103 protein-coding genes and 1 pseudogene (2 of these 104 only partly in view) are annotated in these 113,418 nt (G+C 71.3%); 39 read left to right on the top strand and 65 right to left on the bottom strand.

All coding sequences use genetic code 11. The annotated features are described in order from the left end of the window. Nucleotides 1-14, bottom strand: the beginning of a protein-coding gene (locus tag ACY34K_RS06315; RefSeq protein WP_462744581.1) for a 4-hydroxyphenylacetate 3-hydroxylase family protein. It extends 1,438 nt beyond the left edge of the window; 14 of the gene's 1,452 nt are visible here — the first part of the coding sequence; the start codon lies at nucleotides 12-14; its stop codon lies off the left edge, out of view. A gap of 136 nt (nucleotides 15-150) precedes the next feature. Then, nucleotides 151-1,104, bottom strand: a complete 954-nt coding sequence (locus tag ACY34K_RS06310; protein ID WP_462744579.1) for an AraC family transcriptional regulator — start codon at nucleotides 1,102-1,104, stop codon at nucleotides 151-153. A gap of 135 nt (nucleotides 1,105-1,239) precedes the next feature. On the opposite strand from ACY34K_RS06310, the gene ACY34K_RS06305 reads away from it, so the two are divergent. The 5 genes from ACY34K_RS06305 (at nucleotide 1,240) to glgB (ending at nucleotide 10,132) form a co-directional block, all read left to right on the top strand. Continuing rightward, nucleotides 1,240-2,163 carry an SDR family oxidoreductase gene (locus ACY34K_RS06305; RefSeq protein ID WP_462744577.1) on the top strand — a complete coding sequence of 308 codons (924 nt, stop codon included), beginning with the start codon at nucleotides 1,240-1,242 and terminating at the stop codon, nucleotides 2,161-2,163. A 320-nt stretch (nucleotides 2,164-2,483) separates the two neighbouring features. Further along, entirely contained in the window at nucleotides 2,484-4,469 is a 1,986-nt protein-coding gene (locus ACY34K_RS06300) for an alpha-1,4-glucan--maltose-1-phosphate maltosyltransferase (RefSeq protein WP_462744798.1), read from the top strand. Continuing rightward, the gene (treS, locus tag ACY34K_RS06295) at nucleotides 4,466-6,199 is read left to right on the top strand and encodes a maltose alpha-D-glucosyltransferase (RefSeq protein WP_462744575.1); all 1,734 of its coding nucleotides are present in this window, start codon (nucleotides 4,466-4,468) and stop codon (nucleotides 6,197-6,199) included. Before ACY34K_RS06300 ends, treS begins: the two co-directional genes overlap by 4 nt. A 196-nt stretch (nucleotides 6,200-6,395) precedes the next feature. Beyond that, nucleotides 6,396-7,838 carry a maltokinase N-terminal cap-like domain-containing protein gene (locus ACY34K_RS06290; protein ID WP_462744573.1) on the top strand — a complete coding sequence of 481 codons (1,443 nt, stop codon included), beginning with the start codon at nucleotides 6,396-6,398 and terminating at the stop codon, nucleotides 7,836-7,838. After that, nucleotides 7,835-10,132 carry a 1,4-alpha-glucan branching enzyme gene (gene glgB / locus ACY34K_RS06285; protein ID WP_462744571.1) on the top strand — a complete coding sequence of 766 codons (2,298 nt, stop codon included), beginning with the start codon at nucleotides 7,835-7,837 and terminating at the stop codon, nucleotides 10,130-10,132. Before ACY34K_RS06290 ends, glgB begins: the two co-directional genes overlap by 4 nt. Here the strand turns inward: glgB and ACY34K_RS06280 are convergent. The 5 genes from ACY34K_RS06280 to ACY34K_RS06260 all read right to left on the bottom strand — a co-directional run bounded on the left by ACY34K_RS06280 (nucleotide 10,119) and on the right by ACY34K_RS06260 (nucleotide 14,307). Then, nucleotides 10,119-12,338, bottom strand: a complete 2,220-nt coding sequence (locus ACY34K_RS06280) for a HelD family protein (RefSeq protein ID WP_462744570.1) — start codon at nucleotides 12,336-12,338, stop codon at nucleotides 10,119-10,121. The two genes, glgB and ACY34K_RS06280, sit on opposite strands and share 14 nt — an antisense overlap. Before the next feature lie 141 nt (nucleotides 12,339-12,479). Next, nucleotides 12,480-12,902 (bottom strand): DUF4259 domain-containing protein, encoded by a 423-nt coding sequence (locus tag ACY34K_RS06275; protein WP_462744568.1) that lies wholly within the window; start codon nucleotides 12,900-12,902, stop codon nucleotides 12,480-12,482. A gap of 141 nt (nucleotides 12,903-13,043) precedes the next feature. Then, entirely contained in the window at nucleotides 13,044-13,379 is a 336-nt protein-coding gene (trxA, locus tag ACY34K_RS06270; protein WP_462744566.1) for a thioredoxin, read from the bottom strand. Beyond that, nucleotides 13,376-13,765 carry a MerR family transcriptional regulator gene (locus ACY34K_RS06265; protein ID WP_462744564.1) on the bottom strand — a complete coding sequence of 130 codons (390 nt, stop codon included), beginning with the start codon at nucleotides 13,763-13,765 and terminating at the stop codon, nucleotides 13,376-13,378. The genes trxA and ACY34K_RS06265 overlap by 4 nt, the downstream gene beginning before the upstream one ends. A gap of 29 nt (nucleotides 13,766-13,794) precedes the next feature. After that, nucleotides 13,795-14,307 (bottom strand): Lrp/AsnC family transcriptional regulator, encoded by a 513-nt coding sequence (locus tag ACY34K_RS06260; protein WP_462744562.1) that lies wholly within the window; start codon nucleotides 14,305-14,307, stop codon nucleotides 13,795-13,797. Nucleotides 14,308-14,352: 45 nt separating this feature from the next. On the opposite strand from ACY34K_RS06260, the gene ACY34K_RS06255 reads away from it, so the two are divergent. Both ACY34K_RS06255 and ACY34K_RS06250 read left to right on the top strand, forming a co-directional pair. Beyond that, complete coding sequence (locus tag ACY34K_RS06255) at nucleotides 14,353-15,252, top strand: NAD-dependent epimerase/dehydratase family protein (protein WP_462744560.1); 900 nt, start codon at nucleotides 14,353-14,355, stop codon at nucleotides 15,250-15,252. Next, nucleotides 15,249-16,133, top strand: a complete 885-nt coding sequence (locus tag ACY34K_RS06250; RefSeq protein ID WP_462744558.1) for an aldo/keto reductase — start codon at nucleotides 15,249-15,251, stop codon at nucleotides 16,131-16,133. The genes ACY34K_RS06255 and ACY34K_RS06250 overlap by 4 nt, the downstream gene beginning before the upstream one ends. 48 nt (nucleotides 16,134-16,181) lie before the next feature. Here ACY34K_RS06250 and ACY34K_RS06245 read toward each other — a convergent pair whose 3' ends face one another. Next, nucleotides 16,182-17,837 (bottom strand): MFS transporter, encoded by a 1,656-nt coding sequence (locus ACY34K_RS06245; protein WP_462744556.1) that lies wholly within the window; start codon nucleotides 17,835-17,837, stop codon nucleotides 16,182-16,184. Between the two features lie 104 nt (nucleotides 17,838-17,941). On the opposite strand from ACY34K_RS06245, the gene ACY34K_RS06240 reads away from it, so the two are divergent. Beyond that, nucleotides 17,942-18,553 (top strand): TetR/AcrR family transcriptional regulator, encoded by a 612-nt coding sequence (locus ACY34K_RS06240; RefSeq protein WP_462744554.1) that lies wholly within the window; start codon nucleotides 17,942-17,944, stop codon nucleotides 18,551-18,553. On the opposite strand, the gene ACY34K_RS06235 is transcribed toward ACY34K_RS06240, so the two are convergent. The 3 genes from ACY34K_RS06235 to ACY34K_RS06225 form a co-directional block, all read right to left on the bottom strand. Further along, complete coding sequence (locus tag ACY34K_RS06235; protein WP_462744552.1) at nucleotides 18,543-19,745, bottom strand: YncE family protein; 1,203 nt, start codon at nucleotides 19,743-19,745, stop codon at nucleotides 18,543-18,545. The two genes, ACY34K_RS06240 and ACY34K_RS06235, sit on opposite strands and share 11 nt — an antisense overlap. Nucleotides 19,746-19,833: 88 nt before the next feature. Next, a complete protein-coding gene (locus tag ACY34K_RS06230) occupies nucleotides 19,834-20,154 on the bottom strand; it encodes a GYD domain-containing protein (protein WP_462744550.1) in 321 nt (106 codons plus the stop codon). A 210-nt stretch (nucleotides 20,155-20,364) separates the two neighbouring features. Further along, nucleotides 20,365-21,762, bottom strand: coding sequence for a cation:dicarboxylate symporter family transporter (locus tag ACY34K_RS06225; protein ID WP_462744548.1), 1,398 nt, complete (start codon nucleotides 21,760-21,762; stop codon nucleotides 20,365-20,367). Between the two features lie 73 nt (nucleotides 21,763-21,835). On the opposite strand from ACY34K_RS06225, the gene ACY34K_RS06220 reads away from it, so the two are divergent. From ACY34K_RS06220 to ACY34K_RS06210, 3 genes are all read left to right on the top strand, one after another. Further along, entirely contained in the window at nucleotides 21,836-23,434 is a 1,599-nt protein-coding gene (locus ACY34K_RS06220) for a sensor histidine kinase (protein WP_462744546.1), read from the top strand. Next, on the top strand, nucleotides 23,431-24,129 hold the full coding sequence (locus ACY34K_RS06215) for a response regulator (protein ID WP_462744544.1): 699 nt from the start codon (nucleotides 23,431-23,433) through the stop codon (nucleotides 24,127-24,129). The genes ACY34K_RS06220 and ACY34K_RS06215 overlap by 4 nt, the downstream gene beginning before the upstream one ends. 99 nt (nucleotides 24,130-24,228) lie before the next feature. Continuing rightward, nucleotides 24,229-24,915 (top strand): helix-turn-helix domain-containing protein, encoded by a 687-nt coding sequence (locus ACY34K_RS06210; RefSeq protein ID WP_462744542.1) that lies wholly within the window; start codon nucleotides 24,229-24,231, stop codon nucleotides 24,913-24,915. 45 nt (nucleotides 24,916-24,960) lie between these two features. Here ACY34K_RS06210 and ACY34K_RS06205 read toward each other — a convergent pair whose 3' ends face one another. Then, on the bottom strand, nucleotides 24,961-26,247 hold the full coding sequence (locus tag ACY34K_RS06205; protein ID WP_462744540.1) for a helix-turn-helix domain-containing protein: 1,287 nt from the start codon (nucleotides 26,245-26,247) through the stop codon (nucleotides 24,961-24,963). Nucleotides 26,248-26,463: 216 nt separating this feature from the next. After that, on the bottom strand, nucleotides 26,464-27,489 hold the full coding sequence (locus ACY34K_RS06200; protein ID WP_462744538.1) for an ATP-dependent 6-phosphofructokinase: 1,026 nt from the start codon (nucleotides 27,487-27,489) through the stop codon (nucleotides 26,464-26,466). Between the two features lie 248 nt (nucleotides 27,490-27,737). Here ACY34K_RS06200 and pta point away from each other — a divergent pair, with 248 nt between their 5' ends. From pta to pyk, 3 genes are all read left to right on the top strand, one after another. After that, nucleotides 27,738-29,825: a phosphate acetyltransferase gene (gene pta, locus ACY34K_RS06195; protein WP_462744536.1), complete on the top strand. Its 2,088-nt coding sequence runs from the start codon at nucleotides 27,738-27,740 to the stop codon at nucleotides 29,823-29,825. Continuing rightward, entirely contained in the window at nucleotides 29,822-31,084 is a 1,263-nt protein-coding gene (locus ACY34K_RS06190) for an acetate kinase (RefSeq protein ID WP_462744534.1), read from the top strand. The genes pta and ACY34K_RS06190 overlap by 4 nt, the downstream gene beginning before the upstream one ends. Before the next feature lie 74 nt (nucleotides 31,085-31,158). Next, nucleotides 31,159-32,586 (top strand): pyruvate kinase, encoded by a 1,428-nt coding sequence (gene pyk, locus ACY34K_RS06185; protein WP_462744532.1) that lies wholly within the window; start codon nucleotides 31,159-31,161, stop codon nucleotides 32,584-32,586. 109 nt (nucleotides 32,587-32,695) lie between these two features. Here the strand turns inward: pyk and ACY34K_RS06180 are convergent, their stop codons facing one another. The 4 genes from ACY34K_RS06180 to ACY34K_RS06165 form a co-directional block, all read right to left on the bottom strand. Further along, nucleotides 32,696-34,024, bottom strand: coding sequence for a hypothetical protein (locus ACY34K_RS06180; RefSeq protein ID WP_462744530.1), 1,329 nt, complete (start codon nucleotides 34,022-34,024; stop codon nucleotides 32,696-32,698). After that, complete coding sequence (locus ACY34K_RS06175) at nucleotides 34,014-34,562, bottom strand: DUF6114 domain-containing protein (RefSeq protein WP_462744528.1); 549 nt, start codon at nucleotides 34,560-34,562, stop codon at nucleotides 34,014-34,016. Before ACY34K_RS06175 ends, ACY34K_RS06180 begins: the two co-directional genes overlap by 11 nt. Nucleotides 34,563-34,661: 99 nt before the next feature. Continuing rightward, nucleotides 34,662-35,294: a DUF6230 family protein gene (locus tag ACY34K_RS06170; protein ID WP_462744526.1), complete on the bottom strand. Its 633-nt coding sequence runs from the start codon at nucleotides 35,292-35,294 to the stop codon at nucleotides 34,662-34,664. A 624-nt stretch (nucleotides 35,295-35,918) separates the two neighbouring features. Beyond that, nucleotides 35,919-36,890, bottom strand: coding sequence for a tetratricopeptide repeat protein (locus tag ACY34K_RS06165; protein WP_462744524.1), 972 nt, complete (start codon nucleotides 36,888-36,890; stop codon nucleotides 35,919-35,921). A gap of 306 nt (nucleotides 36,891-37,196) precedes the next feature. On the opposite strand from ACY34K_RS06165, the gene ACY34K_RS06160 reads away from it, so the two are divergent. Beyond that, entirely contained in the window at nucleotides 37,197-37,826 is a 630-nt protein-coding gene (locus ACY34K_RS06160) for a TetR/AcrR family transcriptional regulator (protein ID WP_462744522.1), read from the top strand. Here the strand turns inward: ACY34K_RS06160 and ACY34K_RS06155 are convergent. Further along, on the bottom strand, nucleotides 37,817-38,797 hold the full coding sequence (locus ACY34K_RS06155) for a GDP-mannose 4,6-dehydratase (RefSeq protein ID WP_462744520.1): 981 nt from the start codon (nucleotides 38,795-38,797) through the stop codon (nucleotides 37,817-37,819). The two genes, ACY34K_RS06160 and ACY34K_RS06155, sit on opposite strands and share 10 nt — an antisense overlap. Beyond that, on the bottom strand, nucleotides 38,794-39,921 hold the full coding sequence (locus ACY34K_RS06150) for a UDP-N-acetylglucosamine--N-acetylmuramyl-(pentapeptide) pyrophosphoryl-undecaprenol N-acetylglucosamine transferase (protein ID WP_462744518.1): 1,128 nt from the start codon (nucleotides 39,919-39,921) through the stop codon (nucleotides 38,794-38,796). Before ACY34K_RS06150 ends, ACY34K_RS06155 begins: the two co-directional genes overlap by 4 nt. Before the next feature lie 64 nt (nucleotides 39,922-39,985). Between ACY34K_RS06150 and ACY34K_RS06145 the strand changes: the two genes are divergently transcribed. Together ACY34K_RS06145 and ACY34K_RS06140 are read left to right on the top strand one after the other, a co-directional pair. Next, nucleotides 39,986-40,672, top strand: a complete 687-nt coding sequence (locus ACY34K_RS06145) for a response regulator transcription factor (protein ID WP_462744516.1) — start codon at nucleotides 39,986-39,988, stop codon at nucleotides 40,670-40,672. Nucleotides 40,673-40,914: 242 nt separating this feature from the next. After that, nucleotides 40,915-42,225: a sensor histidine kinase gene (locus tag ACY34K_RS06140; RefSeq protein WP_462744514.1), complete on the top strand. Its 1,311-nt coding sequence runs from the start codon at nucleotides 40,915-40,917 to the stop codon at nucleotides 42,223-42,225. On the opposite strand, the gene ACY34K_RS06135 is transcribed toward ACY34K_RS06140, so the two are convergent. From ACY34K_RS06135 to ACY34K_RS06115, 5 genes are all read right to left on the bottom strand, one after another. Next, on the bottom strand, nucleotides 42,206-42,694 hold the full coding sequence (locus tag ACY34K_RS06135; protein ID WP_462744796.1) for an N-acetyltransferase family protein: 489 nt from the start codon (nucleotides 42,692-42,694) through the stop codon (nucleotides 42,206-42,208). The genes ACY34K_RS06140 and ACY34K_RS06135 overlap by 20 nt on opposite strands. A gap of 83 nt (nucleotides 42,695-42,777) precedes the next feature. Further along, a complete protein-coding gene (locus tag ACY34K_RS06130) occupies nucleotides 42,778-44,478 on the bottom strand; it encodes an acyl-CoA mutase large subunit family protein (RefSeq protein WP_462744512.1) in 1,701 nt (566 codons plus the stop codon). A gap of 85 nt (nucleotides 44,479-44,563) precedes the next feature. Beyond that, nucleotides 44,564-44,896, bottom strand: a complete 333-nt coding sequence (locus ACY34K_RS06125) for a DUF3817 domain-containing protein (RefSeq protein WP_462744510.1) — start codon at nucleotides 44,894-44,896, stop codon at nucleotides 44,564-44,566. A gap of 52 nt (nucleotides 44,897-44,948) precedes the next feature. After that, a complete protein-coding gene (locus ACY34K_RS06120) occupies nucleotides 44,949-45,458 on the bottom strand; it encodes a MarR family winged helix-turn-helix transcriptional regulator (RefSeq protein ID WP_462744508.1) in 510 nt (169 codons plus the stop codon). Nucleotides 45,459-45,468: 10 nt separating this feature from the next. Next, complete coding sequence (locus ACY34K_RS06115; RefSeq protein WP_462744506.1) at nucleotides 45,469-46,725, bottom strand: MFS transporter; 1,257 nt, start codon at nucleotides 46,723-46,725, stop codon at nucleotides 45,469-45,471. A 124-nt stretch (nucleotides 46,726-46,849) separates the two neighbouring features. Between ACY34K_RS06115 and ACY34K_RS06110 the strand changes: the two genes are divergently transcribed. Further along, a complete protein-coding gene (locus ACY34K_RS06110; protein WP_462744504.1) occupies nucleotides 46,850-47,884 on the top strand; it encodes an ArsR/SmtB family transcription factor in 1,035 nt (344 codons plus the stop codon). A 52-nt stretch (nucleotides 47,885-47,936) separates the two neighbouring features. Next, a complete protein-coding gene (locus ACY34K_RS06105) occupies nucleotides 47,937-48,959 on the top strand; it encodes a glycoside hydrolase family 6 protein (protein ID WP_462744502.1) in 1,023 nt (340 codons plus the stop codon). Between the two features lie 24 nt (nucleotides 48,960-48,983). On the opposite strand, the gene glxA is transcribed toward ACY34K_RS06105, so the two are convergent. The 7 genes from glxA to ACY34K_RS06070 form a co-directional block, all read right to left on the bottom strand. After that, on the bottom strand, nucleotides 48,984-50,936 hold the full coding sequence (glxA, locus tag ACY34K_RS06100; RefSeq protein WP_462744500.1) for a radical copper oxidase GlxA: 1,953 nt from the start codon (nucleotides 50,934-50,936) through the stop codon (nucleotides 48,984-48,986). 3 nt (nucleotides 50,937-50,939) lie between these two features. Beyond that, nucleotides 50,940-52,700 carry a glycosyltransferase family 2 protein gene (locus ACY34K_RS06095; RefSeq protein WP_462744498.1) on the bottom strand — a complete coding sequence of 587 codons (1,761 nt, stop codon included), beginning with the start codon at nucleotides 52,698-52,700 and terminating at the stop codon, nucleotides 50,940-50,942. A gap of 141 nt (nucleotides 52,701-52,841) precedes the next feature. Beyond that, nucleotides 52,842-53,471, bottom strand: coding sequence for a TetR/AcrR family transcriptional regulator (locus ACY34K_RS06090; protein WP_462744496.1), 630 nt, complete (start codon nucleotides 53,469-53,471; stop codon nucleotides 52,842-52,844). Next, complete coding sequence (locus tag ACY34K_RS06085) at nucleotides 53,468-54,148, bottom strand: DUF4166 domain-containing protein (RefSeq protein ID WP_462744494.1); 681 nt, start codon at nucleotides 54,146-54,148, stop codon at nucleotides 53,468-53,470. The genes ACY34K_RS06090 and ACY34K_RS06085 overlap by 4 nt, the downstream gene beginning before the upstream one ends. Beyond that, nucleotides 54,145-54,954 carry a hypothetical protein gene (locus ACY34K_RS06080; RefSeq protein ID WP_462744492.1) on the bottom strand — a complete coding sequence of 270 codons (810 nt, stop codon included), beginning with the start codon at nucleotides 54,952-54,954 and terminating at the stop codon, nucleotides 54,145-54,147. The genes ACY34K_RS06085 and ACY34K_RS06080 overlap by 4 nt, the downstream gene beginning before the upstream one ends. Before the next feature lie 132 nt (nucleotides 54,955-55,086). Beyond that, a complete protein-coding gene (locus ACY34K_RS06075; RefSeq protein ID WP_462744490.1) occupies nucleotides 55,087-55,380 on the bottom strand; it encodes an MTH1187 family thiamine-binding protein in 294 nt (97 codons plus the stop codon). Then, a complete protein-coding gene (locus ACY34K_RS06070; RefSeq protein WP_462744488.1) occupies nucleotides 55,377-55,721 on the bottom strand; it encodes a DUF3817 domain-containing protein in 345 nt (114 codons plus the stop codon). The genes ACY34K_RS06075 and ACY34K_RS06070 overlap by 4 nt, the downstream gene beginning before the upstream one ends. Before the next feature lie 154 nt (nucleotides 55,722-55,875). Here ACY34K_RS06070 and ACY34K_RS06065 point away from each other — a divergent pair, with 154 nt between their 5' ends. From ACY34K_RS06065 to ACY34K_RS06050, 4 genes are all read left to right on the top strand, one after another. After that, entirely contained in the window at nucleotides 55,876-56,514 is a 639-nt protein-coding gene (locus ACY34K_RS06065; RefSeq protein ID WP_462744486.1) for an AIM24 family protein, read from the top strand. Next, entirely contained in the window at nucleotides 56,514-57,164 is a 651-nt protein-coding gene (locus ACY34K_RS06060; protein WP_462744484.1) for an AIM24 family protein, read from the top strand. The genes ACY34K_RS06065 and ACY34K_RS06060 overlap by 1 nt, the downstream gene beginning before the upstream one ends. Beyond that, nucleotides 57,161-57,958: an AIM24 family protein gene (locus ACY34K_RS06055; RefSeq protein ID WP_462744482.1), complete on the top strand. Its 798-nt coding sequence runs from the start codon at nucleotides 57,161-57,163 to the stop codon at nucleotides 57,956-57,958. The genes ACY34K_RS06060 and ACY34K_RS06055 overlap by 4 nt, the downstream gene beginning before the upstream one ends. Before the next feature lie 131 nt (nucleotides 57,959-58,089). Beyond that, nucleotides 58,090-58,566 carry a MarR family winged helix-turn-helix transcriptional regulator gene (locus tag ACY34K_RS06050; RefSeq protein WP_462744480.1) on the top strand — a complete coding sequence of 159 codons (477 nt, stop codon included), beginning with the start codon at nucleotides 58,090-58,092 and terminating at the stop codon, nucleotides 58,564-58,566. 9 nt (nucleotides 58,567-58,575) lie between these two features. Here the strand turns inward: ACY34K_RS06050 and ACY34K_RS06045 are convergent, their stop codons facing one another. Then, nucleotides 58,576-59,955, bottom strand: coding sequence for a sensor histidine kinase (locus ACY34K_RS06045; RefSeq protein WP_462744794.1), 1,380 nt, complete (start codon nucleotides 59,953-59,955; stop codon nucleotides 58,576-58,578). Between the two features lie 8 nt (nucleotides 59,956-59,963). Beyond that, the gene (locus ACY34K_RS06040) at nucleotides 59,964-60,623 is read right to left on the bottom strand and encodes a response regulator transcription factor (RefSeq protein ID WP_462744478.1); all 660 of its coding nucleotides are present in this window, start codon (nucleotides 60,621-60,623) and stop codon (nucleotides 59,964-59,966) included. A gap of 121 nt (nucleotides 60,624-60,744) precedes the next feature. On the opposite strand from ACY34K_RS06040, the gene ACY34K_RS06035 reads away from it, so the two are divergent. Next, nucleotides 60,745-61,131, top strand: a complete 387-nt coding sequence (locus ACY34K_RS06035) for a PepSY domain-containing protein (protein WP_462744477.1) — start codon at nucleotides 60,745-60,747, stop codon at nucleotides 61,129-61,131. Nucleotides 61,132-61,405: 274 nt separating this feature from the next. Here ACY34K_RS06035 and meaB read toward each other — a convergent pair whose 3' ends face one another. Both meaB and ACY34K_RS06025 read right to left on the bottom strand, forming a co-directional pair. Continuing rightward, nucleotides 61,406-62,362, bottom strand: a complete 957-nt coding sequence (gene meaB / locus ACY34K_RS06030) for a methylmalonyl Co-A mutase-associated GTPase MeaB (protein ID WP_462744475.1) — start codon at nucleotides 62,360-62,362, stop codon at nucleotides 61,406-61,408. 25 nt (nucleotides 62,363-62,387) lie between these two features. Then, the gene (locus tag ACY34K_RS06025; RefSeq protein WP_462744473.1) at nucleotides 62,388-63,596 is read right to left on the bottom strand and encodes an acetyl-CoA C-acetyltransferase; all 1,209 of its coding nucleotides are present in this window, start codon (nucleotides 63,594-63,596) and stop codon (nucleotides 62,388-62,390) included. 137 nt (nucleotides 63,597-63,733) lie between these two features. On the opposite strand from ACY34K_RS06025, the gene mce reads away from it, so the two are divergent. The 7 genes from mce (at nucleotide 63,734) to ACY34K_RS05990 (ending at nucleotide 73,592) form a co-directional block, all read left to right on the top strand. Continuing rightward, nucleotides 63,734-64,186, top strand: coding sequence for a methylmalonyl-CoA epimerase (mce, locus tag ACY34K_RS06020; RefSeq protein WP_462744471.1), 453 nt, complete (start codon nucleotides 63,734-63,736; stop codon nucleotides 64,184-64,186). 173 nt (nucleotides 64,187-64,359) lie between these two features. Then, nucleotides 64,360-68,466 carry a polarized growth protein Scy gene (scy, locus tag ACY34K_RS06015; protein ID WP_462744469.1) on the top strand — a complete coding sequence of 1,369 codons (4,107 nt, stop codon included), beginning with the start codon at nucleotides 64,360-64,362 and terminating at the stop codon, nucleotides 68,464-68,466. A 115-nt stretch (nucleotides 68,467-68,581) separates the two neighbouring features. After that, nucleotides 68,582-69,520 (top strand): cellulose-binding protein, encoded by a 939-nt coding sequence (locus ACY34K_RS06010; RefSeq protein ID WP_462744467.1) that lies wholly within the window; start codon nucleotides 68,582-68,584, stop codon nucleotides 69,518-69,520. Between the two features lie 97 nt (nucleotides 69,521-69,617). Next, nucleotides 69,618-70,556: an ABC transporter ATP-binding protein gene (locus tag ACY34K_RS06005; RefSeq protein WP_462744465.1), complete on the top strand. Its 939-nt coding sequence runs from the start codon at nucleotides 69,618-69,620 to the stop codon at nucleotides 70,554-70,556. A gap of 3 nt (nucleotides 70,557-70,559) precedes the next feature. Beyond that, nucleotides 70,560-71,339 (top strand): ABC transporter permease, encoded by a 780-nt coding sequence (locus ACY34K_RS06000; RefSeq protein WP_462744463.1) that lies wholly within the window; start codon nucleotides 70,560-70,562, stop codon nucleotides 71,337-71,339. A 199-nt stretch (nucleotides 71,340-71,538) separates the two neighbouring features. Further along, on the top strand, nucleotides 71,539-72,768 hold the full coding sequence (locus ACY34K_RS05995) for an ABC transporter ATP-binding protein (RefSeq protein ID WP_462744461.1): 1,230 nt from the start codon (nucleotides 71,539-71,541) through the stop codon (nucleotides 72,766-72,768). Further along, nucleotides 72,765-73,592, top strand: coding sequence for an ABC transporter permease (locus ACY34K_RS05990; protein WP_462744459.1), 828 nt, complete (start codon nucleotides 72,765-72,767; stop codon nucleotides 73,590-73,592). The genes ACY34K_RS05995 and ACY34K_RS05990 overlap by 4 nt, the downstream gene beginning before the upstream one ends. Here the strand turns inward: ACY34K_RS05990 and ACY34K_RS05985 are convergent, their stop codons facing one another. Further along, a complete protein-coding gene (locus ACY34K_RS05985; RefSeq protein WP_462744457.1) occupies nucleotides 73,593-73,922 on the bottom strand; it encodes an ATP/GTP-binding protein in 330 nt (109 codons plus the stop codon). It abuts the gene before it with no gap. A gap of 214 nt (nucleotides 73,923-74,136) precedes the next feature. On the opposite strand from ACY34K_RS05985, the gene ACY34K_RS05980 reads away from it, so the two are divergent. Beyond that, nucleotides 74,137-75,171, top strand: coding sequence for an LLM class flavin-dependent oxidoreductase (locus ACY34K_RS05980; RefSeq protein ID WP_462744455.1), 1,035 nt, complete (start codon nucleotides 74,137-74,139; stop codon nucleotides 75,169-75,171). A gap of 83 nt (nucleotides 75,172-75,254) precedes the next feature. Here ACY34K_RS05980 and ACY34K_RS05975 read toward each other — a convergent pair whose 3' ends face one another. Then, nucleotides 75,255-75,647 (bottom strand): SCO5389 family protein, encoded by a 393-nt coding sequence (locus tag ACY34K_RS05975; protein ID WP_356738027.1) that lies wholly within the window; start codon nucleotides 75,645-75,647, stop codon nucleotides 75,255-75,257. A gap of 218 nt (nucleotides 75,648-75,865) precedes the next feature. Here ACY34K_RS05975 and nucS point away from each other — a divergent pair, with 218 nt between their 5' ends. Beyond that, complete coding sequence (nucS, locus tag ACY34K_RS05970; RefSeq protein ID WP_462744453.1) at nucleotides 75,866-76,537, top strand: endonuclease NucS; 672 nt, start codon at nucleotides 75,866-75,868, stop codon at nucleotides 76,535-76,537. A gap of 69 nt (nucleotides 76,538-76,606) precedes the next feature. On the opposite strand, the gene ACY34K_RS05965 is transcribed toward nucS, so the two are convergent. The 4 genes from ACY34K_RS05965 to ACY34K_RS05950 form a co-directional block, all read right to left on the bottom strand. Continuing rightward, on the bottom strand, nucleotides 76,607-79,138 hold the full coding sequence (locus ACY34K_RS05965; protein ID WP_462744451.1) for an ATP-binding protein: 2,532 nt from the start codon (nucleotides 79,136-79,138) through the stop codon (nucleotides 76,607-76,609). A 235-nt stretch (nucleotides 79,139-79,373) separates the two neighbouring features. Then, a complete protein-coding gene (locus tag ACY34K_RS05960; RefSeq protein ID WP_031073773.1) occupies nucleotides 79,374-79,697 on the bottom strand; it encodes an STAS domain-containing protein in 324 nt (107 codons plus the stop codon). A 161-nt stretch (nucleotides 79,698-79,858) separates the two neighbouring features. Next, complete coding sequence (locus ACY34K_RS05955) at nucleotides 79,859-80,707, bottom strand: 3-hydroxyacyl-CoA dehydrogenase family protein (protein ID WP_462744448.1); 849 nt, start codon at nucleotides 80,705-80,707, stop codon at nucleotides 79,859-79,861. Between the two features lie 126 nt (nucleotides 80,708-80,833). After that, nucleotides 80,834-81,484, bottom strand: coding sequence for a TetR/AcrR family transcriptional regulator (locus tag ACY34K_RS05950; RefSeq protein WP_462744446.1), 651 nt, complete (start codon nucleotides 81,482-81,484; stop codon nucleotides 80,834-80,836). A 71-nt stretch (nucleotides 81,485-81,555) separates the two neighbouring features. Here ACY34K_RS05950 and ACY34K_RS05945 point away from each other — a divergent pair, with 71 nt between their 5' ends. The 3 genes from ACY34K_RS05945 to ACY34K_RS05935 all read left to right on the top strand — a co-directional run bounded on the left by ACY34K_RS05945 (nucleotide 81,556) and on the right by ACY34K_RS05935 (nucleotide 83,781). Beyond that, on the top strand, nucleotides 81,556-82,338 hold the full coding sequence (locus tag ACY34K_RS05945; protein WP_462744444.1) for an ABC transporter ATP-binding protein: 783 nt from the start codon (nucleotides 81,556-81,558) through the stop codon (nucleotides 82,336-82,338). Nucleotides 82,339-82,445: 107 nt separating this feature from the next. Then, on the top strand, nucleotides 82,446-83,189 hold the full coding sequence (locus tag ACY34K_RS05940; protein WP_462744792.1) for an ABC transporter permease: 744 nt from the start codon (nucleotides 82,446-82,448) through the stop codon (nucleotides 83,187-83,189). A 19-nt stretch (nucleotides 83,190-83,208) separates the two neighbouring features. Then, on the top strand, nucleotides 83,209-83,781 hold the full coding sequence (locus ACY34K_RS05935) for a cob(I)yrinic acid a,c-diamide adenosyltransferase (RefSeq protein WP_462744442.1): 573 nt from the start codon (nucleotides 83,209-83,211) through the stop codon (nucleotides 83,779-83,781). An 87-nt stretch (nucleotides 83,782-83,868) separates the two neighbouring features. Here the strand turns inward: ACY34K_RS05935 and ACY34K_RS05930 are convergent. Further along, nucleotides 83,869-84,426, bottom strand: a pseudogene (locus ACY34K_RS05930) (hypothetical protein); the annotation flags it as partial. A 152-nt stretch (nucleotides 84,427-84,578) separates the two neighbouring features. Between ACY34K_RS05930 and ACY34K_RS05925 the strand changes: the two are divergent. The 3 genes from ACY34K_RS05925 to ACY34K_RS05915 all read left to right on the top strand — a co-directional run bounded on the left by ACY34K_RS05925 (nucleotide 84,579) and on the right by ACY34K_RS05915 (nucleotide 88,454). After that, nucleotides 84,579-85,793, top strand: coding sequence for a sensor histidine kinase (locus ACY34K_RS05925; RefSeq protein ID WP_462744440.1), 1,215 nt, complete (start codon nucleotides 84,579-84,581; stop codon nucleotides 85,791-85,793). Then, nucleotides 85,790-86,455 (top strand): response regulator, encoded by a 666-nt coding sequence (locus ACY34K_RS05920; protein WP_462744438.1) that lies wholly within the window; start codon nucleotides 85,790-85,792, stop codon nucleotides 86,453-86,455. Before ACY34K_RS05925 ends, ACY34K_RS05920 begins: the two co-directional genes overlap by 4 nt. A 145-nt stretch (nucleotides 86,456-86,600) precedes the next feature. Continuing rightward, nucleotides 86,601-88,454, top strand: coding sequence for a glycosyl hydrolase family 18 protein (locus tag ACY34K_RS05915; RefSeq protein WP_462744436.1), 1,854 nt, complete (start codon nucleotides 86,601-86,603; stop codon nucleotides 88,452-88,454). 247 nt (nucleotides 88,455-88,701) lie between these two features. Here the strand turns inward: ACY34K_RS05915 and ACY34K_RS05910 are convergent, their stop codons facing one another. The 23 genes from ACY34K_RS05910 to ACY34K_RS05800 form a co-directional block, all read right to left on the bottom strand. Beyond that, nucleotides 88,702-89,148 carry a DUF2550 domain-containing protein gene (locus ACY34K_RS05910; protein ID WP_462744434.1) on the bottom strand — a complete coding sequence of 149 codons (447 nt, stop codon included), beginning with the start codon at nucleotides 89,146-89,148 and terminating at the stop codon, nucleotides 88,702-88,704. 126 nt (nucleotides 89,149-89,274) lie between these two features. After that, a complete protein-coding gene (locus ACY34K_RS05905) occupies nucleotides 89,275-89,649 on the bottom strand; it encodes a F0F1 ATP synthase subunit epsilon (RefSeq protein ID WP_462744432.1) in 375 nt (124 codons plus the stop codon). Between the two features lie 108 nt (nucleotides 89,650-89,757). After that, complete coding sequence (atpD, locus tag ACY34K_RS05900; protein WP_462744430.1) at nucleotides 89,758-91,200, bottom strand: F0F1 ATP synthase subunit beta; 1,443 nt, start codon at nucleotides 91,198-91,200, stop codon at nucleotides 89,758-89,760. Then, nucleotides 91,200-92,117 carry a F0F1 ATP synthase subunit gamma gene (locus ACY34K_RS05895; protein ID WP_462744428.1) on the bottom strand — a complete coding sequence of 306 codons (918 nt, stop codon included), beginning with the start codon at nucleotides 92,115-92,117 and terminating at the stop codon, nucleotides 91,200-91,202. Before ACY34K_RS05895 ends, atpD begins: the two co-directional genes overlap by 1 nt. 20 nt (nucleotides 92,118-92,137) lie before the next feature. Further along, on the bottom strand, nucleotides 92,138-93,736 hold the full coding sequence (gene atpA, locus ACY34K_RS05890) for a F0F1 ATP synthase subunit alpha (protein WP_462744426.1): 1,599 nt from the start codon (nucleotides 93,734-93,736) through the stop codon (nucleotides 92,138-92,140). Nucleotides 93,737-93,877: 141 nt separating this feature from the next. After that, entirely contained in the window at nucleotides 93,878-94,693 is an 816-nt protein-coding gene (locus ACY34K_RS05885; protein WP_462744424.1) for a F0F1 ATP synthase subunit delta, read from the bottom strand. After that, on the bottom strand, nucleotides 94,690-95,235 hold the full coding sequence (locus tag ACY34K_RS05880) for a F0F1 ATP synthase subunit B (RefSeq protein WP_462744422.1): 546 nt from the start codon (nucleotides 95,233-95,235) through the stop codon (nucleotides 94,690-94,692). The genes ACY34K_RS05885 and ACY34K_RS05880 overlap by 4 nt, the downstream gene beginning before the upstream one ends. A 43-nt stretch (nucleotides 95,236-95,278) precedes the next feature. After that, nucleotides 95,279-95,518 (bottom strand): ATP synthase F0 subunit C, encoded by a 240-nt coding sequence (atpE, locus tag ACY34K_RS05875; protein WP_462744420.1) that lies wholly within the window; start codon nucleotides 95,516-95,518, stop codon nucleotides 95,279-95,281. Nucleotides 95,519-95,603: 85 nt separating this feature from the next. Next, entirely contained in the window at nucleotides 95,604-96,416 is an 813-nt protein-coding gene (atpB, locus tag ACY34K_RS05870; protein WP_462744418.1) for a F0F1 ATP synthase subunit A, read from the bottom strand. A gap of 225 nt (nucleotides 96,417-96,641) precedes the next feature. Continuing rightward, on the bottom strand, nucleotides 96,642-97,079 hold the full coding sequence (locus ACY34K_RS05865; protein WP_462744416.1) for a hypothetical protein: 438 nt from the start codon (nucleotides 97,077-97,079) through the stop codon (nucleotides 96,642-96,644). Between the two features lie 261 nt (nucleotides 97,080-97,340). Continuing rightward, a complete protein-coding gene (locus ACY34K_RS05860; protein ID WP_462744414.1) occupies nucleotides 97,341-98,684 on the bottom strand; it encodes an MraY family glycosyltransferase in 1,344 nt (447 codons plus the stop codon). Nucleotides 98,685-98,790: 106 nt separating this feature from the next. After that, the gene (locus ACY34K_RS05855; RefSeq protein ID WP_462744412.1) at nucleotides 98,791-100,059 is read right to left on the bottom strand and encodes a serine hydroxymethyltransferase; all 1,269 of its coding nucleotides are present in this window, start codon (nucleotides 100,057-100,059) and stop codon (nucleotides 98,791-98,793) included. Nucleotides 100,060-100,335: 276 nt separating this feature from the next. Then, nucleotides 100,336-100,974: an arsenate reductase/protein-tyrosine-phosphatase family protein gene (locus tag ACY34K_RS05850; protein WP_462744410.1), complete on the bottom strand. Its 639-nt coding sequence runs from the start codon at nucleotides 100,972-100,974 to the stop codon at nucleotides 100,336-100,338. Further along, on the bottom strand, nucleotides 100,971-101,618 hold the full coding sequence (locus ACY34K_RS05845; RefSeq protein ID WP_462744408.1) for an L-threonylcarbamoyladenylate synthase: 648 nt from the start codon (nucleotides 101,616-101,618) through the stop codon (nucleotides 100,971-100,973). Before ACY34K_RS05845 ends, ACY34K_RS05850 begins: the two co-directional genes overlap by 4 nt. Nucleotides 101,619-101,656: 38 nt before the next feature. Further along, the gene (gene prmC, locus ACY34K_RS05840; RefSeq protein ID WP_366127359.1) at nucleotides 101,657-102,502 is read right to left on the bottom strand and encodes a peptide chain release factor N(5)-glutamine methyltransferase; all 846 of its coding nucleotides are present in this window, start codon (nucleotides 102,500-102,502) and stop codon (nucleotides 101,657-101,659) included. Between the two features lie 62 nt (nucleotides 102,503-102,564). Beyond that, on the bottom strand, nucleotides 102,565-103,644 hold the full coding sequence (gene prfA / locus ACY34K_RS05835) for a peptide chain release factor 1 (protein WP_462744405.1): 1,080 nt from the start codon (nucleotides 103,642-103,644) through the stop codon (nucleotides 102,565-102,567). 104 nt (nucleotides 103,645-103,748) lie between these two features. Then, nucleotides 103,749-103,973, bottom strand: a complete 225-nt coding sequence (gene rpmE, locus ACY34K_RS05830) for a 50S ribosomal protein L31 (RefSeq protein WP_355362886.1) — start codon at nucleotides 103,971-103,973, stop codon at nucleotides 103,749-103,751. 144 nt (nucleotides 103,974-104,117) lie between these two features. Continuing rightward, nucleotides 104,118-105,209, bottom strand: a complete 1,092-nt coding sequence (locus ACY34K_RS05825; protein ID WP_462744403.1) for an LCP family protein — start codon at nucleotides 105,207-105,209, stop codon at nucleotides 104,118-104,120. A gap of 315 nt (nucleotides 105,210-105,524) precedes the next feature. Further along, nucleotides 105,525-107,258: a trypsin-like serine protease gene (locus tag ACY34K_RS05820; RefSeq protein ID WP_462744790.1), complete on the bottom strand. Its 1,734-nt coding sequence runs from the start codon at nucleotides 107,256-107,258 to the stop codon at nucleotides 105,525-105,527. A 308-nt stretch (nucleotides 107,259-107,566) separates the two neighbouring features. Then, complete coding sequence (gene rho / locus ACY34K_RS05815; protein ID WP_462744401.1) at nucleotides 107,567-109,642, bottom strand: transcription termination factor Rho; 2,076 nt, start codon at nucleotides 109,640-109,642, stop codon at nucleotides 107,567-107,569. 382 nt (nucleotides 109,643-110,024) lie between these two features. Continuing rightward, entirely contained in the window at nucleotides 110,025-110,942 is a 918-nt protein-coding gene (thrB, locus tag ACY34K_RS05810) for a homoserine kinase (RefSeq protein ID WP_462744399.1), read from the bottom strand. A gap of 353 nt (nucleotides 110,943-111,295) precedes the next feature. Next, nucleotides 111,296-112,360: a threonine synthase gene (thrC, locus tag ACY34K_RS05805; protein ID WP_462744397.1), complete on the bottom strand. Its 1,065-nt coding sequence runs from the start codon at nucleotides 112,358-112,360 to the stop codon at nucleotides 111,296-111,298. A 6-nt stretch (nucleotides 112,361-112,366) separates the two neighbouring features. After that, nucleotides 112,367-113,418, bottom strand: partial view of a homoserine dehydrogenase gene (locus tag ACY34K_RS05800; protein ID WP_462744788.1) — the 3' portion only. 238 nt of this gene lie beyond the right edge of the window; only the last 1,052 of its 1,290 coding nucleotides appear in the window; the start codon falls outside the window, past its right edge; the stop codon is at nucleotides 112,367-112,369.

Below are 113,418 nucleotides of genomic sequence, written 5' to 3'. Positions count from 1 at the left end.
CCGGACCTCGTCACCTTTTCTCCTCTTGCGGAACGGCGTTGCGAGCCGAGCCTGACCCGCCGCCCCTGCCTGCGGCAATGAACGACCGTCCTGCGGTCCTTAAGAACCGGCCAGTCGATTTCCGCCCGTTTCCGGCGGCTCCGGCGCGATTCAGGCAGCGCTGGCCCCACTCGTCCGGTACTCCCCGGGGGTGACGCCGAACCATTTGCGGAACGCCAGGTGGAAGCCGACGGCGCTCTGGTAGCCGACCCGTTGCGGCACCGCGGACTGCGGCAGCGACGTCTCGCAGAGCAGCCTGGCCGCCTCCTGCATGCGCCGCCCCGTCAGATGGCGGGCGGGAGCCTCGCCGACCAGGGAGCGGAAGGCGGCGGTGAACGCGGAGCGGGACATGCCGACCTCGCGGGCGAGTGACTCGATCGTCCAGGGTTCGGCGAACCGGGTCGCGATCATGACCATGGCGCGGCTGACCCCGGGGTGGTGCAGCACCGGCAGCGCCTCGGGCTTCTCGGTGAACTCCCGCAGCAGCGGCCGCAGCGCGAGCACCAGCGCCATCTCGAAGGCCCGCAGGGTGATGAGCCGGTCCCCCGGTCCGACGGGCCGGTCGGGGTCGGCGAGCAGCCGCAGGGTGTCGCGCAGCAGCGGTTCGCGTTCTACCTGGACGTCGTCGAGGACGAGTGCCCAGGGCAGCGCCTTGTACAGGCCGGTGGCGGCGCTGGCGTCGTAGTGCAGCCCGGCGCACAACAGCCGGCTCTCCGGGCCCTCGCCGCCGATGCGGATCTCGCCGGACGTGCCGGGTTCCCGTTCGGGCAGTACGGACTTGAGCGGGACGCCCTGCCGCTCGGGCCGGTCGGCGAGCCGGTGCGCGGTGCCGGTCGGGAAGACCGCGAGGTCACCGGCGCGCAGTTCGATGGGCGCCTGGCCCTCGGCGGTGATCCAGCAGCCGCCCTCCACGATGTAGTGCAGGACGGCGCAGCTCTGCTCGGCGTCGCCCTCGATCGCCCAGGGTGCCCTGACGTGCCATCGGCTGTCGAAGACGCCGGTGAGACGCAGCGGCTTCAGCAGCTCGCTGAGGAGGTCGTCGTTCTCGGTACGCACGGTATCCATGGACGATCCTTCAACCCCCGCCCCATTTTGTTAATTGATCGGCCAAAGCCGCCGCCGCCAGCCTGAGAAGTGCCGTCATGGCAGCAGACACACCCTATCGAAGGGCCCTTCAGGCATATGTCCGATCACATTCCGATGCGTGTGGCAGTGGTGGGAGCGACCGGCTTCCAGGGCGGTGCGATCGCCCGCCTCCTGGCCGAACGGGGGCACCGGGTCCGTACGCTGACCCGGCGCCCCGAGGGCGACCGGCCGCCGCTGCCGGGCGTCTCGTGCGCGGCCGGGGACCTCGGCAGCCTCGAGGACGTGCGGCAGCTCTTCACCGGCGCGACGCACGCCGCGGTGACGATGCCGCTGGTGTACGACCCGGCCCGGGTGCTGGTGTACGCGCGCAACATCGCGACGGCGGCCGTGGAGGCCGGGGTGGGCCGGCTGGTGTACAACGCCAACACGCGTGTGCCGCGGGCGAGCACCGACGTGGCGGCGTTCGAGACCCGGCGGATCGTGGAGGCCGTGCTGCGCGAGAGCGGGGTGCCGCTGGTGGTCCTGCGTCCGCCGGTCTATCTGGACAATCTCTTCAGCCCGTGGAACGGTCCGGCTCTGGTGAACGACGGGGTCCTCGCCTATCCGCTGCCCGCCGACGTACCGGTGGCCTGGCTGTCGCACCGGGACCTCGCGGAGGCGGTGCTGGCCGCGCTCACGGTGGAGGGCGTCCAGGGCCGTGCGTTCGACATCGGCGGGGACCGCACGCTGACCGGCGCCGAGCTCGCCGTGGCGTTCGGGCACGGGCTGGGGCGGGCGGTGGCCTATCGCCCGCTGCCTGCGGAGGTGTTCGAGCGGGGGCTCGCCCAGGTGCTGGGTCCGCAGGCGGCGGCGGGTGTCGCGGGCATTTACCACTACATGGCGACGGGGCTCGACCCGATGCTGCTCGCGGGCGGCGACGGGGCCTTCGGCGAGGCGCTGCCGGTGACGCCGACGCCGGTCGACGAGTGGGTGACGCGGCAGCCGTGGCAGGTCTGGGCGAGCGATCCGGAGGAGCAGGACGCACAGTCGCGGGCGTGAGCGCGTCGAGCACACCCTTCCTCGAACGATCAAATTCGAACAGCAAACAGACTGCTCCAGTCAGGGAAATGACACTCCCAAACAAGAACCGGTCCCGTTATTACTCCGAACGGGGCCGGTTCTTGTCGGTCGACGTACCCCCTAGTAGTTAACAATCCGCCGGATTGCCCACACGAAGAGTGTGGGAAGGCTCCACCGGTACCCGCCCACCCGAGTGAACCCGGACAGGAGCGGTGATGCCTGCGCCCAGCCACTCGTCAACGGAGCAGCTACAAAGAGCGAAACCCCGCAAGCTACCCTCAGGTGATGCCGTGAATTCGCTGATTGGTCGCATTCCCGTCCTCGACGTACGTCCGCTGGTCGACTGCGGCAGAAGGCCCGCCAAGGCGGTGGCCGGCGAGACCTTCCGGATCACCGCCACCGTCTTCCGGGAAGGCCACGACGCGGTGGCCGCCAACGTGGTGCTGACCGACCCGGCCGGCAACGAGGGCCCGTTCACCCCCATGCGTGAACTGGCGCCCGGCACCGACCGCTGGGGCGCCGACGTCACCCCGACGGCCGAAGGCCGCTGGTCCTACCGGGTCGAGGCCTGGAGCGACCCGGTCGCCACCTGGCGGCACCACGCCGGTATCAAGATCCCGGCGGGTATCGACACCGAACTGGTGCTCGCCGACGGCGCCGTGCTGCACGAGCGCGCCGCCGAGGGCGTGCCCAAGAGCGACGGCCGCGAGGCCGTGCTCGCGGTGGTGGACGCCCTGCGCGACACCAAGCGCTCCGCCGCCGAGCGGTACGCGGCCGCCCTCGCCGAGGAGGCGGTGGACGCCCTGGCCCGGCACCCCCTGCGGGAACTGGTCACCGCGTCCAAGCCGTTGCCGCTGCTCGTCGAGCGGGAGCGGGCGCTGTACGGCTCCTGGTACGAGATGTTCCCGCGCTCCGAGGGCGCGAGGGAGGAGAACGGCCGGCTGGTCTCCGGCACACTGCGCACCGCCGCCGAGCGGCTGCCCGCGATCGCCGCGATGGGGTTCGACGTGGTGTACCTGCCCCCGATCCACCCGATCGGCACCACCTTCCGCAAGGGCCGCAACAACACGCTCTCGCCGGAGCCGGACGACGTGGGCGTGCCGTGGGCGATCGGCTCGCCCGAGGGCGGGCACGACGCGATCCACCCGGACCTCGGCACCATCGACGACTTCGACGCCTTCGTCGCGCGCGCCCGCGAGCTGCGCCTGGAGGTGGCGCTGGACTTCGCGCTGCAGTGCTCGCCCGACCACCCGTGGGTGGGCAAGCGCCCGGCGTGGTTCCACCACCGGGCCGACGGGACCATCGCGTACGCCGAGAACCCGCCGAAGAAGTACCAGGACATCTATCCGATCGCGTTCGACCGGGACATGCGCGGCATCGTCCGCGAGACGCTGCGGGTGCTGCGCTTCTGGATGTCCCACGGCGTACGGATCTTCCGGGTGGACAACCCGCACACCAAGCCGGTGGTGTTCTGGCAGAAGGTCATCGCGAACATCAACCGGACCGACCCGGACGTGATCTTCCTGGCCGAGGCGTTCACCCGCCCGGCGATGATGCACACCCTGGGCGCCATCGGCTTCCAGCAGTCGTACACCTACTTCACCTGGCGCAACACCAAGCAGGAGCTGACCGAGTACGTCACCGAGCTGGCCGGGGACGCCGCCGCGTACATGCGGCCCAACTTCTTCGTGAACACCCCGGACATCCTGCACGCCTACCTCCAGCACGGCGGCCGCCCGGCCTTCGAGGTCCGGGCCGTGCTCGCCGCGACGATGTCGCCCAGCTGGGGCATGTACGCCGGGTACGAACTGTGCGAGAACACACCGGTGCGGCCGGGCAGCGAGGAGTACCTGAACTCCGAGAAGTACGAACTGCGTCCGCGGGACTGGGAGTCCGCCGAGCGCGAGGGCCGTACGATCACACCGTTGATCACGGCACTGAACCGGATCCGGCGGCGCAACGCCGCACTGCGCCAGTTGCGGTCGGTGCACTTCCATCACGCCGACAACGACGCGGTCATCGCCTACAGCAAACGATCCGGCTCGAACATCCTTCTGATGGTCGTCAACCTCGACCCCCACCACACCCAGGAGGCGACGGTCTCGTTGGACATGCCGGAGCTCGGCCTCGACTGGCACGAGACCGTGCCGGTGCGCGATGAGCTCACCGGCGAGACCTATCACTGGGGCAGGGCCAACTACGTGCGCCTGGAGCCGGGCGTCACGCCCGCGCACATCCTGGTCCTGCGACCGTCCCCGCCGATCGGAGGGTCACCCACATCATGATCGTCAACGAGCCCGTCCACGACACCTTCGAGGACACCCCCGCCAAGGACCGCGATCCCGACTGGTTCAAGCGCGCCGTGTTCTACGAGGTACTGGTCCGCTCCTTCCAGGACAGCAACGGCGACGGGGTGGGCGACCTCAAAGGCATCACCGCCAAGCTGGACTACCTGCAGTGGCTGGGCGTGGACTGCCTCTGGCTCCCGCCGTTCTTCAAGTCCCCCTTGCGGGACGGCGGTTACGACGTCTCGGACTACACATCGGTGCTGCCCGAGTTCGGCGACCTCGCCGACTTCGTCGAGTTCGTCGACGCCGCCCACCAGCGCGGCATGCGGGTGATCATCGACTTCGTCATGAACCACACCAGCGACCAGCACCCGTGGTTCCAGGAGTCCCGCACCGACCCGGACGGCCCCTACGGCGACTACTACGTCTGGGCCGACGACGACAAGCAGTTCGAGGACGCCCGGATCATCTTCGTCGACACCGAGACGTCCAACTGGACCTTCGACCCGGTCCGCAAGCAGTACTACTGGCACCGGTTCTTCTCCCACCAGCCCGACCTGAACTACGAGAACCCCGCGGTGCAGCAGGAGATCCTGTCCGCGCTCCGCTTCTGGCTGGACCTGGGCATCGACGGCTTCCGCCTCGACGCCGTGCCCTACCTCTACCAGGAGGAGGGCACCAACTGCGAGAACCTGCCCGCCACGCACGCCTTCCTCAAGCGGGTGCGCAAGGAGATCGACGCGGCCTACCCGGACACCGTGCTCCTCGCGGAGGCCAACCAGTGGCCCGAGGACGTCGTCGACTACTTCGGCGACTTCCCCGCCGGTGGCGACGAGTGCCACATGGCCTTCCACTTCCCGGTGATGCCGCGCATCTTCATGGCCGTCCGCCGGGAGTCCCGCTACCCCGTCTCCGAAATCCTGGCCAAGACCCCGGCGATCCCGGCGGGCTGCCAGTGGGGCATCTTCCTGCGCAACCACGACGAGCTGACCCTGGAAATGGTCACCGACGAAGAGCGCGACTACATGTACGCGGAGTACGCCAAGGACCCGCGGATGCGCGCCAACATCGGCATCCGCCGCCGTCTCGCGCCGCTGCTCGACAACGACCGCAACCAGATCGAGCTGTTCACCGCGCTGCTGCTGTCCCTGCCCGGCTCGCCGATCCTGTACTACGGCGACGAGATCGGCATGGGCGACAACATCTGGCTGGGCGACCGTGACGCCGTACGGACCCCGATGCAGTGGACGCCCGACCGCAACGCCGGCTTCTCCTCCTGCGACCCCGGCCGCCTGTACCTGCCGACCATCATGGACCCGGTCTACGGCTACCAGGTCACCAACGTCGAGGCGTCCATGGCCTCGCCGTCGTCGCTGCTGCACTGGACCCGGCGGATGATCGAGATCCGCAAGCAGAACCCGGCCTTCGGCCTCGGCTCCTACACCGAACTGCCGTCGTCGAACCCGGCGGTCCTCGCCTTCCTCCGGGAATACGGGGACGACCTGGTCATGTGCGTCCACAACTTCTCGCGCTTCCCCCAGCCGACCGAGCTGGACCTGCGCCGGTTCAACGGGATGCACCCGGTGGAGCTGATCGGCGGGGTGCGCTTCCCGGCCATCGGCGAATGGCCGTATCTGCTCACTCTCGCGGGTCACGGTTTCTACTGGTTCAGGCTCCGCAAAGACGCCGTGAAGACGGGCAAGAGCCTGAAGATCCGCACCGCCTGACACATTCTCAAGGAGCCCCGGGGCGGGGCGTTTCCACCGTCCCGCCCTGGGCACTCTCCCCCTCATACGTCGATTCGGGTCTATCTCGACCATCCCCGCCCGACACGTCCCGCACAGCCGGACAGCACTCGCCGCATTCCGGGACACTCTGCACGTTCTGTGCATTCTGTAGTGCCCGGGGAAAGGACGCGCTGCCATGTCGGAGACCGCATCCACCGCCCGGGCCCCGGTCGCCCTCCTCCCCTCGCTGGTGCCCCTGCTCCACGAATGGCTGCCGCGGCAGCGCTGGTTCGCGGGCAAGGGCCGCCCGGTGACGGGCTTCACCCTGGTCTCGGCCACCGAACTGCTGCCGGTCGACACGACCGGTCCCGGGCTGCTGCACCTGCTCGTGCGGGTCCAGCAGCCGGGCATCACCACCGCGCCCCCCGCCGACTGCTACCAGCTGCTGCTGGGGGTGCGGACGAATCTGCCGCCGCAGCTCGCGCCCGCCCTGATCGGCCGCGTACCGGACGGCCCGCTGACCGGCCGGACGGTCTACGAGGGACTGAGCGATCCGCGCCTGGCGGCGCTGCTGCTGGAACGGTTGCGCACTCCCGGCCCGATGGGCCCGCTGCGGTTCTCCCGCACCGTCGCCATCCCGGAAGGCCTCGTCCCCCGTGCGCTGGACACCGAGCAGTCCAACTCCTCGCTGGTGTACGGCGATGCGTACATCCTGAAGGTGTTCCGGCGGGTCTGGGCGGGCGCCAACCCGGACCTGGAACTGCCCCTGGCCCTGGCCCGGGCCGGCTGCCGACGGGTACCCGCCCCGGTGGCCTGGTACGAGACCGGCAACGGCCGGCCCGAGGCCAGCACCCTGGGCGTCCTGCAGCCCTACCTGCGCGGCTCCCAGGACGGCTGGCAGCTCGCCCTGGACGCCCTCACCGCCGGACGGGACTTCACCGAGGAGGCCCGGGCGCTGGGCCGGGCCACCGCCGAGGTCCACACGGCCCTCGCCGAAGCCCTGCCGACGGTGGCCCTCGGCCCCCGGCAGACCGAGAACCTCGCCGCCGGCATGAGCCGGCGGCTGGACACCGCCGCCCAGGCCGTCCCGGCGCTCATGCCGTACGTCCCCGGGCTGCGCGCCGCCTTCGAGGCGGTGGGCCGGCTGGAGCAGGGCAGCACCGCCTGGCGTGCCCAGCGGGTGCACGGCGACCTGCACCTCGGCCAGACCCTCCGGGCGCGGGACGGCGACTGGTCGGTGATCGACTTCGAGGGCGAGCCCGCGAAGCCGCTCGCCGAGCGCCGCCGCCCGCAGCCGCCGGTCCGCGACGTGGCCGGCATGCTGCGCTCCTTCGACTACGCCGCCCGCACGCCTCCGCAGCCTCACGACTCCGCGCGAGCGGGCCGGACCTCCAGTCCCTGGAACCTCGACTGGGCGGACAAGTGCCGGGACGCCTACTGCACCGGCTACGCCGAGGCGTCGGGCACCGACCCGCGCACCGAGCCCGCGCTGCTGCGCGCGTACGAGACGGACAAGGCCGTGTACGAGGTCCTGTACGAGGCCCGGCACCGACCCGACTGGCTACCGGTCCCCATGGCGGCGATCCGCCGCCTGGCCGCGCAGCCCACCCCTGAAGCCCGAGGAGGCCTTTCCCCGTGACCCCCCGCCGTCCGACCCGTAACCCGGCCCCGGCCGCCGAGAAGGCACCGGCCGCCAAGAAGACCCCTCTGAGGGAGGCCACCGCACTCCCCACGCCGCCGCCCGGCGCGACACCGGGGCCCCGCACGAGCGCCGACGGCGTGACGCCCGCCCCGCTCGACGCGGCCGACCGGGGGCGGCTGCTCGCCGGGGAGCACCACGATCCGCACGCGCTGCTGGGGGCGCACCCGGTGGCCGGGGGCATCGCGTTCCGGGCGCTGCGCCCGTTCGCGCGGGCGGTGACGCTGCTCGCCGACGGGGTGCGGACCGAGCTCCACAGTGACGGCGACGGGCTGTTCTCCGCCGTCCTGCCCCTGCCCGGGGTGCCGGACTACCGGCTGCTCGTGGAGTACTCCGACGACAACCGGACGGAGATCGAGGACCCGTACCGCTTCCTGCCCGCCCTCGGGGAACTGGACCTCCATCTGATCGGGGAGGGCCGCCACGAGGAGCTGTGGAAGGCGCTCGGGGCGCACCCGATGACCCATCAAGGTGTGACCGGCACCCGCTTCACGGTGTGGGCGCCGAACGCCCGCGGGGTGCGGCTGGCCGGGGAGTTCAGCCACTGGGACGGCACGGGGCTACCGATGCGCTCCCTCGGCCGCAGCGGCGTGTGGGAGCTGTTCGTGCCCGGCCTCGGTGAGGGCACGCTCTACAAGTTCGAGGTGGTCGGGCCCGACGGCGGCCGTTCCCTGCGCGCGGACCCGATGGCCCGCCGCGCCCAGTGCCCGCCGGAGACGGCCTCGGTCGTCACGGCGTCCCACTACGTCTGGCAGGACGAGGAGTGGATGGCCCACCGCGGCGACCGGCCGGCCCACGAGGCGCCGTTCTCCGTCTACGAGGTCCACCTGCCGTCCTGGCGGCCCGGCCTGACCTACCGGGAGCTCGCCGAGCAGCTGCCGGCGTACGTGAAGGACCTCGGCTTCACCCATGTGGAGCTGATGCCGGTGGCCGAGCACCCGTACAGCCCCTCGTGGGGCTACCAGGTCACGTCCTACTACGCGCCGACCGCGCGGCTGGGCTCGCCCGACGACTTCAGGTTCTTCGTGGACGCCTGTCACCGGGCGGGCATCGGGGTCCTGGTCGACTGGGTGCCGGCGCACTTCCCCAAGGACGACTGGGCGCTGGCGCGGTTCGACGGGACACCGCTCTACGAGCACCCGGACCCGCGGCGGGCCGAGCACCCCGACTGGGGAACGCTGGAGTTCGACTACGGCCGCACGGAGGTCCGGAACTTCCTGGTGGCGAACGCCGTGTACTGGTGCGAGGAGTTCCACATCGACGGGCTGCGGGTCGACGCCGTCGCCTCGATGCTCTATCTGGACTACTCGCGCGAGGGCGGCGACTGGGCGCCGAACGAGTACGGCGGCCGGGAGAACTTCGACGCGGTGGCCTTCCTGCAGGAGATGAACGCCACGGTCTACCGTCGCTGCCCCGGCGTCGTGACGATCGCCGAGGAGTCGACCGCCTGGGAGGGCGTCACCCGGCCCACCGATCACGGCGGGCTGGGCTTCGGCCTGAAGTGGAACATGGGCTGGATGCACGACTCGCTGGTGTACGTCTCGAAGGAGCCGGTGCACCGCAAGTACCACCACAACGAGATGACGTTCTCGATGGTGTACGCGTACAGCGAGAACTACGTCCTGCCGATCTCGCACGACGAGGTGGTGCACGGCAAGCAGGCGCTGGTGTCGAAGATGCCGGGCGACTGGTGGCAGCGGCGCGCCAACCACCGGGCGTACCTCGGCTACATGTGGGCCCACCCCGGCAAGCAGCTGCTGTTCATGGGCCAGGAGTTCGCACAGGGCGCCGAGTGGTCGGAGGCGCACGGCCCCGAGTGGTGGCTGACGCGGGACGACTACCACTCGGCGGGCGACCACCGGGGTGTCCGGGAGCTGGTGCGCGACCTGAACGCGGTGTACACGCGCACGCCGGCGCTGTGGGAGCGGGACACCGTGCCGGAGGGCTTCCAGTGGTCGCTCGGGGACGCCGCCGACGACAACGTCTTCGCGTTCCTGCGGTACGACGCGAAGGGTGCTCCGCTGCTGGCGGTGAGCAACTTCTCGCCGGTGGTGCGGCAGGACTACCGGCTGTGGGTGCCTGAGGGCGTGCCCGCCTGGGCGGAGGTCCTGAACACGGACGCGGCGCGGTACGGCGGCAGCGATGTGCGCAACGCCGACCCGGTGAAACCGGAGTCGGGGCACGTACGCCTGACGCTGCCGCCGCTGGCCACGGTGTGGTTCAGGCCTGCCTGACGACGCCGAGCCGCTGGGTCGCACGGGTCAGCGCGACATACAGGTCGTTGACGCCGTGCGGCCCGCTGTTCCTGATGGCGTCCGGGTCGGCGACGATCACCGTGTCGAACTCCAGGCCCTTGGCCTGCCGGGGGTCCAGCAGGACCACCGGCCGGGTGAGGTCGGGGGCGGGGCCCTGGGCGGCCTCCGGCAGGACGGCGGCGAGAGCGGGATGGTGGGTGGCCGGGGCGACCACCGCGAGCCTGCCCTCGGCGGGCAGCTCACGCCGTACGGCCGCGGCGACGTCACGGGCCAGGTCGTCGGAGCTGATCTCCCAGGGGGCGGTGCCCGTGGACCGCACGGACCTCGGCGGCTCGAAGTCCGGGTCCTCGGTGCGGCGCACCGCCGCGGCGACCTCCATGATCTCGGCCGGGGTGCGGTAGTTGACCCCGAGCGTCACATGCTCGAAGCGGTCGCCGACGTACGGGGCGAGGATCTCGTGCCAGGAGCCGAGGCCGGCCGGGTCGCCCGTCTGGGCGGGGTCGCCGACGAGGGTCATCGAGCGGGTCGGGATGCGGCGCATCAGCAGCCGCCACGCCATCGCGGACAGCTCCTGCGCCTCGTCGACGATGATGTGGCCGAAGGCCCAGGTGCGGTCGGCGGCGGCGCGGTCGGCCGCGCTGCGGTGGTCGGCCTCCTCGTGGCGGTCGGCGAACCGCTCGGCGTCGATGATGTCGTGGGCCGTCAGCACCTCGGACTCGGCGTCCTCGAACTCGTGGGTCCGTGAGGCGTAGGAGACGTCGAGGACGCCCTGGGCGTAGGCGATGCGCAGGTTGCGTTCCCGTTCGGCGGCGGCGCGCTCGGCGGTGTCGTCGTGACCGAGGAGTTCGGCCGCCTCGTCCAGGAGGGGTACGTCGGCGGGGGTCCAGGGGCCGGTCCCGCGGCGTACGAACTCCGCCTCGCCGTCGGGCAGGTGGCCGTCGGGCTCGGCGAGGAATCCGGCGACGAGCGCCTGCGGGGTGAGCGTGGGCCACAGCGTGTCGATGGCGGCGTGCACCTCGGGGCTGGCGGCGATCTCCTTGCGCATCTGGGTGATGTCGGAGGCGTCGAGGAGGTTGGGGCCGCCGAAGGGGTCGGCGCCGAGCCGGTCGGCGAGCTGTTCGGTCAGCGCGTCGATGACGCGGAACGCGAAGCGGGGGCGGGCGAGGTTGTGCGGCAGGCCGGTGGAGCGGGCGTCCCAGCGGGCGTCCTCGGCCATGTTCCGGTCCAGCAGCAGGGTGCCGTAGTCGTCGTGGTCGATCTCCAGGGGCGACTCGGTGGGCGGCACGGTCTGCCGGTCGCGCAGGACCTGGGCGAGGATGCCGGCCATGGTGGCCCGGCCCTTGATCTCGGCGGCCTCGGGGCTGTCGGTGCCGGTGGCGTGGACGCCGGGGTAGAGCTCGCCCATGGTGGCGAGCAGCACGCCGGTCTCGCCGAGGGCGGGCAGGACCTCCCCGATGTAGCCGAGGAAGGCGGGGTTGGGTCCGACGATGAGCACGGCGCGGCGGGCGAGCTGCTCGCGGTGGGCGTAGAGGAGATAGGCGGCCCGGTGCAGCGCGACGGCGGTCTTGCCGGTGCCGGGTCCGCCCTCCACGACGAGGACACCCTGGTGCGGGGCGCGGATGATGCGGTCCTGCTCGGCCTGGATGGTCTGCACGATGTCGGCCATGCGGCCGGTGCGGGCGGCTTCGAGCGCGGCGAGCAGCACCTCGTCGGCGTCGCGGTGCTCGTGTCCGGTGCGGGTGGTGTCGTGGAGGTCGAGGATCTCGTCGTGCAGGGCGGTGACCTCCCGCCCCTTGGTGCGGATGTGGCGGCGCCTCTTCAGCCCCATCGGCTCGTGGCCGGTGGCGAGGTAGAACGGCCGGGCGACCTCGGCGCGCCAGTCGACGACGAGCGGCGTGCGTTCGGCGTCGTCCTCGCGGATGCCGATCCGGCCGATGTGGTGGTCGCGGCCGTCCTTGAACACCAGGCGCCCGAAACAGAGCCCGTTCTCCCCGGCGTCGAACGCGGCGAGCAGCCCTGACTGCTCGGCGACCAGCACGTCGCGCTCCAGGCGCGCCTGGTACCCGTTCCCCCCGCGCTTGAGCGCGGCCCGCACGGCGCTCTCGGCCTGGTCCCTCAGGTCGTCGAGTCGGGCGTAGAGCTCGCTGATGAATCGCTGCTCTTTCCGAAATTCCTCGGTTGACAATTCGACTCCCGCCGCGATACAGTGCGCTTATTCAACTTCCGCGTGCGCTTCGTCATGCGCGCATGCGAACCATTAAATATACGCGAAAAAACACCCCGGCCGACATTCCGGCCGGGGTGTTTTTTCCGCGGGGAACCGTTCTCACCCCGTCGTCGTGTCCGCCGGGCCGCGGAGCACGGCGAGCAGCTGCTCGATCACCCGGCCCCATTCGCCGGTGTCCTGACCGTCCTTCCACAGGTCGGCCGGCTCGGAGCCGGGCCCGGTGATCCTTTCCAGCGCCCGCACGGCGAGGCTCGCGCACTCGGCCGGCAGATCGCCCACCGGCTCCTCGGGTCCGTAGACGGTGTCCCACGGCTCCCCTCCCGGGAGCCCGGCCGCCACGATCGCCGCCGCCGCGACCGCCTCGTCCGCCTCCGGCGCCTGGAGGTATCCGGAGGATTCGACGACCCGGGCGAGCGCCGCCCGCACGTACGCGGGCCGTGCGCCGGGCTCGAGGTCGTCGAGGTCGCCGGCGAAGTCCGCCGCGGTGTCGTTGTCGAAGGGACCCGTCCCCCACGTACCCATGGGCACTCCTTGTGCTCGTCCTGCGCGTGCCCGCATCATGGCAGCCGCCGCCGACAGCGGCCGGGGCCAGTGCGTGTTCGAGAGTCCCGTCTGGCCGGGGGCCCGCCCTCCGGGCGGACGACGCCACTTTCGAAACACGCCCTAGCCGATCGCGTCCTCCAGTTCCCGCAGCAGGCGGCGCTTGGGGCGGGCTCCCACCAGGGACCTCACCGGTTCGCCGGCACGGAAGAGCATCAGGGTGGGCATGGACAGCACGGCGTAGCGGGCCATCACCTCCGGATTGGTGTCGGCGTCGAGCTGGACCACCTTCAGGCGGGCCTCCTCCTCGGCGGCCACCTCACTGAGCACCGGGGCCAGTTGGCGGCAGGGGCCGCACCAGTCGGCGGTGAACTCGACCAGGACCGGGCGGTCCGCGGCGAGGACCTCCCGGTCGAAGTCGGCATCCGTCACCTCGGCCACTCCCTGGGCGTGGATCATTCCGTCGTCCTTTCGAATGCGCAGGCGGGTTCGGGCACTTCGGTCGCCAGAGCGAGCCGGGTGGCCACCTCGGAGCGGACCGCCCGGAGCTGGTCGATGAGGCCGTCCAGCTCGGCGAGCTTGCGGCGGTAGACGTCGAGCGAGGCCGGGCAGGCGTCGCCCGCCGGGTGGCCTGCGCGCAGGCAGTCGACGAACGGGCGGGTCTCCTCCAGGTCGAAGCCGAAGTCCTGGAGCGTGCGGATCTGCTGGAGCAGCCTGAGGTCGTCCTCGTCGTAGGTGCGGTAGCCGTTCACCGCCCGCCGGGCGGGCAGGAGGCCGCGGGACTCGTAATAGCGCAGAGTGCGCGTGGTCGTGCCCGCGCGCTCCGCCAGTTCGCCTATGCGCATGTGCCCGACCGTATTCCTTGACGCGGACGTCAAGGCAACAGCGGTTTGCGCTCCACCGGTGAGGACAGCACGATCGACGTCGTCGTACGGCCGAGGGCCGAGGTCTGCTCCAGCACGTCCTCCAGGTGCGCCGTGTCGGTCACCGCGACCTTGAGGATCCAGCAGTCCTCGCCCACCACGTGGTGGGCCTCAAGGATCTCGGGCCGGGCCAGCAGCTCCAGCGTCCTCGGGTGTCTGAAGGTGTAGCCGCCGTGCGGGTTGACCCGGATGAACGCCTGGATGCCGTAGCCGAGGCGGGCCGGGGAGACGTGCGCCCCGTATCCGGTGACGGCGCCGCAGGACTCCAGACGGCGGACGCGTTCGGCGACGGCCGCGGGGCTGAGCCGGACACGGCGGCCGAGCTCGCTCAGCTTGATCCGGCCGTCGCGCTGGATGTGCTCCAGGATCTGCCGGTCGACCTGGTCGAAGGAGACCGCCGCGGTTTCGTTGGCGGCGGGCCGCGGATTCCGTTGTTCTTTCGGTGCGGCGACCGGATCTCCCATGTTTCCCCCTTCAGGCTACGGCCCGTCAACGTAACACTGGTGCACATGCTTCGGATATGCGTGATCGGCGGGAGCCGGTATTTCGGAAAGCGTCTCATTGAGCGGCTGCTGGCCTCGGGACATGAGGTGACCGTCGTCAATCGCGGTTCCTCCGCGCCGCCCGCAGGCGCTTTTCATCTCGTCGCCGACCGCGACGACGAAAAGGCTTTCTCCGCGGCGCTCGGCCCGCGGAATTTCGATGTCGTCGTCGACCAGGTCTGCTACACACCGCGCCAGGCGGACGTCGCCCGGCGCGTCTTCGCCGGCCGGGCCCGGCGCTATGTGATGACGTCGACGGTCGAGGTCTACGAGTACGAGCACTCGCTCTCGCCGGTGCGCGAGGACGCGGTCGATCCGCGCACCGTGGCCGTGGACCTCGGCCTGCCCTGGGACGACCCCGGCTTCCGCGACGCCCACTACGGCGAGGGCAAGCGGCAGGCCGAGGCCGTCTTCACCCAAGACCCCGTGGTGCCGTTCACGACGGTGCGCGTCGCCCATGTGATCGGTGGCGCCGACGACTTCACCGGACGCGTCGGCCACTACGCGGACCGCATCCGGGCGGGCGAGCCCATCGCCGTCCCGGCGGTGAACCACCCGGCGACCTATGTCTATGTCGAGGAGATCGCGGAGTTCCTCGCCTGGGCGGCCGAGCGGGACTTCACCGGCCCCGTGAACGCCCACTCCCACGGGCCTCTCACCACGGCCGACATCTGCGCGGCGGTCGAGCGGCGGGTCGGCGGCCGGGCCGTGTTCCGGGAGGTGGAGGTCGGCGCGGTGTCGCCGTTCTCCTTCGCCCGCGCGTACGCCATGGACAACTCCCGGGCCACCGCGCTCGGTTTCTCCTTCCGCCACAGCTCCGACTGGCTGGACCGGGCCGTCGGCGAGACCCTCGGAGGCCGGGCATGAGGCGCATCGGTGACATCGAGGTCGGCGCCGTCGGCCTCGGCGCCATGCCGCTGTCGATCGAGGGGCACCCGGACGAGAAGCGGGCCTTCGCCACCCTGCACGCCGCACTCGACGCGGGCGTCACCCTGATCGACACGGCCGACTCGTACTACGCGCCCGGTGGCGAACCCGGCACCGGCGAGCTGCTCGTGGCCCGTGCCCTCGCCGCGTACGGCGGCGGTACCGACCGGGTGCTCGTCGCCACCAAGGGCGGTCGTGGCCGCACCGCGGACGGCGGCTGGACGGTCGACGGCGATCCCGCCCGGCTGAGGCGTGCGGCGGAGGCGTCGGCGAAGCGGCTCGGCGTCGAGGCGATCGGGCTGTACCAGCTGCACAAGCCCGACCCCGACGTGCCGTACGCCGAGTCGCTGGGCGCGATCCGCGATCTGCTGGACGCCGGCACGGTCCGGCTGGCGGGCGTCTCGAACGTGGACGTGGCGCAGATCCGGCTGGCCCGCGAGATCCTGGGCGACCGGCTGGCCTCCGTGCAGAACCGGTACTCCCCCGCCGTCCGGGACAGCGAGCCGGAGCTGCGCCTCTGCTCCGACCTGGGACTGGCGTTCCTGCCCTGGAGCCCTCTCGGCGGCATCTCGCGCAGCTCCCTGGACGGCGCCTTCGCCCAGGAGGAGGACCCTCGCTTCGGCGCCTTCCACCGGGTGGCCCGGACCCGCGGGGTGAGCCCCCAGCAGGTGGCCCTCGCCTGGGCCCTGTCCCGCTCCCCCGTGGTGGTCCCCATCCCGGGCGCGAGCCGTCCGGAGACGGCACGGGACTCGGCGGCCGCGTCCCATCTGGTGCTGGACGAAGGGGAGTTGCGTCAGCTGGACGCCGCCGGAAGTCTCTGACGCGACGGACCCGGCGCCCCCCGGCGCCGGGTCCGAGTCCGTGGCGCGTCAGGCCGGCTCGGGCTCGCGCTCCTGCGCCACCGTCTCCGTGCGCTTCGCGCGGCGCGGCAGTAGCACGGCCACCAGGACCGTCCCCGCGCCGAGGACGACCGCGCCGATCAGGCTGGTGTGGGCCACCGCGTCGGAGAAGGCGGAGCTCACGGCGTCGGACATCCGGCGGGCGCCCTCGGACAGCTCCGCCGCCTGCGCCTTGAGCCCGGCGGCCTGCTCCGGGTTGCGGGCGGCCTGGCCGAGCAGCGCCTCGGCCTTCTCGCCGATGCCCTGGGCGACGGCGTATCCCGCGCCCACCGAGTCCTGCGCGGCCTCCAGGGCGGAGGCGGGCAGCTTGCTGCCCTCCGTCGCGTCGCCGAGGCCGGACGCGTAGGAGGAGGCCAGCACCGAGCCGAGCACGGCGATGCCGAGGGAGCCGCCCAGCTCCAGCGACGTGTCGTTGACGGCGCCGCCGACGCCCAGCTCCGACTCGGGGAACGCGCCCATGATCGCGTCGGTGCAGGGCGAGAGCGCCAGGCCGATCGCCAGGCCCAGGATGACCAGCGGGGCGACGAAGTCCCCGTATCCCGAGGAGACGTCGACCCGGGTGAGCAGCGCGAGGGCGAGGGTGCCGAGCGCCATGCCGGCGGTGACGGTGGTCCTCATGCCGAGGCGCGGTGTGAGGTATCCGGTGAGCGCCGAGCCGGCGAAGACGGCGCCGGCGAGCGGCAGCATGCGCACGCCCGTGTCGAGCGGGTCGTGGCCGAGCACGAACTGCAGGTGCTGCGTCAGATAGTAGAAGGCGCCGAAGACGGCGAGGAAGAAGAGCGCGACGGCGAGGTTGGAGCCGGCGAAGCCCCGGTCGAGGAAGCGGCGGACGTCCAGGACGGGACGGGGGTGGCGCAGCTCCCAGGCGACGAAGGCGGCGAGTCCGGCGCCTGCGGCGACGGCCGCGCCGACGGCCTTGACGTCCCAGCCGAAGTGCGGCCCCTGGATGATCATGTAGACGAGGGCGCCGATCCACACGACGGAGAGCAGCCCGCCGGCGTAGTCGATACGGCCGTGCCGGGCGGCCTTCGACGGCGGGACGAGCACGAAGGCTCCGACGACGGCGAGCGCGGCGACCGGGACGTTGATCAGGAACGTGGACGCCCAGCCGTGGTTCTCCAGCAGTGCGCCGGCGACCAGCGGTCCGGCGGCGATGGCCAGTCCGGCGGTGGCGGTCCACAGCACGATCGCCCTGGCGCGTTCGGCCTTCGGGAAGGTCGCGGCGAGCAGCGAAAGGGTGGCGGGCATGATCATGGCCGCGCCGACACCCATGACGGCACGGGCGGCGATGACTCCCGTGGCGGAGTCGACGAGGGAGCCGGCTATCGCGCCGCCGCCGAAGACGACGAGGCCCAGGACGAGCGCGCCGCGCCGGCTGTACTTGTCGCCGATCGCGCCGAGGAGCAGCATCAGCGCGGCGTAGGGGACGGTGTATCCGTCGATCACCCACTGGAGGTCGGAGCTGGTGAGCCCGAGGTCCTGGGTCATGTCGGGGGCGGCGACCGTCAGCGCGGTGTTCGCCATCACGATGATCAACAGGCTCAGGCAGAGCACGAGCAGCGCCCACCAGCGCCGGGGGTAGGGCCGGTCCGTCGTGTCGACCGGCTCGGTCATGACGAGACGCATGGCGCGGTTCGCCCTTCCTTCCGTCACGTTCTTTGCACAGCGTTGTGCAATTACACAGCAGTGTGCAATTTACGGGACTGCACAGCAGTGTGCAAAATGAGAACGTGACTTCTGGACGAGCCGACGCCAACCGGCGCCGCATCGAGCAGGTGGCCCTCTCCGAACTCCTGCGGGACCCCGACGCCTCCATGGACCAGATCGCCCGCGCCGCGGGCGTGGTCCGGCGGACCGTGTACGGGCACTTCCCCAGCAGGGAGGCGCTGATCTCCGCACTCGTGGACAGCGCGGTCGAGGCGGTCGCGCGTGCGCACGCGAGCGGCCGCGAGGGGGTGGACGACCCGGCCGAGGCACTGGCCCGCGCCACCCTCGCCGCGTGGCGGATCGCCGACCGCTACCGGCTGCTGGTCTCCCTCGCCCAGCGCAGCGTCACGATGGAGGGCATCCGCGCACGGCTCGCGCCGGTGCGCGGGGCGGCGACGGCCCTGCTCCAGCAGGGCCTGGACGCCGGTGCCTTCACCTCTCCCCTGCCGGCCGCCGCCCTCGCGTACGTGCACGAACAGGTGCTCTTCGGCCTGATGGAGGCCGTGAACGCGGGCGCGCTCGCGGCGGACCGGGCCGGACGGTCCGCCGCGACGACGATGCTGATCTCCGCCGGCGTGCACCCCGAGCGGGCGGGCGCGCTCGTGGAGGCGCTGCCGGAGCCCGCTACCGGCTGAGTCCGGCCAGGACCCCCTCGGCGACCTTCCCCGCCCGCTCCCGCTGGGGGAAGTCACCGACCTTCACCCGGGCGACCTCCTCGGCGGTGCGGTAGTCGACGACGGAGACCTCGTCGCGCTGAGACAGCGTGACGAAGCAGTGCGTGCCGCCCGGGGCGGTCACCGACCAGTAGGGCAGGGCGCCTTCGGGGTAGTGGACGAGTCCGTCGGTGGCGAGGCCGGGGCGGGAGACGACGGCGGTGTAGTCGTCGATCGTGCCCGCCATGCAGAGCTTGTCGCCCGCGCCGTTCATCGCCATGCCGTGGTGGGCGGAGTTCTGCGGGTAGTCGTCGGGCTTCAGGGCCGCCCCCGCGGCACTGAACGGCATCTCGACGGTGCGGACCGTGCGACCGGCGACCAGGTCGTACTCGATGAAACCGTTGAGGTAGGACAGCTGGGCGTACATCGTCTTCCCGTCCGGTGTGACGACGGCCGGGCGCACGCCCTTGTCGAAGGTGTACGTCCGCAGCACCTTGAGCGTCCTGGCGTCGGCGACCGTCACCTGCTTGGCGCCCTTGAGGAAGTCGAGCGCCCTGGGCAGGGAGGTGACGCCGATCGACATGTTGTAGATCCGGGTGCCGTCCGCCGAGTAGATGTTCTCGTGCGGATAGGTGCCCGTCGGGAAGGATCCGGTGACCCGGCCGGTGGCGGTGTCCAGCGCCTGGGCCTTGGCCGCGGTGATGGCCGAGACGACGAAGGTGGAGCCGTCGGCGGAGAGCGCGGCGTGGTCGGCCTTGAAGCCGTCGAGGTGCGTACGCCACAGTTGCCGGCCGCTGGCGATGTCGTAGGCGGCGGCGTCGCCGAGGTTGCCGCGCGAGACGTACAGGGTGCGGCCGTCCGGCGAGACATGGGCGTCGTCGACGAACTTGTCGCCGCCCGCCTGCCGCCTGACCACCTCGTAGGCCGCGCGGCGGAAGGGGTCCATGCCCGCGAGGACGGCTTCCAGGTCGGGGACGACGTCGAGCGAGCCGAGGTTCTCGTAGCTGCGGGAGTCGATGAAGCTGACGGTGCCGTCGGCGCTGTTGCCGACGAGGACGACGTCGCGCAGCCCGGCCCCGGGTGCGGGGGCGGACGGTTCCTCCGCGGTGGAGGCGGGCACCGGGCCGAGCGCGAGGGCGAGGGTGAGGGCGAGCACTGCCGGAACACGTGCCATGGACGGCATCCCTTCGCATGCGCATGTCAGAAACGGAGTGCGCTTACGATGGCACGTCGGTGTTACTGGCGGTAGCCCCCAGTCGCGATCAGGCGCCCGGCGGGCGGAACTCGACCGACTTCCTGGTGGCCGCGTCGACGTCCTCCGGGCTGATCAGCAGGGTGGCCCGGGACTCCACCGCCCCGGTCGCCCGCACCGCCATGGCGCTGGCCAGCATCGACACATGGTCCGGCATGTCGATGACGACATACAGGTCGGCGTCGCCGAAGCCGAAGTACATCCACTCGACGGTGCCGCCGCACGACCTCACCTCCTCCTCGACAGCGGCCCTGCGGCCCGTGCCGCCCTCGGCCAGCAGGCCCTCGGTCCCCTTGGCGGTGTAGCTCGCCTGGACCAGGAACTTCGGCATCTGACTTCCCTTCACCGGATGGGCCCGCGAGGCGCGGCGTGCGGTTTCACCCTTGGCCACCGGGAGCGGTCCGGCCAGCCGGAGACGCCCGTTCGTACGACACGACACGAGACGGGCGGGCCCGGGGCATCTCGCCCCGGGCCCGCCCGCGGACCGCGTCGCGCGGGAGGCCGTCGCCGCGGACCCCGCCGCGCCGTACCCGTCGCGCCGTCAGACCTTCGCCGGCTCCCGCGGCTCGGGGAGGCCGTCCGCCGCCGGCTCCGCCGGCGCGTGGTCGTCCAGCAGGGTCTCCTCGTCGAACGGGGCCCGGCCGGACAGGACCTCGGTGACCCGGGCCCGGTCGATCTCCTTGGTCCAGGTGCCGATCAGGACGGTGGCGACCGCGTTGCCCGCGAAGTTGGTCAGCGCGCGCGCCTCGCTCATGAAGCGGTCGATGCCGACGATCAGGCCGACACCGTCGACCAGGGCGGGCTTGTGCGACTGCAGACCGCCGGCCAGGGTCGCCAGGCCCGCACCCGTCACGCCCGCCGCGCCCTTCGACGCGATCAGCAGGAACAGCAGCAGCGAGACCTGTTCGCCGATCGACATCGGCGTACCCATGGCGTCGGCGATGAACAGGGACGCCATGGTCATGTAGATCATGGTGCCGTCGAGGTTGAAGGAGTAGCCGGTCGGGACGGTGATGCCGACCACGGGCTTGCTGACGCCCAGGTGCTCCATCTTCGCGATGAGCCGCGGCAGCGCGGACTCGGAGGAGGAGGTGGACAGGATCAGCAGGAACTCCCGGCCCAGGTACGTGAAGAGGGTGAAGATGTTCAGCCCCGCGACGATCCGCAGCAGCGCGCCGAGCACGATGAAGACGAAGAGCACACAGGTGATGTAGAAGCCGAGCATCAGGACGGCCAGACTCTTCAGGGCGTCCAGACCGGCGGAGCCGGTGACGGCGGCGATGGCGCCGAAGGCACCGATCGGGGCGGCCCACATCACCATGGCGAGGATGCGGAAGACGAGCCGCTGGATGTGCTCGATACCGCGCAGGACGGGCCGGCCGGCGTCGCCCATGGCCTGCAGCGCGAAACCGGCGAGCAGGGCGACGAGCAGGGTCTGGAGGACCTCGCCGCCCGTGAAGGCGGAGACGATGGTCGTCGGGATGATGCCGAGCAGGAACTCGGTGGTGTCCTTGGCCTCGGCGTTCACCTGTGCCTGGCCGGTCTCCTTGACCGCGTCGGTGACCGCGAGTCCCGTGCCGGGCTCGACGATGTTGCCGACGACCAGCCCGATGCCGAGGGCGACCAGCGACATGATCAGGAAGTACCCCAGCGCGATACCGCCGACCGCGCCGACCTTGGCGGCCTTCCGCACGGAGCCGATGCCCAGCACGATGGTGCAGAAGATGATCGGCGAGATCATCATCTTGATCAGGTTCACGAAGCCGGTGCCGATGGGCTTCAGCTCGACGGCGAAGTCGGGGGCGATCAGCCCCACGGCGATGCCGAGGGCGACGGCCACGATCACGGCCAGATAGAGATAGTGGGTACGGTCCCGTCGTGCGGCCACGGGGTCCTCCTCGGTGAGTCGCTCCACGTCCCGGTGGATCCCGCAGACCATCTCTCACCTTGTGACCGCGGTCACCGTTGCGTACCTTTCGTTCACACGAATCCCCGCCAGGCAGACTGATCCGATGCGCATAGCCCGCCCTCACCCCCGCAGCCTCGCCGGCCAGCTCTTCGCGATGCAGGTCGTGCTGGTGGCCGCCATCGTCGCGGGATGCGCCGTCTTCGCGTACCTCACCGACCGCAGCCAGGCCGAGGAGACCGCCCGCCGGCAGGCGACGGCGACCGCGACGGCCGTCGCGAAGTCGCCGGCCGTGGCGGCCGCGGCCCGTTCCGAGGACCCGACGGCCGTGCTCCAGCCGTACGCCGCGTCCCTGATCGGGGACTCGGGCGTCACCTTCGTGACGATCATGGCCCCGGACGGCACCCGGTGGACCCACCCCGAGCCGGGCCAGATCGGCAGGAAGTACCTCGGCCACATCGACGCCGCGCAGCGCGGCGAGACGTACAGCGAGACGTACCGGGGTGTGCTCGGGCGTTCGGTGCGGACCGTGGTGCCGGTGCAGGACGGCGGCAGGGTCGTGGCGCTCGTCAGCGCGGGCATCACCATCGACCGGATCAGCGCACAGATCCGCGAGCAGGTCGCCGCGCTGCTCGCGGTGGCGGGCGCGGCCCTGGCCCTCGGCGGCGCGGGCACGTACGTGATCAACGCGCGGCTGCGACGGCACACCCACGGGATGAACGCCGCCGAGCTCAGCCGGATGCACGACTACCACGAGGCCGCCCTGCACGCGGTGCGCGAGGGGCTGCTCATGCTGGACGGACAGCGGCGGATCGCGCTGATCAACGACGGGGCCCGGGAGCTGCTGGGCCTGGACGCGGACGTCGTCGGCACCCCCGCGGCCGAGCTCGGCCTGCCGCCGTCCCTCACCAGCGCGTTGCTCTCCGCCGAGCCGCGCGCGGACGAGCTGCACCTCACCGCCGACCGGGTACTGGTGGTCTCCACCCGCCCGGTGGTCGGCGGCGAACGGCGCGGCACGGTGGTGACGCTGCGGGACCACACCGAGCTCCAGGCGCTCTCGGGCGAGCTGGACTCCGAGCGCGGATTCACCCAGGCGCTGCGCTCCCAGGCGCACGAGGCCGCCAACCGCCTCCACGCCGTGGTGTCGCTGATCGAGCTGGGCCGCACCGACGAGGCGCTGGAGTTCGCCACGGCCGAGCTGGAGCTGGCCCAGGCACTGACCGACCGCGTCGTCGACGCGGTCGGGGAGCCGGTGCTGGCGGCACTGCTCCTCGGCAAGGCCGCGCAGGCCAACGAACGCGGCATCGAGCTGGTCCTGACGGAGGACAGCCGGATCGACGACGGTGTACTGCCGCCGACGCTCCCCTCCCGCGACCTGGTCACGATCCTGGGCAACCTGATCGACAACGCCCTGGAGGCCGCCCAGGGCAGCGGCCGCTCCCGCATCACGGTCACCGCCCGCACGGACCGCGGTGAAGTGGTGCTGCGGGTCTCCGACAGCGGTCCCGGCATCGGTGCCGAGGACCACGACGCGGTGTTCGAGCGCGGCTGGTCCACCCGGGGCGCGGGCCGGGGGCTCGGCCTCGCACTGGTGCGGCAGGCCGCGCAGCGGGGCCGGGGCACCGTGGAACTCGGGCACGGCCCCGACGGCGGCGCGGAGTTCACCGTACGGCTGCCGCTCGTCCCGGTGGAGGTCCGGCCGTGAACGAGGACGCGGGTGGAACGCCCATCAGAGTGCTGGTGGTGGAGGACGATCCGGTCGCCGCGGACGCCCACGCGCTCTACGTCGGCCGGGTGCCCGGCTTCTCGGTCGTCGGGGTGGCGCACTCCCGGGCGGCCGCGGGACGGCTGCTGGAGCGGACCCCGGTCGACCTGCTCCTGCTGGACCTCTACCTGCCCGACGGGCACGGTCTGCATCTGCTGCGGTCACTGCGGGCCGCCGGGCACCACGCCGACGTCATCGCCGTCACCTCCGCCCGGGACCTGGGAGTGGTCCGGGAGGGCGTGTCGCTCGGCGTCGTGCAGTACGTGCTGAAGCCGTTCACCTTCGCCACGCTGCGGGACCGGCTCGTCCGGTACGCCGAGTTCCACGCCGCCGCGGGCGAGGCGTCGGGCCAGGACGAGGTGGACCGCGCGCTGGCCACCCTGCGCGCCCCTCAGCCGGCCGCCCTGCCCAAGGGACTGAGCGGTCCCACGCTCGCGGCCGTGACCCGGACGCTGCGGGAGGCGGCGGAGGGGCTCACGGCAGCCGAGGCCGGTGCCGCCGTCGGCATCTCGCGGATCACGGCCCGCCGCTACCTGGAGCACCTGGTCAGCGCCGGTCGGGCGGCCCGCGCACCGCAGTACGGGCAGGTGGGTCGCCCCGAACTGCACTACCGCTGGATCAGTGCAGCACGGTAAATTACTCACAGGTAAGGCCAAACTGGACGTTCCTCCAACATTTGGCCTTGGCTGAACCGACCGTAGCCAGAAGTGACCCTCTGCTTCTACCTTGTGCCCGTGCACCCCACTCCCCCTCCCGCCCCCTTCAACGCCCTCGCCGCGCGCCGACTGCGCGAGGCGCTGGGAATGGCCCCCGGCCACGTGGCGTACGGCCTGCGCGCCCAGTACGGCCTCGCCGTCCCGCCCGAGACGGTCGTCGCCTGGGAGCGCGGCCTCGCGGCGCCCGACACCCGCGAGCTCACCGCGCTCGCCGGTGTGCTGTGGTGTTCGCCCGGCGAACTGCTGGCCGCCGCGACGAGCCTGCGCGAGCACCGGATCGCGCGCGCCCTGGCCCCCGACGACCTGGCCCGCCGTATCGGCCTGGAGCCCAAGGCGTATCTCAAGATGGAGGAGTCGGGGCGCTGGCGGGGCAACGAACGGCAGACCGCCGCCCTCGCCCAGGTGCTCGGCCTCGGACCGCGCGAGCTGCTGACGGCGACCGGCCGGAACGAGGAGCTGGCGGAGCTGCTGCGCAGCGCCGCGACGACCCGCTGGCAGGCGTACGTCCGCCCGGCCGGCAAGCTGCTGCCCATGGACCGCGACCACCTGGAAGAGGTGCTCCAGCAGCTGCACGCCGACTACCAGGCGCGCATGGTCTCCACGAACAGCTGGGGCGCCGACCTGACGGACGCGGGCGACGGCCAGGCCGGCCGTGAGTACCTGGACCGGATCGTCGACCACTTCTGGGCGCTGGCCAGGATCTAGGGCGAAACACGCCCCGGCCCCGGCAGCCCCTGGCCCCGGGCGCGCTCAGCCGCCGCGCGGGTCGAAGCTGAACAGCTGCCCCTTGCCGTCCTCGCGGCAGGCCTCCTGCACCACGTCCGTCCAGGCGTCCGGATCGCCGTCGCGGACCTCCACGCACAGGCCCGAGTGCGCCGTACGGAGGCGATAGCCGCGCACGGGGCCGGCGCCGAGCGCCTCGATGCGGAACGCCTCGCGCGGACCGCGCTTGCCGCAGTCCTGGTCCACCAGGGGCGCGCCGTCCTGCCGCGCCACCTCGACCGGGACACCCGAGCAGCCGGGGCCGAAGTCCGGGTGGTCGGTGTGCAGCCGCCACAGCTCGCCGTCGAGGCGCACCAGCGAATAGCGCGGCACCACCGCCCCCTCGCAGGGCACCTGGTAGATCTGCCCGCTGCGCTGCTTCGGCCGTTCGTTGAGGCAGAGGCCCGAGTGGAGGGCCCGGATCTGCACCGGTCCCGGCGCGGGCGCCACGGGCTTCCCTTCGCGCTTGCCGGCGTGCTTCCCGTCGTCGCCGAGGACGAAGGCCACGACGGTGGCGCCGGCGACGACGAGGGCGAGGACGCAGAGCAGGGGGACGAGAAGCCGGCCCAGCCGGCCGCTGCTCAGGGACACCCCGGTGCGGCCGGACCGCCCTGGGCCACCGGGCGCCTCGGCGGCGGTGCCGCCGTGCGCGGGGGTGCCCGCCCCGGCGAGGTCGGCACCGCCCGGCGCGGGCGCACGCTCCGTACGCGCGGACCCACCGCCCGCCCCCGCCAACCGGCCACCGGGCCGCGAGTGCGCACCGCCGGGACCCGGGTGCGCACCGTCCGAGCCGGCCGCCACACCGCCCGGATCCGGGGCCGGGCCCCTCGGATCCGGGGCCGCACCACCCTCATCGGTGACGGGACCGCCCGGGCCCGCCGTCACACCGCGCGGGTCCCCGGAACCGTTCGCGGGGGCAGGGGCGGCGGCTCCGGCGGAGGCCGGCGCGTCGGGGGCGCTCGTCGCGGCCCGGGGTGGCTCGTAATGCCCCCGCACCGCCAGCTCCTTGCGGACCGCGAGCCAGTTCGACAGCTCCTCGGGGCCGGCGCCGCAGGCGCGGACGAAGGCGGTCAGCAGCTCCTCGCGCGGGATCGTGTTCCGGGCCAGCATGTTCGCCACCGTCGAACGGGGCAGCACGTCGCCGACCGCCTCCGCACGGCTCACGAGCTCGCGGTACGTCAGCCCGGACCAGTCCTTGAGGGCCTGCAGCTGGGCGATGAACCCGGCGGGGTCGCGCGCGTCCCTGGGGTCGGGAGCTGTCTCCCCGTCGGCCATGCGCCCTCCCCTGGCTCCGCCGCGCGCCCGTCCCGGACCACCCCCGGACAGGGTTGGGACATGTCCGGGACAGGCGTAAGCCTTGTTCAAACGGCTGACCGACTCAAGAGTGGAAATCGGCAATTCCGGCGGGGGCCCCGCATGGCCCGAGGGGAGGACGAGCGGCCCTGGTCGTCCTCGGGGGAGGCGATCAAGGCCGCTCGGGGGTGCGGGAGGTCAGAAAACCGACTCGGCTTCGTACATCCGGTTCTCGGGCACGGTCTTCAGCTGTGTGACGGCCTCGGCCAGCGGCACCATATGGACCTCGGTGCCGCGCAGCGCCGTCATCCTGCCGAACTCGCGCCGGTGCGCCGCCTCCACGGCGTGCCAACCGAAGCGGGTGGCGAGCACCCGGTCGTACGCCGTGGGGACACCACCGCGCTGGACGTGGCCCAGGATGACCGGCCGGGCCTCCTTGCCGAGGCGCTTCTCCAGCTCGGCGGCGAGCCGGTTGCCGATGCCCTGGAACCGCTCGTGACCGTACTGGTCGATGGCGCCCTTCTCGTAGTCCATGGAGCCCTCGGCCGGGTGCGCGCCCTCGGCGACGCAGACGACCGCGAACTTCTTGCCGCGGGCGAACCGCTCCTCGACCATCTTGACCAGGTCGTCGACCTCGAAGGGCCGCTCGGGCAGGCAGATGCCGTGCGCGCCGCCCGCCATGCCGGACTCCAGCGCGATCCAGCCCGCGTGCCGGCCCATCACCTCGACGACCATCACCCGCTGGTGGGACTCGGCCGTGGTCTTCAGACGGTCTATGGCCTCCGTGGCGACCGTCACCGCGGTGTCGAAGCCGAACGTGCGGTCGGTGGAGGAGATGTCGTTGTCGATGGTCTTCGGCACGCCGACCACCGGCATGCCCGCGTCGGACAGCATCCGGGCGGCGGTCAGGGTGCCCTCGCCGCCGATCGGGATGAGGACGTCGATCCCGTACCGCTTCTGCAACTCCTCGCAGTTCTCGGCCGCTTCCTGCAGCCGGGCGCGCTCGAGCCGGGCGGAGCCGAGGATGGTGCCGCCGCGGGCGAGGATGCCGCTCACCGCGTTCAAGTCGAGGGGCCGGTAGTGGCCGTCGAGGAGGCCCTTGAACCCGTCCTCGAAGCCGATGACCTCGTCGCCGTGGCCGGTCATCGCCCGGTGCACGACCGACCGGATCACTGCGTTCAGGCCCGGGCAGTCGCCGCCTGCGGTGAGAACTCCGATGCGCATCGTGCTGTGTCTCCTGCTCGGTAGTGGTACGTGTGAGCCTTCCCGAATTGTCCCACGCCAGGCCTTGGCCACATGTGCACCGGGCCGGGCGCCATGGCGCCCCGGACCGGACTCCCGGGCAGCGCCTTACCCAGCGCGGGGGGTATTGTCAAGAGGGTATTGCCACCCGAACGAGGTTTTTTCGGGGTCCGGGGGGCCACCCCGAACAGGCACAGGTGTCCACACACTCACTCGACAGGAGAGCACGCGTGGCGCGCAGCGTGTACGTGACCGGGATCGACCGCGGGGACGGCCGGCAGGTCGTGGAGCTGGGAGTCATGGAGCTCCTGACCCGCCAAGTGGATCGTGTGGGGGTGTTCCGGCCGCTCGTGCACGACGGCCCCGACCGCCTCTTCGACCTGCTGCGCGCCCGGTACCGGCTCTCCCAGGACCCGGCCACCGTGTACGGCATGGACTACCAGGAGGCCTCCGCGCTCCAGGCCGAGAAGGGCACGGACGAGCTGGTCTCCCGGCTGGTCGACCGTTATCTGGAGGTGGCGCGGGCGTACGAGGTCGTGCTGGTGCTCGGCACGGACTTCGCCGCGACGCCGCTCCCGGACGAGCTGGCGCTCAACGCCCGGCTGGCCAACGAGTTCGGCGCCTCCGTCATACCCGTGGTGGGCGGCAAGGGCCAGAGCGCCGAGTCGGTGCGGGCCGAGACCCGCAACGCGTTCCGGGCGTACGAAAGCCTCGGCTGCGACGTCCTCGCGATGGTGGTGAACCGGGTGGCCGCCGAGGACCGCGCGGCCCTCGCCGAGCGGGCCGCGGCTCGTATGCCGGTGCCCTGCTACGTGCTGCCCGACGAGCCGGCGCTCTCCGCGCCGACGGTCTCCCAGATCACCCAGGCGCTGGGCGCCGAGGTCGTGCTGGGCGACGACTCCGGGCTGGCACGGGACGCCCTGGACTTCGTCTTCGGCGGTGCGATGCTCCCGAACTTCCTCAGCGCCCTGACCCCCGGCTGCCTGGTGGTCACCCCCGGCGACCGCGCCGACCTGGTGGTGGGCGCGCTGGCCGCGCACTCGGCCGGCACGCCGCCCATCGCGGGCGTCCTGCTGACCCTGAACGAGCGCCCCACCCAGGAGGTCCTCACCCTGGCCGGCCGGCTCGCCCCCGGCACCCCGGTGCTGTCGGTGAGCGGCACCAGCTTCCCGACGGCGGCCGAGCTGTTCTCGCTCGAGGGCAAGATGAACGCGGCGACACCGCGCAAGGCGGAGACGGCGCTCGGCCTGTTCGAGCGGTACGTGGACACCGCCGACCTGGTGAAGCGGCTGTCGGTGGCGCGCAGCGGCCGGGTCACCCCGATGATGTTCGAGCACGAGCTGCTGGAGCAGGCCCGCGCCCACCGTCGCCGCGTGGTGCTGCCGGAGGGCACCGAGGAGCGGGTCCTGCGGGCCGCCGAGGTCCTGGTGCGCCGCGACGTGTGCGACCTGACGCTGCTGGGCGACACGGAGACGATCCGCAAGAAGGCCGCCGACCTGGGCATCGACCTGTCCGGCACCCAGCTGATCGACCCGGCGACGTCCGAGCTGCGCCAGCGGTTTGCCGAGCGGTACGCGGAGCTGCGCGCCCACAAGGGCGTCACCGTGGAACTGGCGTACGACGTGGTGTCGGACGTGAACTACTTCGGCACGCTGATGGTCCAGGAGGGCCTGGCCGACGGCATGGTGTCGGGTTCGGTGCACTCCACGGCCGCGACGATCCGGCCCGCCTTCGAGATCATCAAGACCAAGCCGGACGCCTCCATCGTGTCGTCCGTGTTCTTCATGTGCCTGGCCGACCGGGTGCTGGTCTACGGCGACTGCGCGGTCAACCCGGACCCGAACGCCGAGCAGCTCGCGGACATCGCCGCGCAGTCGGCGGCCACGGCCGCCCGGTTCGGCGTGGAGCCGCGGATCGCGATGCTGTCGTACTCGACCGGTACCTCCGGCTCGGGCGCGGACGTCGACAAGGTGCGCGCGGCCACGAAGCTGGTGCGCCAGGCGCACCCGGAGCTGAAGATCGAGGGCCCGATCCAGTACGACGCGGCCGTCGAGCCCTCCGTCGCGGCGACGAAGCTGCCGGAATCGGAGGTGGCGGGCCAGGCCACCGTACTGATCTTCCCGGACCTGAACACCGGCAACAACACCTACAAGGCCGTGCAGCGTTCGGCCGGCGCCGTGGCCGTCGGCCCGGTCCTCCAGGGCCTGCGCAAGCCGGTCAACGACCTGTCGCGCGGCGCGCTCGTCAGCGACATCGTCAACACGGTCGCGATCACCGCGATCCAGGCCCAGCCCGCCTCCCGGACCACCTCCGCATGACCCCCGTCACCGCAGCAGAAAGCGCCCCGCCCGTGAGCAACGCGACCCGCGTCCTCGTCCTCAACTCCGGCTCCTCGTCGCTGAAGTACCAGCTCCTCGACATGCGTGACGGCGCACGCCTCGCGGTCGGGCTGGTCGAGCGGATCGGCGAGGGTTCCTCGCGTCTGGTGCACACCCCGGTGGCGAGCGGCGAGCGGCGTGAGCGCACGACCCCGGTGGCCGACCACGACGCCGCGCTCAAGGCGGTCGCGGAGGAGCTGGCCGCCGACGGGTTCGGCCTGGACTCCCCCGCACTGGCGGCGATCGGCCACCGTGTGGTCCACGGCGGGCTCGAGTTCTCCGCGCCGACGGTCATCACGGACGAGGTGATGGCGGAGATCGAGCGGCTGGTCCCGGTGGCGCCGCTGCACAACCCGGCCAACATCACCGGCATCCGGACGGCGCAGGCGCTCCGCCCCGACCTGCCGCAGGTGGCGGTCTTCGACACGGCCTTCCACACGACGATGCCGGAGCACGCCGCGCGGTACGCGATCGACACCGAGACCGCCGACGCGCACCGGATCCGCCGCTACGGCTTCCACGGCACCTCGCACGCGTACGTCTCGCGCCGGACGGCTCAACTGCTGGGCAAGGACCCGTCCGAGGTGAACGTGATCGTGCTGCACCTGGGCAACGGCGCGTCCGCGTCGGCGGTGGCGGGCGGACGGTGCGTGGACACCTCGATGGGGCTGACGCCGCTGGAGGGGCTGGTCATGGGTACCCGCTCCGGGGACATCGACCCGGCGGTGGTCTTCCACCTCGAGCGGGTGGCCGGAATGTCGACCGACGAGGCCGATGCGCTACTGAACAAGAAGAGCGGATTGGTGGGGCTTTGCGGCGACAATGACATGCGGGAGATCCGCCGCCGGATCGACGAGGGCGACGAACGGGCGCAGCTGGCCTTCGACATTTACATCCACCGGCTGAAGAAGTACATCGGCGCCTATTACGCGGTGCTCGGCCGGGTGGACGCGGTGGCATTCACGGCGGGTGTCGGTGAGAACGCGGCCCCGGTGCGGGAAGCTGCCCTCGCGGGCCTGGAGGAGCTGGGCCTGGCGGTCGACGCCGATCTCAACGCGGTGCGCTCCGGCGAGCCGCGGCTGATTTCGCCGGAGTACGCCCGTGTGGCGGTGGCCGTGGTACCGACGGACGAGGAGCTGGAAATCGCGCGGCAAACCTACTCACTGGTTAACCAAGGGGCCGGAGAAGTCAACGACTGAGCGGCACCCCGCCCATTTGTACATTCCGCCAGGCGGAATATTCCGCAGTGAAACAAACCGATAGGATCCGCCTTATGCGCCGTTCCAAAATCGTCTGCACACTGGGCCCCGCCGTCGACTCGTACGAGCAGCTGAAAGCGCTCATCGAGGCCGGTATGAACGTGGCCCGTTTCAACATGAGCCACGGATCCCACGCTGAGCACGAGGAGCGGTACCACCGCGTCCGCAGGGCGTCGGAGGACACCGGCCGCGCGGTGGGCGTCCTCGCCGACCTCCAGGGGCCGAAGATCCGTCTGGAAACCTTCGCCGAGGGCCCGGTCGAACTGGTCCGCGGTGACGAGTTCACCATCACCACCGAGGACGTCCCCGGTGACAAGTCCATCTGCGGTACCACCTACAAGGGCCTGCCCGGCGACGTCTCCAAGGGCGACCAGGTCCTGATCAACGACGGCAACGTCGAGCTGCGCGTCGTCGAGGTCGAAGGCCCGCGGGTCAAGACCATCGTCGTCGAGGGCGGAGTCATCTCCGACCACAAGGGCATCAACCTGCCGGGCGCGGCCGTCAACGTCCCGGCCCTGTCCGAGAAGGACGTCGAGGACCTGCGCTTCGCGCTGCGGATGGGGTGCGACCTGGTCGCCCTCTCCTTCGTCCGGGACGCCAACGACGTCAAGGACGTCCACAAGGTGATGGACGAGGTGGGCCGCCGGGTCCCCGTCATCGCCAAGGTGGAGAAGCCGCAGGCCGTCGAGAACATGGCCGATGTGGTGATGGCCTTCGACGGTGTCATGGTGGCCCGTGGCGACCTGGCCGTCGAGTACCCGCTGGAGCGGGTGCCGATGGTGCAGAAGCGTCTGATCGAGCTCTGCCGCCGCAACGCCAAGCCGGTGATCGTCGCGACCCAGATGATGGAGTCGATGATCACCAACTCGCGCCCGACCCGCGCCGAGGCGTCCGACGTCGCCAACGCGATCCTGGACGGTGCCGACGCGGTCATGCTGTCGGCCGAGTCCTCGGTGGGCGCCTACCCGATCGAGACCGTCAAGACGATGTCGAAGATCGTCACGGCGGCCGAGGAGGAGCTCCTCTCCAAGGGCCTGCAGCCCCTGGTCCCCGGCAAGAAGCCGCGCACCCAGGGCGGTTCGGTGGCCCGCGCGGCCGCCGAGATCGCCGACTTCCTGGACGGCAAGGCGCTGATCGCCTTCACCAAGTCCGGTGACACGGCACGCCGGCTGTCCCGCTACCGCGCCGAGCAGCCGATCCTGGCCTTCACGACGGAGGTCTCCACCCGCAACCAGCTCGCGCTGAGCTGGGGCGTCGAGTCCTTCGTGGTCCCGCACGTGAACAACACGGACGCGATGGTCGACCTGGTGGACGCGGAGCTGCTGAAGCTCCAGCGCTACAACGAGGGCGACACCATGATCATCACCGCCGGCTCGCCCCCCGGCGTCCCCGGCACCACGAACATGGTCCGGGTGCACCACCTGGGTGGCGAGAAGGCCTGACCTTCCCGCGGCAACCGACGAGGGCGGGGCTCCGGTTCGATCCGAACCGGAGCCCCGCCCTCGTTCTTCGCCGCTCGTCCTCCCGGTGCCGGGTCTCCCGGCCGCCGGGTCAGCCCTCGATGAAGTTCTTCAGGCCGGGCACGGTGAGCGTGCCGCCGAACTGGCCTGCCTGGATCACCTTCACATTGGTGAAGAACGCGAACGGAACGTTCAGCGGGGGCGGACTCTCGGGACTGAAGGTGATCGGGATGATGCCGAAGAGGTTGCCCTTCAGCTCCTCCGTGTACATCGTCACCGTGCCGTTGCGGATCGTGGAGGTCGAGCCGGGGCGCGACTTCACATGGCCGGTACGGCCCTCGGAGTGCACGGTCAGCTGGTGCAGGTCCTTGATGTCGACCTCGGTGGCCGTGAACTTCAGGACCTTCTTGACCTTGCCACTGCCCGTCTTCACCTCGACGATGCCCTTGTAGTCGAGGCCTCTCAGGTCGAGCCGGGTGCTCTCCAGCCGCCACGGCTCGTCCGGGAGCAGCGGGATACCGGGTTCCAGTTCCGCGTCCGCGAGGGCCTGCGCGTCCTTGGTGGGGCACGGGAAGTGCGGCTTCGCGCCGTCCGGGATGTCCTCGTCCTTCTGGGGGTCGAGTCCCTTGACGTCCTCGGGCAGTTCCTCGACCTCGGCGCCGGCCTTGTCGGCGGCTTCCTTGATCGCGTCCCTGGTCTTGTCGACGGCGCCGGTGGTGTCGTCCTTGGTGTCCGCGGCGCCTTCGTCGGCCGGCGGCTTCGCCGTCGGCGCGGCGGCCGGGGCCGTGGACGGGGACGCGGTCGGCTCGCCGGTGCTCGGAGCGTCGGCCGACGGGGTTGCCGTCGGTTCCTCGTCCGGGCCGTCGAAGACGTCCTTGATGCCGTCGCCTATGTCCTGGAGGGCGTCGCCTATGCCCAGCGGGTCCAGCGGGTTGGCGGACTCCGTCGGTGTGGGCGCCGGGGCGGGGCTCGTGGTGGCGGGAGGCGGGGTCGCACCGGTCTTGGGGTCGGTGGTCTCCTGCTCCGCCTCGCTCGCGGAGGGGCTCGCGCCGGGGGCCGGCTCCTGCTCACCCTCCTTGCCCGCTGCACCGTCGCCGGCCGCCTCGCTCTCGGTCGCGGACGGCTTCGGGGCCGGGGACTCGGACTGCGACGGCTTCTCGGACTCCGCCGGCTCGTCCGACCGCGTCACGCACGGACCGGGCGCGAAGGGGATGTCCTTGTCGTCGGCGAGCGCCAGCTTGGGCGTGAGGCTCATGCCCATGAGCACGGCGGTGGGCATCGCGGCCAGGGCCATGGCCTTGCCGGCCGGTGCCTGAAGCTTGGTCAGCAGTGACTTACGGGGGGCCGCGTGACGCGGCCCCTTTCTGGCCCGTGCGGCGTCCTCCCCGGCAGTCGCCGACTGTGTCTCGTCACCCCGCACTGTTCCTCCCGCCGTTGGCGTGGGTCGTCGTTTCGGTCACGTGCGCGTCCGGCGCCTCGTCGGTCCGCGGCGCGGGGACGAGCGCGGCGGTGTCGTCCGACGCGGGGACATCGCTCTTCGCCTCCTCGTCGGCGGATTCCTCCTGAGGCGCGCCGGGCGCCCACGAGATGGAGAGCGCACCGCCGATCAGGGAGCAGAGGAAGCCGACGAGAAGACCGCCGATGTTGGAGATCGGCAGCGACACGAGCCCCAGGACGATGGCGGCGACGCCGGCGAAGACCCGGACGATGGAGTGGAACCACATCGTCAGACCGAGGGTGGCGAGCAGCAGCCCGATGATGAGCGATCCGGCCCCGGCCGTGGTCGCCATCGCGATCGTCATGTTGCCGAGCCGGAGATCGGCGTACGGGAGGTAGGCGATCGGCACACTGCCGAACAAAGTGAACAGTCCCGCCCAGAAGGGCCGGTTGCCACGCCATGCCCGGAAGCGAAGCCGCCAGTAGGTGAATCCGCGGGATCCAGTGGACTCGGCGCTCATGGAAAACAGCTCCCTGGAAGCGGTTGTTGCGGTGAAAAGTGGTGAAGTGGCCCGAGCGGGCGGGGCCGCTGCACGCGATCCCGCCCGTTCAGCGAAGTGCTAGAAGCACTCCTTGACGCCCTTGTGCAGTCTCAGGGAGAGGCCGCTGAGCTTGAACGTGCCGGCCGTGGTGGCCCACGCCTTCTGCTCGACGTTCTTCAGCACGGCCTTCTTCGCGCGCTGCGAGAAGCCGTACGGGTTGGCCTGGGTGCCGGGCTGGACACCCGGGTTCTTCAGGGCACCCGCGGCAACGCCGATGTCGATGTTGCTGAACTCGGCGTCGGCGTCGAGTTCCGACACATCCAGGTAGATGTCCTTGGCGTAGACGCGCTCGTGGCCCGGGCCACCGGCCCGGAGTTCGAGGCTGACGTTGCCGATGAACGGCACCTTCGGCGTGACGACCGACTGGCACATGTCGGTGATGTAGGCCTCGCTGAAGCCCGAGACACCGACCGGGTCCGCGAAGTCCTTGCCTTCGAGGTCCTTGCCGTGGGCGATGCTGCCGTACTGGATGAAGTCGTAGCCCTCGAGTTCCTTGGCCTTAACCTTGAACTCCTGGCCGGAGATGCTGAACGACGCGGCCAGCGCGCCCTGCGCCATGCCGATGCCGATGGCAGCCGTCGCGGCCACGCTCGGCACCATGACAACGGCGAACCGCTTCCATCTGGTCCCACCACGAACCTGGGACTTCATAGATTTCCTCCTTCTCGGACGTACATCTCCGGGAATGGGCCCAGGGCCCGTCCTGGGATGGGAGAAGTGCATACGTCCTCGGGAAGGAGAGCGCCCGTAGATCAGGCGCGAGCCGCGTCCGAATCACCGGCGATCACCCCCGAGCGACAACCACTGGCTGCGCTACATGTGTTCGCGCACCCTGTCCGGACAGGCCCTGCCGGGATCAGCAGGAACCCCCCTGTCCTCGGTCGGCGTCACACTGCCGCCGACCCACTCGGTGGGGACCCAAGCCCGTTCGCGCGGCTGGTTGCCGGGCTGGTTCGGTATTGGACCGAGCGTGGCCGATCGTGGTCCATTCCGAGCCGGTACACAAGGGGGTTCGTTACTCACTAGTAACGGGTGGATAACCACGTCACGACGGCGCGGTGTCGGCCGGGCACTCAGGGTGTTACCCGTGCGTTCGACAGAAGGTGATTTCGGCACTGAAAGCCGGACATAAGACGGGGGTTGATTTACTGCAAGTAACAGCGGCCGCGTTTACCAAGTTTTGGCAAAGCGCGGCCGCTGTATGTCACTGTGTCGCCAAATCGTCGGCGGGTGTCACACGGACACCGTCCCGCACGCCGACGGGTGTCCGGTGGATCAGAACAGCACCCGTGCGAGCGCCGAACGGGCCGCGCTCACCCGCGGATCCTCCGGACCGATCACCTCGAACAGCTCCAGCAGACGCAGCCGCGCGGTGTCCCGCTCCTCGCCCGCGGTACGGCGCACCGCCTCCACGAGCCGGCCGAAGGCGTCCTCGACATGACCGCCGACCAGATCGAGGTCGGCCGCGGCGATCTGGGCCCGGACGTCGCCCGGGTTGTCCGCGGCGTTCTTGCGGACGGCCTGCGGGTCCATGTCCTGCACCCGGCCGAGCAGCTCGGCCTGGGCCAGGCCCAGCTTGGCCTCGGTGTTGCCCGGGTCGTCCACCAGCACGTTCTTGTACGCCTGGACGGCGCCGGCGAAGTCGTTCGCGTCCAGCGCGCGCACCGCCGCCTCCAGCAGCGCGTCGTACGGCCCGGCCGGCTGCTGCGCCGGGGCGGTCTCGTCGGCCGCGGCGCCGGGGTCGACGGTGATGCCGGTGAGCCCGAAGCGCTGCTCGCCCACCTGGATCAGCTGGTCGAGGATCTCCCTGATCTGCGGCTCGGGGCTCGCGCCCTGGAAGAGGGGGAGCGCCTGTCCGGCGACCACCGCGAAGACAGCCGGAATCCCCTGGATCCCGAACTGCTGCATCAGCATCTGGTTGGCGTCTACGTCGATCTTGGCGAGAACGAAGCGGCCGTTGTACTCGACGGCCAGCCGCTCCAGCAGAGGGGTGAGCTGCTTGCACGGCTCGCACCACTCGGCCCAGAAGTCGATGACGACCGGTACTTCGGTGGAGCGCTGAAGGATGTCGCGCTCGAAGCCGGCCTCGTCGACATCGATCACCAGGGCCGACGGGGGCACGGCTCCGCCGCCGCCTTGCCGGGCGGCCTCGGCGCGCGCCTGCTCCGCCTTCGCCTTGGCCTCTCCGGCCGCCTTCACCGCGGCGAGGTCGACGACGCCGCTCATGGACATGTTCCTAGGCTGCATACGTACATCCTCCCCCTTCCGCGTGCCTAACCCCTAAGCCATGGCGCGCGCCATGGCCGAACCGCGCCCGTCCGCGCCCCCTCCCGCCGGTCTGCGGGGCGCACGGACGTACGCGATCCATCACCTGTTGCTCGGCACCGGGTCCCCACCCTGGTGCCAGTGGTTGTCGCTCGGGCCGCTCAAAGCCTTTCGCTACGGGTCGTAGCGTAACTGGATCGCAAGGGCCCCGGGCGGGATTCCCAGGTGAACTGCCTCACACGCACAGGTCGGGAAAACAGCACTTACTCGCCGGTATGGTCGAGCGTCATGTGCAGCCGTACCAGTTCCCGCTCCAGCCGTACGGGGCGCCCGCGCAAGGCCGAGGCCGACGCCGCGATACTCGACGCGACACGGGCCGCCCTGGTCGAGCTGGGCTGGTCGAAGCTGACCATGGGGGACGTCGCCACACGGGCGGGAGTCGCCAAGACCACCCTGTACCGGCGCTGGGCGAGCAAGAACGAACTGGTCGTGGATGCCGTGGCGGTTCTCTTCGACGAGCTGGAGCTGCCCGACCGGGGCAGCCTGGCGGCCGACATCGAGGGAGTGGTGCGCCAGTTCGCGGCGCTGCTGGAACGGCCCGAGACCAAGACGGCGCTGATGGCCGTGGTCGCCGAGTCGACCCGGGACGCCCCGCTGCGCGAACGCATCCGCACCTTGATCGTGGACCGGCAGAAGCGGCTCGTCATGGAGGGGCGGCAGCGCGCGCAGGCCCGCGGCGAACTGCCCGCGAGCAGCGGGCCGGGACCGATGCCAGGCACCGACGACCTGATCTTCGACGTGATAGCGGGCGCGGTGGTCCACCGGGCGCTGGTGAGCGCCGAACCCGTGGACGCGGAGTGGGTCCAGCGCTTCACCGCGCTGCTGCTGGGCGGTCTGGCGGCGGCCGCTCAGACCTGATAGCGGTCGGGCGCGAAGAGGTGCAGATGCTCGGCGATCCACTCGGACGTGTGCTTCAGCCCCTCCTCCAGTGACGTCTCCGGCCGCCAGCCCGCCCACTCCCGGGCCCGGGTGTTGTCCGACAGCAGCCGTTCCACCTCGCTGCCGGACGGCCGCAGCCGGGCCGGGTCGACGGTGATCTCCGCGTCCCGGCCCGACGCCTCGATCAGCTTGCGGGCGAGCTCCCCGATCGCGATCTCCTGTCCCGAACCGAGGTTGACGACCTGGCCGAGGGCGCGGTCGCAGCCGGCCAGGTCGAGGAAGCCGCGGGCGGTGTCCGTGACATAGGTGAAGTCGCGGGTCGGGGTGAGCGAGCCGAGCTTGATCCGGCGGGCGCCCGAGTGGAGCTGGGCGAGGATCGTGGGAATGACGGCCCGGGCGGACTGGCGAGGGCCGTAGGTGTTGAAGGGCCGCACGACGGTGACGGGCAGTTCGAAGGCGTGCCAGTGCGAGAGCGCCATCATGTCCGCCCCGATCTTCGAGGCGGAATAGGGCGACTGGGGCTGGAGCGGATGGTCCTCGGAGATCGGGGCCGTGAGCGCCGTTCCGTAGACCTCGCTGGTGGAGGTGTGGACGAGCCGGCGCACCTCGTGGCGGCGGCACGCCTCGGCGATGTTCTCCGTGCCGGTCACATTGGTCTGCACATAGGCCCCCGGCGAGTCGTAGCTGTACGGGATGCCGATGAGCGCGGCGAGGTGGAAGACGGTGTCGCAGCCGGCGACGGCGTCCATGACGCGGCCGGGGTCGCGTACGTCGCCCGCGATCATCTCGACGTCGTGCGCCCGGTGGCGCAGGTTGCCCTTGTCGCCGTACGGCTTGTAGTGGACGAACGCGCGGACGTGCGCGCCGCGTTCGACGAGCAGGTCGACGAGGGTGCTTCCGATGAAGCCCTCGGCTCCGGTGACGAGGACGGTGCGGCCGCTGAAGTTCATGCTGCGTACTCCTGGTGGTTGCGGTGGTGGGAGGCGAGGTTCAGGACCCGCTCGGCGAGCAGGTCCGCGGCGTGGGCGTGCGGGCCGGGGTCGGCCGCGCCGCTCATCGCCGCCAGTCGTGCGGGGTCGTGGAGGAGCGGTTCGACGAGCGCGGCCAGTCGGCCGGCGGTCGTCTCCGCGTCGGGCAGGAGGAGCCCGGCGCCCGTGTCGGTCAGCACCCGGGCGTTGTGTGTCTGGTGGTCGCCCGGCGCGTGGGGGTAGGGGACGAGGACGGCGGGCACCCCGGTGGTGGCCAGTTCGGCGACGGTCGCCGAACCGGCCCGGCACACGACGAGGTCGGCGGCGGCGTAGGCCAGGTCCATCCGGTCCAGGTAGGGCACGGCCCGGGCGACCGGATTGCCGGCGAGGGCACGCCGGGTGGCGTCGAGCGCCGCGGGCCCCGTCTTGACGAGCAGGTGGACGTCGGTGCGTCGGCGCCATCGCTCGGCGAGTCCGAGCGCGGCCTCGGTGAGCCGGGCGGCGCCCAGGCTGCCGCCGTTGAAGAGCACCAGGCGCCGCCCCTCGGGCACGCCCAGCTCCCGTCGTGCGGCGGGACGCAGCGCGGGGCGGTCGAGGGCGGCCAGCGCCGCGGCGATGGGCATGCCGGTGGTGACGGCGCCGGGGAGGTGGCCGGTGTCGAAGGCGACCGCGACGTGGGGTGTGAGGCGGGCGGCGAACCGGTTGGCGCGGCCGGGGACGGCGTTGGACTCGTGGATCAGGCTCGGCAGCCCGGCGGTGCGGGCTCCGAGGATGACGGGCGCGCTCGGGTAGCCGCCCATGCCGACCGCGACCTGGGCGTGCTGCTCGCGCAGGATGGCCTTGCACTGGGCGGCGGACTTCAGCAGCGCCGCGGGCAGCAGATACCGCTTGGCGCCGAGCGCCGGGTCGAAGGGGATCATGTCAACGGTGTGCAGCGGATAGCCGGCGGCGGGTACGAGCCGGCCCTCGAGTCCGCGGGTCGTCCCGACGAAGGAGATCACCGCGTGGGGCACGGCCCGGCGCAGGGCGTCGGCGAGGGCGAGCCCGGGATAGATGTGGCCGCCGGTGCCGCCCGCACCGATGACGACAGACAGTGGTGTGCGCATGGCACGGACGGTCCAGGAACCGTCTAAGAGGGTTCTAAGAGGCGCCTTTGGCAGGCTGTTCCCCATGAGCGCAGCGAGGATCCTGGTCGTCGAGGACGAGCCGGAGGTACGGGCGGCCGTCGAGGACGGGCTGACGGTGGAGGGGTACGAGGTGCGGGGCGCCGCCGACGGGCTGGCGGCGCTGTCCGAGGTCGCCTCCTGGCAGCCGGACGCGATCGTGCTCGATGTGCGGATGCCGGTGCTGGACGGGCTGGCCGTGTGCCGCCGGCTGCGGGCGCTCGACGACCGAACGCCGGTGATCGTGCTGACGGCGCTGGATTCCGTGAGCGAGCGGGTCGACGGGCTGGACGCGGGCGCGGACGACTATCTGGTGAAGCCGTTCGCGCTGGACGAGCTGACGGCACGGGTGCGGGCGCTGCTGCGCCGCACGGCGCCGGAGCCGTCGGGGCCGGACGTGTTGTCGTTCGCGGACCTGGTGGTCGACCCGGCTACCCGGACGGGCACCCGGGGCGGCCGCCCGCTGGAGTTCAGCCGCACCGAGTTCGCCCTGCTGGACCTGTTGCTGCACCACCCGGGTCAGGTGCTGCCGCGCGAGACGATCCTGGAGCGTGTCTGGGGCCGGGACTTCGGCCCCGAATCCAACTCCCTCGCCGTGTACGTCGGTTACCTGCGGCGCAAGCTGGAGGCCGCGGGCGAGCCCCGGCTGGTCCAGACGGTCCACGGCGTCGGCTACCGCCTGGCGGAGTCATGAGCGCGCGGAGGAAGGCGGGGGCTGGGCGGCCGATCGGGCCGGATCAGCGAGCGGGGTCTGGTGCCGTGGATCGCAAGACGGAGGAGGAAGTCGACGCGGAGCGTCGGCGACCGACGACAACACGGCGAGACGCGGCACCAGGACACGCGAACCCGGCAGGATCGGCTGGGCAGCCCCCAGGGGCACGGTGGCGCAGGCGGCGGCCGCTGCGGGCGCGGCTCGCACTGGCGGCGTCCGCGGCCGTGGCGCTCGTGGCGGTGGGTGTGTGCGCCGCGGCGTTCGTCGTCATCCGGTACGAGATGTACCACCAGCTCGATCTGAACCTGACCCAGTCGGCGACGGTGGCCGTCCAGCAGCATCGGGGGTCGGGCCCGGACGTGCTGGCCGCGGAGTGCCGTTTCCTGTCGGCTCCGGCCTGCGCGCAGATCGTCCCGGTGGACGCCGGGGACGACCCGGCGGAGCCGTACGCGCTGCCGGTGTCCGGGCCGGTGCGGGAGGTGGCGTCGGGCCGGCGCGCCGCCTACTACAGCAATGTGACGGTCGCGGGGCGCCCGGGCCGGATGCTGACGACCCCGTTCGGGAAGGGGAAGGCGCTGCAGGTGGCGCTGCGTGCCGACACGGTGGCCACGGGCGTGCGGCAGGCGGCGCGACTGCTCGCCGTGGTCGGCGGGGCGGGCGTGGTGCTGGCCGCGGGCCTCGGCTACTGGGTGTCGCGCACGGGTCTCGCGCCGGTCGCCCGGCTGACCGCGACCGCCGAGCGGATCGCCGCGACGCGCGATGCCCGCCATCGCATCGAGCTGCCTCCCGGCCCGCCGGGCCGGGAGGACGAGGTGACGCGGCTGGCGGCCACGTTCAACACCATGCTGGGGGAGCTGGAGCAGTCCGTGACGGCCCAGCGCCGGCTGGTCGCGGACGCCTCGCACGAGCTGCGGACGCCGCTGACCGCGCTGCGCACCAACGCCGATCTGCTGGCGCGTGCCGACCGGCTGACGCCGGCGCAGCGCGACCGGGCGTCGGCGGCGATCTCCCGGCAGCTGTACGAGGTGACGGGTCTGGTGAACGACCTGATCGAGCTGGCGCGGGACGAGGAGCCCCGGCCGCTGGTGGAGGACGTGCGGCCGGCCGCGCTGCTCGCGCACGCGGTGGCCACCGCCCGTACGCACTGGCCGGAGACGGGCTTCACGCTGCGGACGGACGACTCGGCGGACGCGATGACCGTGCCCGGGGTGCCGTCACGGCTGTCGCGGCTGATGACCAATCTGCTGGACAATGCCGCCAAGTTCAGCCCGCCCGGCGGGCCACCGGTGGAGGTGGAGTTCACCGGGCCGCGGTTGACCGTGCGGGACCACGGCCCCGGTATCGCGCCCGGTGATCTCCCCCATGTCTTCGACCGTTTCTACCGGGCCGAGTCGGCGCGTGCCCTGCCCGGCTCCGGCCTGGGGCTGGCGATGGCCCGGCAGATCGCCCGTGCCCACGGCGCGGAGCTGACCGCCGGGAACGCACCGGGCGGTGGTGCGCTGTTCCGGCTGGTGTTCACAGCGGGCGGTGCATGACGTGCAGCGCCACGTACCCCTCGGTGGGGTGGTGGAACGCCTCGGGGACGGTGCCGACGATCCGGAAGCCGAGCTGTTCGTAGAGCCGCACGGCGTGCTTGTTGGTCTCCACGACGGCGTTGAACTGCATGGCACGGAACCCGTCCGCGCGGGCCTGGTCGAGGGTGTGCTCGACCAGTGCCCGGCCCACGCCGCGCCCGCCGTGGGCGGGGTCGACCATGTAGCTGGCGCTGGCGATGTGCGCGCCGTTGCCGTGCTGGTTGTTGTTCATCTTGGCGGTGCCGAGGATCGTGCCGTCGGCGTCGACGGCGACGACCGTGCGGTTCGGCGCGGAGAGCATCCACCAGCCGCGGCCGTCCTCCTCGCCGAGGTCGAGCGGGAACGTGAAGGTGTCGCCGGCCGCGACGATGGTGTGGAAGAACGGCCAGATGGCGGACCAGTCGTCGGCCGTGGCTTCCCTGATGGTGATCTGCATGGCATCAGAATGCCGCGTGCGCCGTAGGGCGCACGCGGCATTTTCCGGGTGGGGGCGGCGGGTTGTCGCTGTCCGGGTCAGAAGCCGGGCGGCTCGGTGTAGACGCCCCACTCGTCCCTGAGGGCGTTGCAGATCTCGCCGAGGGTGGCCTCCGCGCGGACGGCGTCCAGCATCGGCTCGATCATGTTGGAGCCGTCGCGGGCGGCGGTCAGCATCGTGTCGAGCGACGCGCGTACGCGCGCGTCGTCGCGCCGGGACTTGCGCTCGCCGAGGACGCGGACCTGCTCCCGCTCGACCTCGTGGCTGACGCGCAGGATCTCCAGGTCTCCGGTGACCGAGCCCTCGTGGCAGTTGACGCCGACGACCCGCTTGTCGCCCTTCTCCAGGGACTGCTGGTAGCGGAAGGCGGACTCGGCGATCTCGCCGGTGAACCAGCCGTCCTCGATACCGCGCAGGATGCCGGAGGTGATCGGCCCGATGGGGTGCCGGCCGTCCGGGTGGGCGCGCAGTCCGCGTTCCTTTATCCGGTCGAAGATCTTCTCGGCGTCGGCCTCGATGCGGTCGGTGAGTTGTTCGACGTACCAGGAGCCGCCGAGCGGGTCGGCGACGTTGGCGACGCCGGTCTCCTCCATGAGCACCTGCTGGGTGCGCAGGGCGATTTCGGCGGCCTGCTCGGACGGCAGGGCGAGGGTCTCGTCGAGGGCGTTGGTGTGCAGCGAGTTGGTGCCGCCGAGGACGGCGGCGAGGGCCTCCACGGCGGTGCGCACGACGTTGTTGTACGGCTGCTGGGCGGTCAGCGAGACGCCCGCGGTCTGGGTGTGGAAGCGCAGCCACTGGGCCTTGTCGGTCCTGGCGCCGTAGACGTCCTTCATCCAGCGGGCCCAGATGCGGCGGGCGGCGCGGAACTTGGCGATCTCCTCGAAGAAGTCGACGTGCGCGTCGAAGAAGAAGGACAGGCCGGGGGCGAAGACGTCGACGTCCAGGCCGCGCGAGAGGCCGAGTTCGACGTATCCGAAGCCGTCGGCGAGGGTGTAGGCCAGCTCCTGCGCGGCCGTCGCCCCGGCCTCGCGGATGTGGTAGCCGGAGACGGAGAGCGGCTTGTAGGCGGGGATGCCGGCCGCGCAGTGCTCCATCAGGTCGCCGATGAGCCGCAGATGGGGCTCGGGCTGGAAGAGCCATTCCTTCTGCGCGATGTACTCCTTGAAGATGTCCGTCTGCAGGGTGCCGTTGAGGACGCCCGGGTCGACGCCCTGGCGCTCGGCGGCGACGAGGTACATGCAGAAGACGGGCACCGCGGGCCCGGAGATCGTCATCGACGTGGTGACGTCGCCGAGGGGGATGTCCTTGAAGAGGACCTCCATGTCGGCGGCGGAGTCTATGGCGACGCCGCAGTGGCCGACCTCGCCGAGCGAGCGCGGGTCGTCGGAGTCACGACCCATGAGCGTCGGCATGTCGAAGGCCACGGAGAGCCCGCCGCCGCCGTTGGCCAGGATCATCTTGTACCGCTCGTTGGTCTGCTCGGCGTTGCCGAAGCCCGCGAACTGGCGGATGGTCCAGGTGCGGCCGCGGTAGCCGGTCGGGTACAGGCCGCGGGTGAAGGGGTACTCACCGGGCCAGCCGATCCGCTCGAAGCCGTCGTAGGTGTCGCCGGGCCTCGGCCCGTAGACGGGCTCTACGGGATCGCCGGAGAGCGTGGTGAAGTCCGCGTCGCGCTTGCGGGCGGCGTCGTAGCGGGCCTGCCAGCGTCGGCGGCCTTCCTCGATGGCGTCAGCGTCCATACCTTCGAATTTACTAGGACGTCCTAGTAAATGTCGATGGCCAACCGCCGCACACCACGCGTACGGCGGTCGGGGTTACGCTCGGTTACACCTTGACCGGCTCGGGCCGGGCGCCGTCGAACAGCGGCGCCACGTCCCGGGCGACCTTGCGCTCGACGAAGAACGCCGCGAAGGGGATCGTGCCGGACAGCAGCACCCACAGGAGCTTGCCGAACGGCCACTTCGCCTTGGAGCCCAGGTCGAAGGCGAAGATCAGGTAGATGATGTAGAGGACGCCGTGGGTCTGCGAGACCGCGAAGGTCAGATCCTCGCCCGTGTCGAACCCGTACTTGAACACCATGCACGTGCAGAGCACGAGCAGCATGACGGCGGTCACATAGGCCATGACCCGGTAGCGGGTCAGCACGCTCCTCTTCATGGCGTCGAGCGTAACCGCACGTTCCCGGCGATCTTCGCGCGGGGCCGGGGGCCTACTTGTCCTCGAAATCGTGGGCCGCCACCCGCAGCGGTCGCAGCATCGCGAAGATCTCGGCGCACTCCTCGGCGTCGTACGCGCCGAGCCCGAAGTCCATGGCCATCAGGTCGGCGGTGGCCGCCTCGACGACCTCCCGGCCCTTGTCCGTGATGGAGGCGAGGGTGCCGCGGCCGTCGTTGGGGTTGGGCCGCTTGGCCACCAGACCCGACTTGACCAGCCGGTCGACGGTGTTGGTCACGGACGTGGGATGGACCATCAGCCGCTCGCCGATCTTGGACATCGGCAGCTCGCCCTCCTTGGAGAAGGTGAGCAGCACCAGCGCCTCGTACCGCGCGAAGGTCAGCCCGTAGGGCTTGACCACCGCGTCGACCTCCGCGAGCAGGATCTGGTGTGCGCGCATGATCGACGTGATGGCGGCCATCGAGGGGACGGGCCCCCAGCGGCGCTGCCACAGCTCGTCGGCGCGGGCGATGGGGTCGAACGGGAGACTGAGCGGCTTCGGCACGTGCACGACCTTACCGACTGGTCACATGCTGGTCAGCCCTGTCTCGCTGTTCGGTCCTCCGCACTTCCGCGACGAGCAGCAGCACGCACACCGTGCCGATGACCCCGGCGCCCGTCACGACTCCGTGCACCGGCCAGATCTCGGCGGCGGCGCCCGCCGCGACCATACCCACGCCCTGGACGGTCATCATTCCGGCGGTCATCAGGGTCATGGCCCGTCCGCGCAGTTCCTCGGGCACGGCCTCGACGTACCAGCGGTCGAGGCCGAGCGTGTAGGCGCCGGTGGCCCCGGACAGGGCGAGGGCGAGGGCGGCGAGGGCGATGCCCGGCTCGACGGCGTACAGCAGCAACGGCAGCAGCCCGGCGGCCGCGCAGGGCAGCACGAGCCGCTCCCGGGCCCGCGGGCCGAGCACCGACCCGGCGAGCAGTTCGCCCGCGACGGTGCCGACGGGCATGGCGCACATCAGCACGCCGAGCGCGGCGGTGGAGGCGCCGGTGCCGGCGGCGTACGGGACGGCCAGGGCCTCCGGCACGACGGCGAACAGCGGCGGCACCCAGAACATCAGGGTCAGCGCCCGGATCCGCCGGTCGGCGAGGACCGAGCGGGCACCGGCCAGGGAGTCGCGCACCAGCGCCGTGCGCTCGCCACCGGCGCGGGCGGCCCCTGGCTTGGTGCCGAGGCGCAGGAGCACGGCCGACGCCAGGAAGGTCGCGACGGTCAGGCAGATCGCGGCCCGCGGGGAGACGACGGTGAGCAGCAGGCCGCCCGCGCCGAATCCGGCGAGCAGCGACCCCTGGGAGACGATCCGGAGGAGTGAACGGCCGAGGACGAAGAGATCACCGTCGCCGAGGATGTCGGCGAGGGTGGCCATGCGGGTGCCGTTGAAGACGGGGGCGACGGCGGCGACGGCGCAGCGCAGGGCGAGGAGCGCGGCGACGGGCGTGCCGGGGAGCGCCATGCCGGCCACGCACAGCGCGCACAGGAGGTCGCAGACGACGAGCACCCGGCGGGCTGGGTAGCGGTCGGCGACGCCGGCGAGGAGGGTGCCGCCGAGTGCGTACGGCAGGAAGCCGAGGGCGAAGGTGAGGGAGCTGAGCAGCGGTGAGCCGGTGAGGTCGTGGACGAGGACGGTGAGGGCGATCTCGCTGACGACCACGCCGAGGAGTGAGAGCAGGTGGGCGGCGAAGACGGCGCGGAACGGGCGGACGCGGAAGACCGCCGCGTATCCGGGCGCGGCGGGGTCGTCGGCAGGGGTGTGGCGGGACATGGACAGCAGCGTGCCGTCGGCCCGGCGGGCGCCCTAGAGTTTCGGCCGGGTCCGAATGTTCGAGTCGACCTGCCCGCCGGTCCGGCGGACGCTCGGACCGGGGAAGGCCGGGAAGGGGGCGCGGATGCCGCAATACCTGCACTTCGGCGGCACCGATCTGCTGCGCTGCCGGTTCGCCGTGTCGCCGCTGTGGGAGACGCACGCGGCCGTGCGGACGCTGGCGCGGCCGGAGCAGCACGGGTACCACCTGCCGTGGCTGCGGCGGACGAGGGAGGCGGCCGCCGGGCTGGAGCTCGAGCCGCTGCAGCTGCTGATGCCGCGCCGGGGCCACAACCCCGACTGGCTCTACCCACCGCCCATCGGGCCGGCGGCCTCCTTCGCGGAGGAGATCGCGGCCGTGCGGGCCACGGACCCGGGGACGGCGTACGACGACATGAGCCGGACGCTGCGGCAGGTGCCGGGGCTCGCCCAATCGGCGGCGGGCCGGGCGCTGCTCGATGATCCCGTGCGGTCGGTCGAGCGGCTGGCGACGCTTCTGGAGCGCGCCTGGGAGGCACTGGTCGCACCGGAGTGGCCTCGGCTGAGGGCGCTGCTGGAGGCGGATGTGGCGTACCACTCGCGCCGGCTGGCGGAAGCGGGGCTCGAACGGCTGATGGGTGAGCTGCACCCGAAGCTGGCCTGGTCTCGGGAGGGGGGCGGCGAGGAGTCGACGCTGACGATCGCGTACCGCGGGGACCATGTGCGCAGCCTGGACGGGCAGGGACTGGTGCTGATGCCGTCCGTCTTCGTCTGGCCGGATGTGGTCTCCGGGTTCGAGCCGCCGTGGCAGCCGACGGTCGTCTATCCCGCGCGGGGCATCGCGGGGCTGTGGAGCGAGCCGCACGGCCGGACGCCCGAGGCGCTGGCCCGGTTGCTGGGGCGGACCCGGGCCGATGTGCTGTGCGCGCTCGACGAGCCGGCCGGGACGACGGCGCTGGCCCACCGGCTGGGTCTGGCGCCCTCGTCGGTGTCGGAGCACCTGTCCGTGCTGCGCGGGGCGGGGCTGCTCACCTCACGGCGGTACGGGCACCAGGTGCTCTACGAACGGACGCCGCTCGGGATCACGCTGGCGGGCTCGGGGGCCGGGGCGGAGGCGGTGTCGCACCCGTGGAGCCCATGACCGTTGTGTAACGATGTGCCCGGTCTGTCCATTGCTGGTGCGAGGGGACTGGATGTCCGGCCGCAGATCGTTCCGCGTTCTCACCCTGCTGCTCGTGGCGGCCGCGCTCATGGCCGGCTGCTCCTCCGGCGGCACGCCGGCCGGGCAGTCCCGTTCGCGGGGGCCCGCTGCCCGGGGCGAGGCCGCGCCCTCGGCGGACTCCCCGTTCTGGGTCGACCCGGACAGCCCCGCGGCCCGGCAGGTCGAGCAGTACGAGGCTCGGGGCCGCACCGAGGAGGCCGAGGTGATGCGGCGGATCTCCGCGCGGCCGGTGGCCGTGTGGCCCGCCGCGGACGACCCCGGGCGGGCCGTGCGGAAGGCCGTGCTCGGAGCGGCGCCGAAGCGGCGCACGGTCCTGCTCGCCGCGTACAACATCCCGCACCGGGACTGCGGACGGTACTCGGCCGGGGGCGCCCCCGGTGCGGACGCCTACCGCGCGTGGATCGACGCCTTCGCCCGGGCCGTCGGCGACGCCCCGGCGATCGTGGTGCTGGAGCCGGACGCGGTGCCCCACCTCGTGGACGGGTGCACCCCCGCCGAGTACCGGGACGAGCGCTACGAGCTGCTGTCGGACGCGGTCGACCGGCTCAAGGAGCAGCCGCGCACCAAGGTGTACGTGGACGCGGGCAACCCGGCGTGGATCAGGGACCCGGCCCAGCTCGTCGAGCCGCTGCGGCGCGCGGGGATCGGGCGGGCCGACGGGTTCGCGCTCAACGTCTCCAACTTCCAGACCGATGCGACGGTCCGGGCGTACGGCACCGAGCTGTCCGGACGGCTCGGCGGGGCGCACTACGTCATGGACACCAGCCGCAACGGCGCGGGGCCGCTGCCCGGCGCCGGCGGGGAGGCCTGGTGCAATCCCCCGGGCCGGGCCCTCGGCACGCCCCCGACCGAGAACACCGGTGACGAACGCCTCGACGCGTATCTGTGGATCAAGCGGCCGGGAGAGTCGGACGGGCCGTGCCGGGGCGGCCCGCAGGCAGGCGTCTGGTGGCCCGACTACGCGCTGGGGCTGGCCCGCCGCACCACCCGGTGACCCCGTCCGGCGACGGCCCCTCCGTCAGCGGACCCGGACCCACTTGGCCACGGACGGCCGGCCGTCACCGTCGACCACGAAGAGCATGTACCAGCCCGGCGGCACCAGCGTCCGGTCGAGTGGCGCCCGGACCGTCACGCTGCTCGCGTCCCGGGTCAGCTCCAGGGCGACGGAGCGCTGTTCGACGTCGGTGGTGTGGGTGACGGCGCTCGGCCGCATGAGGCGTGCCCCGGCGATCCGGCCCGCGTCCTTGGTGCGGAACGTCGCCCGGCCGCTCCGGTCGAGTTCCCGGGGGCCGGCCCCCAGCACCGGCCGTTCGCCGTGGCCGTACAGGTAGGGCGGGCTGAACACCTCCATGCGCTGCTCGAACCTGCCGAGCCTGGTGTTGTCCCGGTCGCCGAAGAGCGGGTCGGAGCCGAACGTGGCGACCCGGCCGTCGGGCAGCAGCAGCGCCTCGGAGTGGTAGTTGCGGCCGACGGCGGGGTCGGCGGCCGGCCGGAAGGTGTTGCTCCCCGGCTCGTAGAACTGGGCCTTCAGGATGTCGCTCGCGTCGCGGCCGCGGTACTTCTCCGATCCCCCGGTGGTGAACACGGAGTCGTCGGGCAGCAGCACGGTGCTGAGGTAGCGGGTGCCGCGGGGCAGTGCGGGGCCGTCGCGGAAGGCGGGCGCGGCGGCCTTCAGGTCGACGATCGCGGTCCGTGCCGTGGAGCGTGCGGACTCGCCGACCCCTCCGCCGCCGAGGACCATGAGCTTCTGGTCCTGCACGGGCGGCAGGATCAGGGACGCGGAGGTCTCCAGCTGGTCGGCGTCGGTGAGGCCGGGGATCTCCCGGAAGACGTTGGTCCTCAGGTCCCACAGGCCCGGGGCCCTGCCCTTGTCGTCGGGTCCGTACCCGCCGTTGGAGCCGGTGTAGAAGAGCTTGCCGCCCCGGGTGAGGAAGAGGGCGGGATAGGTGGGGAAGTAGCGGAAGGGCCCCGGGGACCACTTCCTGGTGCGCGGGTCGTAGATCTCGTTGTCGCCCGGGACCACGTCACCGACGTCGTCGAGACCGGAGACGGCCAGCACCCTGCCGTCCTGGAGCGTCACCAGTGTCGGGTACCAGCGGGCGTCCTTCATCGGGGCGACGGGGACGTACCTCTCGGCCACGGGATCGAATTCGTAGGCCGCCCTGATGCCCTGGAAGTCCTGCTTCTCGGTGGTGAGCCGCTGCGCGAGGCCGTAGACGTTCCAGGCGTCCTTGCCCTTCAGGCCGACGACCTCGTACTGCGCGGCCTGCGTGGTCAGCGCCCGCGGGCCCTCCTCCTTCGCCTCCACGAAGACACGCGCCTCGCCGGCGGTCACCCTGGTCTCCCAGGGGCTCCCCCGGCCGCTCCCCAGGGACGCGACCTTCAGGTCGCGCTTGGCCTTCGGCACGGTGACGCCTGCCGTGGAGACGTACTCGACGCCCGACGGCGAGCGGAAGACGGTGCCCTTGGGGAGGGTGACGGCCCTGTCCGGGTTCTCGTTCATCACGCGCATCCCGCCGCCCGCCCGCTTCACCTCACCGGAGAGCACCTCGTAGCGGGCGGTACCGCCGGCCACCAGCAGCCGGCCGTCGGGGAGCTGGCTGTGCCCGGCGCAGAAGAAGTCCTCGGGCGTGGGGATCTTCTTGAACGTGTTCTTCACGGGGTCCCACAGGACGGTGTCGAAGGTGCCCGCGTCGAACTTCTTCTGGTCGTTGCCGGAGCCCGCGATGAGCAGCACCTTGCCGGTGCGCAGGAGAGCGGCGTGGATGGCGTTGATCCGGTGGGCGCCGGGTGCCTCCATCAGCTGCCAGGAGCCGTATCTCGCTTTGTAGCCGGGCCGGGAGATCTTGTACGCGTGGTACTTCTCCTCGGCGAAGGAGAGCACCGCCGGGGCGTTGAGGCCCGCGAGGAGGAGCACCGCTCCGCCGCCCAGCAGCGTCTTCTTGAACCTCTCGGACGGCCGGTAGGCCATGGCTCAGTTCCCTCCTGTCGTCGTGGCGAGCACCGCCTCCTGCTCCTCTCCGGGCTTCGGTCCGGCGGCCGCGCGGAGCCGGGCCGTCGCGCGCCGCTCCTGGAGCACGGCCCGGCCGTGGACGCAGACCGGGGCGAGTGCGACGGCCAGGGCGAGGACGGCCCAGGTGCGCATCGCCGCGTGCGTGTGGTCGAGGGGGACGGAGACGAGGAGGGACAGGGCCAGGACGGCCGCCCAGTACAGGTGGATGCGGAAGGTGGCCGGCCGGTCGGCGCTGGCCTCTCCGCCCTTGGGGGTGACGACGAACCGGCCGTCGGTGCGCAGCAGCGCCGATCCCAGTGACTTGAGGTAGATGGGCGCGGAGAGCGCGGACATCACCATGCCGGCCAGTCCGCCGGAGCCCCGCGGCTCGTGCGGCGAGACGTTGTGGCGCCGGTTCCACAGGTAGAGGCCGATCTGGAGGGCGGCCGCGTCGCTGTAGAGCATCAGCCAGACGGCGGACGACACCTGGGTGCCGGACGCGCCGAGCCAGAGGAAGAGCACACAGCTGAGGACGCCGAGGAACCAGTTGACGGCCGTCATCGGGTAGTAGACGAGCATCAGCGTGTAGTGGAGCAGCCGCCCCGGCGGCATCCGGAAGAAGGCCTTGCGGTACTGCTTGAACAGCGTCTCGTAGGAGCCGCGCGACCAGCGCAGCTGCTGGGTGAAGAAGTCCGTCCAGGAGGCCGGCCCCTCCCCCACGGCCAGCACGTCGGGCGTGTAGACGGACCGCCAGTGGCGCCCGGTCCGCGGGTTCTTGTGGCGGTGGAGTTCGAAGCCGGTGGCCATGTCCTCGGTGATGGAGTCGTACAGCCCGCCGATCTGCCGGAGGGCGGCGATGCGTACGACGTTGTTGGTGCCGACGAACATGGGCGCGTGGTAGCGGTTCCCCGCCCGCTGTATGAGCGCGTGGAAGAGGAACTGCTGGGACTCCGCGGCCTTGGTGACGGGCGAGGTGTAGTTGCCGTAGACCTGCGGTCCGACCACGAAGGCGACGTCGGGGTCACGGAAGTAGCCCAGCATCCGCTCCAGGAAGCCGGGGAGCGGTACGTGGTCGGTGTCGACGGAGGCGTAGAAGTCGTAGGCGTCACCGTGCGCGGCGATCCAGGCGTTGTAGTTGCCGTGCTTGGTCCTCGCCCGGTGGGCGCCCTTCTCGCGGTTCCATTCGGGGACTCCGGCGCGGGTGAAGTGGCGCACGCCCAGTTCCGCGCAGAGGGCCCTGGCCCGTTCGTCGTCGCCCTCGTCCAGCAGCCACACGTCGAGGGGCCCGTCGTGCGTGACACGGACGGCGCCCTCGAGGGTGGCCCGGACCATGGCGAGGGGCTCCTTGCCGGGCACGTAGGTGGTGAGGAAGGCGACCCGGGTGCCGGCTTGCGGGACGACGGGGACCGGGTCGCGGGCGACCATCGTGGCGTGGGCGACGGAGACCACGTTGACCAGCATGAAGAGACAGATGAGGCCGATCGAGACGAGCATCACCGTGTCGAACGCGATGAGCCACCGCTCGCCGCCCTCGCGGGTGGTCCGGTGGGAGGGCCACACGAGGTAGAGGAGGAGGACCGCCGAGAGCAGCGGCGCGGCGTACATCAGCAGCACCGCGCGTATTCGGTGCCGCTCCCGGGACAGCAGGCTGCGGTACCGGACCGTGCGGGCGGTGCGGTCGGGCTCCGTCAGAGGACCGGCGAGACGGCTGTACGTGTCGTAGTCGTAGCCCTCCGGTCGCACCGTGCCTCCAGCTGTCGAGCGAGGTCGCCATACCCCCCACACAAGTGGAGAAGGCGCGAGGTGTCGACCGGAGGCGTCCGAGCGGGCGGTTTTGCCTGTGACGCGGTTTCAGAGCGGCGCGGCGGCCAAGTCCCCGCGGTGTCAGCGGGCGGTGCGGCGCAGCCGGTGGCGGACCGCGCGCTGGGCCACGGGCCCGAGCTCCTCCAGCGCGGTGACGAGCACGGACAGCTGCTCCAGGGCGTCGAACGCCCGCCCGGCGCCGTCCGGGTCGACGCCCTCGTACAGTTCCAGACCGACGAACGACGCCGCGACGGCGCGGGCGAGTCCCGCGGAGTCGGTGAACTCGGCGACGGGCGTCCCCGCCAGCACCCTGCTGAGGACGTGCTCGATCTCTTCCATCCACAGGTCGAGCCCGGCGGCGGTGGCGGCCGCCAGGCGCGGCTGGGTCTGGGCGCCGGCGAGCAGCTGCCCCAGTACGGCGACGGTGCCGGCCTCCCGCTCCTCCGCGTGCATCGCACGGCCGAAGGCGAGGAGTTCCGCGAGGCTGGTGATCTCCTTCAGCCGCTCCCGGTAGCGGGCGACACGCTGCTCGGTGCCGTGGCGGCAGGCCTCGGCGAGGAGTTCGTCGACGGAGCCGAAGTGGTAGAAGACCAGGGCCTGGTTGACCCCGGCGGCAGCGGCGACGGAGCGGGCGGACGTCTTCGCGATGCCCTGCTCGGTGAGCGTGCGCAGCGCCCCCTCCAGCAGCTTGACCTTGGTGTCCGCGCTCATACGCGTATCTCCTCCCGTACCGGGCGCAGCCCGGCGCGCACCCCGTGGGAGCGTACGTCGGTGTACTGGGCGGTGAAGGACCCCTCGTACCCGAAGAGCGGCCCGAAGCGCCGGTTGGTCACCTTCACCCGGATGCGGAAGCAGCCGGCGGTGTCGTCGTACGACTCGCGCACCTCGGCGTCGCCGCCGACGAGGTGGGGCACGCGGACGTCGAACGGGCCCTCGCGGAAACGGTGTTCCCCGGACCGGATGAGCAGCGAACCGTCGGACTCGGCGGTCAGGTGCAGATCGCTGGCGAGATGCTGGTGGGTGCCGAGGTAGTCCAGGACGCAGTTCCGCTCGGGGCTGTGGATCATCGTGGCGTCGAACCTGCGGGCCCCGCCGGGCAGCAGGAAGGTCCGTACGAAGGTGACGGTCTCCCGGCCGTACGAGTCCGTGTAGGGGACGTTCTCGATGGTGAAGGGGACGTGCCGGCCGGTGCGCGGGAGGAGGATGTTGCGCGTGCCGCCGAGGGCGAGGAACGGCTTGACGAAGGCACGCCCGTGCCAGATGCGGTCCATCACCCCGCGGCCGGTGCACGCCTCGCCGCTGTCGAGGCCGACCGAGAAGCGCCGTCGCAGCTGGGGATGGAGCCGGTCGAAGTCGTCGCCCATGGCCCGGCGGAAGATCGAGGTCATGCGTGCTCCAGTGTGGTGAGGAGTTCGGGTGCGGCGGTGCGCGCGGGTGGAGTGCGCAGACAGCGCCGGGCGGCGGGGGTCCGCGCGGAGGGCGGCGCGAGCAGTGCGACGGCGGCGAGCGCGACGGCGCCGAGCGGCAGGAGCAGTCCGCCGGCCCCGCTCGTGAGCGCGGCCGCGGCGGGCGGTGTGAGCAGGGACCAGGAGGTACCGCCGAGCGCCGTCCCCTCGGCGGAGGTGGCCGGGCAGACCGCCCAGAGACAGCCGAGCACCGCCGCGGCCACGGCGAGGCCCCGCACGGCCAGTTCCACGAGCGCGTGGGCCAGTGAGCGGGCCGGGCTGATGCCCCGTTCGCACCACAGGCGCAGCCGGTCGAAGGACCAGGCGGTCGCCCAGCCCATCAGGGGGCGGAACACGAACCGGTCGGCGACGGCGCCGAAGCGTCCCCAGCGGGGCCGGTAGTCGTACCCGGTCAGGAAGCGGACGCCGCCGTCCACCGGGATGTAGCGCCAGTACCCGCTGCCCTGGGCGAGCGGGGAGAGCGGGTGCGGGGAGGCGAACCGGAGGGCGGAGACCCGCTCACCGCCGGCCCGGTGGCGCTCCCCCGCGGAGACACCGGTGCCGGCGACGGTCAGGAAGGGCAGCACACGGGTTGCGTACCGGAACCGCTGGGGTTCGCCCGGCTCGCACGGCAGGTGGTCGATCTCGGTGAACCGGAGATCCCACCGCTGGTGCTGCGCCGGGTCCTGGGTCCGCTCCCAGAGCGTCTCCAGGTCCACCCGGACACGCGTCTCCACGTACAGCGACATGACGTACTCTCCCGGGTCAGCGCTTTTGAGCGACTGCTCAAGAGGAAAGGTAACAGCGATTTGAGCAGTCGCTCAACACGCGGGGAACGAAAAACCCCGGCCCACGTGGGACCGGGGTCAGGTGGCGGGACTTCAGGCGGACAGGTGCCGCTCCACGGTCTCGACCTTGGCGGTCAGACCGTCGGTGACACCGGGCCTGAGGTCCGCCTTGAGCACGAGCGACACACGCGGGGCACGCGCCTCGACGGCGGCGACGGCGCGCTTGACGACGTCCATGACCTCGTCCCACTCACCCTCGACCGAGGTGAACATCGCGTCCGTGCGGTTCGGCAGACCGGACTCCCGCACGACGCGGACGGCGTCGGCGACGTACTCGCCGACCTCCTCGCCCACACCGAGCGGCGTCACGGAGAAGGCGACGATCACGCGTTCACCTTGCCCTCGCGCCGGGCGCGGGAGGCGATGACGGCGTCGTCGGCGGCGCGCCTGAGCTTGCGGTCGGCGAAGAAGCCGCCGAAGGGCAGGACGGACAGCACGAAGTAGAGGGCGGCCGTCTTCAGCTCCCACTTGGTGCGGTTCCAGGCGTCCAGCCAGAACAGCACGTAGAGGATGAACAGCACACCGTGGACGGCGCCCATCACCGGGACCGCGTTGAACTCCGTCGTGCGCTTGAGCACCGAGCAGACGAGCAGCAGCAGGAAGGAGACGGCCTCCGGGGCGGAGACCAGTCGGAGGCGGTGGAGGGAGGAGGCGGTCTTGATGTCCACGAGGCAGCACCTTCGGCGTTGGGGATCGATCTTGTGAATCGACGCACAAGCGGTCCGGTCCATTCTGGCAGGCGGCTTTCCCCGCCTTTTGTCAGGGTCGGCATCCTCCTCGGGGTGGCTGTCGGCACCCGGGGCCACCGGATACCTTCTGCTGGTGGCAACGTTCCGACTCCAAGGCAGCAAAGTGCTCGCCGTCGACATGACCGGCGACGCCGTCAAAGCGAAGAACGGCTCGATGGTCGCGTACGACGGCCAGATGGCCTTCAAGAAGATGTCCGGCGGCGGTGAGGGCCTGCGCGGGATGGTGACCCGCCGCCTCACCGGTGAGCAGATGACCGTGATGGAGGTGAAGGGGCAGGGCACCTGCTTCTTCGCCGACCGGGCCTCCGAGATCAACCTGGTCTCCCTGCACGGCGACAAGCTGTACGTCGAGGCGAGCAATCTGCTCTGCGCGGACGGCTCCCTGCGCACCGGCACCAGCTTCACCGGCCTGCGCGGCGGGGCCACCGGCAACGGGCTGTTCACCACCACCGTCGAGGGCACCGGCCAGGCCGCGATCACCTCCGACGGCCCGGCCGTGGTGCTGCGGGTGACGCCGCAGTACCCGCTGTCGGTCGACCCCGGCGCGTACATCGCCCATCAGGGCAACCTCCAGCAGAGCTTCCAGTCCGGTGTGACGTTCCGCACGCTGCTCGGCGAGGGCGGCGGCGAGGCGTTCCAGATCCGCTTCGAGGGCGACGGGCTCGTGTACGTGCAGCCGAGCGAGCGCAACACGGTCGGAGGGGACGTCTGATGCCGTTCCGGGAGATCAATTCGAAGATGGTCGAGGCGTCGATCACGCCCGGCCAGAAGATGTTCAGCCAGCGCGGCGCGATGCTGGCCTACAAGGGCGACGTCACTTTCACGCCGAACATGGCCGGCGGCCAGGGCGGCGTGATGTCGATGATCGGCCGCCGCGTGGCGGGCGAGTCGACCCCCCTGATGACGGTCGAGGGCAACGGGACCGTGATGTTCGGGCACGGCGGCCATCACATCCAGGTCATCGCCCTCACCGGCGACACCCTGTACGTGGAGGCGGACCGGCTGCTCGCCTTCGACGGCACCCTCCAGCAGGGCACGATGTTCCTGGGTGCGCAGGGCGGGGTCATGGGCATGGTCCGCGGCCAGGTCACCGGCCAGGGCCTGTTCACCACCACGCTCAAGGGCCACGGCGCCGTCGCGGTGATGGCGCACGGCGGCGTGATAGAGCTGCCGATCACGCCGGGCCGCCCGGTCCACGTCGACCCCCAGGCCTACGTCGCGCACCACGGCGACGTGCGCAACAAGCTCTCCACCGCGCTCGGCTGGCGCGACATGGTGGGCCGCGGCTCGGGCGAGGCGTTCCAGCTGGAACTGAGCGGCAGTGGTGCGGTGTACGTCCAGGCGTCGGAGGAGAAGCTGTGAGCACGCCCGTCATGTGGGACCCGACCACGCTGCCGAGCGACGACAACGTCAACCCGTACACCTTCTGCGTGGAGCTCAAGGGCTCCCAGTGGTTCCTGCAGAAGGGCAAGATGATCGCCTATTACGGGCGGATCGACTTCAACGGCGTCGGCCACGGCCGCCTGGACCGGCTGGTCCGCACCAGCTTCCACTCCCCCCTGCACGCGGGCGACTGGGTGGTGGCGGAGGGCAGCGGCAAGATGCTGCTCGCGGACCGCGCCTTCGACGTGAACTCCTACGACCTGGACGACGGAAACCTGACCATCCGTGCCGGGAACCTGCTGGCCTACCAGCCGACGCTGGCCCTCAAGCAGTCGATCGTGCCGGGCTTCCTGACGCTGATCGGTACGGGCAAGTTCGTGGCCGCGTCGAACGGTCCGGTGGTCTTCATGGAGCCACCGATCCGCGTCGACCCGCAGGCCCTGGTGGGGTGGGCGGACTGCCCCTCGCCATGCCACCACTACGACCACGGCTACATGAGCGGGGTCATGGGCGGGCTGCGTCAGCTGACCGGGATCGGAGGCGCGTCGGGCGAGGAGCACCAGTTCGAGTTCGTGGGTGCGGGGACGGTGCTGCTGCAGTCGACCGAGACCCTGATGGCGGAGCAGGCGACGGGCGCCGTACCGCACGAGCCGGGAGTCCCCGGAGGGGGCGGCCTACTGTCCGGAGGGTCAGGATCCGGCCACGGTCAGCATGGTTCGACACCGCGCCTTCCCGGACAGCTGGGGGACCTCCAGCGTCGCTTCGGGCTGTGAGCGGTAGTCTGCGGAGTGTGACGCCCTCGAACGTCTGCACCCTTGCGGGCAGCTGAGGACGGGGGGCCGGAGTGCCCGGCGTCACAGACCTCATTTCGTCCAGAATTCAACTTCTTAGGTAGAATCCATATATGGAGACCGAGACGGCCACCCACTGGCTGACCGATGCCGAACAGTGCGCCTGGCGCACCTATCTGGACGTCAATCGGCTGCTGACGTACCAGCTGGAGAAGGACCTCCAGCCGTTCGGCCTGACCAACAACGACTACGAGATTCTGGTCAATCTCTCCGAGGCGCCCGACCACCGCCTGCGGATGAGCGATCTCGCCGCCGCCACCCTCCAGTCGAAGAGCCGGCTCTCCCATCAGATCACCCGCATGGAGAACGCAGGGCTGGTTCGCCGGGAGAACTGCGAGTCGGACCGGCGCGGCCTGTACGCCGTGCTCACCGAACACGGCATGGAAACCATGCAGAAGGTGGCTCCGCACCACGTCGAATCGGTGCGCAAGCACTTCATCGACCTGCTGTCCGCCGAGGCCCTCGGCGAGCTGCGCAGCTCCCTCAAACCGATCGCCGAACAGCTGCGGGGTCTGCGGGGAAAGCCCTGACTCCAGGGCTCATCCCGCCGCGTCGGGCAGGCGCAGCACGAACAGCGCGCCGCCCGACGGGGCGCTGCCGACGGTGAGGCTCCCGCCGTGACGGACCACCACATCACGGGCGATGGCCAGGCCGAGACCCGCGCCGCCCTCGTCCCGGCTGCGGGCGTCGTCGAGGCGTACGAACCGTTCGAAGACCCGCTCGCGCTCGGCCTCCGGCACGCCCGCGCCGTCGTCCTCGACGGTGACCAGGACGTGCCGGCGGTCGCCCCGCACGGTCACCGCCACCCGGTCGGCCGCGTGCCGCTGGGCGTTGTCGAGCAGATTGCCCAGCACCCGGGCCAGCTGCCCGCGTGACCCGTTCACTTCCGCGGGGCCTTCGGCGTCGACCCGGACCGGGACCCGGTCGCCGCTCCGCCGGCGGACCTCCTCGCGCACCAGCCCGGCCAGGTCGAAACGCGCCCGCCCGGCCGGCTCACCCGCGTCCAGCCGGGCCAGCAGCAGCAGGTCGGCCGCGAGCTGCTGCAGCCGTACGGTGTCGGCGACCGCCCCCGGGACGTCCAGCAGCTCCGGGTGCGCCGCCCCGACCTCCAGCTGGGTACGCAGGCTCGCGATCGGGCTGCGCAGTTCGTGCGACGCGTCCGCGACGAACCGCCGCTGCCGCTCCACGCTCGCCTCCAGCGCGGCCAGCGTCTCATTGGTCGTCCGCGCCAGCCGGGCCACCTCGTCGTGCGTCCCCGGCTCGGGCACCCGGCGCGAGAGGTCCTCGGACGCGGTGATCGCCGCCATCTCGCGGCGGATGTCCTCGACGGGTTTCAGCGCCCGCCGGGTGACCAGCCACGTCACACCGGCGACCACCGCCAGCAGCACCGGCAGCGCGGCGAGCATGGCTGCGCGCACCCCCGCGACGGTGGCCGCCTCGGTGGCCAGCGGGGCGCCGGCGTACACGGTCGCCTCACCCGCCGGACCGGAGGCCCGTACCGCCGCGAACCGGTACTCGGCGGTCTCGCCGCCGACCGTGACGTCCCCCGAGGAGTACGCGACGTCCTCGGAGACCTCGCCCCGCTCGCCGTCGCCGCCCTCGGACGGGACGGCCTTCGTACCCGGACTCCCCGTGCCCTCGATGGCCTCGATGTCCTCCCCGACGGCGACCACACGGCCCTCCTCGTCGACCACCTGCACCGGGTGCTCCTCGGTGTCGTCGGGCAGGTCGAGCTGGTCGAACGGGGTCCCGTCGGCGATCTGCGACGCCACCGACCGGGCCGAGACGTTGGCCTGCAGCCCCGCCTGGTCGACCAGGTTGCCGCGCAGCACGACCAGCAGCGCTCCCCCGGCGACGACCAGGGCCAGCGCCACCACGAGCACCGCGCCGAGCGCGGTGCGGGCGCGTACGGAACGCAGCGGGTGCCTCACCGCTCCTCCAGCCGGTATCCGGCGCCGCGCACGGTCCTGATGACCTCCGCGCCGAGCTTGCGCCGCAGCGCGCTCACGTAGACCTCGACGATGTTGGGATCGCCCTCGTAGGCGAAGTCCCAGACGTGCTCCAGAATCTCCCCCTTCGACACCACAGCGCCCGGCCGAACCGCGAGCTGCTCGAGCACGGCGAACTCCCGAGCGGTGAGCGCGATCTCCTCCCCGCCCAGGCGCACACGCCGGGCCGCGGTGTCCACCGAGAGCGCCCCGGCCCGCAGCACGGGCGACGGGCTGCCCCCGCGCCGGCGCAGCAGGGCCTTCACCCTGGCCACCAGGACCACGTACGAGAAGGGCTTGGTCAGATAGTCGTCGGCGCCCGTGTCGAGCCCCTCGGCCTCGTCGTACTCGCCGTCCTTCGCGGTGAGCATCAGGATCGGCACGTCGTGTCCGGCGGCCCGCAGCGCACCGCACACCCGGTAGCCGTTCATACCGGGCAGCATGATGTCGAGGATCACGAGGTCGTACGACCCCTCCCCGGCCCGGTGCAGGCCCTCGAGACCGTCGTGCACCACATCCACGGCGAACCCCTCGGCCCGCAGCCCGGCGGCGAGCGACAGGGCGAGCCGCTTCTCGTCCTCCACGATCAACAGGCGCATGCGCTCAGGGTCCCAAACGGAACCTGAAGAGACCTTCAGCCGCCTTCAGCCTGGCTTCAGCGAGCCGCGCGCAGAGTGATTCCCGTACCGAACAACCGACCCAACCCACGGGAGTCAGCTCATGAAGCGCAACCTGATCATCGCCACGGTCGCGGCGGCGGCCCTGGTCACCGGCGGTACGGCGGCGGCGTTCGCGACGACCTCGGCGGCGGAGACCCCGCAGAGGGCGCACGCCGCCGCGCCCACGGCGTCCGACGACCGGGACGACGACCGGGAGGACGACAAGAACGACGTCGTCGAGATCAAGGAGGCCCTCAAGGGCGTGAAGGTGACGGCCGACGAGGCGCTGAAGGCGGCCTCGGCCCACGGCACGGTGATCTCGCTGGACCTGGACGACGAGGACGGCAGGACCTGGGACGCCGAGGTACTCACGAAGGACGGCACGCTGCAGGACTGGGACGTCGACGCGGTGACGGGGAAGGTCACCCAGGACAACGAGGACGACTGACACTCGCGGCCGGCCGCCCCGCGCAGGGGTGGGGCCGTGCGGGGTCGTCCCGCAGGGGTGGGCGGCACTGCGTCGCGCCCTGCGAAGACGTCGGGCCGCCGGCCCGGTGGGGGCCCTCCGGGGGCGGGTCGAGTCAGGAGGGGCCGCACCCCCTCCCACCGGCGGAAGCGGGCCGGCCCGCACCCGGAAAACAGCGTCCGCACACCGCCGGGAACCGGCCCGCCCCCGGAAAAAATCACTCCGACGACCGGCGGACAGCGCGCCGGCGGCCGCCTCAGTTCCCCGTCAGACCCGCGACCAGCTCGTCCGACGCCGCGTACGGATCCAGCTCGCCGGCCACGATGCGCTCGGCGAGCGCGTCCAGCCGCCGGTCCCCGTGCAGGTCGCCGATCCGCTCGCGCAGAGCGGTGACCGCGATGGTCTCGACCTCATGGGCCGCGCGGGCCCTGCGCCGCTCGGCCAGCACCCCGCGCTCCTCCATCCAGGCCCGGTGCTTCTCCAGGGCCTCGACGACCTCGTCGACGCCCTCGCTCCGGGCCGCCACCGTCTTGACGATGGGCGGCCGCCAGTCGCCGGGCCCGCGGGACTCGCCGAGCCCCAGCATGTGGTTGAGCTCGCGGGCGGTGGCGTCGGCACCGTCCCGGTCGGCCTTGTTGACCACGTACACGTCGCCGATCTCCAGGATGCCCGCCTTCGCGGCCTGGATCCCGTCGCCCATGCCCGGTGCGAGCAGCACCACGGACGTGTCGGCCTGCGAGGCGATCTCGACCTCCGACTGGCCCACACCGACCGTCTCGACGAGCACCACGTCGCATCCGGCCGCGTCCAGCACCCGGATCGCCTGCGGTGCCGCCCAGGCGAGGCCGCCCAGGTGGCCGCGGGTGGCCATCGACCGGATGTAGACGCCGGGGTCCGATGCGTGCTCGGACATCCGGACCCGGTCGCCCAGCAGCGCCCCGCCGGAGAACGGCGAGGACGGGTCCACGGCGAGCACGCCGACCCGCTTGCCGGCCCTCCGGTACGCGGTGACCAGCGCCGACGTCGAGGTGGACTTCCCGACGCCGGGAGAGCCGGTGAGGCCCACGACGTAGGCCCCGCCGGCCAGCGGCGCGAGCGCCGCCATCACCTCACGGAGCTGCGGGGACGCCCCTTCCACGAGCGAGATCAGCCGGGCCACGGCCCGCGGCCTGCCCTCCCGTGCCTGGGCCACCAGTGCGGGAACGTCCACCATCGGTACAGAGCTCCTAACAGCCGGTTTACTTGCCGTTGCCCGGGACGCGCAGGACCAGCGCGTCGCCCTGGCCGCCGCCGCCGCACAGCGCGGCCGCACCGACGCCGCCGCCGCGCCGCTTGAGCTCCAGCGCGAGGTGGAGGACGAGACGGGCGCCGGACATGCCGATCGGGTGTCCGAGCGCGATCGCGCCACCGTTGACGTTCACCTTTTCAGGGGTTACCCCGAGGTCCTTCATTGACTGCACGGCCACGGCGGCGAAGGCCTCGTTGATCTCGATCAGGTCGAGGTCGGCGACCTCCAGCCCCTCCTTCTTCAGGGCGTGCAGGATCGCGTTGGACGGCTGCGACTGGAGCGAGTTGTCCGGTCCCGCGACGTTGCCGTGGGCGCCGATCTCCGCGATCCAGTCCAGACCGAGCTCCTCGGCCTTGGCCTTGCTCATCACGACCACGGCGGCCGCGCCGTCCGAGATCTGCGACGCGGAGCCGGCGGTGATGGTGCCGTCCTTGGCGAAGGCCGGGCGCAGCTTGCCGAGGGACTCGACCGTGGTGTCCGCGCGGATGCCCTCGTCCTTGGAGAAGACGACCGGCTCGCCCTTGCGCTGCGGGATCTCGACGGGCGTGATCTCGGCCTCGAAGATGCCGTTCTTCTGCGCAGCAGCCGCACGCTGGTGCGAGAGAGCGGCGACCTCGTCCTGCTCGGGGCGGGCGATGCCGAGGACGGTGTTGTGCTTCTCGGTGGACTCGCCCATGGCGACGCCCTCGAACGGGTCGGTGAGGCCGTCGTGCGCCATGGCGTCGAGCATCTCGACGGCGCCGTACTTGTAGCCGTCGCGGGACTTCGGCAGCAGGTGCGGAGCGTTCGTCATGGACTCCTGGCCGCCGGCGACGATCACGTCGAACTCGCCGGCGCGGATCAGCTGGTCCGCCAGGGCGATGGCGTCGAGGCCGGAGAGGCAGACCTTGTTGACGGTCAGCGCGGGCACGTTCATGGGGATGCCGGCCTTGACGGCGGCCTGGCGGGCGGGGATCTGCCCGGCGCCGGCCTGCAGCACCTGGCCCATGATCACGTACTGCACCTGGTCGCCGCCGATGCCGGCGCGGTCGAGCGCGGCCTTGATGGCGAAGCCACCCAGGTCGGCCCCCGAGAAGGACTTGAGCGAGCCGAGCAGTCGGCCCATGGGCGTGCGTGCGCCCGCGACGATCACTGAGGTGGTACCGGTCGTTCGAGACATGAGGCACGGCCCCTTGGATGAGGAGTGAACGAGGGTTTACCGCCAATGTACTGAGCGGTACTGGTTCAGGTCACCGGCCGACCGGTGTGATCGCGCGCACGTTGCGTAACCGCCTCCCGGAGCGCTGCACTGGAGCAATGCTGACGCGAATCGACCACATCGGGATCGCCTGTTTCGACCTCGACAAGACCGTCGACTTCTACCGTGCCACGTACGGGTTCGAGGTCTTCCACACCGAGGTCAACGAGGAGCAGGGCGTCCGGGAAGCCATGCTCAAGATCAATGAGACGTCCGACGGCGGCGCCTCCTACCTCCAGCTGCTGGAGCCCACCCGCGAGGACTCCGCCGTGGGGAAGTGGCTGGCCAAGAACGGCGAGGGGGTCCACCACATCGCCTTCGGGACGGCGGACGTCGACGGCGACGCCGACGCCATCCGGAACAAGGGCGTACGCGTCCTCTACGACGAGCCGCGGATCGGCTCGATGGGCTCCCGCATCACGTTCCTGCACCCCAAGGACTGCCATGGCGTCCTGACCGAACTCGTCACCTCGGCCGAGCCGTCCGCCGATGCGTCCTCGGCGGAGCACTGACCTCCCGATTCCCGGCCCGGTAGAGTGGGCGGCTCCGGGCCGGGGCCGGATCGGGACGGCGCCGCGGCGTCGTCGTCGGGGTCGTCGATCTGACACCATTCCCGGGGGGCCGTTCGCCGGCGAACGGTGCTCGTACAAGAGAGTTGCGACCAGGGGACGGATGGGACCGCGCAGTGCGGGGCTACGAACGCCAGGAGAGCCACCGGGCTGACGACCACCTTTCGCGGTTCGAAGCCGAGATGGACCGGCTGAAGACCGAGCGGGAGAAGGCCGTCCAGCACGCCGAGGACCTCGGTTACCAGGTCGAAGTCTTGCGCGCCAAGCTGCACGAAGCGCGCCGCACCATCGCGTCCCGGCCCGCCTACGACAGCGCCGACATCGGCTACCAGGCCGAGCAGCTGCTCCGTAACGCCCAGATCCAGGCCGACCAGTTGCGCTCCGACGCCGAGCGCGAGCTGCGCGAGGCCCGCAACCAGACCCAGCGGATCCTGCAGGAGCACGCCGAGCACCAGGCACGGCTTCAGGCCGAGTTGCACGCCGAGGCGGTGCAGCGCCGCCAGCGCCTCGACCAGGAGCTGGCCGAGCGCCGGCAGACCGTCGAGGCACACGTCAACGAGAACGTGGCCTGGGCGGAGCAGCTGCGCGCCCGCACCGAGGCACAGGCCCGCCGGCTGCTGGAGGAGTCCCGCGCCGAGGCCGAGCAGTCACTGGCGGCGGCCCGCGCGGAGGCCACCCGGCTCGCCGAGGAGGCCCGCCAGCGGCTGGGCTCGGAGGCCGAGGCGGCCCGCGCCGAGGCCGAGGCGATCCTGCTGCGCGCCCGCAAGGACGCCGAGCGGCTGCTGAACGCCGCGTCGACGCAGGCGCAGGAGGCCACCAGCCACGCCGAGCAGCTGCGCAGCGCCACCACCGCCGAGTCGGAGCAGGCGCGCCAGCAGGCGACCGAGCTGAGCCGGACGGCCGAGCAGCGGCTGACCGAGGCGGAGGACCGGCTTCGGGAGGCCCGCGCCGAGGCCGACAAGCTGGTCGCGGAGGCCCGGGACGCGGCGGCCAAGCGGCTGGCCAGCGCCGAGTCGGAGAACGAGCAGCGCAGCCGTACGGCGAAGTCGGAGATCGCCCGCCTGGTCGCCGAGGCCACCAAGGAGTCCGAGACCCTCAAGGCGGAGGCCGAGCAGGCGCTCGCCGATGCCCGCGCGACCGCGGACAAGCTGGTCGCCGAGGCCTCGGAGAAGGCCCGTACGGTGGCCGCCGAGGATTCGGCCGCGCAGCTCGCCAAGGCCGCCAGGACCGCCGAGGAGGTCCTGACCAAGGCGTCGGAGGACGCCCGGGAGACCACCCGCAAGGCGTCCGAGGAGGCTGAGCGGATCCGCCGTGAGGCGGAGGCGGAGGCCGACCGGCTGCGCGGCGAGGCCGCCGACACGGCCGAACAGCTGAAGGGCGCGGCGAAGGACGACACCAAGGAGTACCGCGCCAAGACGGTCGAGCTGCAGGAGGAGGCGCGCCGGCTGCGCGGCGAGGCCGAGCAGCTGCGGGCCGAGGCGATCGCCGAGGGCGAGCGGATCCGCGGTGAGGCCCGGCGCGAGGCCGTCCAGCAGATCGAGGAGGCGGCGAAGACCGCCGAGGAGCTGCTGACCAAGGCGAAGGCGGACGCCGACGAGCTGCGGGCGGGCGCGACCGCCGAGAGCGAGCGGGTCCGCACCGAGGCGATCGAGCGGGCGACGACCCTGCGCCGGCAGGCCGAGGAGACGCTGGAGCGCTCCCGAACCGAGGCCGACCGGCTGCGCACCGAGGCCGAGGAGCAGGCCGAGTCGGTGCGGGAGGCGGCCGAGCAGGCCGCTGCCGCGCTGCGCGAGGAGACCGAGCGGGGTGTCGCTGCCCGTCAGGCGGAGGCCGCCGAGGAGCTGTCCCGGCTGCACTCCGAGGCCGAGGCGCGGTTGAGGTCGGCCGAGCAGGCGCTGACCGACGCGCGCGCGGAGGGCGAGCGGATCCGGCGCGAGGCGGCCGAGGAGACCGAGCGGCTGCGCGGGGAGTCCGCCGAGCGGCTGCGGACGCTCCAGGCCCAGGCCGAGCAGGAGGCCGAGCGGCTGCGCACGGAAGCGGCGGCGGACGCGTCGACCATGCGCGCCGAGGCGGAGAACGCCGCGGTGCGGCTCCGTTCGGAGGCCGCCGCGGAGGCCGAGCGGCTCAAGAGCGAGGCGCAGGAGTCCGCCGACCGGATGCGTGCGGAGGCCCAGGCGGCCGCCGAGCGGGTGACCACCGAGGCCGCCGAGGAGCTGGCCGCCGCGCAGGAGGAGGCCAACCGGCGCCGCCGCGAGGCGGAGGAGACGCTGGGCGCCGCCCGCGCGGAGGCGGACCAGGAGCGCGAGCGGGCCCGCGAGCAGAGCGAGGAGCTGCTGGCATCGGCCCGCCGGCGCGTCGAGGACGCGCAGGCCGAGGCCCAGCGCCTGGTCGAGGAGGCCGACCGGCGCGCCACGGAGATGGTGACGTCCGCCGAGCAGACGGCCCAGCAGGTGCGGGACGCGGTCGCCGGGCTGCACGAGCAGGCCGAGGAAGAGATCACCGGGCTGCGGTCGGCCGCCGAGCACGCCGCGGAGCGGACGAAGACCGAGGCGCAGGACGAGGCGGACCGGGTCCGCGCCGACGCGTACGCGGAGCGGGAGCGTGCGGCGGAGGACGCCGGCCGGATCCGGGCGCGGGCCCAGGAGGAGTCCGAGGCGGCCAAGTCGCTGGCCGAGCGGACCATGGCCGATGCCCTGGCCGAGGCGGAGCGGCTGAAGTCGGACACCGCCGAGTACGCCCAGCGGGTGCGGACGGAGGCGTCGGACTCGCTCGCCTCCGCCGAGCAGGACGCGGCGCGCACCCGGGCGGACGCCCGGGACGACGCCAACCGGATCCGTTCCGAGGCGGCCGAGCAGGCCGACCGGCTGGTGGGCGAGGCGGCGAGCGAGGCCGAGCGGCTCGCGGCCGAGGCCGAGCAGGTGCTCGACGAGGCCCGGCAGGCGGCCGACAAGCGCCGCTCCGACGCCGCCGAGCAGGCCGACCGGCTGGTCGGCGAGGCGACGAGCGAGGCCGAGCGGATCACGGCCGAGGCGGCCGAGGTGCTCACCACCGCCGAGCGGGACGCGACGCGGCTCCGGGCCGAGGCCGAGCAGGTCAAGGAAGAGGGCGAGGCGCAGGCCGAGGCGCTGCGCGCGGCCGCCCGGGCCGACGGCGAGCAGGTGCTGGACGAGGCGCGGAAGGCGGCCGACAAGCGGCGGGCGGACGCGGCCGAGCAGGCCGACCAGCTCATCACCGAGGCGACGAGCGAGGCCGAGCGGCTGGTCGGTGAGGCCACCGGCGAGGCGGAGCGGCTGCGCGCGGAGGCCGCGGAGACGGTCGGTTCGGCGCAGCAGGCGGCGGAGCGCATCCGCGCGGAGGCCGAGCGCCACCGTGCGGAGACCGAGGCGGCCGCCGAGCGGATCCGCACCGAGGCGCGGGCCGAGGCGGACCGGGTGGTCGACGAGGCGCGCGAGGCCGCGGCCAAGCGGCGGACGGACGCCGCCGAGCAGGCCGACCAGCTCGTCGCGAAGGCGCAGGAAGAGGCCCTGCGGGCGACCGCGGAGGCCGAGTCGCAGGCCGACACGATGGTCGGCGCGGCCCGCAAGGAGGCCGAGCGGATCGTCGCCGAGGCGACCGTCGAGGGCAACACGCTGGTGGAGAAGGCCCGCACGGACGCGGACGAGCTGCTGGTCGGGGCCCGCAGCGACGCGACCGCCATAAGGGAGCGCATGGAGGAGCTGCGCCGCCGTACGGAGTCCGAGATCGAGGACCTGCACGAGCGGGCTCGCCGGGAGAGCGCCGAGCAGATGAAGTCCGCCGGCGAGCGCGTGGACAAGCTGGTGAGGGCGGCAACCGAACAGCGGGCGGAGGCCGAGGCGAAGGCCAAGGAGCTGCTGTCCGACGCGAACTCGGAGGCCGGGAAGGTCCGGATCGCGGCGGTGAAGAAGGCGGAGGCACTGCTCAAGGAGGCCGAGCAGAAGAAGGCGGAGCTCACCCGTGCGGCCGAGAAGGTGAAGGCGGAAGCCGAGCGCGAGGCCGAAAAGATGATCTCCGAGGGTAAGCGTGAGCTGGACGTGCTGGTACGCCGTCGGGAGGACATTCAGGCCGAGATCTCCCGTGTCCAGGACGTACTGGAGGCGTTGGAGTCTTTCGAGGCTCCATCGGGGGGTACCAAGGACGGCGGAGTCAAGGCGGGCGCGGCAGCGGGTAGTACCCGTTCGAGTGGCAAGTCAACCGACGGTTAAGCCACCCAAAAGGCTGGACATTCTCCAGATTGAACGGGCATCCGCTCGATGACACGCCGCTTCGGCCCCTAGGATTCCCTCTATCACCTCACCGGTCTCATTCGACAGGAACCCCATGAGCGACACTTCCTCCCCCTTCGGCTTCGAGCTCGTGCGGCGTGGTTACGACCGCGGTCAGGTGGACGACCGCATTACCAAGCTCGTCGCCGACCGTGACAGTGCTCTGGCCCGAATCACCTCTCTGGAAAAGCGCATCGAGGAGCTACACCTCGAAACGCAGAACGCCCAGGCCCAGGTCAGCGACGCGGAGCCGTCGTACGCCGGTCTCGGTGCCCGTGTCGAGAAGATCCTCCGTCTGGCCGAGGAGGAGGCGAAGGACCTGCGCGAGGAGGCCCGTCGCGCCGCCGAGCAGCACCGGGAGCTCGCCGAGTCGGCGGCCCAGCAGGTGCGCAACGACGCCGAGTCGTTCGCGGCGGAGCGCAAGGCGAAGGCCGAGGACGAGGGCGTTCGGATCGTCGAGAAGGCCCAGGGCGAGGCGAACTCGCTGCGCGCCGAGGCGCAGAAGGACGCGCAGTCCAAGCGCGAGGAGGCGGACGCCCTCTTCGAGGAGACCCGGGCGAAGGCCGCGCAGGCCGCCGCCGACTTCGAGACCAACCTCGCCAAGCGCCGTGAGCAGTCCGAGCGCGACCTGGCCTCCCGCCAGGCAAAGGCCGAAAAGCGCCTTGCGGAGATCGAGCACCGCGCGGAGCAGCTCCGCCTGGAGGCCGAGAAGCTCCGTACGGACGCGGAGCGCCGGGCCCGCCAGACGGTGGAGACCGCGCAGCGCCAGGCCGAGGACATCGTGGCCGACGCGAACGCCAAGGCGGACCGTATCCGCAGCGAATCGGAGCGCGAGCTGGCGGCGCTGACGAACCGTCGCGACTCCATCAACGCCCAGCTGACCAACGTCCGCGAGATGCTGGCCACGCTGACCGGCGCGGCGGTGGCCGCGGCCGGCTCCCCCGTGGACGACGAGCCGGTCTCCCGCGGCGTCCCGGCCCAGCAGTCCCGCTGACTCCGGCACGCATGCCGCCGATCGCGCCCCCGGGGCGTGGTCGGCGGCATGTGTGATTCCGGTGGCGGGGGAGTTTGCGCGCTCGTAGCGTGGACGGGTGATCGAGCTCGAGGGGCTTACGAAACGTTTCGGTGCCAAGACGGCGGTCGACCATCTCTCCTTCCAGGTCCGTCCCGGGGTCGTGACGGGCTTTCTCGGGCCCAACGGCGCGGGAAAGTCGACCACGATGCGCATGATGCTCGATCTGGACATTCCGACCAGCGGTACGGTCCGGATCGACGGCAAGCACTACCGGGATCTGCAGGAACCGCTGAAGTACATCGGTGCGCTGCTGGAGGCGAAGGCCATGCACGGCGGCCGCAGCGCGTACAACAATCTGCTCTGCCTGGCCCAGTCGAACCGTATTCCGGAGAAGCGCGTCGGCGAAGTTCTCGATCTTGTGGGCCTCTCGGCGGTGGCCAAGAAGAAGCCGAAAGGTTTCTCGATGGGTATGGGGCAGCGACTGGGAATCGCCTGCGCACTGCTGGGTGATCCGGAAATCCTGATGTTCGACGAACCCGTCAATGGTCTGGACCCCGAGGGAATTCACTGGATCCGCAATCTGATGAAGTCGCTCGCCGCCGAAGGGCGGACGATCTTCGTTTCCAGCCATCTCATGAGTGAAATGGCCCTGACGGCGGATCACCTGATCGTGATCGGCCAGGGCAGGCTCCTCGCCGACACCTCCATGGCGGACTTCATCCACCAGAACTCCCGGAGTTACGTCCGGCTGCGCTCGCCGCAGCAGGAGGAGCTGCGCGACCTGCTGCACCGCAGCGGCATGACCGCGGTCCGTGCGGCCGGCGGAGCACTGGAGATCGACGGCGCGACGACCGAGGAGGTCGGCGAGCTGGCCGGCCGGAACGGGATCGTGCTGCATGAGCTCAGTGCCCAGCGCGCCTCGCTGGAGGAGGCGTTCATGCAGATGACGGCGGCCGCGGTCGAGTACCACGCCCAATCCGCGAACGGCCCGCAGTGGGCACCGAAGGGGGTCTGAGCCATGGCGTCGGTACCCGCGGTCCTCCAGTCCGAGTGGACCAAGATCCGCACGGTCTCGTCGACGGTCTGGACGCTGACCAGCGCGCTGGTGGTCACCGTGGCGATGGGCGCCGCGCTGAGCGCGCTGCTGGAGGCGACCTTCGACGACCTCTCCCCCGCCGAGCAGGCCACCTTCGACCCGACCCTGGTGAGCTTCTCCGGCATGGTCCTCGGCCAGCTCGCGATGGTCGTCTTCGGTGTACTGGTGGTGGGTACGGAGTACAGCTCCGGCATGATCCGCACCTCGCTCGCCGCCGTGCCGCAACGCGCGACCTTCCTCTTCAGCAAGATCGCGGTGGCGGGGGTCCTGGCGCTGGCGGTGGGGCTGGCGACCAGCTTCCTCACGTTCTTCCTCGGCCAGGCGCTGCTCGGTGAGCACCGTACGGACCTCGGCGCCGACAACGTGCTGCGCGCGGTCGTCGGCGGCGGGATCTACATGGGGCTGATGGCGCTGTTCTCGATGGGTGTGGCGGCGATGCTGCGCTCCTCGATGCTGTCACTGGGCATTCTGGTCCCGTTCTTCTTCCTGATCTCGCAGATCCTGTCGAACGTGCCGAAGGCCCAGGAGGTCGCTCAGTACTTCCCGGACCAGGCCGGCGCGAGGATCATGCAGGTGGTGCCGGGGGCGCTGGACAGCGACGACGCGCCGTACGGCCCCTGGGGCGGGCTCGGGATCATGCTGCTGTGGGTGGCGGCCGCGCTGATCGGCGGCTACCTGGTGGTGAAGAAGCGGGACGCCTAGGGCGTCCCAGCCCCGGCCCCCGGCCCCCGGCCCCCCAGCCCCGGCCCCCGGCCCCCGGCCCCCGGCCCCCGGCCCCCGGATCATTTCGCACGTCTTCCGTGGAACCGTCAAGCCCTCGATATCCTCTTACCTCTTACGGGGGCTTGGTCCACAGCGCCACTGCCCCGACGACGATGTGACCTGTCGATGGGGCTGGAGAATGATCGAGGCAGTCGGCCTGACGAAGCGCTACGGCGCCAAGACGGCCGTGTACAACCTTTCCTTCCAGGTGCGGCCCGGCACCGTCACCGGCTTCCTGGGGCCGAACGGCTCCGGGAAGTCGACGACCATGCGCATGATCCTGGGCCTGGACCAGCCCACCTCGGGACATGTCACGATCGGCGGTCACCCGTTCCGGCAGCTGCCGAACGCGCCCCGGCAGGTCGGTGCGCTGCTCGACGCCAAGGCCGTACACGGTGGGCGCAGCGCGCGGAACCACCTGCTGTCGCTGGCCCAGCTCGCGGGCATCCCGGCCCGCCGGGTCGACGAGGTGCTCGGGGTCGTCGGTCTGCAGGACGTGGCGAAGAAGCGGTCCAAGGGCTTCTCGCTGGGTATGGGGCAGCGCCTCGGCATCGCGGCCGCGCTGCTCGGTGACCCCCAGGTGCTGCTCTTCGACGAGCCCGTCAACGGCCTGGACCCCGAGGGCATCCTCTGGGTGCGCAATCTGATGAAGTCGCTCGCCGCCGAGGGCCGGACCGTCTTCGTCTCCTCGCACCTGATGAGCGAGATGGCGCTGACCGCCGAGCACCTGATCGTGATCGGCCGCGGCCAGTTGCTCGCGGACATGAGCGTCAAGGACTTCATCTCGGCCAACTCCGCCGACTTCGCCCGGGTGCGTACCCCGCAGACCGAGCCGGCGCAGCGGGAGAAGCTGACGGCGGTGCTGACGGAGGCGGGCGGGCACGTCCTGTCCGAGCCCGACGGCGCGCTGCGGGTGACCGGTCTCGCGCTGCCGCGGATCAGCGACCTCGCGCACGGCGCCGACGTGCGGCTGTGGGAGCTGTCCCCGCACCAGGCCTCGCTGGAGGAGGCGTACATGCGGCTGACGCAGGGCGCCGTGGACTACCGCTCGACGGCGGACCAGAAGAACGGGCTCATGGAGCAGCAGCCGATGGGGTACGCCCCGCCGCAGCCCGTGATCCCCGACGTGCCGCAGCAGGGCTGGTACGCCCCGCCGCCGCCCGGACAGAACCCGTACACCGGCGGTCAGCAGGGCGTCGCGCCCGGCGCCCCGGCCCACGCGCCCGTGCCGCAGGACCACCGGGCCCCGGCCGGCCCGCCGGTGGCCGCCCCCGCGCCGGCCGCCCCCGCCGTGCCGCCGCCCGCGGCGCCCGCACCCGCGGCCGCCCCCGCCGACCTGACCAAGAGCGACACCGAGGACGTCCGATGACCACCCCGTACCAGCAGCAGCCGCCTGCGTACACGTACACCTCGCCGATCCCGGTCCGCCGCGCCCACCTCGGGGACGCGCTCGCCTCCGAGTGGACCAAGATCCGCTCCGTGCGCTCCACGATGTGGACGCTCGGCGTCATGATCGTGCTGATGGTCGGCATCGGTCTGCTCGCCGCCGTCGCGGTCTCGGCCTCCGGCACCGACCTCGGCGAGGAGTCGGTCCTGGTCCTCGGCTTCTACGGGGTGCTGCTCGGCTCGATCTGCGTGGTGACGCTCGGCGTGCTCACGATCGCGTCCGAGTACGGCACGGGCATGATCCGTACGACGCTGACCGCCTGCCCCAGCCGCAGCCGGGTGCTGACCGCCAAGGCGATCGTCTTCTTCCTGCTGTCGTTCACCGTCACGACGGTCACCGCCGCGCTGGTCGCCGGGTTCCAGAGCAGCATCGTGGACTCCGGGGCGGCGACCGGTGAGGAGTGGTTCCGCGCCACGGTCGGCGCCGGCCTGTTCACCGCGGTGCTCGGTCTGCTGTCGCTCGCCGTCGGCGCGCTGATCCGGCACTCCGCCGGTGCCATCACCGTGATGATCGGCGTGATGCTCCTGCCGCTGGTGGCGGCCATGTTCATGTTCTCCGAGTCGCTGAAGGACGTGCAGCAGGCGCTGTTCGAGTACTCGATCCCGAGCCTCCTCATCGCCTTCTACAGCGACACGGGGCTGAGCGAGTCGGGCCCGCACGGCTGGACGCCGCTGTGGATCCTGGCGGGCGTCACGGCGGTCGCGCTCGCCGGCGCGTACGTCAGCGTGGAGAAGCGCGACGTCTGATCAGTATCGGGGCGCGTTGCGGGACCGCTGCACCTTGGAGGTGCGGCGGTCCTTCGCGTTCCAGCACGCCTTGTGCCAGTGGCGGCGGTCGTCCACTCCGCCGTACTCCGGCCACGCCACCACATGGGCCACGCCCGACGGGATCTCCTGGTCGCACCCGGGGCAGCGGTAGCGCTTGCCGGCGGCGCTTGCGCCCGCGACGTGGCGCACGGACCACTCCTCGCCCTGCCAGGTCTCGGTGCGCTGGAATCCGCCGTACCGGTCCCCCGGTTCTCCGGCGCTCTCGTTCGGCTTCCCACCGCCATGGGGGCGGTTGCGGCGCGGGGACACGGAACACCTCACTCGAGCGGACGCCAACAGTTGTGGACCAGCCTACGGGCCCGGGAGTTGGGTACTCGCACCCGACGGCCCCGGAGTGAGCGCTCCATCGGGCCCAGTTACCGGAAAATCGCAACAACTTCACGGACGGCCGTGCCTTTGGCACGTGTCAGACGTTGTTGCCAGTGAGGGGAGCCGCGTCGGCCGGTCAAGGAGGCATAAGGCGATGCGTGTGGGAACTTTTGTACTGGCGGCCCAATTTCCCGGCCAGGGCCAGGGGGAGGCGCTGCACCGCGCGGTGCGGTCCACCGAGGTGGCCGAGGAGTCCGGGCTGGACGCGGTCTGGCTGGCCGAGCATCACTTCGTGCCGTACGGCGTGTGCCCCTCGGCCGTGACGCTGGCCGCGCTGCTGCTCGGCCGGACACGCCGGATCCGGGTGGGCACCGCGGTCAGCGTGCTGCCGACCGTGCACCCCGTGGCGCTGGCGGAGCAGGCGGCATTGCTGCACCTCACGTCGGGTGGCCGGTTCACCCTCGGCGTGGGCCGGGGCGGCCCGTGGGTCGACCTGGAGGTGTTCGGGACCGGCCTGGAGGCGTACGAGAAGGGGTTCCCCGAGTCGCTGGAGCTGCTGCTGCGCTGGCTGCGCGAGCCCCGCGTGGGCAGTGACGGCGAGCGCTACCGGTTCCGTGAGGTCCCGGTCGTGCCGCGGCCGGACGAGCTCATCGACGGCGACCCGATGCCGGAGACGATCCTCGCGTGCACCTCTCCGGGAAGTGTGAAGCTGGCGGCCTCGCATGCGCTGCCGATGCTGCTGGGGATGCACTGCGGCGACGAGGAGAAGGCCGACATGGTCGCACTGTGGCGCGCGGAGGCGCGTGCCGCGGGCCATGCGCCGGAAGTGATCGCGCGCGCGGCGGCGGGTCATGTGTCGGCGGGGGTGGCACAGATCGCCGACCGCCGGGCGGACGCGGCGGAGACGCTGATCAAAGCGATGCCGGGCTGGTTGAAACAGGGGCTGGACGCCCATGTGACGGTGGACGGCCGGCATCGGGCGATGCGTGACGCCGTGGCGTACACCGAGCTGCTGTGCCGGCTGCACCCGGTGGGCACGCCCCGGGTGGCCGCGGACCGGCTGGCGGCGACCTCCGAGCGGACCGGGATCACGCGTTTCGCGCTGCTCGTCGAGGGCTCGGGCGACATCGTGGCCACGGAGGAGAACGTCAGGAGGCTGGGGTCGGAGGTGCTGCCCATGCTTGTGTGATCCACGGAGTCGGCGGCCTTCACAGGTTGCTGCCGCCCTGCATCTCTTGCATCTCCCGCGATGCGGAGCGGCAGCACGAGGCTTCAGCAGTCACGCAGTTCCGGCGACTGGTTCAGCAGCTGGGCCCGTACGGAAGTGAAGCGGGCGAGCCGCTCGTCGACCGAGGAGTCCAGGGGGAACACCGCGACGCGGTGGCAGTTCTGGAACGCCAGACGGACGCCGAAGTGGCGCTGGAGCGCCCCCCGGATCGCGTCACTCGCGAGCGCACGCAGCAGCTGACCGCGTGCCTGCTCGTCCGGCGGCGGCGTCTGGTTGTCGGCGAACGCACCGCCGTCCACCTTCAGCTGAGCCACCAGAGAACTGATCATCTCCCATGCGTAGGGCAGGGAGGTCCGGACGCAGTCGACGAAGTCGGCTTCGTCGACCTCGCCTCGCTCGGCCTGTTCCAACAGCGCCGGTGAGACGTCGAGCGACATGGGTTCTCCTCTCGCGACCCCAGCAGGCGGGGTCTTACGGGCAGGGAAGAGGGACGCGCCCGTACGCAACGCAGAGTGCACGGGCGACAACCTCCCGCTTCCACGTTAGGCGTGCTGTCCGGACCGCACCAGGAGATTGGGGCACAACCGGCCACGTACGTACGGGGGTTTAGGGCCGAATCGCGCGGTAGAGCATGTGTCTTGTAGCGTTGCCGACCATGCGTCTCGTCATCGCCCGCTGCTCCGTGGACTACGCGGGCCGGCTCACCGCCCACCTGCCCTCCGCCCCCCGTCTGATCCTGGTCAAGGCAGACGGCAGCGTCTCCATTCACGCCGACGACCGGGCGTACAAACCGCTCAACTGGATGTCGCCTCCGTGCACGATCAAGGAAGGTGCCGACGGGGCGGCCAGTGTCTGGACCGTCGTGAACAAAGCGGGCGAGAAATTGATCATCACGATGGAGGAAATCCTCCACGACTCCTCGCACGAGCTCGGGGTGGACCCGGGTCTCATCAAGGACGGCGTGGAAGCACACCTCCAGGAGCTCCTCGCCGACCGAATCGAGACATTGGGCGACGGATACACCCTGATCCGGCGTGAGTACCCCACCGCCATCGGACCCGTCGACATCCTGTGCCGGGACTCCGACGGCGCGACCGTGGCCGTGGAGATCAAGCGACGCGGCGAGATCGACGGTGTGGAGCAGCTCACCCGCTATCTGGAGCTGCTGAACCGCGATCCGCACCTGGCCCCGGTCAAGGGCGTGTTCGCCGCGCAGGAGATCAAGCCGCAGGCGCGGGTGCTGGCGACGGACCGCGGCATCGACTGCGTGGTCCTCGACTACGACGCGCTGCGCGGCATCGAGGACGACAAGCTCCGGCTGTTCTGACCTTCACACCTATGGGTACGGCCCCTGGCGCGACATCACGCCAGGGGCCGTACTCCGTCATGGCACCGTTCAGGCCGCCACGGTGGACGACGTACTGCCCGCGTCGGACGGCTCGACGGAGACGGGAGCGCTGCCCGACGCCGAGGTGCTGCCGGACGGCGCGGGGCCGCTCGCGGAGGTGGAGCCGCTCGGCGACGAGGACGGGCTCGGCGAGGTGGGCGGGGTGGACGGCGGCGTCGTGGGAGGCGTCGACGGCGGCGTGGAGGGCGGAGTGGACGGCGGCGTCGAGGGTGGTGTGGACGGCGGCTTGGTGGGCGGGGTGGCCGATCCGCCCGTACCGCCACCGGACGTGGGCGGATTGCCGCCCGTGGACGGGGTGCGGCCCGGAGTCGGCGCGGCGTCGGTCGCCGCACCGCTGGTACCGGGCCGGGGCTCGCCGGACGGGCCGGGCGTGCCGGGATCGCCCGACTCGTCCCCCGTGCCGCCGGGGCGCTGGGTGGAGTCCTGTGCGGGCTCGTCCGCGTCGAGGCCGCCGTTGCCGTCGTCCTCGTTCGCGGACTGGTCGGAGGTGACACGACCGGAGCCGCCGTTGCCTTCGTCGCCGCCCGAGGTGGCGCCGAGGGTGACGACGGTGCCCAGGACGGCGGCGAGCAGTGCGCCGGCGCCGGCGGCGACGAGATTGCGCCGGGCTCCGTTCAGGATGGTTCGCCGCGCGGTCCACTTGCCCGTTCCGCCGGCGGGCGGGTCCTGGCGGGTGATGAGGGTCGCGGAGTCGCCGGACGGACCGGGCAGCGACAGGCCCGCGGGGACGCCGCCGGGAGGTGACGCCGACTCCTCGTACCGGGCCGCCGGAACCTCCTCGCCGGCCGCGGTACGGCCGCCGAGCAGCGGTCCGCGTTCGCGGTCGGCGACGAGCGCGAGCGCCCTGCGCCCGGCGACGGTGCCGCGCTTGTCGGCCAGCGCCCCGCGCAGGGCGATCGACGCCTCCAGCTCGGCACGGGCCCGCTCCAGGTTTCCGGCGCACAGGGCGAGGACGCCCAACTCGTGGTGGAAGTAGGCCTCTTCGGCCACCTCGCCGGCGATCCTGGCGGCCTCCTGGCCGGTACGCAGGGCGCGTTCCCAGGCGCCCCAGTGCAGGGCGGCGGCGAAGGCGGGCGCCGCGCTCCGGGCGAGGAGGACGGCGGCGCTGGCGTGCCCGGATTCTCCCCCGGGCACCAGCGCGGTCATGGCGGCGAGCACGGCGTCGGCCTCGGCGGCCGCCCGCTCGGGGGTGACCGAGGGGTGGCCGGCCCACCAGGTGTAGTGCTGGGCGACGGTGTGGGCGCGGGCGACGTCGCCCTCGCCGTACCCCTTCGCCGTGAGCTGGGCCAGGACTCCGGTGGCCAGCCGGAAGCGGGTGCCGACGGGGGTGAGCAGGCCGCACGAGACGAGTTCGCCGAGGGAGGCGTCGGCGTGGGTGTCGCCGACGAGGGCGGGGAGGTGGGCCTGGTGGGGCACCTCCCCGCCCAGCGCGACGGCGAAGCGGAGCGTCTCGCGGGCGGACTCGGAGAGCCGGGAGGCGAGGAGCGCTGCGGGCGCGGCTCCCTCGCCGAGGGTGGGCAGCGGAACGTCCCGGCCGTCGGCGAAAACGTTGTCCGCGTCGTCGTCCGGATCCGCGTCCGCGTCGGCGCCGCCGGATCCCGCGCGCAGTTCGTCGCGCTGCCGCAGCAGGGCGCCGGCCTGGACGAAACGCAGCGGCAGGCCTTCGGACTCGAACCAGAGGTCTCCCGCCCAGTTCGCCTCGTCGTCGGTGAGCGGCCGGTCGACGACGCGCTCCAGCAGTTCGAGGGCGGATCCGCGGCCGAGGCCGGCGAGAAAGACCTCTTCCACGTGGGAGTGGGCGGAGGGGGCGGGGACGTCGAGTGTGGCGGCGAGCAGGAAGGCGCACTCGGGGGTGGCGTCGAGGAGCTCGTCCAGCGCCGTGCCGCCGAACTCCAGGTCGTCCAGGACGACGACGGCGCCGATGTCGTGCACGGCGGCCAGCAGTCCGGCGCGGTCGGGGCGGTGGAGCGGTGCCTTGTTGACCGTGGCGAAGAGTTCGTGGAGCAGCTCGGCGGGTGTGCGGTGGTGGCCGGAGAGCCGGACCACTCCGTCGGGCGCGAGTTCGGCGCAGTCGGCCGCGACGGCGTCGAGGAGGGCGGTTCGGCCGGAACCGGAGGGTCCGGTGAGGCGTACGGAGCGGCCGCGCTCCAGGAGCCGTACGAGCCGCTCACGCTCCTCCTGGCGCTCCAGCAGGGGCGTGGGCGCGGCGGCGGGGCCGGGCGGTATGGGCGGGCCTGCCGCGCGGGTCAGTTCGGCCCGCTCGTCGGCGGTGTGGCGAACCGGCTCCTCGGGCCGGTGGCCGGGCGGGCAGGGTTCGATCTCGCTGCCGTCGACCGGATTGACGGTGAGGAGGAAGTCGCCCGAGACGAGCTGGGTGGTGCGTGCGGGTGTTGGCACGGCGGCACCCGGCGCGAAGGCGGGCGACTGGTCGTCCCGCGGGCCGCGCGGGCGGGTCGTGTTCTCGGTGCTCGCGTCGTCGTCGTGGCCGTACTCTTCCGGTCCCCGGTTCATCGGGTCCATGGTCAAAGCCCCCCAAAAGCGCTCGTGCGGAAGCCCCTCCCGGCCGATCTGCACGCCCGCTGTCGCTTCTGGTCCGGTGCCCGCCGTGTGGGTCCGTCAATCGGCAGGCGACCGAACCCTAGACCTTCGGACAGTATCCAGGAACAGTCGGGGTGCCGCCCCGCCCAAGACGTCACAGCTTCGTGAGGATTGTGCCGCTGGGGCGATTGGTCCGGCCCGTACGTGACGCGGAGGATCAGACGCGGGGCAACGTTTCGGCGGCGATGCCGCCCTCGATGGCGAGGATGCGGTGGAGCCGGGTGGCCACCAGCAGGCGCTGCATCTGGGGCGGGACGCCCCGCAGCACCAGCCGGCGGCCACACCGGCCCGCTCGCCGGTGAGCGCCCATGATGACGCCGAGTCCGGTGGCGTCCCAGGAGTCCAGGCCGGTCAGGTCGAGCACAAGGTCGCCGGCTCCGTCGTCGACCGCCGAGTGCAGGACCGTACGGGCGTCCGCCGCGCTGCGGACGTCGAGGCGGCCCCCGACGACCAGCTCGGCGTGGTCGCCCCTGATGTGCATATGCGCTCCCCGAGAGTGCTTTGTTCGTCACGTCTTTCTATGCAACAACTGACTGCCTTACCGGCAGGCCAGTTGCGCTTTGTAAGCGAACCGATACCGAATTCACCCTGTGGGGTGATGGCGGAGGGGTCGATACGGCCCAGCGGATGCCGTCGGACGGTTCAGTGCTTGTAGAAGCCCTGCCCGCTCTTGCGGCCGATGTCACCCGCGTCCACCATCCGGCGCATCAGCTCCGGCGGTGCGAACTTCTCGTCCTGCGACTCGGTGTAGATGTTGCTGGTGGCGTGGAGCAGGATGTCGACGCCGGTGAGGTCGGCGGTGGCGAGCGGACCCATGGCGTGGCCGAAGCCGAGCTTGCAGGCGATGTCGATGTCCTCGGCGGAGGCGACGCCCGATTCGTACAGCTTCGCGGCCTCGACGACCAGGGCGGAGATGAGGCGCGTGGTGACGAAGCCGGCGACGTCGCGGTTGACGACGATGCAGGTCTTGCCGACGGACTCGGCGAACTCACGGGCGGTCGCGAGCGTTTCGTCGCTGGTCTTGTAGCCGCGGACGAGTTCGCACAGCTGCATCATCGGGACCGGCGAGAAGAAGTGCGTGCCGACGACGCGCTCCGGACGCTCCGTCACGGCCGCGATCTTGGTGATCGGGATGGCGGAGGTGTTGGAGGCGAGGACCGCGTCCTCGCGTACGAGCTTGTCGAGCGTGCGGAAGATCTCGTGCTTGACCTCGAGCTTCTCGAAGACCGCCTCGACGACGATGTCGGCGTCGGCGACCGCGTCCAGCTCGGTGGTCGTGGTGATGCGGCTCAACGCGGCCTCGGCGTCGGCGGCTTCCAGCTTGCCCTTGGCGACGAACTTGTCGTACGACGCCTTGATGCCGTCCGTGCCGCGGGTCAGTGCCGCGTCGGTCACGTCACGCAGCACGACCTCCCAGCCCGCCTGGGCCGAGACCTGCGCGATTCCGGACCCCATGAGTCCGGCACCGATGACGGCGAGCTTCCTGGCCACGATCTACCCCTTAACACCCGTTTACATTTCGGCTCTTCGCGGAGGTTAGCGTCCACCGGGGCCGGTGTGTCGGCGAAGAGATGCGCGTCACGTCTCAGATGACGGACATCACACTGATACGTGGCGTCATGTGAGCCGTACCGCGTACGTGAGCACCTTCCGGCCGAGGAGCTCCTCCATGTCGTCGAGCAGACCGAGGGCCTCGCGGGCGACCTCGCCGATGTCCCGGCCCTTGATCATCTCCTCGCCGATCCAGCCCATGAGGGTGCTGTGGATCCAGGAGAGCTGACCGGCGACGAGCGCCGGCATCGTGTCGCCCCCGGCGGCCCCGGTCTCCTGGGCGAGGGTGGCGGTGAGGTCGTTCAGCGCCTCCTGCTGGATGGCCCAGAGGCGGGAGCGCAGCGCCTGGGCGCCGACGATGACCCGCATGAAGTCGGCCCAGCCGGCGAAGAGGCCGACGGCGGGCGACTGGCTCACGACGGCGGCGCGCAGTTCGCGCAGCACGGCGTCGGCGGCGGACTCCCCCGCGCGGCGCCCGCGGACGAAACGGGAGAGCCGGTCGACGACGTCCTCACCGCGGTCGAGGAAGAGGTCCTCCTTGGCGGGGAAGTAGTTGTAGACCGTGTTGACGGAGACGTCGGCGGCCCCGGCGATCTCGGCGATCGTCACCGCGTCGAAGCCGCGCTCCAGGAACAGCCCCGTGGCCACGTCCGAGATGTGCTGCCGCGTCTGCCGCTTCTTGCGCTCTCTGAGTCCTTCGGTCGCCATGCCACCCATCCTAGCTTTCTTGGCCCCTCTTAAAACTTGGTGTCGTTGCAAAATTTAAGCGACTCTGTTTTTCTGGGGGTATGGCAATCATCAGCACAGCCGGACTGGCACACACCTTCCGCACCCGCGGTGGGACGGTCGAGGCCGTCCGCGGCATCGACCTCACCGTCCGGGCCGGCGAGATCCTCGGCTTCCTCGGCCCCAACGGCGCCGGCAAGACCACCACCCTGCGGATGCTGACGACGTTGCTCCCGCCGACCGGGGGCGCCGCCACGGTCGCGGGCCACGACCTGGTCCGCGACCCCGCCGGCGTACGCGGGAAGATCGGTTACGTCGCCCAGTCGGGCGGTGTCGACCTGAGCGTCTCGGTGCGCGAGGAACTGGTCACCCAGGGGCGGCTCTACCGCCTGCCCAAGCCCGAGGCGGCCGCCCGCGCCGAAGAACTGGCGCGCGATCTGGACCTCACCGGACTGCTCGACCGCCCGTGCGCGGCCCTGTCCGGCGGGCAGCGGCGGCGGCTGGACATCGCGATGGGCCTGACGCACCGTCCCGAGGTGCTCTTCCTCGACGAGCCGACGACCGGTCTCGACCCGGGCAGCCGCGCCGATCTGTGGGAGCTGGTGCGACGGCTGCGCGACGAGCACGGCACGACGGTCTTCCTGACCACCCACTACCTCGACGAGGCCGACGCACTCTCCGACCGGCTCGTCGTCGTCGACAAGGGGGAGGTCGTCGCCGAGGGCACACCGGCCGCGCTCAAGGAGCGGTACGCCGGCTCGGCCGAGGCGTCCCTCCAGGACACCTTCCTCGCCATCACCGGGCGCGGCCCCGCCCCCGCCGACCCCACCCCCGTCGCCGTCTGACCCGTCACCGTCCGGCACTCGTCACCGTGAGGGCCCCCAGCAGCCCGGGCCCACTCATTGCGGACACCGATCCCGAACCGGTCCTCGTCCCCGTCCAGGAGTTCTCCGTGCTCGTCCACGACACCGCGCTGATCTTCGGCCGCTACGCCCGACAGACCCTGCGCTCCCGCTTCCAGATGCTCTTCGGCGTCCTGATGCCGCTGCTGTACCTGCTCTTCTTCGGACCCCTGCTCACCGATCTTCCGCTCGGCTCCACGGGGGACTCGTGGCAGGTCCTCGTCCCCGGCCTGCTGCTCCAGCTGGGGCTGTTCGGCGCCTCGTTCGCCGGCTTCGCGATCATCATCGAGAAGCAGATGGGGGTCGTCGAACGGATGCGGGTCACTCCCGTGAGCCGGCTCGCCCTCCTGCTGGGACGGGTTCTGCGCGATGCCGCACTCTTCGTCTTCCAGGCGGTGCTGCTGGTCCTGGTCGCGCTGGCGATGGGGCTGCGGGCGCCGCTCGGCGGCATCCTGATCGGTTTCGCTTTCGTGGCCGTCCTGACGGTCATCCTCGCCTCGCTGAGCTACGCGCTGGCGCTGAAGGTCTCCAAGGCGCACGAGTTCGGGCCCGTCGTCAACGCGGTCGCGATGCCCTCGATGCTGCTGTCCGGGCTCATGCTGCCGATGGCGCTCGCTCCGGCCTGGCTGGACGTGCTCTCGCACGTCATGCCGTTCCGCTATCTGGTGGACGCGGTGAGGGCCGGATACACGGGCGACTACGCGAGCACGGCGATGCTGTACGGCGTGCTGGTGGCCGCCGGACTGACGGGCCTCTCCGTGACGGTGGGCACACGGGTCTTCCGGCGCGCCTGACGCTCACTAGGCTGGCCGTATGGTCAATCTGACGCGTATCTACACCCGCACCGGCGACAAGGGCACCACGGCGCTCGGCGACATGAGCCGCACCGCAAAGACGGATCTGCGCATCGCGGCGTACGCCGACGCCAACGAGGCCAACGCTGTCATCGGCACGGCGATCGCGCTGGGCGCGCTCGACGCCGAGGTCGTCAAGGTCCTCGTCCGCGTCCAGAACGACCTGTTCGACGTGGGCGCGGACCTGTCGACGCCGGTGGTGCCGGACCCGGAGTACCCGCCGCTGCGGGTGGAGCAGTCGTACATCGACAAACTGGAGGCCGACTGCGACCGCTTCCTGGAGGACCTGGAGAAGCTGCGCTCCTTCATCCTCCCGGGCGGCACGCCCGGCGCGGCGCTGCTGCACCAGGCGTGCACGGTCGTGCGGCGTGCGGAGCGCTCGACCTGGGCGGCGCTGGAGGTGCACGGCGAGACGATGAACGTCCTGACGGCGACCTACCTCAACCGCCTATCGGACCTGCTCTTCATCCTGGCGCGAACCGCGAACAAGGAGGTCGGGGACGTGCTGTGGGTCCCGGGCGGAGAACGCTGAGGTTCCCGTCGACGCCTCCCCCGGCTTCTGGTCCGACGCCTTCGGCTCCTGGTCCGGCGCGTCCTTCGGCTCCTGGTCCGGCGCCTCCACGGACTTCTGCTCCGGCTCCTGCTCCGGCTCCTTCCGCGGCCAGACCAGGTAGCTGAGCGCGAACAGCCCGTGGAAGCCGGCCGCCCGCCAGGCGGCACCCATCCAGTTCTGCAGGGACCCGGTCCGGTCCGGGTCACCGACGTACACCATCGCGAGCCAGAGCAGCAGCGTGGCGACCGCCGCCCCGAGGACGGTGCCCAGCCAGACCCGGCCCTCGTGCCGGGCCCGGGCCATGCCGTAGCGCGGCGGCGGTACCGGGGGCGGGGCACCGCCCAGCCGGTGGGCGGCATGGCCGTCGAGCCACTTCACGGTGCGGTGGCCGTGGCCGACCGTGTATCCGATGTACAGCGCCGCCAGCCCGTGCTTGATGCTCGGCTCGGCGCCGTTCTTCAGGTCGATCGCGGTGACGGCCAGCAGGACGATCTCCAACAGGGGCTCGCACAGCAGCAACGCGGCACCCGTCCGGGGCATCTTCAGCAGATAGCGGGCGATCAGTCCGGCTGCCAGCAGCACCCAGAAGCCGACCTCGCAGATCACGATCATCGCGACGATCACGGCGGCTCTCCTTTCGGTATACGACCAGCCTCCCGGCCGGAGCAGACCGTTCCGTCGTCGCCTGAGACGAATTGCCACTGCATCCTTCGATGTAGTCGGCGCTCCGCCCGCGCGTGGACGACCGCCCGGTGATCAGCGTGTTGGATGGACCCGTGAGACTCCCCCGCACACACCGTGACGATGTGCTGATCGCCGCCGCAGGACTGGCCTGCGGTCTGCTGCTGTGGTCGTTCGGGCTCTACTCACGGGGCGCCACGGATTCCGTCGCCCTGCGCGGCGACCCCACGGTCCTGGTTCCGCTCCTCGTCGTGACCGCGCTGGCGCTGGTGCGCCGGACCATGCCGCGCACGGCACTGATCGTGGGAACGGTCGCGGTCGTCGCCGACCAGTTCACCCGGGGCAACATCATGACGGTCGTGATGTTCGCGGACATCGTGTACGCGGCCGTGGTGTACGGCCCGCCCTCCGCGGCCCGCCGGATTCCGGTCTCGACCGGACTGATCACCATCGCGGTGACGCTCGGCTTCCTCGCCTGGTTCCGGCAGCCCGAGGCGCTGCTCATCGGGGTGGTCACCGCCCTGATCTCGTTCTTCCCGGCGATCACCGGAGCCGTCGTGCGCAACCACCGCCAGGCCGCGGACATGGCCCGGCTGCGGGCCGAGCAGACGACGCTCCTGGCCGAGATGGACCGGACGCAGGCGGTCACCGCCGAGCGTGCCCGGATGGCCCGCGAGCTGCACGACATGGTGGCCAACCACCTCTCCGCGATCGCCATCCACTCCACGGCCGCGCTCTCCCTCGACGACCCGAAGACCTCCCGCGAGGCACTGGGCGTCATCCGGGAGAACAGCGTCGAGGGGCTGGCCGAGATGCGCCGGCTGATCGGGCTGCTCCGCGACAGCAGCGGCCACGACGAGCCGGCCGCCGCACCGACCCTGGCGGGCCTGGGCGCCCTGGTGCGGCAGGCGGCGACGAACGGCACGGCGAGCGGCCTGACGTTCAGGCTCGACGATGCGCGCGAGCCGGGCGCCGTCCTGCCCGCTCCGGTGGAGCTGGCGGCGTACCGCATCGTCCAGGAGTCGCTGACGAACACCCTCAAGCACGCCGACGCGGGCGACGTCACCGTCCGGCTGGCCCACACCGACCACGCGGTGACGGTGGAGGTGTCGAGCCCCTTCGGGAACCGGCCGGGGCCGCGCGCGCCCGGGTCGGGGGCCGGCCTGGTGGGGATGCGGGAGCGGATCGCGCTGCTGGGTGGCCGGTTCGAGGCGGGCCCCGCCGAGGGGCCGCCGGGCGGACCGGAGAAGATCTGGCGGGTACGGGCGGAGCTGCCCGTGGCGGAGGACGACAAGGAGCCCGAGGCATGACACAGGGGACGGGGCGCGTACGGGTGCTGGTCGCCGAGGACCAGGGCGCGGTGCGCGCCGGACTGGTGCTGATCCTGCGCAGCGCCCCGGACATCGAGGTCGTCGGGGAGGCCGGGGACGGCGAGGAGGCGGTGCGCCTCGCCCGGGAGCTGCGGCCGGACCTGGTCCTGATGGACATTCAGATGCCGAAGCTGGACGGCGTGTCGGCGACCCGCGAGGTGGTCGGCGAGGGCATCGCCGATGTCCTCGTGCTGACGACGTTCGACCTGGACGAGTACGTCTTCGGGGCGCTGCGCGCGGGCGCGTCCGGGTTCCTGCTGAAGAACACGGACGCCAAGGACCTGATCGAGGCGGTGCGGACCGTGGCCCGCGGCGAGGGGCTGATCGCCCCGGCGGTGACGCGGCGGCTGATCGCCGAGTTCGCCGCGCCGCAGCCGGTCCGGGCGGCGAACACGCCCGATCCTTCGGTGCTCGACGTACTGACGAAGCGTGAGCGGGAAGTGCTGTCGTGCCTGGGCGAAGGGCTGTCGAACGCGGAGATCGCGGTGCGCCTGCGGATGGCGGAGGCGACCGTGAAGACCCATGTGAGCCGGCTGCTGGGAAAGCTGGAGCTGCGCAGCAGGGTGCAAGCCGCGGTACTGGCCCAGGAGTTGGGGGTCTGATGCGGCGAGGAGGGCACTGACTCCGCGAAGACGGCCCGCTATGGTCTGGACCTATTGACGATTGGTCCAGACCTTCCTACGCTCACGGCGCGCGCACTGTTCACGGATCACCCCTTCTTGTCCGTCCGCAACACGAGGAGCACCGTTGAGCACCCAAGCACTCCCGCGCCGAACGAGACTCAGATCCAGAGCCACCGCGGGGCTCACCGCCCTGCTGCTGCCGCTGGCCGCCATGGTCGGCCTCGCCTCCCCCGCCCAGGCCGCCACCTCGGCGACCGCCACGTACACCAAGGTCTCCGACTGGGGATCCGGCTTCGAGGGCAAGTGGACGGTGAAGAACACCGGCACCACCACCCTCTCCTCCTGGACCGTCGAGTGGGACTTCCCCGCCGGCACCTCCGTCACCTCCGCCTGGGACGCCACCGTCACCAGCAGCGGCACCCACTGGACCGCCAAGAACGTCGGCTGGAACGGCACGCTCGCCCCCGGAGCCTCCGTGTCCTTCGGGTTCAACGGCGCCGGCACCGGCTCACCGTCCGGCTGCAAGCTCAACGGCGGCTCGTGCGACGGCGGCAGCGTCCCCGGCGACACCCCGCCCACGGCGCCCGGCACCCCCACCGCGTCCGACATCACCGACACCTCGGTGAGGCTGGCCTGGACCGCCGCCACCGACGACAAGGGCGTCAAGAACTACGACGTCCTGCGGGACGGCGCCAGGGTCGCCACGGTCACCGGCACGGCCTACTCCGACACCGGGCTGACCGCCGGCACGGACTACTCGTACACGATCCAGGCCCGTGACACCGCCGATCAGACCGGCCCGGTCAGTGGCGCCCGCGCCGTGCGCACCACCGGCGGCGGCACCGACCCGGGCCCCGGCCCCGGCTCCAAGGTGAAGCTCGGCTACTTCACCAACTGGGGCGTCTACGGCCGCAACTACCATGTCAAGAACCTGGTGACGTCCGGCTCCGCGGCCAAGATCACGCACATCAACTACGCCTTCGGCAACGTCCAGGGCGGCAAGTGCACCATCGGTGACGCCTACGCCGACTACGACAAGGCCTACACCGCCGACCAGTCCGTCGACGGCAAGGCCGACACCTGGGACCAGCCGCTGCGCGGCAACTTCAACCAGCTGCGCAAGCTGAAGGCCCGGTACCCGCACATCAAGGTGCTGTGGTCGTTCGGCGGCTGGACCTGGTCCGGCGGCTTCGGACAGGCCGCGGCGAACCCGGCCGCCTTCGCCCAGTCCTGCTACGACCTGGTCGAGGACCCGCGCTGGGCCGATGTCTTCGACGGCATCGACCTGGACTGGGAGTACCCCAACGCCTGCGGCCTGAGCTGCGACACCAGCGGTCCCGCCGCCTTCCGCACCATGATGCAGGCCATGCGCGCCAAGTTCGGGGCCACCAACCTGGTCACCGCCGCCGTCACGGCGGACGCCTCGTCCGGCGGCAAGATCGACGCGGCGGACTACGGCGGCGCGGCCCAGTACCTCGACTGGTACAACGTGATGACGTACGACTTCTTCGGCGCCTGGGCGGCGAAGGGCCCGACGGCCCCGCACTCCCCGCTGACCTCGTACCCGGGCATCCCGCAGGCCGGCTTCAACTCGGCCGAGGCGATCGCCAAGTTCAAGGCCAAGGGCGTGCCGTCCGCCAAGCTGCTCCTCGGCATCGGGTTCTACGGCCGCGGCTGGACCGGTGTCACCCAGAAGGAGCCCGGCGGCACCGCGACCGGCCCGGCGGCCGGCACCTACGAGCAGGGCATCGAGGACTACAAGGTCCTCAGGAACACCTGCCCGGCCAACGGCACGATCGCCGGTACGGCCTACGCCCACTGCGGCACCAACTGGTGGAGCTACGACACCCCCGCGACCGTGACGTCCAAGATGGGCTGGGCCAACAGCCAGGGCCTGGGCGGAGCGTTCTTCTGGGAGTTCAGCGGCGACACCGCGAACGGTGAACTGGTGAGCGCGGTCAACGCGGGGCTGGGCTAGGACGTGTTTCGAAAGTCCCGTCCGGCCGGGAACGCCCGGCACGACGGCGGGGACGGCGCGGCACGCCGCCCCCGTCGTACGCCCGGGGGAACGCGTCCGCCGGTGCGTTCCCCACGGGCGCCGCGCCCATGAGAACGGCCCGGTCGGTGCACCGCACCCTCCGGGCCGTACGCGCTCCCGCGCCGGTCAGACGACGTCGCCCCTCCCCCGGCTCGTCCCGGGGACCCGCCGGCGACGGGCAGGAAGCTCACGCGACATTGACCCGCTGACCCGGAGGCGCCGCCTCCAACCAGGCGAGGAAGCCGGTGAGCGCGTCCTCGCTCATCGCCAGCTCAAGCCGGGTGCCGTGATGCAGGCAGCCGAGGATCACGGAGTCGGAGAGCAGCGCCAGCTCCTCCTCACCCTCCGGCATCCGGCGCGCCAGCACCTCGATGCCCGAGCGCTCCAGGATGCGGCGCGGACGGGGCGCGTACGAGAAGACCCGGAACCAGGCGACGCGGTCGCCGCTGTAGCGGGCGACGCCGTACACCCATCCCTTGCCCGAGAGGTCACCCTCCTCGGGGACGTTCCACCGCAGGCTGCAGTCGAAAGTGCCGCCCGACCGCTGGATCAGCCGCCGGCGCAGACCGAAGACGAAGAGCCCGATCACTACCAGTGCGACGACCAGGGCGCTCACAAGCAGAGCGAGGAACATCTCCACCGACCTCCTCGCATCGTCCCGTAACCGAATACAACCTGCACCTGCATCGCCTCAGCCGCGGCACGGTCCGGAGGGTTCCGGGCCGGCCGCGGCTGAGGGCACAACTGTCGGAGCGGAGCGCTAGCGCACCGCTACCGCACGCAGCCGGACGTCGGCGCGCCGCTCGGCGGCGGCGTCCGACTCGGCCTTCGCGCGCTCCAGCGCACGCTCGGCGCGCTGGGCGTCGATCTCGTCCGCCAGCTCGGCGATCTCCGCCAGCAGCGACAGCTTGTTGTCCGCGAACGAGATGAAACCGCCGTGCACGGCGGCGACGACGGTCCCGCCCTCACTCGTACGGATGGTCACCGGGCCCGACTCCAGCACACCGAGCAGCGGCTGGTGACCGGGCATGACGCCGATGTCGCCGGACGTGGTCCGCGCGATGACCAGGGTGGCCTCGCCGGACCAGACACTCCGGTCCGCGGCGACCAGCTCGACGTGCAGCTCAGCAGCCAAGGGTGGCTCCTCGGGTCACCACCCGGCGGTCGTGCCGGGTGTTGGGTCAATTCTAAGGGGCGTGAAGAGGGGGGCGGGACGGACCCGCCCCCCTCAGGAGCACTGGGCTCAGGAGACGCCGAGCTCCTTGGCGTTGGCCTTCAGGTCCTCGAGGCCACCGCACATGAAGAACGCCTGCTCCGGGAAGTGGTCGAACTCACCGTCGCAGATCGCGTTGAACGCGGCGATCGACTCGTCGAGCGGAACGTCCGAACCGTCCACGCCGGTGAACTGCTTCGCCGCGTGGGTGTTCTGGGACAGGAAGCGCTCGACACGGCGGGCGCGGTGGACAACGAGCTTGTCCTCCTCGCTCAGCTCGTCGATACCGAGGATCGCGATGATGTCCTGGAGGTCCTTGTACTTCTGCAGGATTCCCTTGACGCGCGTGGCGGCGTCGTAGTGCTCCTGCGCGATGTAGCGCGGGTCCAGGATGCGGGACGTGGAGTCCAGCGGGTCCACGGCCGGGTAGATGCCCTTCTCCGAGATCGGACGGGAGAGAACCGTCGTCGCGTCGAGGTGGGCGAAGGTGGTGGCCGGGGCCGGGTCGGTCAGGTCGTCCGCGGGGACGTAGATCGCCTGCATCGAGGTGATCGAGTGACCACGCGTCGAGGTGATGCGCTCCTGCAGGATGCCCATCTCGTCGGCGAGGTTCGGCTGGTAACCCACCGCGGAGGGCATACGGCCCAGCAGGGTGGACACCTCGGAACCGGCCTGGGTGAAGCGGAAGATGTTGTCGATGAAGAACAGCACGTCCTGCTTCTGCACATCGCGGAAGTACTCCGCCATGGTCAGACCGGCCAGGGCGACGCGCAGACGGGTGCCCGGGGGCTCGTCCATCTGGCCGAAGACCAGCGCGGTCTTGTCCAGAACGCCGGACTCCTCCATCTCGACGATGAGGTCGTTGCCCTCACGGGTACGCTCACCGACGCCGGCGAAGACGGAAACACCCTCGTGCAGCTTCGCCACACGCATGATCATTTCCTGGATCAGAACGGTCTTGCCGACACCGGCACCACCGAACAGACCGATCTTTCCACCCTTGACGTACGGGGTGAGAAGGTCGACGACCTTCAGGCCGGTCTCGAACATCTCGGTCTTCGACTCGAGCTGGTCGAACGCCGGGGCCTTGCGGTGGATGGACCAGCGCTCGCTGACCTCGGACTCCGCCTCGGGCTCGTTCAGGATCTGACCCAGCGTGTTGAACACGCGACCCTTGGTGACGTCGCCGACCGGCACCGTGATGCCGTCGCCGGTGTCCACCACGGGGGCCTGGCGGACCAGACCGTCGGTGGGCTGCATGGAGATGGTGCGGACGAGGCCGTCACCGAGGTGCTGGGCGACCTCGAGGGTCAGCGTCTTGGTGGCGCCGTCCTCGGCCGGGTCGGCAACCTCGACGTGCAGCGCGTTGTAGATCTCCGGCATCGCGTCGACGGGGAACTCCACGTCGACGACCGGGCCGATGACCCGGGCGACGCGGCCCGTGGCGGCGGCCGTCTCAACAGTGGTCGTCATTACTTGTCACTCCCCGCGGTCGCGTCGGCCAGGGCGCTCGCGCCACCGACGATCTCGCTGATTTCCTGGGTGATTTCGGCCTGGCGGGCCGCGTTGGCAAGTCGGGAGAGCGTATTGATCAGCTCACCCGCGTTGTCGGTCGCCGACTTCATCGCGCGGCGCGTCGCGGCGTGCTTGGAGGCAGCCGACTGGAGCAGCGCGTTGTAGATCCGGCTCTCGACGTAGCGCGGCAGCAGGGCGTCGAGGACGTCCTCCGCCGACGGCTCGAAGTCGTACAGCGGACGCAGCTCGTCCGAGCCGCCCGCCTCCTTCGCCACCTCGTCGAGGCTGAGGGGCAGCAGCCGGGCCTCGACCGCCGTCTGCGTCATCATCGAGACGAACTCGGTGTAAACGATGTGGAGCTCGTCCACGCCGCCGTCCGCCGTGTCCCGCTCGATCGCCTCGATCAGCGGAGCCGCGATCTGCTTGGCGTCCGCGTACGTGGGCTGGTCCGTGAAGCCGGTCCACGTGTCGGTCAGCTTGCGCTCGCGGAAGTTGTAGTGCGCGATGCCACGGCGGCCGACGACGTACACGTCGACCTCGCGGCCCTCGCCCTCCAGCTTCGCCGTCAGCTGCTCCGCCGCCTTGATGGCGTTGGAGTTGAAGGCGCCGGCCAGACCGCGGTCGCTCGTGAGGAGCAGCACCGCGGCACGGGCCGGGTTCTCCGCCTCGGTGGTCAGCGGGTGCTTGTCATTGGCACCCGAGGCCACCGCGGTGACCGCGCGCGTGAGCTCGGTCGCGTACGGAGTCGACGCCTGCACCTTGCGCTGCGCCTTGACGACACGCGAGGCGGCGATCATCTCCATCGCCTTGGTGATCTTCTTCGTCGCGGTGACGGATTTGATGCGACGCTTGTAGACCCGGAGCTGCGCTCCCATGAGTCAGGTCCCTTCCGTCGTCACTTCGAGACGTTGACGGCGGCAGGGGCTTCCTCGCCGAGCAGCTTGCCGTCAGAGGTCTCGAACTGCTTCTTGAACTCAGCGATGGCGTCACCGACGGACTGCAGCGTGTCGTCCGACATCTTGCCGCCCTCACGGATGGAGCTCATGAGACCCGCGTGGTTCTGGCGCAGGTACGCCAGCATCTCGGCCTCGAAGCGGCGGATGTCGTTCACCGGAACGTCGTCCATCTTGCCGGTGGTGCCGGCCCAGATGGAGACGACCTGGTTCTCCGTGGCCATCGGCTGGTACTGAGCCTGCTTGAGCAGCTCGACCATGCGCTGACCGCGCTCCAGCTGCGCCTTCGACGCGGCGTCCAGGTCGGAACCGAAGGCGGCGAACGCCTCCAGCTCACGGAACTGGGCCAGGTCCACGCGGAGACGGCCGGAGATCTGCTTCATGGCCTTGTGCTGGGCCGAGCCACCGACGCGGGAGACCGAGATACCGACGTTCAGGGCCGGACGCTGACCGGCGTTGAACAGGTCGGACTCCAGGAAGCACTGGCCGTCGGTGATGGAGATGACGTTGGTCGGGATGAACGCCGACACGTCGTTGGCCTTGGTCTCGACGATCGGAAGACCGGTCATCGAACCGGCACCCAGCTCGTCGGAGAGCTTGGCGCAGCGCTCCAGAAGGCGGGAGTGCAGGTAGAAGACGTCACCCGGGTAGGCCTCACGGCCCGGCGGGCGGCGCAGCAGCAGGGACACGGCGCGGTAGGCGTCGGCCTGCTTCGACAGGTCGTCGAAGACGATCAGGACGTGCTTGCCCTGGTACATCCAGTGCTGGCCGATGGCGGAACCCGTGTAGGGCGCCAGGTACTTGAAGCCGGCCGGGTCGGACGCCGGGGCGGCGACGATCGTCGTGTACTCGAGCGCGCCGGCCTCCTCCAGGGCGCCGCGCACGGACGCGATGGTGGAGCCCTTCTGGCCGATCGCGACGTAGATGCAGCGCACCTGCTTGCTCGGGTCGCCGGAACGCCAGTTGTCACGCTGGTTGATGATCGTGTCGACGGCCAGCGCGGTCTTGCCGGTCTGACGGTCGCCGATGATCAGCTGACGCTGGCCGCGGCCAACCGGCGTCATGGCGTCGACGGCCTTGTAGCCGGTCTCCATGGGCTCGTGGACCGACTTACGGGCCATCACGCCGGGGGCCTGCAGTTCGAGGGCACGACGGCCCTCCGTCGCGATCTCGCCGAGACCGTCGATCGGGTTACCGAGCGGGTCGACGACGCGACCCAGGTATCCCTCACCGACACCGACGGAGAGGACCTCGCCAGTGCGCTGCACCGACTGCCCCTCCTCGATACCGCTGAACTCGCCGAGGACGATCGCACCGATCTCGCGCTCCTCGAGGTTGAGGGCGAGACCGAGGGTGCCGTCCTCGAACTTCAGCAGCTCGTTCGCCATGGCCGAGGGAAGACCCTCGACCTTGGCCACGCCGTCGCCGGCCAGGCTGACCGTTCCGACCTCCTCGCGCGAGGCCGCGTCCGGCTGGTACGACTGGACGAAGTTCTCCAGCGCGTCCCGGATCTCCTCCGGCCGGATCGTGAGCTCCGCCATCTGGGTTCCCTGCTCTCCTTGTTGGGCCCGAAGTTTCTTTGGGGGTCTGGGGGCGACCCCCAGGAATCTTCTGCAAGTTCTGCACGGCCCAACCGGGCCGCTGGTGATGCTTGTTGTGTCGGTCGGCGGACGTCGGTGACGTCAGCCGGCCAGCCGCCGAGCCGCCTCTTCGAGACGGTCCGCGATGGTCCCGTTGATGACCTCGTCGCCGACCTGCACCGAGATCCCGCCGAGGACCGAGGGGTCCACGTCCAGGTTCAGGTGCATCTGGCGGCCGTACAGCTTGGCCAGTACGGCGCCGAGGCGCTGCTTCTGCTGGTCGGTCAGCGGCACCGCCGAGGTGACGACCGCGACCATCCGGTCCCGGCGCGCCGCGGCGAGCTTGGACAGGGACTCGAGTCCCGCTTCCAGGCTACGTCCCCGGGGCTGGGTCACAAGACGGACCACGAGTCGCTCGGTGACCGGGTTGGCCTTGCCGCCGAGCAGGCTGCCCAGCAGCTCGCCCTTGGCGGTGGCCGTGGCGGCCTTGGACGTCAGCGCGGACCGCAGCTCGGTGCTGGACGCGATGATCCGGCCGAACCGGAACAGCTCGTCCTCGACGTCGTCCAGCGCACCGGCCCGCTGCGCCGCGGTGAGGTCGGCGGTGTCCGCCAGCTCCTCGGCCGCGTCGACCAGGTCGCGCGACCGCGACCAGCGGGAGCGGACCATGCCGGAGACCAGGTCGACGGTCTCGCCGCCCACCTGACCGCTCAGCAGTCGCGCGGCCAGCTCGGCCTTGGCCTCACCGGCCTGCGCCGGGTCGGTCAGGACCCGACGCAGCGACACCTCGCGGTCGAGCAGCGCGGTGACGGCGGCCAGCTCACCCGCGAGCTTCGCCGCGTCGACCGACGTGTTGTCGGTCAGCGCGTCGAGACGCTCACGTGCGGCGGCCAGTGCCTCGCGGCTCGCTCCGTTCATCGGGCGGCCTCGGCCTTCTCCTCGAGCTCGTCGAGGAAACGGTCGATGGTGCGGCTCTGGCGGGCGACGTCCTCCAGGGACTCGCCGACCAGCTTGCCGGCCAGGTCGGTGGCGAGCTTGCCCACGTCCTGACGCAGCACGGTCGCGGCGGCCTTGCGGTCGGCCTCGATCTGGGCGTGGCCGGCCGCGATGATCTCCTCGCGCTGGCGCTGGCCTTCCGCCTTCATCTCCTGGATGATCGCGGTGCCCTGCTCCGTCGCCTCCTGGCGGAGACGCGCGGCCTCGTGGCGGGCCTCGGCGAGCTGAGCCTTGTACTGCTCCAGCACACTCTGGGCCTCGATCTGCATGGCCTCGGCGTTCTCAATGCCGCCCTCGATCTTCTTGGCGCGCTCTTCCAGAACCTTGTTGATGTTCGGGAGGAGCTTCTTGGCGAGGAAGCCGAAGACGATGACGAAGGCGATGAGGCCGATGACGAGCTCGTCGAGATGCGGGATGAGAGGAGGCTGGGGCTCCTCCGCTGCCGCAAGGAACAGAGCGTTCACATCAGTGCCTTCCGTGAAAGGGGGTTGGGCTGTCTAACCGGACTCAGTCAGTCGGGTAGACGAAGCCCATGACGATGCCGATGAGGGCGAGCGCCTCACAGAAGGCGAAACCCATGATCTGGTTGGTACGGATCAGGCCGGCAGCCTCGGGCTGGCGGGCGAGGGCCTGGGTGCCGTTACCGAAGATGATGCCGACGCCGACGCCGGGGCCGATGGCGGCGAGGCCGTAACCGATGGCGGCGACGTTTCCGGTGACAGCGGCGAGGTTGTCGAGAGCGGACATGCCGGTTCTTCCTTCTCTTTCAAGGACCGGTGGGGGTTGGCCACCGGACGTCTGTTGGTTAGGGGTGGGCTGGTGCCTGGGCCGATCAGTGGTGCTCGGCGAGCGCGCCCTGCACGTAGTTGCAGGCCAGGAGGACGAAGACGTACGCCTGGACGGCCTGGATGAAGAGCTCGAACGCGGTCATCACGACGACCATCACGAACGACGTGGCGGCGTAGGCGATGCCGATGCCGTTCAGGAGGTACCAGCTCGCGAGCGAGAACATCACGATCAGCAGGTGACCGGCGAACATGTTCGCGAAGAGACGGACCGCGTGGGTGAAGGGCCGGATGATCAGGTTCGAGATGAACTCGAGGAAGACGATCAGCGGCAGGATCGGGCCGAGCGACTTGTCGTAGCCGGTGATGTTCTTCCAGCCGCCGACGAAACCGTGCTTACGGAAGGTGAGGCTGACCCACAACACGTAGACGATGAGCGCGAGACCGGCCGGGAAGGCGATCAGCGAGGTCACGGGGAACTGGGCGAGCGGAATGATCGACCAGAGGTTCATGACCCAGACGAAGAAGAACAGCGACACCATGAAGGGGACGTACTTCTCGCCGTCCTTCTTGCCGATGATCTCGTAGACGATGCCGCGGCGCACGAAGTCGTACCCGGCCTCGCCGACCATCTGGAGCTTGCCCGGCACCAGCTTCGGCTTCGCGAAGGCGGCCCAGAAGAACCCGACGATCAGGATCGAGCCCAGCAGAGCCAGCAGCATCGGCTTGGTCAGCTCGAAGCCGCCGATGGTGGTGATGGGCTCGTACATGAACGTGTGGAGGCCCGGCGCCGGGAAGCCGCATCCCTCGATGAAGATGTGACAGCTCGGATCGAAGGCAAGCGTCTGGTCAGCACTCACCGCGGGCTCCTTCAGCGTGGCGCATAGGTACGGCAACCTCGTTGTGTCGGCGCGGCACGCAGCCGCGGTTCGGCACTGGACTGGTCTTACGGATAAGGGGGCGGCGGTTCGGCGTCGAGCCTCGCGCTGGGACAGGCGTCAGCTCGGATGCCCGCGCCCGCAGTGCCGCAGTTGGCACCGGACGATAGCAGTTAAGCGAACGGCCATTTATCCCGGCCCTACCCCTCACTGCGAGGACCCCGTCTTTTCGGGCTTGTCACCCTTGTCGGACGCGGGATCCACATAGAGGATCTTGGCCTTCATATAGGCGCGCGCCTGCGCCGCGACCCAGATGATGGTCGTCGCGAGCAGGGTGAAGGCGAACGCCTTGAAGTCGAACAGCGTGGTGCCCTTGAGCAAGGCCAGGAAAATGAACAGAACCAGCAGCTGCGTCGTATAGAGAAGCAGGCCCATGGCCTGGAACAGCTGCGGAAGTTTCTTCGCCGTCCGCTGGAGCACCACCAGCCCGATCCCCATGAAGAGGACCACGACCAGCGTGCCCACGACGGCACCGAGAGCTCCCTTGCCACCGGCGACCACACCACTGACGACGGTCGCGACGGCGCCGGCGACGAGGGTGGGTACGGCGGTGTTCAGGAGGGTGCGGACGTCGTTGGACGGCATGGCGGCATCTCCGCTTGCTGGTGGGGGCAGTGGTGTCGTCATGGACGAGCGTAAGCCCGGTCCGAGGCGCATCTCGGGGCCGATGAACCGTCGCACTACGGTTCTTCGGCGCTGTCGCCGGGTCTCGTGAACCGTATCACAAACTATTTGAATAGGTCTTTACCCTGGGGTGTGCTGACTCTCACACATGAGAGTGACACTGCGCGTGTGTGCAAGACAGCGGGGACCTTTGTCTGCTATTGACCCCCGCTGGGGTTTTCGTCAACCGCGCGTTCCGGCCTTCCGCCGGTCGGGGAAGCGGGTACGGGCACCGATAGCGGTAGCCCCGTTGACCCCGGCCGGGACCGGTACGCGCTCCTCCTCCGCCGTCGTCCCCGCCCCGGCCGCCTCTGTGTCGTCGTGCGCGGCGAGCGGCGCGACCGGCTGCGGCCGCACCTTCCGGCGGCGGTAGCGCGGCGGGACGAACGACTCCGCCCAGCGCGGGGCGCGCGGTGTGAACCGCGGCAGCAGCAGGAGCACCAGACCGATCGCGCTCAGCGCCACGATCACCAGCACGATCCACATCGACGCCGAGTGCACGGAGTAGGCCAGCGTCCCGAAGGCGATCAGCGCCGACCAGAAGTACATGATCAGCACGGCCCGGCTGTGCGAGTGCCCGATCTCCAGAAGCCGGTGGTGCAGATGGCCGCGGTCGGCCGCGAACGGCGACTGGCCGTTCCAGGTGCGGCGCACGATGGCGAGGATCAGGTCGGCCATCGGGATCGCGATGATCGTCAGCGGCAGCAGCAGCGGGATGAAGACGGGCAGCGCGGCGTGGGTGGCCTGACGGGTCGAGCCCTCGAAGATCTTCAACGCGTCCGGGTCCACCTGGCCGGTGATCGAGATCGCTGAGGCGGCCAGCACCAGGCCGATCAGCATCGAGCCGGAGTCGCCCATGAAGATCCGCGCGGGGTGCATGTTGTGCGGCAGGAAGCCCAGGCACATGCCCATCAGGATCACGGCGAAGAGGGTGGCGGGGGCGGCGGCCTCGATCGTGTAGCCGTACCAGATCCGGTAGGCGTACAGGAAGAACGCGGCGGCGGCGATGCAGACCATGCCGGCGGCGAGGCCGTCGAGGCCGTCGACGAAGTTCACGGCGTTGATCGTGATGACCACCAGCGCGACCGTCAGGAGGGTGCCCTGCCACTGGGTCAGCGCGACGGTGCCGACACCCGGGATGGGCAGCCACAGGATGGTCAGACCCTGCATCACCATCACACCGGCGGCGATCATCTGTCCGCCGAGCTTGATCAGGGCGTCGATCTCGAACTTGTCGTCGAGGACACCGATCAGCCAGATCAGGGCGGCGCCGGAGAGCAGCGCGCGCGGCTCGTTCGACAGCGCGAAGACGCTGTTGAGGTTCTGCAGGTGGTCCGCGACCAGCAGCCCCGCGCACAGTCCGAAGAACATGGCGATGCCGCCGAGCCGCGGCGTCGGTTCTCGGTGCACGTCGCGGGCGCGGATCTCCGGCATCGCTCCGGCCGCGATGGCGAACTTCCGCACCGGACCGGTCAGCAGATAGGTCACCGCGGCCGTGACACAGAGCGTCAGCAGGTAATCACGCACGGGCTGCCCCACAGGAATCGCTGGCCATCTCAGCCCCACACCCTAGCTCCGCCGTCCACATGGTTGAGGACATCCGGATGCCGCCGGCGGTTGCGAGGCCGTTCTTCTACCCCCTATACGGTGGAAATCGCTCGGCCAGTTCACGCACCCGCGGCCGGACCTTTCCAGCCGCGTCGGGGTCGTCCGACAGCGCCTCGCGGAAGAGCCCGGCGATCTTCTCCATCTCCGGGCGGCCCATTCCCTGCGTCGTCACCGCAGCCGTGCCGAACCGGATGCCGCGCGCGTCCCCGTACGGCAGGGCGCACGTGTCCAGCACCAGCCCGGCGGACGCGAGGCGGGCGCGGGCGGTACGGCCGTCGACGCCCAGGGGGCCGGGATCGGCGGTGATCAGATGGGTGTCGGTGCCGCCGGTGGTGAGGGCGAAGCCATGGCCGGCGAGTGCCTCGGCCAGCGCCGTCGCGTTCGCCACCACCTGATGGGCGTACGCCGAGAACGCCGGCGTTGCCGCCTCCCCGAAGGCGACCGCCTTGGCGGCGATCGTGTGCATCTGGGCGCCGCCCTGGGTGAACGGGGACACCGCGCGGTCGATGCGCTCGGCGAGCTCGGCACCGCACAGAATGAGCCCGCCCCGCGGGCCGCGCAGCACCTTGTGGGTCGTGGCGCAGACGACGTCCGCGTACGGCACGGGGTTGGGCGCGGCTCCGCCGGCGACCAGCCCGATCGGATGGGCCGCGTCCGCGATGAGGCAGGCACCGACCTCGTCGGCGATCTCCCGGAACTCCGCGTAGTCGATGTGGCGGGGGTACGAGATCGACCCGCAGACGATCGCTTTCGGCCGATGTTCGTGCGCGAGGTCGCGCACCTGGTCGTAGTCGATGAGGCCGGACTCCTCATCGACGCCGTAGGGCACGAAGTCGAACCAGCGGCCGGAGAAATTGGCCGGGGAGCCGTGGGTGAGGTGCCCGCCGTGGGCCAGTCCCATGGCGAGGACCGTGTCCCCCGGCCGCAGCAGCGCCGCGTACGCCGCGAGCACCGCGGACGAGCCGGAGTGCGACTGGACGTTGGCGTGCTCGGCGCCGAAGAGGGCGGTGGCCCGCCGGACGGCGATCCGCTCGGCGACGTCCACGAATTCGCACCCGCCGTGGTGCCGGGCGCCGGGATACCCCTCGGCGTACTTGTTGGCGAGCGGCGATCCGAGGGCGGCGAGCACGGCGGGCGAGGTGAAGTTCTCGGCGGCGATCAGCTGCAGGCTGTCGGCCTGCCGGCGCGACTCCCCCTCGAGCACGTCGGCGATCTCGGGGTCCTGCCGTCGCAGGGCCTCGGCATCCGCGTACGCGGAGACACGCGCGTCGGCGGCAGCAGCGGTGACCGGCATCTGTGGCTCCATGCGTGGGCGGGCCCCGTCAGCTCCAATGTAGGCCCGCACCCGTCCGTACGCCCGTCAGTCGCCCCGGAATCCCTCCGGTGCCCCCGCACCTACCGCCGTGCGGGAACGGCCGTCAGCGCCGTCACCAGGGGATCCAGCGCCTGGTCGCGCCCCTTCCCGACGCGCCCCCGCACTGCTCGGCCCCTGGGGGCCTCCCAGGCGTCGGGCCGCTGCGCCGGACTCGTCCGGCGAAGCCGGTCACCCACGGGCGGGCACCCCGCCCGGTCAGCGCCGTGCGGAGACGCCCGTCAGCGCCGTCACCACGGGATCCAGCGCCTGGTTGATCTCGTCGCCGATCGAACGGAAGAAGGTGATCGGCGCGCCGTACGGGTCGTTCACCTCGTCGGCCTCCGCCGACGGAGCCAGCAGCCAGCCCCGCAGCGCGGCCGCCGCGCGCACCAGCGCACGCGCGCGCTCCACCATGCCGTCACTCAGGGGGTCCGGCAGCGTGGCCGGGTCTATGGCCCGGACGAGGCGGGTGAACTCCTTCAGGGTGAACGTCCGCAGGCCCGCGGAGTGGCCCATCGAGATGACCTGGGCCCGGTGGTCGCGGGTCGCGGTGAGGACCAGGTCCGCGCGGATCACGTGCTCGTCGAGGAGTTCACGGCCCACGAAGCCGGAGGCGTCCGCGCCGAAGTCGGCGAGGACCGTTTCGGCGTTGGCCTCCATCGGGGCGCCCTCGTGGCCCCAGGTGCCGGCGCTCTCCACGATCAGGCCGCCGCCGAGCCGGTCGCCGAGGCGGTCGCTCAGGGCATGGCGGGTCAGCCGCTCGGTGATCGGCGAGCGGCAGACGTTGCCGGTGCTGACGTGGAGGATGCGGAACACGTTCTCCGTGCCTATGCCACGCCCCTCAGGGGCGGTCAATTCGCCACCTCGAGGTCGGGTACCACCTTGCGCAGCTCGTCCGCGTCCAGGGCGCCCGCACGCAGCAGGACCGGCACCTTGCCGGTGACGTCGACGATCGACGAGGGGACGATGCCCGGGGTCGGGCCGCCGTCCAGGTAGACGGAGACGGAGTCGCCGAGCATGCCCTGCGCGGCGTCGCAGTCCTCGGGCGCCGGGTGACCGGTCAGGTTGGCCGACGAGACGGCCATCGGACCGACCTCGGTCAGCAGCTCGATGGCGACCGGGTGCAGCGGCATGCGGATCGCGACGGTGCCACGGGTGTCCCCGAGGTCCCACTGGAGCGACGGCTGGTGCTTGGCCACGAGCGTCAGCGCACCGGGCCAGAAGGCGTCGACGAGCTCCCACGCCTGCTCGGAGAAGTCGGTGACCAGGCCGTGCAGGGTGTTCGGGGAGCCGATCAGGACCGGGGTGGGCATGTTCCGGCCGCGCCCCTTGGCCTGCAGCAGGTCGGCGACGGCCTCCGCGCTGAAGGCGTCCGCACCGATCCCGTACACGGTGTCGGTGGGCAGCACGACGAGCTCGCCGCGGCGGACGGCGGACGCGGCTTCACGCAGGCCGGTCGTGCGGTCGGTCGCGTCGTTGCAGTCGTATCGCCGAGCCATTTAGCGGGCCTCCTCGTACACGTACACAGTCTGGGAACTCACGGCATCGCCTTGCGGGCCGTGGCGAAGCGCGGGCGGTTGTTCAGGTCGGGGTGGTCGGCGGCGTCCGCCCAGCCGGCCTCCTCGTTGAAGATCCACGGCACCTGGCCGCCCTGGGTGTCGGCGTGCTCGACGACGACGAGGCCGCCGGGGCGCAGCAGGCGGTGCGCGGTGCGTTCGATCCCGCGGATGGTGTCGAGGCCGTCCTCGCCGGAGAAGAGGGCCATCTCCGGGTCGTGGTCGCGGGCCTCGGGCGCGACGTACTCCCATTCGGTGAGCGGGATGTACGGGGGGTTGGAGATGACCAGGTCGACCTGGCCGTCGAGCTCCGGCAGCGCCGTCAGGGCGTCGCCCTGGTGGACGGTGACCCTGGATCCCTCGGCGTTCTTCCGGGTCCATACCAGGGCGTCCTCGGACAGCTCCACGGCGTGCACGCGGGAGCGCGGCACCTCCTGGGCCATGGCCAGCGCGATGGCGCCGGAGCCGGAGCACAGGTCGACGATGAGCGGCTCGACGACGTCCATCGCGCGGACGGCGTCTATGGCCCACCCGACGACCGACTCGGTCTCCGGGCGCGGCACGAAGACACCGGGGCCGACCTGGAGTTCCAGGTAGCGGAAGAAGGCCCGCCCGGTGATGTGCTGCAGCGGCTCGCGCGCCTCGCGGCGGGCGACGGCCTCCCAGTAACGGGCGTCGAAATCGGCGTCCTTGACGTTGTGCAGCTCTCCCCGCTTGACGCCGTGCACGAACGCGGCGAGCTCCTCCGCGTCGAAGCGCGGTGAGGGCACGCCGGCGTCGGCCAGCCGCTGGGTGGCCTGGGCCACCTCGGCAAGCAGCAGGTTCACCTTGGTCCTCCGAGAGCTGCAGGGGTCTTACGGGACGTGTGTGCCGGCCGGCCGGGCCGTGGTCACTGCGCGGCGGCCAGTTTGGCGGCGGAGTCGGCGTCGACGCACGCCTGGATGACGGCGTCGAGTTCCCCGTCGAGCACCTGGTCCAAGTTGTACGCCTTGAAGCCCACCCGGTGGTCCGAGATCCGGTTTTCCGGGAAGTTGTACGTACGGATCTTCTCGGACCGGTCGACCGTTCGGACCTGGCTGCGGCGCGCGTCCGCGGCCTCCTTCTCGGCCTCCTCCTGGGCCGCGGCGAGCAGCCTGGAGCGCAGGATACGCATGGCCTGCTCCTTGTTCTGGAGCTGGCTCTTCTCGTTCTGGCAGGAGGCGACGATGCCGGTCGGCAGGTGGGTGATCCGGACCGCGGAGTCGGTGGTGTTGACGGACTGGCCACCGGGTCCGGAGGACCGGTAGACGTCCACGCGCAGGTCGTTGGCGTGGATCTCGACGTCGATCTCCTCGGCCTCGGGCGTCACCAGGACACCGGCGGCGGAGGTGTGGATGCGGCCCTGCGACTCGGTGGCGGGCACGCGCTGCACGCGGTGCACCCCGCCCTCGTACTTCAGCCGGGCCCAGACGCCCTGGCCGGGCTCGGTGGCACCGTTGCCGCCCTTGGTCTTCACGGCGACCTGGACGTCCTTGTAGCCGCCGAGCTCGGACTCCGTGGAGTCGATGATCTCGGTCTTCCAGCCGACGCGCTCGGCGTACCGCAGGTACATGCGCAGCAGGTCGCCGGCGAACAGGGCCGACTCGTCGCCGCCCGCACCCGCCTTGATCTCCAGGATCACGTCCTTGTCGTCGCTGGGGTCGCGGGGGACGAGCAGCAGGCGCAGCTTGTCGGTGAGCTCCTCCCGCTGCTTCTCCAGCTCCTTGACCTCGGCGGCGAAGTCGGGGTCGGCGGCGGCGAACTCGCGGGCGGTCTCGATGTCGTCGCCGGTCTGCTTCCAGGAGCGGTACGTGGCGACGATCGGGGTCAGCTCGGCGTAGCGCTTGTTGAGCTTGCGGGCGTTGGCCTGGTCGGCGTGGACCGAAGGGTCGGCAAGCTTCTTCTCGAGATCGGCGTGCTCGCCGATCAGTTCCTCGACCGCCTCGAACATCGGGGGCTCCTGGTTTTCGCGAAAGGGCTGCTGTGGAAGACGGCAAAGCGCCGGTCCCGGCCACCCCGACGCGCGGGGCGGCCGGAGACCGGCGCAGTGGCTCGCTACTTGGCGGAGCCGGCAGCCTTCTTGCCGAAGCGGGCCTCGAAGCGGGCCACACGGCCACCGGTGTCGAGGATCTTCTGCTTGCCCGTGTAGAACGGGTGGCACTCGGAGCAGACCTCGGCACGGATGTTGCCGCCCTGGATCGTGCTACGGGTGGTGAACGACGCGCCACAGGTGCAGCTGACCTGCGTCTCGACGTACTCGGGGTGGATGTCGCGCTTCAAGGTGTCTCCTAGTTTCGGGAGGGCACCGGGTCGCACGGGCGGGATGCGCGTGCGTGAACCGGGGCCGACGTACCAGTCTGCCAGGACCGGCCGTATCTCCCAAAACCGGGGTCGGCCGGGATGTATTCCGGGCCGGCCGAGCGACTACTTCACGACCCCGTCGGCCTGCCCCTTCGCGGTGTCCGCGGTGGCGGACGCGGGGATCGGACGGTCGGCCCGGAGGGCGGCCCAGACCTGCTGGGACTGGTTCTTCAGCGGGACGACGCGGTTGAGGTCGGCGGGGTCGTACCGCACCGGCAGCGTGATCATGTGGACGTCGTCGGCGCCGAGCTGCTTCAGTCCGCCGGCGAAGTCGGCGAGCTCCTTGACGCTGTCGAGCTCCGAGTCCGGCTTGATGGCCCTGGTGGCGGTGTCGGCGAGGTCCCACAGCTTCTTCGGGCTGGTGAAGACGCCGACGCTCTTCGCCTGCTCGATGAAGGCCTTCATGAAGGCCTGCTGGAGCTGTATTCGGCCGAGGTCGCTGCCGTCGCCGACGCCCTTGCGGGTGCGGACGAGGCCGAGGGCCTGCTCGCCGGTGAGGGTGTGGGGCCCGGCGGCCAGGTCGAGGTGGCTGCTCTTGTCCTTGATCGGCTTGGTGGTGGTGATCTCCACCCCGCCGAGTTCGTCGATGAGCTTCTTGAAGCCGCTGAAGTCGACCTCGATGTAGTGGTCCATGCGGATGCCGGACATCTTCTCGACGGTCTTGACGGCGCAGGCGGGGCCGCCGACCTCGTACGCCGTGTTGAACATCGCCTTGCGCCGGCCCGGGACGGCCGCGCCGGACCTGTCGGTGCAGTCGGGGCGCTCGATGATCGTGTCGCGCGGCACGGAGACGACACTGGCCTTCTTGTGGCCCTCGTAGACGTGCAGGATCATCGCCGTGTCGGAGCGGGCGGCGCCCTCGTCCCGGCCGTACGCGCCGTTGGCGCCGGAGCGGGAGTCGGAGCCCAGGACGAGGATGTCCATGGAACCGTTGTCGAGGTTCTGCGGGCGGTCGTCGCCCAACTGCGCGTTGATGTCGACGCTCTGGATGTTGCCGTTGAGCTTGAAGTAGACATAACCGAGTCCGGATCCGCCGACCAGCACCAGCCCTGCCGCGGTCCAGGCGGCGACGGTGAGGGGCGTGCGCTTCCCGGGGGCCTTGCGGCGGCGTCCGGTGGCGCGTATTCGGCTGGTCCTGGTGCCCTGCTCGGCCATGGTCTCCTCAGTCCTCGCGGTTCTCCGTTACCCCCAGCCGTGGTGATCAGGCACGGTTTGTCGAGGTTGTCCGAACACCTGGTCAGACGGCGGAGCGACCGAAAGGGTTGCACAGGGTTCTAAGAACTCCTTGAGAGAACGCACTGTGCCCACCGTGCGGTGCACGATGGGCACAGAAGGGGTCTCACCTGTGTTTTCGCCGTACGGCGCGGGGCACGGTCCGGACGGCGGGATCCTCACCGGTTGTGGTGAAGATCCCACCGCGCACCGCCCTTCCGGGGCGGAACGGGAGCCGGGCGCGTCCCGCCGGGGGCGTCAGCCGAACAGGTTGTAGGCCTGCCAGCCGGTGCCGAAGTCCTTGCGGGTCAGGAACCCGCCCCGGCCGTTGCCCGGGTACAGCCACATCTTGCCGGCCGTGTCGCGGGCGAGGAGGTCGGCGACGCCGTCGCTGTTGACGTCGCCGGTGGTGACGAGCGCGTTCATGGAGCCGAAGGCGCCGACCAGGACGGGCGCGGCGAACGGCTTGGTGGCGACGCCGGTGCCCTTGTAGAGGTAGGTCCTGCCGTCGGAGTAGCGGGCGAAGATGTCGGCCTTGCCGTCGTTGGTGAAGTCACCGTGGCCGCGCATCATCGTGAACGTGCCGTAGCCGGTGCCGACCGTGACGGGGGCCAGGAAGGCGCCGTTGCCGCGGCCGGGGTAGATCCGCATGGTGCCGACCGAGTCGACGGCGATGATGTCGGCCAGCTCGTCGCCGGTGACGTCGCCGGGAGTCAGGATCTGCTTGTGCTTGCCCCAGCCCCTTGCGACGAGCTTGCTCTCGCCCTGACCGGTCGCGCGGTTGTAGTGGTCCCAGTAGATGTCCCCGTTGTAGCGGGTCAGGACGTCCTGGATGCCGTCACGGTCGAGGTCGGTCTGCAGGGCCAGCGTGACGCCGCCGAAGTAGCCGAGGTTCTGGGTGCGGGCGAGCGAGGTGACCTTGGAGGTCCAGCCGAAGAGGGTGGAGTCCGAGGTGCGGCGGGCCAGCAGGTCGGCGGTGTGGTCGCCGTTCCAATTGGTGTCGTCGACGCGCGACTGGACGGGCGCCGAGTACGTGGAGACCTTGGCGTAGACGCCGTACTTGCCGACCGCGGAGCAGTCCTCGTCGCCCCACGAGACGACGCCGACGAGCTTGCCGCCGACGACCAGCGGGCCGCCGGAGTCACCGTTGCAGGTGGTCTCGGTGGTGGCGTCGCTGCCGGTGGGCGGGTCGCCCGCGCAGAGCATGTGGCCCTTGACGAAGCCGCTCTGGTAGGCGGCCGCGCAGCTGGTGTCGGAGACGATGTCGGCGTCGGCGACCTTCAGCGTCGGCGAGGCGCTGTCGGGGTTGGTGGAGCTGGTGCGGCCCCAGCCGTAGACCTTGCCGTCGAGGCCCGCCTGGTACAGCGAACCGTCGGTGGGCTGGGCGAGCGGCAGCGGCCGGACCGTGGTGGGCTCGGCGAGCGTCAGCACGGCCACGTCGTTGTCGAGCGTGTACGGGTTGTACTGCGGGTGGTGCCACTGCCGGACGACCTCGTACGGCGTGCCGCCGTGCAGGTCCTCGCCGGTGGGCAGCTTGTCGGTGCCCGTGATGACGACACCGTTCGGGTTCCACTGGATGCCCTGGACGCAGTGCGCCGCGGTGAGGATCTTGGTGGGGGCGATCACGGTGCCGCCGCAGAAGTAGCCGGCGCCGGTGCTGTCCCAGAAGTGCAGCTGCGCCATCCACGGCGCGGCCGAGATGGTGGTGGTCGAGCCGCCGATGATGCGGGCGCTGGGCGCCGTGCTCTCGCTGCTCTCGCTGCTCTCCGCCTCGGGCTTCTTGCCGAGCGTCCGCTGGCTCTTGGCGTCGGCCTTCATCGCGCGGGCCGCGCGCTGGGCGAGCTCCTGGTCGGACGGGGACTTCTCGCCCTGCGCCGCGACGCTGCTGACGCTCGGGATCTCGTCCGCCTGCGCGGAGTCCGAGCCGGTGAAGGCGATGCCCGCGCCCGCCAGCGCGACGACCGCGGCCACGGCCGGCAGCGCCAGTGTCATACGGCGCCGGTGCCGGCCGCCGCGAGTGCGTATCTGCACTGAGTTAACCCCTTGGGTCGACCCGGCAGAGCGCGACCGCCCCACCGGAGAATCCATGACGGGTGGCGGGGCATCACTGAGCATCGGGCAGCGCGCCGGAAACCCCCCTGGCCTCGGCCGGCACTGCGCGGCGGAACCCCCCACCTGAACGCGCTGATGTTACGCCTGTCAATTACCCATTGACCAGCGGCAGGTGGGGAATGTGTGAAAAAACCGGGAAGCCCCGCCACAGCAGTGACGGGGCTTCCGCGGTGTGATCTGAGGCGACGTCAGTCGTTGCCGTTGCCGGACGACGGGGTCGTCTTCTGGATCTGCAGCAGGAACTCGGCGTTCGACTTCGTCTGCTTCATCTTGTCGAGCAGCAGCTCGATCGCCTGCTGCTGGTCGAGCGCGTGCAGCACCCGGCGCAGCTTCCAGACGATGCCCAGCTCCTCGCTGCCGAGCAGGATCTCCTCCTTGCGCGTACCGGACGCGTCGACGTCGACGGCCGGGAAGATGCGCTTGTCGGCGAGCTTCCGGTCGAGCTTGAGCTCCATGTTGCCGGTGCCCTTGAACTCCTCGAAGATCACCTCGTCCATGCGCGAGCCGGTGTCGACCAGCGCGGTGGCCAGGATGGTCAGCGAGCCGCCGTCCTCGATGTTGCGCGCGGCACCGAAGAAGCGCTTCGGCGGGTAGAGCGCGGTCGAGTCGACACCACCGGACAGGATGCGGCCGGAGGCGGGCGCCGCGAGGTTGTACGCGCGGCCCAGACGGGTGATCGAGTCCAGCAGGACGACCACGTCGTGACCCAGCTCGACGAGACGCTTGGCGCGCTCGATGGCCAGCTCGGCGACGGTGGTGTGGTCCTCGGCCGGGCGGTCGAAGGTCGAGGAGATGACCTCGCCCTTGACCGACCGCTGCATGTCGGTGACCTCTTCCGGACGCTCGTCGACCAGGACGACCATCAGGTGGCACTCGGGGTTGTTGTGGGTGATCGCGTTGGCGATCGCCTGCATGATCATGGTCTTGCCGGTCTTCGGCGGGGCCACGATCAGGCCTCGCTGGCCCTTGCCGATCGGCGACACGAGGTCGATGATCCGCGTGGTCAGCACACCCGGGTCGGTCTCCAGACGGAGCCGGTCCTGCGGGTAGAGCGGGGTCAGCTTGTTGAACTCCGGGCGGCCGCGGCCGGATTCGGCGGCCATGCCGTTCGCGGAGTCCAGGCGGACCAGCGCGTTGAACTTCTCGCGGCGCTCGCCCTCCTTCGGCTGGCGCACGGCGCCGGTGACGTGGTCACCCTTGCGCAGGCCGTTCTTGCGGACCTGGGCGAGCGAGACGTACACGTCGTTCGGGCCGGGCAGGTAGCCGGAGGTCCGGATGAACGCGTAGTTGTCGAGGATGTCCAGGATGCCCGCGACAGGGATCAGGACGTCGTCCTCGGAGACCTGCGGCTCGCCGGCGAAGTCCTCGCGGCCACGACGGCCCCGGCGGTCGCGGTACCGGCCGCGGCGGCCCCGGCGGCCCCCCGCCTCGTCGTCGAAGTCGTCCTGCGGCCCGCTCTGGCCCTGCTGGCCGCCCTGGCGCTGCTGGCGCTGGCCGCCTCCGCCCTGCTGGTCGTCGCCCTTGCCGCGGTCACGGCGGTCGCGCTGGCGGTCACGGCGGTCGCCGCGCTCGCCCCGCTCCCCGCGCTCGCCACGGTCCCGGCGGCCCTGACGGCCGCCCTCGGCGGTCTCGACGGCGGCCTCGGGCTGCGCCTCGGTCCGGACCTCGGTGCGGACGTCCGTCTGGACGTCGCCGCGGGCCTCGGTGCGGGTGTCGCCCTCGGGGCTGCCGGCGGGCGCGGTGGCACGCCGGCGGCGGCGCTCGCCCGCGGGCTGGTCGTCTCCCCCGCGCTCGGCTTCGCTCCCGCGGGCGGTGCCCCCAGCAGGCTGACCGGGGATCTCGATCTGCTGCTGCGCGACGGGCTGCCCGGCCTTGACGGTCTTGGGGGCCTTGTCCGCGGTGTCGGCCTTGGCGGCGGCCTTCTCGGCCTTCTCGGCGGTGTCCTCACCCGTACGGGCCTTGGACGTGGCACGCCGCTTCGGCTTGGTCTCGGCCGCATCGGCGCTCTTGGGGGCGGAGGCTCCGCCTCCGGCGGCCTGCGCCTCCTTGATGACCTCGATCAGCTGGCTCTTGCGCATCCGCGCGGTGCCCCTGATGCCGAGGCCGGACGCGACCTGCTGCAGCTCGGCCAGGACCATGCCCTCGAGGCCGGTGCCGGAGCGGCGGCGCCGTGAGGTGGTGCCAGTGGCAGCACCTGCGGCGGGCGCGGCGGTGTCGACACTGTTGTCGGCAGTCACGCCCATCAGATCGGTGGTGTCGCTCACGAAGGGTCCTTCCCTGGAGCGGACGTCGGCCATCTGGCTCGGCGACCGGTTGTGCTGTCCGACAGCGGTCCTTGCTTGTCGGACCGAGTCGGGGCGGTGGTCCCGCCGGGTACGGCGGAGAAGAAAAACGTGCGTGGGTCCGGCCCGAGGCCCCCTGCTCGGCCCGCTCCTGGGAAGAGCGAGGGGTGTCGCGCGCCGGTTCCGGAGCGTGCTCGAAACTGCTCAGGCAGGCTGCTCAGGCAGTTGGGGAGGCTCCCGGAAGAATGGTGGTCCCGGATGGGGACACTCAGCACCGCGCCACAAAGACGTCGGGTGCAGACTTGAGGTTAACACTACCGGCTCCAACAAACATTCCCCCTCTCCAACACCGGCAATCCGTGTCCTACGGAGCAAGTGGCAGAACACTCGCTCCGGAGACGTCGAGAGCGAGCCGGTTGGCAGCCCAGCCCTCGCCCGCCAGTCGCGCGACCTTCTCCGCCGCGCCGTCCTCGGCCAGCGCGAGCACCGTGGGGCCCGCGCCGGAGATGACTGCAGGTACGCCGTCGGCGCGCAGTCTGTTCACAAGCGCGATGCTCTCCGGCATCGCGGGGGCCCGGTACTCCTGGTGGAGCCGGTCCTCGGTGGCGGCGAGCAGCAGCTCGGGACGCCTGGTCAGGGCTTCGACGAGCAGGGCCGCACGGCCGGCGTTGACGGCGGCGTCCACGTGGGGGACGGTGCGCGGGAGCAGCCCGCGGGCCGTCTCGGTGAGCACGGGCTTCCCGGGCACGAAAACCACCGGAACGATGGAATCCGAAGGATCCATCCTGATCGCCCGGGCAGCGCCGCCCTCCGTCCAGGCCAGGGTGAAGCCGCCGAGCAGGCAGGCGGCGACATTGTCGGGGTGGCCCTCGATCTCGGTGGCGAGCTCCAGCAGGGCGGCGTCGTCGAGGCGGGTGTCACCGCCTATGGTCACCGCGCGGGCGGCGACGATCCCGGCGCAGATGGCGGCCGAGGAGGACCCCAGGCCCCGCCCGTGCGGGATGCGGTTGGCACACACGACCTCCAGGCCGCGCGGCTGCCCGCCGAGCAGGTCGAAGGCCGTGCGCAGGGAGCGTACGAGCAGGTGGCTCTCGTCGCGCGGGAGCGTGTCGGCGCCCTCGCCGGCGATGTCGATGTGCAGCCCGGAGTCGGCGACCCGGACGACGACGTCGTCGTACAGCCCCAGCGACAGGCCGAGGGCGTCGAAGCCCGGGCCGAGATTGGCGCTGGTGGCGGGAACGCGCACCCGGACGGCGGCGGCGCGGAACGCTGGACCGGCCATCGCTCGATGACTCTCCTTGGTTCTGACTACGGGGTTTGCTGAGAAGTACGAAGACCCGTGGGCCGCAGCGGCATCAACGGCAACAGCACCGCGGCATATGCGGCGGGGCGGGTTTCGGTACAGCCTATCGAAGGAAGGTTCTGCCGCGACATAGGGCGCACAGGAGGCGCACGATGCGTGTCGCGAGCCTTCCTGTGCTCCTCTGTCCGTTGATGTGCGGGTCCACGGCTTTCGGGTGTGCGGGCGGACGAGCCCTTGCGCCTGTTTCGCGCCAGGCCGCGCCCGCGGGGACCCGCCGCGGGCCACGGATGGCCGGACACGGGGTCCGGCCGGCCGCGGCCCGCCGTCCGGCGTTACGCCAGACCGAGCCGCTCGGCGGCCGTGGCCGCGTCGACGGGCACGGTGACCGGCTGGGGTGCGCCGGCGACCGCCCAGTCGGGGTCCTTCAGGCCGTTGCCGGTGACCGTGCAGACGATCTTCTGCCCGGGGTCGACCTTGCCCTGCTCGGCGGCCTTCAGCAGGCCGGCCACGGACGCGGCGGAGGCGGGCTCGACGAACACGCCCTCCTGGGAGGCCAACAGACGGTACGCGCGCAGGATCTCACGGTCCGTCACCTCGTCGATGAAGCCGCCCGACTCGTCGCGCGCGGCGAGCGCGAAGTCCCAGGAGGCCGGGTTGCCGATCCGGATCGCGGTGGCGATGGTCGACGGGTCCTTGACGACCTCACCGCGCACGAGGGGCGCGGAGCCGGAGGCCTGGAAGCCCCACATACGCGGCGTGCGGGTGGCCAGCCCGTCCGCCGCGTACTCCTTGTAGCCCTTCCAGTACGCGGTGATGTTGCCGGCGTTGCCGACGGGCAGGACGTGGATGTCGGGGGCGTCGCCCAGCATGTCCACGATCTCGAAGGCGGCGGTCTTCTGGCCCTCGATACGGACCGGGTTGACCGAATTGACCAGCGCCACCGGGTAGTTGTCGGACAGCGCGCGGGCCAGGGTGAGGCAGTCGTCGAAATTGCCGTCGACCTGGAGGATCTTCGCGCCGTGCACCAGGGCCTGGCCCATCTTGCCGAGCGCGATCTTGCCCTGGGGGACGAGGACGGCGGAGACCATGCCCGCGCGGACCGCGTAGGCGGCCGCCGAGGCGGAGGTGTTGCCGGTGGAGGCGCAGATGACGGCCTGCGCGCCCTCCTCCTTGGCCCGGGTGATGGCCATGGTCATACCCCGGTCCTTGAAGGACCCGGTGGGGTTCGCGCCCTCGACCTTGAGGTGTACCTCACAGCCGGTGCGCTCCGAGAGGACCTGGGCCGGGACGAGCGGCGTGCCGCCCTCACGGAGCGTGACGACGGGCGTCGTGTCCGTGACCGGAAGACGGTCCCGGTACTCCTCGATGATGCCGCGCCACTGGTGGGTCCTGGTCATGGGTCCTTACTCCCCTTCAACACGCATGATGCTGGCGACACCGCGCACGGTGTCGAGCTTGCGCAGCGCCTCGACGGTCCCGGAGAGGGCGGCGTCGGGCGCGCGGTGGGTGACGACGACGAGGTCGGCCTCGCCGTCCTTGCCCTGCTGGCGCACCGTGTCGATCGATACGCCGTGCTCGGCGAAGACCGTCGCGACCTGGGCGAGGACGCCCGGCTTGTCGGCCACGTCGAGACTGATGTGGTACCGCGTCACCACGTCGCCCATGGGGCTCACGGGCAGCTGGGTGTACGCGGACTCGCCGGGACCCGTCGCGTCGTTGAGGCGGTTGCGGCAGACGGCGACGAGGTCGCCGAGGACGGCGGACGCGGTCGGCGAACCGCCGGCGCCCGGGCCGTAGAACATCAGCTGCCCGGCCGCCTCGGCCTCCACGAACACGGCGTTGTAGGCGCCGCGCACCGAGGCCAGGGGGTGGCTGAGCGGGATCATCGCGGGGTGCACGCGCGCGGTGACGGACTCGCCGTCGGCGGCCCGCTCGCAGATGGCGAGCAGCTTGATGGTGCAGCCCATGCGCTTGGCGGAGGCGAAGTCGGCGGCGGTGACCTCGGTCATGCCCTCGCGGTACACGTCGTCGAGGCGCACGCGCGTGTGGAAGCCGATACCGGCCAGGATGGCGGCCTTGGCGGCGGCGTCGAAGCCCTCGACGTCGGCGGTCGGGTCGGCCTCGGCGTACCCGAGGGCGGTGGCCTCGTCGAGGGCCTCCGAGTAGCCGGCGCCGGACGTGTCCATCTTGTCGAGGATGAAGTTGGTCGTGCCGTTGACGATGCCCAGGATCCGGTTCACCTTGTCGCCGGCGAGGGACTCGCGCAGCGGCCGGATCAGCGGGATGGCGCCGGCGACGGCCGCCTCGTAGTACAGGTCCTTGCCGTGCTGCTCGGCCGCGGCGTAGAGCGACGCGCCGTCCTGGGCGAGCAGCGCCTTGTTGGCGGAGACCACGGACGCGCCGTGCTCGAACGCGGTGGTGATCAGCGTACGAGCGGGCTCGACGCCGCCGATGA

It is taken from the genome of Streptomyces sp. STAM6 (assembly GCF_054963715.1).
This window is presented reverse-complemented; position numbering and strand designations above follow the sequence as displayed.

Excerpts from the sequence above, each read along its gene's own strand:
- glxA (WP_462744500.1), bottom strand. The coding sequence starts at position 50,936 with ATGGCCTACCGGCCGTCCGAGAGGTTCAAGAAGACGCTGCTGGGCGGC.
- ACY34K_RS06025 (WP_462744473.1), bottom strand. The coding sequence starts at position 63,596 with ATGTCTCGAACGACCGGTACCACCTCAGTGATCGTCGCGGGCGCACGC.
- ACY34K_RS05865 (WP_462744416.1), bottom strand. The coding sequence starts at position 97,079 with ATGCCGTCCAACGACGTCCGCACCCTCCTGAACACCGCCGTACCCACC.
- ACY34K_RS06085 (WP_462744494.1), bottom strand. The coding sequence starts at position 54,148 with ATGACCTCGATCTTCCGCCGGGCCATGGGCGACGACTTCGACCGGCTC.
- ACY34K_RS05855 (WP_462744412.1), bottom strand. The coding sequence starts at position 100,059 with ATGCCGGTCACCGCTGCTGCCGCCGACGCGCGTGTCTCCGCGTACGCG.
- ACY34K_RS06090 (WP_462744496.1), bottom strand. The coding sequence starts at position 53,471 with ATGAGCGCGGACACCAAGGTCAAGCTGCTGGAGGGGGCGCTGCGCACG.
- ACY34K_RS06205 (WP_462744540.1), bottom strand. The coding sequence starts at position 26,247 with ATGGCCGACGGGGAGACAGCTCCCGACCCCAGGGACGCGCGCGACCCC.
- ACY34K_RS06290 (WP_462744573.1), top strand. The coding sequence starts at position 6,396 with ATGTCGGAGACCGCATCCACCGCCCGGGCCCCGGTCGCCCTCCTCCCC.
- ACY34K_RS06130 (WP_462744512.1), bottom strand. The coding sequence starts at position 44,478 with ATGGACGCTGACGCCATCGAGGAAGGCCGCCGACGCTGGCAGGCCCGC.
- ACY34K_RS06050 (WP_462744480.1), top strand. The coding sequence starts at position 58,090 with ATGGAGACCGAGACGGCCACCCACTGGCTGACCGATGCCGAACAGTGC.
- ACY34K_RS06265 (WP_462744564.1), bottom strand. The coding sequence starts at position 13,765 with ATGCGCATAGGCGAACTGGCGGAGCGCGCGGGCACGACCACGCGCACT.
- trxA (WP_462744566.1), bottom strand. The coding sequence starts at position 13,379 with ATGATCCACGCCCAGGGAGTGGCCGAGGTGACGGATGCCGACTTCGAC.
- ACY34K_RS06250 (WP_462744558.1), top strand. The coding sequence starts at position 15,249 with ATGAGGCGCATCGGTGACATCGAGGTCGGCGCCGTCGGCCTCGGCGCC.
- ACY34K_RS06225 (WP_462744548.1), bottom strand. The coding sequence starts at position 21,762 with ATGGTCTGCGGGATCCACCGGGACGTGGAGCGACTCACCGAGGAGGAC.
- ACY34K_RS06000 (WP_462744463.1), top strand. The coding sequence starts at position 70,560 with ATGGCGTCGGTACCCGCGGTCCTCCAGTCCGAGTGGACCAAGATCCGC.
- ACY34K_RS06190 (WP_462744534.1), top strand. The coding sequence starts at position 29,822 with ATGACCCCCGTCACCGCAGCAGAAAGCGCCCCGCCCGTGAGCAACGCG.
- thrC (WP_462744397.1), bottom strand. The coding sequence starts at position 112,360 with ATGACCAGGACCCACCAGTGGCGCGGCATCATCGAGGAGTACCGGGAC.
- pyk (WP_462744532.1), top strand. The coding sequence starts at position 31,159 with ATGCGCCGTTCCAAAATCGTCTGCACACTGGGCCCCGCCGTCGACTCG.
- ACY34K_RS06105 (WP_462744502.1), top strand. The coding sequence starts at position 47,937 with ATGTCCGGCCGCAGATCGTTCCGCGTTCTCACCCTGCTGCTCGTGGCG.
- ACY34K_RS06155 (WP_462744520.1), bottom strand. The coding sequence starts at position 38,797 with ATGAACTTCAGCGGCCGCACCGTCCTCGTCACCGGAGCCGAGGGCTTC.
- ACY34K_RS06255 (WP_462744560.1), top strand. The coding sequence starts at position 14,353 with ATGCTTCGGATATGCGTGATCGGCGGGAGCCGGTATTTCGGAAAGCGT.
- ACY34K_RS06235 (WP_462744552.1), bottom strand. The coding sequence starts at position 19,745 with ATGGCACGTGTTCCGGCAGTGCTCGCCCTCACCCTCGCCCTCGCGCTC.
- ACY34K_RS05960 (WP_031073773.1), bottom strand. The coding sequence starts at position 79,697 with ATGCACATCAGGGGCGACCACGCCGAGCTGGTCGTCGGGGGCCGCCTC.
- ACY34K_RS06010 (WP_462744467.1), top strand. The coding sequence starts at position 68,582 with ATGAGCGACACTTCCTCCCCCTTCGGCTTCGAGCTCGTGCGGCGTGGT.
- ACY34K_RS05975 (WP_356738027.1), bottom strand. The coding sequence starts at position 75,647 with ATGTCGCTCGACGTCTCACCGGCGCTGTTGGAACAGGCCGAGCGAGGC.
- ACY34K_RS06305 (WP_462744577.1), top strand. The coding sequence starts at position 1,240 with ATGCGTGTGGCAGTGGTGGGAGCGACCGGCTTCCAGGGCGGTGCGATC.
- treS (WP_462744575.1), top strand. The coding sequence starts at position 4,466 with ATGATCGTCAACGAGCCCGTCCACGACACCTTCGAGGACACCCCCGCC.
- ACY34K_RS05965 (WP_462744451.1), bottom strand. The coding sequence starts at position 79,138 with ATGGACCCGATGAACCGGGGACCGGAAGAGTACGGCCACGACGACGAC.
- ACY34K_RS06260 (WP_462744562.1), bottom strand. The coding sequence starts at position 14,307 with ATGGGAGATCCGGTCGCCGCACCGAAAGAACAACGGAATCCGCGGCCC.
- ACY34K_RS05910 (WP_462744434.1), bottom strand. The coding sequence starts at position 89,148 with ATGTTCCTCGCTCTGCTTGTGAGCGCCCTGGTCGTCGCACTGGTAGTG.
- ACY34K_RS05990 (WP_462744459.1), top strand. The coding sequence starts at position 72,765 with ATGACCACCCCGTACCAGCAGCAGCCGCCTGCGTACACGTACACCTCG.
- ACY34K_RS06110 (WP_462744504.1), top strand. The coding sequence starts at position 46,850 with ATGCCGCAATACCTGCACTTCGGCGGCACCGATCTGCTGCGCTGCCGG.
- ACY34K_RS05980 (WP_462744455.1), top strand. The coding sequence starts at position 74,137 with ATGCGTGTGGGAACTTTTGTACTGGCGGCCCAATTTCCCGGCCAGGGC.
- ACY34K_RS05845 (WP_462744408.1), bottom strand. The coding sequence starts at position 101,618 with ATGGCTCGGCGATACGACTGCAACGACGCGACCGACCGCACGACCGGC.
- ACY34K_RS05995 (WP_462744461.1), top strand. The coding sequence starts at position 71,539 with ATGATCGAGGCAGTCGGCCTGACGAAGCGCTACGGCGCCAAGACGGCC.
- atpA (WP_462744426.1), bottom strand. The coding sequence starts at position 93,736 with ATGGCGGAGCTCACGATCCGGCCGGAGGAGATCCGGGACGCGCTGGAG.
- ACY34K_RS05885 (WP_462744424.1), bottom strand. The coding sequence starts at position 94,693 with ATGAACGGAGCGAGCCGCGAGGCACTGGCCGCCGCACGTGAGCGTCTC.
- ACY34K_RS06310 (WP_462744579.1), bottom strand. The coding sequence starts at position 1,104 with ATGGATACCGTGCGTACCGAGAACGACGACCTCCTCAGCGAGCTGCTG.
- ACY34K_RS06220 (WP_462744546.1), top strand. The coding sequence starts at position 21,836 with ATGCGCATAGCCCGCCCTCACCCCCGCAGCCTCGCCGGCCAGCTCTTC.
- ACY34K_RS05920 (WP_462744438.1), top strand. The coding sequence starts at position 85,790 with ATGACACAGGGGACGGGGCGCGTACGGGTGCTGGTCGCCGAGGACCAG.
- prfA (WP_462744405.1), bottom strand. The coding sequence starts at position 103,644 with ATGTTCGAGGCGGTCGAGGAACTGATCGGCGAGCACGCCGATCTCGAG.
- ACY34K_RS06040 (WP_462744478.1), bottom strand. The coding sequence starts at position 60,623 with ATGCGCCTGTTGATCGTGGAGGACGAGAAGCGGCTCGCCCTGTCGCTC.
- ACY34K_RS06170 (WP_462744526.1), bottom strand. The coding sequence starts at position 35,294 with ATGAAGTCCCAGGTTCGTGGTGGGACCAGATGGAAGCGGTTCGCCGTT.
- ACY34K_RS05820 (WP_462744790.1), bottom strand. The coding sequence starts at position 107,258 with ATGACACTGGCGCTGCCGGCCGTGGCCGCGGTCGTCGCGCTGGCGGGC.
- ACY34K_RS05945 (WP_462744444.1), top strand. The coding sequence starts at position 81,556 with ATGGCAATCATCAGCACAGCCGGACTGGCACACACCTTCCGCACCCGC.
- ACY34K_RS06060 (WP_462744484.1), top strand. The coding sequence starts at position 56,514 with ATGCCGTTCCGGGAGATCAATTCGAAGATGGTCGAGGCGTCGATCACG.
- ACY34K_RS06245 (WP_462744556.1), bottom strand. The coding sequence starts at position 17,837 with ATGCGTCTCGTCATGACCGAGCCGGTCGACACGACGGACCGGCCCTAC.
- ACY34K_RS06275 (WP_462744568.1), bottom strand. The coding sequence starts at position 12,902 with ATGGGTACGTGGGGGACGGGTCCCTTCGACAACGACACCGCGGCGGAC.
- ACY34K_RS06160 (WP_462744522.1), top strand. The coding sequence starts at position 37,197 with ATGTGCAGCCGTACCAGTTCCCGCTCCAGCCGTACGGGGCGCCCGCGC.
- ACY34K_RS06035 (WP_462744477.1), top strand. The coding sequence starts at position 60,745 with ATGAAGCGCAACCTGATCATCGCCACGGTCGCGGCGGCGGCCCTGGTC.
- ACY34K_RS05825 (WP_462744403.1), bottom strand. The coding sequence starts at position 105,209 with ATGGCCGAGCAGGGCACCAGGACCAGCCGAATACGCGCCACCGGACGC.
- ACY34K_RS05895 (WP_462744428.1), bottom strand. The coding sequence starts at position 92,117 with ATGGGAGCGCAGCTCCGGGTCTACAAGCGTCGCATCAAATCCGTCACC.
- ACY34K_RS05950 (WP_462744446.1), bottom strand. The coding sequence starts at position 81,484 with ATGGGTGGCATGGCGACCGAAGGACTCAGAGAGCGCAAGAAGCGGCAG.
- ACY34K_RS06175 (WP_462744528.1), bottom strand. The coding sequence starts at position 34,562 with ATGAGCGCCGAGTCCACTGGATCCCGCGGATTCACCTACTGGCGGCTT.
- atpE (WP_462744420.1), bottom strand. The coding sequence starts at position 95,518 with ATGTCCGCTCTCGACAACCTCGCCGCTGTCACCGGAAACGTCGCCGCC.
- ACY34K_RS06150 (WP_462744518.1), bottom strand. The coding sequence starts at position 39,921 with ATGCGCACACCACTGTCTGTCGTCATCGGTGCGGGCGGCACCGGCGGC.
- ACY34K_RS06115 (WP_462744506.1), bottom strand. The coding sequence starts at position 46,725 with ATGTCCCGCCACACCCCTGCCGACGACCCCGCCGCGCCCGGATACGCG.
- ACY34K_RS06125 (WP_462744510.1), bottom strand. The coding sequence starts at position 44,896 with ATGAAGAGGAGCGTGCTGACCCGCTACCGGGTCATGGCCTATGTGACC.
- meaB (WP_462744475.1), bottom strand. The coding sequence starts at position 62,362 with ATGGTGGACGTTCCCGCACTGGTGGCCCAGGCACGGGAGGGCAGGCCG.
- ACY34K_RS06145 (WP_462744516.1), top strand. The coding sequence starts at position 39,986 with ATGAGCGCAGCGAGGATCCTGGTCGTCGAGGACGAGCCGGAGGTACGG.
- ACY34K_RS06230 (WP_462744550.1), bottom strand. The coding sequence starts at position 20,154 with ATGCCGAAGTTCCTGGTCCAGGCGAGCTACACCGCCAAGGGGACCGAG.
- ACY34K_RS05935 (WP_462744442.1), top strand. The coding sequence starts at position 83,209 with ATGGTCAATCTGACGCGTATCTACACCCGCACCGGCGACAAGGGCACC.
- thrB (WP_462744399.1), bottom strand. The coding sequence starts at position 110,942 with ATGGCCGGTCCAGCGTTCCGCGCCGCCGCCGTCCGGGTGCGCGTTCCC.
- ACY34K_RS06080 (WP_462744492.1), bottom strand. The coding sequence starts at position 54,954 with ATGTCGCTGTACGTGGAGACGCGTGTCCGGGTGGACCTGGAGACGCTC.
- nucS (WP_462744453.1), top strand. The coding sequence starts at position 75,866 with ATGCGTCTCGTCATCGCCCGCTGCTCCGTGGACTACGCGGGCCGGCTC.
- ACY34K_RS06200 (WP_462744538.1), bottom strand. The coding sequence starts at position 27,489 with ATGCGCATCGGAGTTCTCACCGCAGGCGGCGACTGCCCGGGCCTGAAC.
- mce (WP_462744471.1), top strand. The coding sequence starts at position 63,734 with ATGCTGACGCGAATCGACCACATCGGGATCGCCTGTTTCGACCTCGAC.
- ACY34K_RS06165 (WP_462744524.1), bottom strand. The coding sequence starts at position 36,890 with ATGCAGCCTAGGAACATGTCCATGAGCGGCGTCGTCGACCTCGCCGCG.
- atpD (WP_462744430.1), bottom strand. The coding sequence starts at position 91,200 with ATGACGACCACTGTTGAGACGGCCGCCGCCACGGGCCGCGTCGCCCGG.